Raw genomic sequence first — 114,334 nt, forward strand, 5'->3', positions numbered from 1 at the left:
TCCGCTCGACTTGCATGTGTTAAGCACGCCGCCAGCGTTCGTCCTGAGCCAGGATCAAACTCTCCAAAAAATGCTTGGAAACTTCACCTGGCTGACATAAATGTCAACCAAAGGAATCCGTCACAATAAACGTGACGGGGTTGTGCATCATGCACTGGCTTTTTGAACACACTGTTGAGTTCTCAAGAAACGGACGCGTACACCGCCGAACCAGTTCCGGAGAACCAGCCCTCAGGGGCGCTCATTTCCTTGTTTCGATGTCCTTATTCTATTTCCACTCGCTGTTTTCAGTCAAATCAGCGGATGTTCTAGAATTCGAACCGCCCCGTCTCCAGGGCAACCCCTCTAACTTACTCCGTCATCCGACTCATGTCGAATCGGGTGGCGGTTCGGATCAAGGGGAGGTCCCGTGGAGGCTGAGCGATCAAGCTCGTTTCCCTCGGGCTTGGTGAAGATTACGTGCGGCCACGACCCGCGTCAAATCGACTCCATCGCCGCCCGGATACGGGCCTCCCACCACACCAGCCCGCTCCGCGCGCACCGCTCGGACGCGTCCTTGAAGAAGCCCTCCGCCTCGTCGGGACGCCCGCACAACGCCGCCAGACGGCCGAGATAGTGGCCGACCGGCCCGGCGGGGACCAGGCCATGGCCGGTCGCCAGCCGATCGGCGTGCGGCAGCAGCTCCGTGAAGAACCGTTCCCCCCGGGCGACGTCGCCCGACCGGACGCACGACTCGGCCGCGAAGCAGGTCAGGCTCAGCCAGGCCCACCCCGGCCGGTCCGGATCTGGCCGAACCAGCCGCCCGGGACCACGCGACCCACCGGGCCACGGCTCGCCTCCAGGTAACCCACCGGGCCACGGCTCGGCTCCAGGCAACCCACCGAACCCGGGGTCCGCGAGCTGCCCCTGGTAGTAGGCGGCCAAAGTGCGGTGCATCCCGGCGATGTCGCCGAAGAGCCGCGCCCCGGCCGGGAACCGCAGCTCGTGCGGCCGGCCCGCGAGGATCGTCCGGGTGGACCGCCAGGCCAGGTGCGCCAGCTCGGTGTCGGGCGCGGGCATCCGGCCCAGCAGCGCCTCGCACTCCGCCGCCGTGCGATCCGCCCCGCCGAGGTCGAATCGCTCGGCGAGGACGGGGATCAGTGCCATCCGGGCCGCCAGGCCGTACCCGAGGAGCGCCTCGGAGTCGGCCAGTTCGATCAGTTCGCAGGCCAGCCGTTCGGTCTCCGCCGCGCAGCCGGCTCGGGTCATCGAGCGCAGGCGGTGCTGGAGCACCGACGCCAGCAGGCGCGGGTCGCCGAGGCGGCGGGCCATCGCCACGGCTTCGGCCGCCAGCGAGTCGCATCTGTCGGCGGGCGCGATGCCGTACAGCTCGCCCGCGAGGTTGGCGAACATCCGGCAGCGCACCGAAGTGTCCTCGTACGGCAGGGCGGCGAGGGTCGACTCCAGGAGGCCCACCAGGCCGGGTTCCGTCTCCCGCAGAGGTGGAACCGTCCAGGGCAGGGGGATGTCGAGGCTGGTCAGCAGGCGGGCGGTGAGCACGGGGTCGCCGGTCATGGTCAGGCCGCCGGCTCGCACCAGGCGGGCCCGTTCGCGCTCGCCCGCGTCCAGGAGGGCACGGATCAGGCCCAGCAGCAGCTCGATCCGCTGGGCGGGTTCGGCGTCGGCCTCGGCGGACGCCTCGGCCGTCAACGCCCACCAGCGGGCGGCGTCGCCGTGCGCGAGCCGGGCGGCCGCCTCCTTCGCGGCGGCGACTCCCCAGGGGGCGGCCGTCGACGGGTCGGCGGCGAAGGCGTGGCGGGCCAGCACGGCGGCGGGGGCGGAGCGGGCGGCGAGGGCGTGCAGGGCGCGGTGGTGCAGGCGGGTTCGCTCCCTGACGGCCAGGTCGTCGTACAGGGTCTCGCGGACCAGGTCGTGGCCGAAGCGGAGCCCCGTGCCCGGCTCGGCGACCAGCACCTCGGTGACCAGGGCGAGGTCGAGGGCTTCCGTCACCTCGCCGATCGGCCCGCCGCCGACCTCCGCGACCAGTTCGGCGTCGAGGTCGGCGCCGATGAGCGCGGCCGTCTCCAGCGCCGCGCGGACGGGCGCGGGGAATCGGCGCAGGCTGCGCCGTACGGCTCCGGTGATGCCGTCGGCGAGCGCGGACTCGACGGTCTCCCCGCCGGCCACCGACCGCAGCGCCGCCCTGGCGAAGTAGGGGTTGCCCTGCGTGCCGGCGCTGATCTCCGTCACGGTGTCCGCGCCGACGGTCAGGCCCATCGCCGTGGCCAGTTCCGCGATCGCGCCGGTGCTCAGCCCGCCGAGCGGCAGCCGTACGCCGGGCTGCGCGGGGGCGGCGCCCGCCACGGTGAGCAGGATCGGGCCACGCGCGGTCTCGGCGAGATGGCCGAGCAGGTCGAGGCTGGCCAGGTCGGCCCAGTGCAGGTCGTCGAGGACCACCATGAGCGGGCGCTGGGCGGCGAGCGACTCCAGGCGCTCGGTCACGGCGTCGAACATCACCCTTCTGGCGTCCTCCGCGAGGGCCGGCCGCGGCGGCGGGACCCCGGAGAGCAGCGGCGCCAGCGGGTCGTCCGGGGCGGGGTCGTCGCCGTGGCCGAGCATCCGCCGCCACGGGTCGAGCGCCGGTCCGCCCTCGACGCATCCGGCCCACAGCACCGACCAGCCCCGGCGGCCGAGCGTGCCGGCGGCGTGACCGAGCAGGCGGGTCTTGCCGATGCCCGGCTCGCCGCTGACGACGGCCAGCCTGAGCCTGCCCGACTCGGCGTCGTCGGCGAGCCTGCCCAGCTCCCCCAGCACGGTCTCCCTGCCGACCAGCGGGTCGTGCGTCTCCGCCGGGCGGGCCGGGGGGACGAGTTCGATCCGCGGCGAGGGCAGGTCGATGGACGCGGTCCGCAGGATGATCTCCGCCTCCAGGCGGCGCAGATCGTGACCGGGCTCCACCCCCAGCTCATCGATGATCACGTCGCAGGCCAGCCGTACGACGTAGAGGGCGTCTTCGTGTTGCCCGCACCGGTACAACGCGAGGGCCAGCAGGCACCAGAGGCGCTCCCGGTAGGGCTGCACGGCGGTCAGCGCCCGCAGGTGCGGCACCGTCTCCGCGGCGGCGCCCTGGGCCAGCAGCATGCTGAACCGCTGCTCCCGCGTCGCCAGGATCAGCTCGGCGAGCCGCCCGGCCTCACCCGCCGCCCAGCTCTCCGCCGCGACGTCCGCGTACGGCTCGCCGCGCACCAGCGCGAGCGCCTTGTCGAGATCGGGTACGGCGTGCGCACGGCGGACCAGCGACTCGAACTCCTCCACGTCCACGCTCGCGGGACGGAGGGCGTATCCGGGGGCGAGGCTGACCAGCGTCTGGGGCGGCAGGGCGCGGCGCAGCGCGGAGACACAGGACTGCAGCGCGGCGAGCGCGGAGCCGGCGGGCTCGCGGTGGAAGACGTCGTCGAGGAGCCGGTTGACGGGGACGACCGTGCCGCGCGCCATCAGCAGACGGGCGAGCACCGCGCGCTGTCGCCATCCGCCGAGTTCGATCGGTCCGCCAGCGCCTCGCACCTCGATGGATCCGAGGACGCCGAACTCCCACATAGGTGGGATTTCACTCGCTCCGGCGGCTCCGCGCAAGCGCCTCGACGAAGTGCGCTAAAGAATCCCTGAAGGGTAGGTATATGGCGTGACTGAGCAACGCGTACCGCGCGCCGTAATCGTGCTGGTCTGCGCGGCGGCGGCCGTAATAACCCTCTCCGGGATCAAGGAGGTCGCCTCCATCGTCGGCCCCGTGATCCTGGCCCTGGTGCTGGTCATCGCGGTCGCCCCGCTGCGGGACCGGCTCGCCGCCAAAGGGGCTCCCGGGTGGGTGCTGGTGGCCGTGCCGCTCCTCGTGGTGCTGCTCGTCCTGCTCGGCATGATGGCCGTCCTGACGATCTCGGTGGCCCAGCTCGCGACGCTGGTGCCGACGTACTCCCAGCAGTTCGCCGACCTCGTCACGCGGGCGCGGGAGGTGGGGGCGCGGTTCGGGGTGGGCAACGATCAGGTGAACCAGGCCATCGCCGCGTTCGATCCCAGTCAGGTGCTGGGGCTGGTGCAGGGGTTGTTCTCCGGGCTGCTCGGCGTGCTGTCCAGCCTGTTCCTGATCGTGGTGCTGCTGCTGGCCATGTGCCTGGACGCGGCGGGCTTCTCCCGGATGATGTCCACCGGCCCGGGACGGCGGCCCGATCTGGTGGACGCGCTGGCCACGTTCGCCAGCAGGACCAGGCGCTACCTCATCGTCTCCACCGTCTTCGGCATCCTCACGGCCACCCTCGACGTCATCGCGCTCTATCTGCTCAGCGTGCCCCTGCCGTTGCTCTGGGGGGTGCTCGCGCTGATCACCATCTACATCCCCAACATCGGCTTCGTCATCGGGCTGGTCCCGCCGGCGCTGCTCGGCCTGCTCGACGGCGGCCCGCAGACGATGCTCCTGGTGATCTTGGCCTACACGGCGATCAACGTGGTGACGCAGTCGTTCATCCTGCCGAAGTTCCTCGGCGACGCCGTGGGGCTCACCACCACGATGACGTTCCTGTCGCTGATCCTTTGGACGTTCGTGCTCGGCCCGCTGGGGGCCCTGCTCGCCATCCCGCTGAGCCTGCTGACGCGGGCGCTGCTGATCGACAGCGATCCCAGCGCGAAGTGGGCGGCGGCGCTCATCTCGGGCGGCCCGCCGCCGACGCCCGCGAAGACGCCATAGCCTGAGGACATGTACCTCGAATGGGCGCCCTCCCCCGCGCTTGCCGGCCGGGTCGCCTGTCTGTGGTCGGAGACGGTGACCGCCGGCCGGGTGCAGCCCGTCGTGCCCGACGGCTGCGTCGACCTGATCTGGGGGCCCGGCGGCCCGCAGGTGGCCGGGCCCGACACCGGGCCGCATCCGGTCCGGATGGTGCCGGGTGACCGCTACTTCGGGATCAGGTTCCGGCCCGGCGCGGTGGGCGAGCTGTTCGGCGTGCCCATGGAGGCGATCCGCGACCAGCGGGTCCCGCTGGCCGACCTGCCCGCCTTCGACCTGCGCGGCCCCACCGACCTGGAACGGGCGACCGCGATACGGCTCGGCGAGAGGCCGGGGCCCGATCCGGCGGCGGCCGCCATCGCGCGGGCGCTGCGCACCGGCGGCAAGGTCGGCGAGGTGGCCTCGGACCTCGGTCTCAGCGAGCGGCAGTTGTTGCGGCGGTGCCTGACCGCGTTCGGTTACGGGCCCAAGACGGTGCAGCGGGTGACCAGGTTCCAGCGGGCGCTGCGGCTGGCCGGGGCGGGGGACTCCCTCGCCCAGGTGGCCGTCGCGTGCGGCTACGCGGACCAGGCGCACATGTCGAACGAGGTGCGGCGGCTGGCCGGGATGCCGCTCGGTCAGCTGCTCAGCCGGCCGTAGGCGCGCAGGACGTTCAGGTTGCCGACCGTGAGGTAGCCGTTCCACTCGGCCGTCACCACCGGGGCGAACGGCTCGAAGTTGATCGCCCAGCCGCCCTCGTCCGACTGGGCGTCGATCATCGCGTCGAGATGGCGATCGATCACGTCGTCGTCGAACAGGCCGAGCCGGCTCGGGCGGGGCGCGAAGTCGAGCGGGAAGTGGACGTGGCCCTCCGCGTCGGGGTCGAGAGCCACGGTCGCCAGGAGCGAGTCGCGCAACCGGGCGAGCTCCCGGTCCGCCCGATCCCGGTCGGCGGCCCGCTCCAGGAACTGCACGATGGCGCGGGCCTCGTACTGGCTGGTCTCCTCCACCTGGGCGATGCGGTTCCAGCAGAACTCCGTGGCCGGGCCGAGCCAGGGGTGGTCGACGCCGTGGGCCTGCAGGATCCCGGCGAGCGCGGCGGTGGGGACCAGCGAGCCGGGCGGCTCGTCGTCGGTCTGCCACCAGGGCGCGCGCGGCGTCTCCCGCACGCTGGGCAGCACGAACGGCACGCCCCCCTCGCCGGTGCTGACGGAGGCCAGGTAGTCGCAGGCCGGGGCGACCATCGGATCGTCGAGCGCGGCGAACTCGTCGAGGATCCAGAAGGCGATCTCGACCGGCTCCGGCTGGCTGCCGGCGCCGCGCAGGTCGGGTTCGAGGGCGTTGCCGAAGCCGCCGTCGGGGTTCTGGTAGAGGCGCAGGGCCGCGAGGACCCGCTCCGCCGTACCGTCGGCGAAGAGCGCGGCGAACCTCAGCCGGTCGATCAGGCGGGCATTGAGCAGGATGAAGCGCTCCGCACGGGCGAGCGCTTCCTTGGTCAGAACCTTCATGGCCCCGACGCTAGCGCGGGCGCGGGAGCCCGTTCTTGTAAGAATCAGACGCGGCGCGGGCTCGGTGGCCGGTGGGTCAGGGTTGTCGCGCGTCCTCCGCTGGTCCCAGGGTCTGCGGGGCCGTCAGGTCCTCGGCGGGCCGCACGTCCGCGGGGCGGGGCAGGCGGCGGCCCCAGGGCATGGCGGCGGCCAGGATGGGGAGCAGCACGATGGAGCTCATCGCCCACGGTGAGTGGCGGACCCACCAGTCCTGCGCGGTCCACTGGGTCAGGTAGATGTAGCCGGTCGCCGCCCAGAGGGAACTGCCGAGGATGGCCGGCCAGGCGAAGAAGGTGGGGCGGGCGATCAGGAATGGCATGAACCACAGGAGGTACTGCGCGCCGAGCCTGGGCGTCATGACCATGAAGACGAGCAGCACCGCGGTGGTCATGTCGATGGGGTCGGCCCTGCGCCACAGCAGCGCGACGACCACCACCGACACGTAGATCATGTAGGTGCCGATCCTGGCCAGGCCCGAGTCGAGGGTCCACTCGCCGCCGACCGCGATGGCGGTCCAGCCCCACTCGCCGATGATCGGGCGGATGTCGCCGATCACCCTGATCACCTCGGGGATCTGGTTCAGCGAGGTGCCCGCGAAGATCGGCAGGGTGACCAGGAAGAAGAGCGGCGGTACGGCGATCGCCAGCACCGCGACCACCCTGGCCCGCACGCCGGGCAGGAGCAGCAGCATCCCCGGGATCAGCCAGATCGGCCAGCTCTTGGCGCACAGGGCCAGGCCCATCAGCAGGCCGGCGTAGACGGCTCGGCGGGTGGCGTCCGGTTTGACGGCGAACGCGAGGGCGAGGGAACCGCGCGGACCCAGGGTCCGCAGGTTCGTCATGGCCTGGTGGTACAGCTCCCTGAAGGTGCCGCTGAGGCCCTGCCGGTAGGGGTCTCCGGGGCCGCGGGCGACGACGAAGGCCGCCACGCCGAAGACGAGCGCGACCGGCTCGACCTGGCCGTGCACGGAGGCGACCAGGATGCCCAGCGGGTTGCAGGCGTACTGGAAGGCGCGCAGCCGTGCCGTGCCGCCGCCGGCGAGCTTGCCCACCAGCGGGATCAGCACGATGTCGGAGACGACGGTGACCAGGCGTCCGGCGATCTCCCACGGGATGCCGAGCCACAGCAGCAGGCCGTAGACGTAGGGGATCGTGGGCAGGAAGTGCCAGCCCCCGTTGCTGCCGAGGACCGGGTCCTGGCGGTTCAGGACGGCCTCGCCCGCCGGTTTGAAGCTGTTGACGAAGTCGACGGGCTGCCAGCTGTCCATGGCGGAGGTCGTCATGATCAGTACGCGGAAGCCGATGCCGACGGCGAGCGCGACGAGAAGGGTCGGCCGCCACCCCCGCCACTGAGCGACGATCGCGAGCACGACACCGGTGACGAGGACGAACCCCGTGAGGATTGCATAGTCCATGACGCTCCATAGCCTGCCGGATCTGGAGGGTGACTACCTACTCGGGCTGGAAATTCACCTGCGATCGGTGGTTCTGAACGCCGTCCAGGTGTAGGCCAGCGCGATGAACGCGGTGACGGCGAGCAGCAGGTAGCCGATCGTGTAGGTGCCGGTGAGGGCGAGCACCGCGCCCATGACCAGCGGCGGGAAGTAGCCGCCCAGCCCGCCCGAGGCGCCGACGAGGCCGGTGACGGTGCCCACCCGGGTGGGTTCGACCAGTTGGGCGACCAGGGCGAAGACGCCGCCGGTGCCGAGGCCGAGGAAGACGGCCATGAGCACGTACTCGGCTCCGGCCGGCAGTTCGGCGGGTGGGTTCAGCGACAGGAGCAGGGCCATCACCACGACGCCGGCGAATGAGACGGTCAGCACCCGCACCGGGCCGACCCGGTCGGACAGCACCCCGCCGAGCGGCCTGGCGAGCACGGCGGCGATGGAGAATCCCGCTGTGCGCAGGCCCGCGCCGGTCTGGGTGAAGTGGTAGGTGGTCTCCAGCAGGGTGGGCAGGTAGGTGGAGAACGCCACGAAGCCGCCGAACGCCACCGCGTACAGGAAGGCGCACTGCCAGGTCGCCTTGATCTTCGTCGCGGCGCGCATCCGGGGCAGCGCGGGCTCGGTCATCGGCTGCCAGCCGGGCGCGTTCCGGCTGAACAGCAGCATGATCACCCCCATCGCGGCGAGCGTGACCGCCATCGCCACGTGGGTGGCGCCGCGGCCGAGCCACTCGACCAGGCGGGGCGTGAGGAAGGCGGACAGGGCGGTGCCGCCCATCCCGGCGCCGAACACGCCGGTGGCCATGCCGCGTCGGGCCGGTTCGTACCAGGCGCTGACGAAGGGGATGCCGACGGCGAAGGAGGTGCCGGCGACGCCGAGCACGAAGCCCCACAGCAGCAGGGCGCCGAAGGAGCCGGCCCAGCCGACGAGCAGCACGGGCACGATCGACACGAAGCAGATGACCGCGAACATCAGGCGGCCGCCGACCTTGTCGGTGAGCGCGCCGACGGGGATCCGGCCCAGGGAGCCGACCAGGACGGGGACGGCGACGAGCGCCGAGGTCTGCGTCGGCGACAGGCCGAGTTGTTTGCTGTAACTGCTGGACAGGGGGCCGATGAGGTTCCAGGCCCAGAAGGTGAGCGCGAAGGCCGCCGTCGCCAGCGCCAGGTTGGCCGTCTGACCGGCGGGCCGTTCCTCGCTCATGATCTCGCCCTCGACTTTCACGACATGCCGTAACCCCTCGCAGCAGATCGTAACTCTGTGTGATGAACTAGGCGCTCGCGGGGTACGTGGGGCGGAGATGCTGGTGGCGGACAAGGGTGACGAGCTGGCGCTACGGGCGGGCCGGTTCTTCTCGCGATCGGCGACCGACCCCGGCCTGCACACCGTCTACAAGACGGGCGGGCGCGAGGGCGACGTCTTCTATCGCGACCGGTGGAGCCACGACAAGGTGGTGCGCTCCACGCACGGGGTGAACTGCACGGGTTCGTGTTCGTGGCGGGTCTACGTCAAGGACGGGATCATCACCTGGGAGACCCAGCAGACCGACTATCCGAGCGTGGGCCCCGACCGGCCGGAGTACGAGCCGCGCGGCTGCCCGCGCGGCGCCGCGTTCTCCTGGTACACCTACTCGCCGACCAGGGTGCGTCATCCGTACGCCAGGGGTGTGCTGGTGGAGATGTACCGGGAGGCGCGGGCCCGTCTGGAGGACCCGGTCGCCGCCTGGGCCGAAGTCACGACAAATCCGGAAAAAAGGGCGAAGTATCAGCGGGCCCGCGGCAAGGGCGGCCTCGTCAGGATCACCTGGGCGGAGGCCACCGAGATCGTCGCCGCCGCCCATGTCCACACGATCCAGACCCACGGCCCTGACCGGATCGCCGGCTTCTCCCCCATCCCGGCGATGTCCATGGTCTCGCACGCCGCCGGCTCCCGTTTCCTCTCGCTCATCGGCGGGACCATGCTCTCCTTCTACGACTTCTACGCCGACCTGCCCGTCGCCTCGCCGCAGGTCTTCGGCGACCAGACCGACGTCCCCGAGTCGGCCGACTGGTGGGACGCCGCGTACCTCATCCTGTGGGGCTCCAACGTCCCGGTGACCAGGACCCCGGACGCCCACTACATGGCCGAGGCGAGATACCGGGGCCAGAAGGTCGTCGTGGTCAGCCCCGACTACTCCGACGCCACCAAGTTCGCCGACGAGTGGCTGCCCGCCCATCCCGGCACCGACGGAGCCCTGGCCATGGCCATGGGGCACGTGCTGCTGAAGGAGTTCTTCGTCGAGCGGCAGACGCCGTACTTCGTCGACTACGTCAAGCGCTTCACCGACCTGCCGTTCCTGGTCACGCTGCGGCCCAAGGACGGCGCGCACGTCGCCGGCAGGTTCCTCACCGCCGCCGACCTCGGCGAGGACGGCGAGGGCGCGGAGTGGAAGACGGTGCTGCTCGGCCGGGGCGGGCGGCCCGTGGTGCCGAACGGGTCCGTCGGCTTCCGCTGGACCGACTCCGGCAGGGGCCGCTGGAACCTGCGTCTGGACACCGATCCCGCGCTGACCCTGCACGGCCGGCACGCCAGGACCACGGAGGTGCTGCTGCCCCGCTTCGACGGCGGGCCGGGGGTGCTGCGCCGCGGCGTGCCCGTGACCAAGGTCGGCGACCACCTGGTCACCACGGTCTTCGACCTGCTGCTCGCCCAGTACGGCGTGCCGCGCGAAGGGCTGCCCGGGACGTGGCCGACCGGCTACGACGACCCGGGCGAGCCGTGCACCCCGGCCTGGCAGGAGGCGATCACCTCGGTCCCGGCGGCGAAGGCGATCAGGATCGCCCGCGAGTTCGCCGCCACGGCGGAGAAGACGAAGGGCCGGTGCATGATCATTCTGGGCGCCGGCACCGCGCAGTGGTTCCACGGCGACACGATGTACCGCGCGTTCCTGTCACTGCTCATGCTCACCGGCTGCCAGGGGCGCAACGGCGGCGGCTGGGCGCACTACGTGGGACAGGAGAAGTGCCGCCCGTTCACCGGCTGGGCACAGCTCGCCTCGGCCCTGGACTGGTCCCGCCCGGCCCGGCAGACCCCCGCCACGCCGTACTTCTACCTGCACACCGACCAGTGGCGCTACGACGGCTACGACGCGGGGGCGCTGAGCTCGCCGCTGGGCGAGGGCGCGTTCACGGGGCGGCACACGGCGGAGCTGGTGGCGCAGGCCGTACGGAACTCGTGGATGCCGATGGCGCCGGCCTTCGACCGCAACCCGCTGGAGCTGGGCGAGGCGGCGGATCCGGTGGCGTACACGGCGGAGGAGCTGCGGGCGGGGCGGCTGCGGTTCGCCGCAGACGACCCCGACGACCCGCGCAACTGGCCGCGGGTGCTGACCGTGTGGCGGGCCAACGTGCTGGGCTCCTCGGGCAAGGGCAGCGAGTACTTCCTGCACCACCTGCTCGGGACCGGGTCGGGGCTGCCCGCGCCGGACGGGACCGCGCCGCGCGGCAAGCTCGACCTGCTGCTGACCCTCGACTTCCGGATGACCTCCACCACGCTCTTCTCCGACATCGTGCTGCCCGCCGCGACCTGGTACGAGAAGCACGACCTCTCCTCGACGGACATGCATCCCTTCGTCCACGCGTTCAGCCCGGCGATCAGCCCGCCGTGGGAGACGAAGACCGACTTCACCACCTTCCACGCGATCGCCCGGGCGTTCAGCGAGCTGGCCGGCCGGCGGCTCGGGGTGCGGAAGGACGTCGTCGCCGTGCCGTACCAGCACGACACACCCGGCGAGACGGCGTTCCCCGGCGGCCGGGCGCCCAGCGCGCCGGTCACGCCGAACCTCGTCGTGGTGGAACGCGACTACGGCGCGGTCGCCGAGAAGATGGCGGCGCTCGGGCCGCTGGCGGAACGGTCGGGGCTGCCGGTGAAGGGCGTGACGTTCCGGCCCGACGAGGAGGTGGCCTGGCTGGCGCAGCGGTGCGGGCTGGCGCCGTCCGGCGTGGCCAAGGGCCGTCCGCTGCTCGACACCGACGCCAAGGCGTGCGAGGCGATCCTCGCGCTGTCGGGCGCCACGAACGGCAGGCTGGCCGCGCAGGGGTTCGCCGAGCTGGCCGAACGGACCGGCACCGACCTCGGCGGGATCGCGCACCGCGACCTGCGGATCACCTTCGCCGACACCCAGACCCGGCCGGCCCAGGTGGGACCGAGCCCGGAGTGGTCGGGCAAGGAGGCCCCGGACCGCCGCTACTCGCCGTTCACCGTCAACGTCGAGCACGACAAGCCCTGGCACACGCTCACCGGGCGGATGCACTTCTTCCTCGACCACGACTGGATGCACGAGTACGGCGAGGCGCTGCCGGTCTACCGTCCCCCGCTGGACCTGGGAACCCTGGTCGGGGAGACCGGCGAGGGGCTCGTCGTGCGTTACCTGACGCCGCACTCCAAGTGGTCGATCCACTCCGAGTACCAGGACAACCTGATCATGCTCACGCTCTCCCGCGGCGGCCCGACGATCTGGATGTCGGTCCCGGACGCCGCGGCGATCGGGGTCGCCGACAACGACTGGATCGAGGCGGTCAACCGCAACGGGGTGGTGGTGGCCAGGGCCGTCGTCTCGCACCGGATGCCGCGCGGCACCGTCTACATGCACCACGCGCAGGAGCGGGTGATCGACGTGCCGCTCAGCGAGACCACCGGCAAGCGGGGCGGCATCCACAACTCGCTGACCAAGCTGCTGATCAAACCGACCCACATGATCGGCGGGTACGGCCAGCTCAGCTACGGGTTCAACTACCTCGGGCCGACCGGCAACCAGCGCGACGAGATCACCGTGATCCGCCGCCGTTCCCAGAAGGTGCGTTACTGATGCGGATTATGGCCCAGCTCGCCATGGTGATGAACCTGGACAAGTGCATCGGATGCCACACCTGCTCGGTGACCTGCAAACAGACCTGGACCAACCGGCCCGGGGTCGAATACGTCTGGTTCAACAACGTGGAGACCCGACCGGGCCAGGGCTACCCCCGCCGCTACGAGGACCAGCGTCGGTGGCGCGGCGGCTGGGTGCTGGACCGCAAGGGACGGCTGCGACCGAGGACCGGCGGGCGGCTGCGCAGGATGCTGACCATCTTCGCCAACCCGGTGATGCCCTCGATCCACGACTACTACGAGCCGTGGACCTACGACTACGAGAAGCTGACGACCGCCCCGCTGTCCGACGAGCCGCCGGTGGCCACCCCCCGGTCGCTGCTCAGCGGTGAGCCGATCACCGTCGGCTGGAGTGCCAACTGGGACGACAGCCTCGGCGGCAGCCCCGAGACGCTGGTCCGCGACCCGATCGCGGAGAAGCTGGGCGAGCAGGTCAAGCTGGACTTCGAGCGGGCGTTCATGTTCTACCTGCCGCGCATCTGCGAGCACTGCCTGAACCCCTCGTGCGTCGCCTCCTGCCCGTCCGGCGCGATGTACAAGCGATCGGAGGACGGCATCGTCCTGGTCGACCAGGACCGCTGCCGGGGCTGGCGGATGTGCGTCACCGGCTGCCCGTACAAGAAGGTCTACTTCAACCACAAGACCGGCAAGGCCGAGAAGTGCACGTTCTGCTATCCGCGGGTCGAGGTGGGGCTGCCCACCGTGTGCTCGGAGACGTGCGTCGGGCGGCTGCGCTATCTGGGCCTCATGCTCTACGACGCCGACCGGGTCGCGGAGGCGGCGTCGGTCACCGCCGACGAGGACCTGTACGAGGCGCAGCTCTCCGTCTTCCTCGACCCCGACGACCCCGCCGTCGCCCGCGCGGCGCTGGAGGCCGGGATCCCCGAAGAGTGGCTGGCGGCGGCGCGCCGGTCGCCGGTGCGCGACCTGATCGTCCGCTACCGGCTCGCGCTGCCGCTGCATCCGGAGTTCCGCACCCTGCCGATGGTCTGGTACGTGCCGCCGCTGTCGCCCGTGGTGGACGCGCTCGCCACGACCGGGCACGACGGCGAGGACGCGGGCAACCTGTTCGGTGCGATCGACGCGCTGCGCATCCCCGTCTCCTACCTGGCCGAGCTGTTCACCGCCGGTGACCCCGGGCCGGTGACGCTGGCGCTGCGCCGCCTGGCCGCGATGCGCTCGCACATGCGCGCGGTCAACCTCGGCGACGAGCCCGACCCGTCGATCGCCGCCGAGTGCGGCCTCACCGCCGCCGACATCGACGCGATGTACCGGCTGCTCGCCCTGGCCCGCTACGACGAGCGCTACGTGATCCCCACCGCCTACGAGGGGACCACGCCCGGCCGGATCGAAGAGACGGGATGCAGCCTCGACTACGACGGCGGCCCCGGCATGAACGGCCCCTTCGGCGAGACCTCCGGCCGTCCGGTGCCCGTCTCCATCGAGAGCTTCCACGGCCTCAAACAACGCCAGACCAGCGAGGAGGTCACCCGCGACCGGGTGAACCTGCTCAACTGGGACGGCCGGGGCGCCCCCAAGGGCCTGTTCCCGCAACGCGACACCACGGAGGAGCCGTGACGACCGCCACCCTGATCCGGCAGGCGGCCTCCGAGCTGCTCTGCTACCCCGACGCCGCGCTCCGCGCCCGGTTGCCCGGCCTCGACTGCCCGGAACTGGCGCGATTCGTCGAGTACGCCAGGGGGTGCGCGCCCGGCGCGCTGGAGGCGCACTACGTGGAGACGTTCGACCTGCGCCGCCGCTGCTGCCTCTACCTGACCTACTACACCGACGGCGACACCCGGCGCCGGGGCGCGTCGCTGGCCAGGCTGAAGGTGCTCTACCGGGCCCGCGGCTGGGAGCTGACCGGCGGCGAGCTGCCCGACTTCCTGCCGGTGATACTGGAGTTCGCCGCCCTGGACGAGGCGGGCGAGCAGGTCCTGCGCAGGCACCGGGCCGGGCTGGAGCTGTTGCGCACGGCTCTGCGCGACTGCGGCTCGCCGTACGAGTGGGTGGTGGGGGCGGTGTGCGCGACGCTGCCGGAGATCACTCCGCGGGAGCTGGCGAAGGCGGCGCGTCTCGCGGAGGCCGGGCCGCCCGCCGAGGAGGTCGGGATCTGATGAGCTGGATCGAGACCGCGTTGTGGGTGGTCGCGCCTTATCTGACGCTGCTGGTGCTGGTGCTCGGGCTGGTCTGGCGGTACCGCTACGACCGGTTCGGGTGGACCACGCGTTCCTCGCAGTTGTACGAGCACCGGCTGCTGCGGATCGGCAGCCCGTTGTTCCACTTCGGGCTGCTGTTCGTGATCGCCGGCCATGTCGTGGGGCTGCTGATCCCGGAGAGCTGGACCGCCGCGGCGGGAGTCCCCGAGTGGGTCTACCGGTTCTTCTCGGTGACCGTCGGCGTGGTGGCGGGGGTGTGCACGCTGGCCGGGATCACGCTGCTGATCTACCGCCGCCGGACGACGGGCCCGGTCTTCCTCGCCACGACCAGGAACGACAAGGCCATGTACGTGGTGCTGGTCGCCGCGATCGTGGCCGGGCTGCTGGCCACGATGCTCAGCAGCGGGCTGGGACATCACGACTACCGGCTGACCGTCTCGCCGTGGTTCCGCGGCATCTGGGTGCTGCGGCCCGACGCCGAGGCGATGACCGCCGCCCCGTGGCCGTTCAAGCTGCACGCGGCGATCGGCATGCTGCTGTTCGCCGCCTTCCCCTTCACCCGGCTGGTGCACGCCTTCGCGGCCCCCATCGGCTACCCCTTCAGGCCCTACATCGTCTACCGCTCCCGGACGCCCCGCTGACCCCGCGCCGGGAAGGGAGTCGGCGCGGGGTCGGATCGGCGGGACCTACGGGAGTGCGTCGAGGTAGGCGCGGTGGCTGCGGGAGAACTCCTGGGAGTTGTACTTGTCCCAGTTGATGGACCAGGTCATCAGGCCCCGGAGGTTCGGATAGACGCCTCTGGGCTTGTACGGCCCGCAGTTGGCTCCCTTGGCGAGGCAGTCGAACGCCTTCTGCACCTCGCCCACGGTGGTGAAGCCGTTGCCGGCCCAGGGCGCGGCGGGCAGGCCGATCGCCACCTGGTCCTGGCGGAGTGCGGGGAAGGTCGTGCCGCCCGCGACGGGGAAGCCCGCGAGCAGCATGTCGGTCATGGCCACGTGGAAGTCGTGGGTGCCCATGGTGTGGTAGGCGTCGTCGAGCCCCATGATCGGGCCGGAGTTGTAGTCCTGCACGTGGAGCAGGGTCAGGTCGTCGCGCATGGCGTGGATGACGGGCAGGTAGGAGGCGGCGCGGCGGTCGGCGGAGCCGTTGGCGCCCGGCCCGTAGAACTGGTAGCCGAGCTGCACGAAGAAGGTCTCGGGAGCCATGGTCAGCACGAACTTCGCGCCGTAGCGGGCCTTGAGGGTGCGCAGGGCCGAGATCAGGTTGACGATCACCGGGGTGGTCGGTGCCCGGAAGTCGGTGTCGCCCTGGTTGAGATAGAGCGAGTGGCCCTCGAAGTCGATGTCGAGCCCGTCGAGGCCGTACCGGTCGATGATCGCGCCCACCGACTGGACGAAGGCGTCCCGGGCGGCCGTGGTGGTGAGCTGGACCTGGCCGTTCTGGCCGCCGATGGAGATGAGCACCTTCTTGCCCGCCGCCTGCTTGTCGCGGATCGCGGCGATGAAGTCGGCCTCGCTCTCGACCCCCGGGCACTCGGCGACCGGGCAGAGCCGGAACCGGATGTCGCCCGAGGTCACCGAGGTGGGCTCGCCGAAGGCCAGGTTGATCACGTTCCACTCGTTCGGCACATCACGCATCCGGATATATCCGGATCCGTTGGCGAACGACGCGTGCAGATAGCCGACCAGCACCCGCTTGGGCAACTGCCCGCCGCCCCCGCCCCCCGCGGAGGTGGTGCCGCTCACCTCGGCGGTGTACGGCGAGCAGTTGCCGGCCTGGTCGCAGGCCCGCACCCGGAACCGGTAGGTGGTCGCGGCGGCCAGCCCGCTCGCGGTCCAGGCGGTCACGTTCCCGACGTTCGCCGCCGTCCCGCCGTCCCGCGACACCTCGTAGCGAGCGATGGTTCCCGAGTCGTCGGTGGCGGCCGACCAGCCGAGCCGCAGCGAGCCGGCCGTGGCGCCGCCCACCGTCAGGTTGCCCGGGATCGACGGCGGCGTGGTGTCGCCGCCGCCGTTCCCGGGCGGGCCGTCGAGCACCACGTCGTCGGCCTGGTAGGCGCCCTGGCCGTACCAGCCGTTGACGTAGACGGTCACCGAGGTGGTGGACGCGCCGGTGGTGAAGGACGTGGAGAGCTGGGCGTAGGACGACGGCGAGGAGGTCCAGACGCTCTTGTCGGTGGTGCCCGTGCCCGCCGCGCCGAGGAAGACGTAGCCGCCGCGCACCCACGCGGAGAGCGTGTAGGAGGAGTTCGGCTTGACCGCGACCGCCTGCTGGCAACGGGCGAAGTCGCTGCCGGCGGGGGTGGCCTGGAGCGCCTTGGACCCGCTGTGGACCGGTGCGGAGATCTCCTGACCACCTGCGCAGGTCCAGCCGGCGAGCCCGTTCTCGAACCCCGGATTGGTCACGATGTTTGCCGCCGAAGCGCCGGTCGCCGGCAGTACGGCTCCGGCCAGGGCCAGCACGGCCACGGCTGCCACGCGTGCGAACCTCATTGCGTCTCTTTCACGGTCGCGGATCTCGGAGGGGATCTCGGAGGGGATCTCGGCTGGGATCTCGGCTGGGATCTCGGCTGGAAGGTACGGCTCGCGCCCGTTGGGGGGGACCAGGCGCGAGCCGTACCGGCTTGGCGGGGGTCAGAAGCCCGCGGTGATGCGGGTGAACTCCCACTCGGTCTGGGCGATGCCGCTGCAGTTGGAGGTCACGCCGCCGCCCGGGCAGGGACGGTCGCGGTTGACCGCCCAGTAGGCCAGGCGGGTCAGGCCCTTGGACTTGGCCCAGTCGCGGATCTGGGTCCACGTCTGCGGGCTGGTCAGCTCCTGCTGGTCGGACAGGCCGTTCATGCCGGAGATGCCCATCCGGGAGTAGGCCACCGCGTCGGTCCACCCGTTGGCCGACTTCAGCGCGTTCTTCAGCCCTTCCGAGGCGTTGACCGTGTCGGTGTACATGTTGGAGCCGCCGAAGTCGAACGGCATGATCGTGTAGTTGTCGATCGGCACCGCGAGGGCCTTGGCCTGGTTGATCAGCCGGATGCCGTGCGCGTTGGGGCCGGTCCTGGTGGTGCCGAAGGTCACGACGACCTTGACGTTCGGGTTGTTCTGCTTGACGATCTTCAGCCCGTTGAGGATGCGGTCCTGCACCGTGTAGTTCTCGAACTCGTCGGTGTTCTCGATGTCGAAGTCGACCACGGCGGGGCCGACCGCGTTGATGACCTGCTGCACCGCGCCCGCGAAGGCGGCCGGGGTGGAGCAGTTCGGGCCGAGCTTGTTGCCCGACCAGCCGCCGAAGGAGATCTGCACGTTGCCGCCGGCGGCCTTGATCTGCGAGATCGCCTGGGCGTCGGCGCCGCCGGTCAGCGGCCGGTTGCCGTCCCAGGCCGGGGTGCAACCGCCGCTGGCGAGGATGAACGCCATGGTGAAGGACTTGACGCCGGTGGCGCTCATCACGGTGGCGGGCGCGGGCGGGTTCCCCCAGCCCATGTAGAGGTACGGCGCGCCGGCCATCTTGCCGCCCGGGCCGGGGTTGGTGCAGCCCGTGGTGGTGCCGGTGACCGGCGAACTGGCCCCCGACTCACCCTGCGCGTTGTACGCCTTGACAGTGTAGGTGTGCGTGGTGCAGGTGGTGAGCCCGGTGATCGTGGTGCTGGTGCCGGTCACCTGGGCCCGCTGCGTGGCGCCCTCGTAGACCCGGTAGCCGGTGACGGTGCCGGTGGACGCACCCCAGCTCAGCGAGATGCCGGTGTTCGTGGCCCCGGTCACGGCAGGCGCCCCGGGAGTGCCGGGAGTGCCGGGGTTCGTCCCGCCCGCGCAGGAGGCGCCGTTGAACGTGCAGTTCGACGGCACCGCGGAGCCGGGGCTGGCGATGAAGCCGAAGCTCACGCTCGCACCGGCGGCCAGCGAGCCGTTCCAGCCCACGTTGGTGAAGGTGAACCGCTGACCGTTGCGGGACATGGTGGCGTCCCAGGCGGAGCTGACGTTGCCTCCCGCCGGCAGGTCGATGGCCACCTGCCAGCCGTTGATCGTGCCGGCGGTGCCGTTGGTGATCGTGTACTTGCCCTCGAACCCGGACCCCCATTCGGAGGTCTTGACGAAGGTCGCGGTGGCCGCTGCCGCATGGGCGGGGGCGGCCGCCGCCAGTCCGGCGCCGGTCAGGGCGAGGGCGGTGAGTACGGCGAGAGCCGTACGGCGGAGTCGCATCGGGGGGTGCTCCTCGGCTAGGGAAGGGTGGCGAGGTGGGGCTTGACGGTCTTGGAGAAGTTCCAGTTGGCGGCGGCGTCCCAGTTGATCGACCAGGTCATCGCGCCGCGGATGCCCGGGTAGGCGCGCGGCGGCACGAAGCTGCCGCAGTTGGTCCTGGTGGCCAGGCAGGTCAGGGCCTGGTTCACCGCCGAGGGGGAGACGACCCCGCCGCCGGCGGCGCCGGGTCCCGCGGGGAGGCCGAGCGACACCTGGTCGGGACGCAGGCCGTTCTCCAGCTGGATGCAGGCCAGCGCGGTCATGAAGTTGACCGTCCCCTGGGAGTACGCCTGCGACTGGTCGCAGCCGAGCATCGAGCCCGAGTTGTAGTACTGCATGTGGACGACGGTGAGGATGTCCTTGATGGCGAGGGCGAGCTGGAAGTAGCCCATGCCGGTCGACTGCATGTCGATGGTCTGCGGGGCCATCGTGATGATCAGATCGGCCCCGGCCTTGGCCCTGAGCTGCCGCAGCGCGTCGGCCATGTAGGTCGGGTTGAGCCCGTTCTCCAGGTCGATGTCCACGCCGTCGAAGCCGTAGCTCTGCATCAGCGCGTAGGCGCTGTTCGCGAACTGGGTGGCCGCCTGCGCGCTCGCCACCTGGACCCTGCCGAGTTCGCCGCCGACCGAGAGGATCACCTTCTTGCCCCGGGCGTGCAGGGCCTGGATGTCGGCCTTGAACTGGGCGTCGGTGTAGCCGCCGACGGCGGTGGCGAGTGCGGGGTCAAGGGTGAAGACGAGCTGGCCGGGTGTGGAGGTCGCCTCGGCGAAGGCCACCGCCACCAGGTCGTACTCGTTCGGCACCGCGCCGAGCTTCAGTTCGACGGCCGGGTTGACGAAGTTGTGCCAGTAGCCGGTGAGGAAGTGCTTGGGCAGCGGCCCCGAGGTGCAGCCGGAGGTCGTCACCGTCACCGGGTCGCCGGCCGGGCCCTCGCCGCCCGCGTTGTAGGCCGTGACGGTGTAGGTGTACGCGGTGCAGGCGGTCAGCCCGGTGATCGTGGCGGAGGTGCCGGTGACCGTGGTGACCAGCGTGGTCCCGCGGCGGATCCGGTAGCCCGTCACGGTGCCCGAGGCGGCCGTCCAGCTCAGCGCGACGCTGGTGTTCGTGATGGCGCCGACCGTCACCGGACCGGTCTTGCCCGGCACGCCGCCGGTGCAGCCGGTGGTCGTCCCGGTCACCGGGTCACTGGCGGGAGACTCGCCCGCGGAGTTGTACGCCTTGACGGTGTAGGTGTGCGCCTCACAGGTTCCCAGCGAGCCGATCGTGGCGCTGGTGGCCGTGACAGTGGCCTTGACAACGGTCCCTTCGTAGACCCGGTATCCGGTCACCGTGCCGCTCGACGCGGACCAGTTCAGCGAGATCGACGAGGCCGTCGAGGTCGCGGCGGGCGTGCCCGGCTTGCCCGGGACCGCCGGGTTGCCGTCGCCGCCGCAGGAGGCGCCGTTGAGCGTGCAGTTCGAGGGCACCGCGGAACCGGGGCTCGCGATGAAGCCGAAGCTCACGCTCGCCCCCGGCGGCAGCGAGCCGTTCCAGCCCACGTTGGCGAAGGTGAACCGCTGCCCGTTGCGGGACATGGTGGCGTCCCAGGACGAGCTGACCGCGCCCCCCGCGGGCAGGTCGAACGCCACCTGCCAGCCGTTGATCGCGGTGCCGGTGCCATTGGTGATCGTGTACTTGCCCTCGAACGCCGATCCCCAGCTCGACGTCTTGACGAAGGTGGCCGTCGCGGAGGCGGCCTGCGCGGGTCCGGTCATGACGAGTGCGGACATCGCAGCGAGCAACGCCACGACGAGAATACGGAGAATTCGCATACAGCCCTCGGCCTGTTGTGATGGGGGGTGGAGGATCAAGCGGGAGGGAAACGTCGAACGGCTCTGTTCGTGTTCACAATTACTTTTAGGAAAGTTTCCTAAAAGTTGCTTGGATCGTAGCCCTGACTACCGCGTCTTACAAGGCCCAAAACAAACGCCGGGGACCACCTCTCGGTGATCCCCGGCGTGGGTCGCGCCCGGCCCCTACTCCGCCCGCAGGCGCTCGCCGTACGCCATGGCTCCGATCTCCTCCCACGACGCGCCCCTGACCTGTGCTCGCAGCCCGTGCCCAGCACGCGGCCCTGCCTCGCGCTCGTCAATGCTTTTCCCCAAGTGGGTGCGATCCGTGCGCTTCGGTGTGGCGGACGACGCCAGTCGGTGCCGGATGCGGGCCGGTTGGGGCGTCGATCCGGTTGGGGATCACGCGCCAGGCCACGACGGCGGCGAGTGCCAGGACGGCGGCCATCACGCCGGTGGTGACCTGCATGGCCTCGACGAACGCCGTCCTGGCGATGGCGAGGGTCTGCTGCGCCTGAGCCGGAGGGAGTGACCCGGCTGTGTCGACGGCAGCGGCGAGCGATGACCGTACGGCGTCGGCAACTCTGTGGGGTTCCAGGGCTGGCGAGGCCAGTTCCGTGCGGTAGAGCAGTGCGTGGAGAGAGCCGAGGATCGCGATGCCCAGGGCGACGCCGAGTTCGTATGCGGTCTCGGAGACGGCCGACGCGGAGCCTGCCCGGTCCGACGGGACTGCGGAGACCACTGCGTCGGTGGTGAGGGCCAGGGCTAATCCGATCCCGAGTCCGATTGTGGCGAAGGCGACTGCGAACCACCAGTAGGCCGTTTCCCCCTTGGCGGGCACAAGGAGGGCCAGGCCGCCGGCGCCGGCGAGCATTGCCAGGCCGATTAGCCGGCCACGCTCGACCCGGGCGGCCAGCACGCCGACAAGTCCGGCGGCGGCGATGCCGGCCGCGATGATCGGCATCTGCCGTACGCCGGCCTCCAGGGGGCCGTAACCGCGGACGAGTTGCAGGTACTGGGAGACGAAGAACAGCAGTCCGCTCAGTGCGAAGATCGCCAGCAGGTTCGCCCCGACCGCGCCGGCGAACGCGGGCCGCCGGAACAGCCGTACGTCGATCAGCGGGTTGTGCAGCCGTCGCTGGCGGCGCACGAACAACGCTAGGGCGACGACGCCCGTCAGCGCCGCCGTGCCCGCTGCCACGAGATTGGCCGCGGCACCGGCGACTTCCTTGATCGCGTAGACGATCGGCACGATGCCTGCCATGGACAGCAGCGCGCTGAGCGGGTCGAACGGTCCTGGACGGGGGTCGCGGGATTCGGGGATGAGCCTGGCGCCGAGTACCACCAGCACGAGTGCTGCGGGAACGTTGATCACGAACACCGAGCCCCACCAGAAGTGCTCCAGCAGCAGGCCGCCGATCAGCGGCCCGGCAGCGGCGCCGGCTGTTGCCACCGCGCCCCATACCGCGATCGCCGTGGTGCGTTGCCGTGCCTGGACGAACAGGACACGGATGATCGACAACGTCGACGGCATCAGCGTCGCGCCGGCCACGCCGAGCAGCACGCGTGCCCAGATCAGCAGGCCGGCCGATGGGGCGAAGGCCGCCAGCACCGAGGCCAGCCCGAAGCCGGTCGTGCCGATCAGCAGCAGCCGTTTACGGCCGATGCGGTCTCCCAGAGCTCCCATGGTGATCAGCAGGCCGGCGAGCGCGAACGAGTAGGCGTCGGCGATCCACAACAGTTCGACTGCCGAGGGGCGCAGCGCTTCGCTGAGCGCCGGGATGGCCAGTGACAGCACGGTGCCGTCCACGGCCAGCAGGAACACCGCCAGGGACAGTACTGCCAGCGCCGTCCACTCCTGCCGCCCGGCTGGCGCTGACTGCGAACGCATCTCTCCTCCTGCGATATTCCACGATAGCCGACCGTCCAGACGGTTTTTAACCGACCGTCTGGACGGTATCTTGGATTCGTAGGCGAGGAAAGGAGCTGACATGGGCGCTGTTCTCCAGCGTGATGCGGACCGCACCCGTCGGGCGCTGCTCGACGCGGCGGCAGCGGCGATCAGGGCACACGGGCCCGGGGTGAGCCTGGATGCTGTCGCACGCGAGGCAGGCGTGTCGAAGGGGGGTCTTCTCCATCATTTCCGCACCAAGGACACGCTGCTGGTCGGCATGGTCGAGGAGTGGACGGCCCGGTTCGACGCGGCTGTGCAACGTCACGTCGACCCCGATGACGACAGGCCCGGCCGGTTGTGCCGGGCACACATCCGCGCCGCGTTCGACGACCTCGGGGTGGACGACCAACTGTGGGGCCATCCCTCGGTGCTCACCGCGCTGCTGGCCGTACCAGAGGTGCTCCACCGCGCCCGGGCGTCCGAAGATCGCTGGCGAAGCGACCTCGGTGCAGATGGGCTGCACCCGCAGCGGTCGCTGCTGATCGCCCGCACACTCGACGGGGTGTGGATGAGCGAATTGCTCGAAGGCCGTGTCGATCACAGCGAGCGACAGCAGACCCGCGACCTGCTGCTCGGACTGACCGAGCAGACCGGACCGCTCCTCCCCGGCACCACCGATGCGAGGAGGGACCGTTCGTGACGCCCGAGGCCTACCGCGCCATACCGGCGATGCCGGGCGCTCTGCCCGGGCTCGGTCACCTGCACCGTTTCGCTCGCGACCCGCTGGGATTCTTCACCCAGATGCGCGAGCAGGGTGATGTCGTGCGCTGGCGGCTCGGCCCGCAGCGCAAAGTCTTCATCAGCAACCCAGCCGACATCGCCGCCACCCTCCTCAACGTGGAGAAGACGTTCTCCATGGGCGACGACCACGGCTACGCCTTTGAGCTGTTCGCGGGCAACGGAATCATCGTCACCCACGGCGATTTCTGGCGCCGGCAACGCAAGATGATGCAACCCGCCATGAGACCTCAGCGGGTCGCCGGCTACGCCGACACCATGGTCGCGTTGACCGACCAGATGCTGGACGGCTGGCGAGACGGCCAGCGGCGCGACATCCGCGCCGACATGCTGGGCCTGACCCAGAAGATCGCCGCCAGAACGCTGTTCGGGGCCGACGTCACCGGCGACGCCGCGGCGGTCGGCCAAGCCCTCGACGTCGCCTCCCGCGAAATCGGAGCGGAGTTCCGCGGCATCACGATGTTCCTGCCGCCCTGGCTCGCCACCCCCGGCCGCCGTCGTCTCAAGGCGGCGATCCCTGAAATCGAGTCGGTCCTGTACCGCATCATCGACGAGCGTCACACCACGCACCCCGACGGACGACCCGACGACCTGCTCGCGCTGCTCATGGACGCCCGCGACGACGAGGGCCGCCCGATGTCCGACACTCAGTTGCGCGACGAGACCATGAGCCTCTACATCGCCGGACATGAGACCACGGGAAACACGCTCGTCTGGGCCTATCTCCTGCTCTCCCGCCATTCCGAGGCCCGCGAACGCATGGCGGCCGAGATCACCGAGGTCGTCGGCGACCGACTGCCGACAATGAACGACTATCGATCACTGCCCTACACCGAGGCCGTGGTGAAGGAGACCCTGCGCCTCTACCCGCCGGCCTGGCTGCTGCCAGTCCGCGCCACCGTCGACGTCGAGATCGCCAGCCACCGGATCCACGCAGGCACCGACGTGTGGATGAGCCAATGGGCCACCCACCGCGACCCACGCTGGTTCACCCACCCCGAGGAGTTCCGCCCCGAACGGTTCCTGGGAGAGACCGCCCGCACCATCCCGAATTTCGCGTGGTTCCCGTTCGGCGGCGGCCCCCACGTCTGCCTCGGCAGCCGCTTCGCCCTAGTCGAGGCCGTACTCATCCTCGCCACCATTGCCCAGCGCTTCCACCTGCACATCGATCCCGCGCTGGACCTGCCCCCACGCCCCCTGCTCACCCTTCAGCCCGGCCGAGACGTCCCCGCCCGCGTGGTCCATACCCCGCCCGCCTGACACCCACCGGAGCAAGCCGATGAGGATGACCGACGACCCGGACACCTGCGAGCGCCACGGACACTACTGCTTCGAGCTCCCCCACCATCTTTGAACTCGACGACGACGGCGAACTGCACTACATCCCCCACGCCGACGCGCTGCGCCCGCAGATGGAAGCCGCCGCCCGGGTGGCGCTTCCGCGCTGCGGTGGAGCCGCCCTCACACCGGTGCCGGAGGCGACGGTCACCTTGCTCCCCGCGCTGTTGGTGGAGCGCGAGGTCACCGACGCCCTGGTTGACTTGCTGATCGCCACAATGCATCGGGTGGGTGCGCCTGCCGAGCGCAAGGTCACCGAGGAACCCATCAACGCCTTCAAGCGGGTGTGGGGCAAGGAGAACCTCCTGTTCACCCCCTCTGACTAGCAGTTCAGCAGCCCACTGTCCCTTTCTCCCGTACTTGGTCTGCCCCCCGCTTCACTACACAATGCGAATCTGTGGAGTTGTTCAGATCGGCGGATACTCCCTCCAACCTGCCCGCTTAACGGGCATATTCTTGGGCGAATCGTGCCAAACTCCCTGGAGTCGCCATGTTCTTCGGCATCACCGATATCTGGACCTACGTCGTCGGCGCGTTCTTCATCATCCTGCTGCCGGGGCCGAACTCGTTGTTCGTGCTCTCGACGGCCGCGCAGCGCGGCGTCAGGGCCGGATACCGCGCCGCGATGGGCGTCTTCCTCGGCGACACGGTGCTGATGGTGCTCGCGGCGGCGGGCGTGGCCTCGTTGCTGCGGTCGAACCCGCTGCTGTTCACGATCGTGAAGTACGCCGGGGCCGGCTATCTGGCGTGGATCGGCTTCCAGATGCTCCGCTCGGCCTGGCGGTCCTGGCGGGACGCCGGGGAGACCGGCTCGGTCTCGGGCGAGGGAGCGACCCGGCCCGCGGCGCGTCCGTTCAGGAAGGCGCTCACGGTCAGCCTGCTCAACCCGAAGGCGATCCTGTTCTTCGTCTCGTTCTTCATCCAGTTCGTCGACACCACGTACGGCGCGCCGGCGCTGTCCTTCCTCATCCTGGGCGCGATCTGCCAGATCTTCAGCGTGCTCTATCTCTCCGCGCTGATCTTCGCCGGCACCTTCCTCGCCTCGCAGTTCCAGCGGCGGCGCAGGCTGTCGGCCGGGCTGACCTCCGGGGTGGGCGCGGTGTTCCTCGGGTTCGGCGCGAAGCTCGCCACCACCAGCCTCGGGTGAGGCGTCCTTCGACGTGGACGACTGCTTATTCCGTTGGATGGACCGTGACACCCCGAGTCGTGGGGTACCGTTGGCCAGCGACACGCCTCGCGCCTTGAAACGTTACTATGCCGTAACCCCGACGAGACCATCCCCGGACGCCTGAGCCACGTATTCCCGGGTAGCCGCCGGAACCCGGCCCCGGTCGTCGGCCGACCTACGGAGCGATCTTGACTCATCCCCCGGTCACCCTCCCCCGCCTCACCGCCCTCGCCAGACAGGCGGTGCCGCGGTTGCTCGAGGGCGTGGTCGCGCCCCTCGTCGTCTTCTACGCCGCGCTGGCGCTGCTCGGGTTCACGGGGGCGCTCGTCGCGACGGTGGCCTGGGTCTACGGAGGAGTGGCCTGGCGGCTGGTCCGGCGGCAGCGGGTGCCGGGCACGATGGTCGTCGCCGCGCTGGCGATCACCTTCAGGACCGTGGTCAGCCTGTGGCTCGACGACTCCATGGTCTACTTCCTCCCGCCGGAGCTCGGCACGATCTGCATCGGCGTCGTCTTCCTCGCCTCGGTCGGGGTGCGCAGGCCCCTGGTGCAGAAGCTCACCCTCGACTACATCCACCTGCCCTCGGCGGTGCTCAGGCACGAGAGGGTGCGCCAGTTCTTCCTCAGGATCACCCTGTTGTGGGCGTTCGTGCTGCTGACGAACTCCGCGGTGAGCATCTGGCTGCTGCTCCACCAGTCCGTCGGCACCTATCTGCTGGTGCGCACCGCCGCGGTCGCCGTGATCAGCGGGCTGGCCGTCAGCGTCTCGATCTACGCCTTCCGCCGCGTGCTGCGCAAGCTCCACCACGACACCCCGGCCAAGGCCATCTCTCCCGCATAACGCCCCGCCACAGCACAGCGCCCCGGCCAGGACCGTCTCCCCCGCACAGCGCTCCCGCCAGGACCCGTCCTCTCCCGCATGACGGCTCCGCCACTCCCGGGCCAACAACGCCCTCGGCCAGGTGATGGCCAGAGCACACCGGCAGGAACTCTCCCCCACCCCCGCGCTCGTGGCCGGACGAGACGTCAGGTGGCGATCCGCCCTTCCCCCGGCGGCGCAGCGGTGTACCTGAGGGGGTGGTCACCCCCGACGAAAGTGGGGGGTTACGGACGACCTTCGGGTCTGTGGCGGGCAGGTCGTCCCTTCGTAGCGTCGTGAGGGTGGGGCTTGGGCCCCTGAGAGACCTACGGGAAGGGCCACCTGACTTTCGGGGGCATCCCGGATGTTCCCTCGGCATCTATCCCGAAATGGTTCATAGGTGCCGTCCCCCTCGGACTCCCGGAGAGCTGCGAACAATGACCGACGCCATTATCGATCTTCTGCACCAGGTGATGACCTCACCGTGGGTGTACCTCGCGCTGTTCACGGTGGCACTGATCGACGGCTTCTTCCCCGTGGTGCCGAGCGAGACCTCCGTGATCACCGCGGGCGTGTTCGCCGCGACCGGTGATCCGAACGTCTTCGCGGTCATCGCCGTCGCCGCGCTCGGCGCCTTCGCGGGCGACCACGTGTCCTACCTGATCGGGCGGACCGGCGGGGCGCGGGTGCGGGCCCGGCTGAAGCCCGGCACGGCACGTCACAAGGCGTTCTCGTGGGCCGAGCGGGCGCTGGCCGAGCGGGGCGGACTCGTCCTGGTGGTGGCCCGCTACATCCCGGGCGGCCGGACGGCCACCACGATCACCATGGGCGCGGTCGGCTACCCGCTGCGTTCCTTCTCCATCTTCGACAGTCTCGCGGCCGGCTCCTGGGCGATCTACTCGGTCATGATCGGCTACCTGGGCGGCCTGGCCTTCGAGCAGGACCCGATCAAGGGACTGCTGCTCGGCCTCGGCATCGCCTTCACCATCACCGCACTGGTGGAAGCGGTCCGCTACGTCCGCAAGCGCCGCGCTCCCGTCAGGGAGGAGGAGCCGAGAGTCCTGGTCTCCCCTGAGGGGTGATCAGGGGAGGTTCCCAGGGACATCCCCGATTGTCCCGGCGCTGACCCACTGAATGTCCATCCTCGGGTCGCCCATATGAGGCGTCTCGGTCATCTCGCCATGTCTTCATCCTGTTGAAAGGAGTCCCGCATGACTGTGCTGGCGGCCTGCGTAGCCCTGCTGGGCTCGCTTTTCTTCGCCCTCGGCGCCGCGGTGCAGCAGTTCGAGGCCGCCCGCAGCGCGGAGCAGGGGTTGCTGCGCCTGGCCAGGCGGCCCCGGTGGCTGCTCGGCGGCGTCTCGATCCTGACCGGCGGCGCGCTGCACATCGTGGCGCTCAGCCTGGGCCCCCTCACGGTGGTCCAGCCGATGGGCGTGGCGAGCCTGCTGTTCGCGCTGCCGATCGCCGCCGCCCTGCACGGCCGCAAACCGCAACGGACCGAACTCGTCGCGGCGGCCACGGTCGCCGCGGGGCTGATCGGCCTGGTGCTGATCGTGCCCGAGCCCTCGGGGCCGACCAGCCTCTCCAGTTCCGGCGCGCTCACCCTCCTCGCGATCGCCGCCGTCGTGGCGGTGCTGCTGTGGCTGGCCGCCCGGCCCGCCACGCCGTCCGTCCGCGCGGGACTGCTGGCCATGGCGTCGGGAGTCCTGTACGGCGCGACGGCCACGCTGACCCGGGTGATCGTGGACGGCACCTGGGAACCGTGGTTCTTCCTCGCCGTCCCGTTGCCCGCCCTGATCGCCCTGGCCCTGCTCCAGCGGGCGTACGCCGTCGGCCACTTCGGCGTCGCCTTCTCGGTCCTTCAGGTGGCCGACCCGCTCACCGCCGTCGCCTTCGGCGCCATTCTGCTCGGCGAACCCCTGCCCACCGGCACCGCCAGCCTGCTGACCGCGTTCGCGGCGATGCTGCTGGCCGGCGCGGGCACCGTCGCTCTCGCTCGTACCACCCCCCTTCACCACACACACTGAACCGGAGCACCACCATGGCCTTGACCGCCACCGTCGATTCCGCCGCACCGGCCCCCCACCGGCTCGCCGTACGGCCGCGCCGAATCCTGATCGCGACCGACACCTACCTCCCGGACGTGAACGGCGCCGCCTACTTCACCCACCGTCTCGCCACCGGTCTGGCCGCCCGCGGGAACGACGTGCACGTCGTCTGCGCCTCCGACGAGGGGCCCGCGCGGACCGACGTGATCGACGACGTCAACGTGCACCGGCTGCGCTCGGCACGGGTGCTGGTCCACCCGACCATGCGCATCTCCGTGCCCGCCCGGCTGGACCGGCTGGTCTCCTATCTCTCGCCCGACGTGGTCCACACGCAGGGCCACTTCGTGGTCGGCCGGGCGGCGGTCGCCGCGGCCCGGCGCGCGGGGGTGCCCGTCGTGGCGACCAACCACTTCATGCCGGACAACCTCTTCCAGTTCGTCCGCATCCCCGAGCGGTTGCGGGCGAGGGCCGGACAGCTCGCCTGGCGCGACTTCAACCGGGTCTTCTCCCGCGCCGACCACATCACCACGCCGACCAGGATCGCCGCCGGCCTGCTCTCCGACAAGGGGTTCACCCGCGACGTCGAGCCGGTCTCCTGCGGGATCGACCTGTCGCGTTTCCACCCTCATCTGGAGCCCAAGGCGTGGGCCAGGAAGCGCTTCGACCTCCCCGACCGCGAGACGATCCTGTTCGTCGGGCGGCTGGACGAGGAGAAGCGGATCGACGAACTGATCCGCGCCCTGCCGCACGTGCTCAACCACCGTGACGCGCAGGTGGCGCTGGTGGGAAACGGGAGCCGTCAGGCCGAACTGCGGCACCTCGCCGACCGCATCGGGGTCGGCGAGCGCGTGCACTTCCTCGGGTTCGTGCCCGACGAGGCGATGCCGCAGGCGTACGCGGCGGCCGACGTGTTCGCCATGCCGGGGGTCGCCGAGTTGCAGAGCATCGCGACGCTGGAGGCCATGGCGTCCGGCCTGCCCGTCGTCGCCGCCGACGCGATGGCGCTGCCGCACCTGGTCCGTTCCGGCGAGAACGGCTTCCTCTACCGGCCGCGCGACGTGCTCTCCCTGGGCAGGCACCTCACGACGCTGCTCACCTCCGACGGCCTCCGTACCACGATGGGCCGTGCCAGCCGCGAGATCGCGCTCGGCCACGACGACCAGTCCTCCCTCGCCCGTTTCGAGGAGATCTACGAGAGGCTCTCCGCATGACCTCGCTCACCGGACCGGGTCACGGCCTCGCGGGGAGCCCGGAGCTCAGGGCCGCGACGCGAATCACCGCGGGGCCCGCGGAACCTCCGGCGCTCGTCCGGGTGCAGGCGTGGGCGGCGGCCGCCGGGCCGGTCGTCGCGCTCGCCGCGATGCTCTACGCGCATCTGCTGCCCGGCATCGGGATCAGCCCGCTCACCGGCCTGGTCAGCGATTACGCGCTCAGCGACGGCGGGCACGCGGCGATCCTCGTGGCCACCCTGGCACTGGCGTGGAGCTGCCTGTGGAGCGCCTACGGCATGGCGCAGGCCGACCCGGCGCGGACCGCCGCCACCCGGGTGCTGCTGATCGCCGCCGCGCTCGGCCTGGTGCTGACCGCGATCTTCCCCACCGACCCGACCGCCGGGGTGAGCACGATGGGCGGTGAACTGCACCGCTGGTCGTCGGCCCTGGTGTTCACCGGCCTGCCGTGCGCCGCCTGGATGCTCGCCCGCAACCGTCCCGAGCACCCCCGCTGGGGTTTACTCAAGGGCATGGCGCTGGTCTCCGGCCTCCTGCTGGCGGGCTTCCTCGCCGCCCACCCGGCCGCCCTGACCTCCGACCTCATCGCCGGCGGCTCCTACCACGGTCTGCTGCAGCGCCTGCTGCTGTTCAGCGACATGGCCCTGCTGCTGGCCGTCGCCACCGCCCTTCCGTTCACCGGAGCGAGACATCAGGGGAGAAATGTCCCAGTTACGTCGTCGGGGTGAACCTACGGTAACGTAACTTACGGTCTCGTAGATCGTAAGGGAGAGCACTATGCGTGAGTGGACTCAGACCGAGTTGCTGCACGAGCTCGAGCCGGTGGTGGCCGGGGAGCTGGACCGCCACCTCGCGGTGGCCAAGGAATGGTTTCCGCACGAGTACATCCCCTGGTCGGAGGGACGCACCTTCGATGGGGTGCTCGACGGCGAGCCGTGGCTGGAGAGCGACTCGAAGCTGCCGGAAGCGGCCAGGACGTCACTGATCGTCAACCTCCTCACGGAGGACAACCTGCCCAGTTATCACCACGAGATCGCCACGACCTTCGGGCGTGACGGGGCGTGGGGCACCTGGGTGCACCGCTGGACGGCCGAGGAGGGCAGGCACGGCGTCGCGCTGCGCGACTACCTGACGGTCACCCGCGCGGTCGATCCGGTCGAGCTGGAGCGGGCCCGCATGGTGCACATGGGCGTCGGCTTCACCACCGAGTACGGCACGATGCTCCAGCAGCTCGCCTACGTCTCCTTCCAGGAGCTGGCGACCCGCATCTCCCACCGCAACACCGGCAGGGCCTCGGGCGAGCCGAACTGCGAGCGCCTGCTCGCCAGGATCGCCGCCGACGAGAACCTGCACATGCTCTTCTACCGCAACCTGCTCGGCGCGGCCTTCGAACTGGACCCGAACCAGACGATGCGCGCGGTGACCGACGTCGTCACCACCTTCCAGATGCCGGGCACCACCATCGAGGGGTTCACCCGCAAGGCCCTGATGATCGCCAACGAAGGCATCTACGACCTGCGCCTGCACATCGACGACGTGCTGATGCCGGTGCTCCGCCAGTGGGCGGTGTTCGACAAGGCCGACCTGAACGGCGAGGGCGAGAAGGCCCGTGAGGAGCTCGCCGCCTTCCTGGCCAAGCTGGAGACCTCCGCCACGCGGTTCGTGGACCGCCGCGCGGCCCGCCGGGCGGCGGCGGCCTCCGCGTGACCACCACCACGTCCAGGCGGACCGCCCTGGTGACCGGGGCCTCACGCGGCCTGGGCGCCGCCATCGCCGAGCGTCTCGGGGCCGACGGGTGGCACGTGGCCGTCAACTACGCGCACGACACCGCCGGGGCCACCGCGGTCGCCGAACGGGTCTCGGCCGCGGGCGGCAGCGCCCACCCGGTCCGCTTCGACGTGACCGACGAGCAGTCCATACGGCAGGGCATCGCCGCGATCGCCGGGCGGTCGGGGCCGATCCACGTCGTGGTGAACAACGCGACCGGCCCGCAGCCCCTCATCCCGGCCGAGCGGCAGTCGTGGGACGACCATCTCGCCCAGCTCCGCTTCTTCGTCAAGGCGCCGCTGCTGCTCATGCAGGCCGTGCTGCCCACGATGCGGGAGGCCGGGTCGGGGCGGATCATCAACATCGGCAGCGAGGTCACCGACCTGGGCAACCCGGAGATGGGCCACTATGTCGCGGCCAAGGCGGCGATGCACGGCCTGACCCGTTCCTGGGCCCGCGAGCTGGGCCCGCTCGGGATCACCGTCAACACGGTCGAGCCCGGCTGGATCCCGGTCGAGCGGCACGGCGATGTCACCCCCGACGACACCGCCCCCTACCTGCGCGGCGTGGCGCTCGGGCAGATGGGCGTCCCCGCCGACGTGGCCGACACGGTGGCGTTCCTCGCCTCCACCGGTTCCCGGTTCATCACCGGTCAGCGCCTCGCCGTCAACGGCGGTAAGACCATGGCCTGATTTCATCACTTGTTGACTTCCTGGGTGGGCAGGATTAGCGTCGGCTTCATCACCTCGCCACGAGGCTCTGAGGAGCGCGCATGGACATCACCGACCCGCCCCTCGTCATCGACCTGGCCGAGGTGACGGCCGGGATGCTGCCGCTGGTGGGCGGCAAGGCGGCCAACCTGGGGGTGCTGATCGGCGCCGGGCTGCCCGTGCCCGGCGGATTCTGCGTCACCGCCGAGGCCTACCGCCGGGTGGCGGCGGAGGCCGGGCTCGACGAGGTCGCGACCGAGTCGGTGGCCGACGCCGGGCGGGCCAGGGAGCTGCTGCTGGGCGTGCGGGTGCCCGACGAGATCGTCCGCGCCCTGCGCGAGCGGGTGCGCGGGCCGGTGGCCGTCAGGTCGTCGGCCACCGCCGAGGACCTCCCGTACGCCAGCTTCGCCGGGCAGCAGGACACCTTCCTCAACGTGGTCGGCCCCGACGCCGTGGCCGACGCGGTGCGCAGGTGCTGGGCCTCGCTGTGGAACGACAGAGCGGTCGCCTACCGGCAGGCGGCCGGCGTCGACCACCGCGGGGTCAGGCTCGCCGTGGTGGTCCAGGAGATGGTCCAGTCGGAGGTCGCGGGGGTGATGTTCACCGCCGACCCGGTCACCGGACGGCGTCGCAGGGCGGTGATCGACGCGGCTCCCGGCCTCGGCGAGTCCGTGGTCTCCGGCGCGGTCAACCCCGATCACTTCGTCGTCGACATCCCCTCCGGCCGGATCGTGCAGCGCCGTCCGGGCGACAAGCTGCTCGCCGTACGATCGTTGCCGGGCGGCGGGGTGCAGCGGGTGGCGAACGGCGCGGAGGAGCGGTCCTGCCTCACCGACGGGCAGATCGGCGCGCTGGCCAGGCTGGGCGCCGAGGTGGAGGACCACTACGGCGCGCCACAGGACATCGAGTGGGCCGTCGACGGCGACGGCACGTTGTGGCTGACCCAGTCGCGTCCCATCACCACGCTGTATCCGGTGCCGGAAGGGCCTGACGGGCTGCGGGTCTACTTCTGCGCGAGCGTCGCCCAGGGGCTCTACCGGCCGATCACGCCGATGGGCATGTCCGCCTTCCGGCTGCTCGCCTCCTCGATGGCCGCGGAGTTCGGCTTCCCCGTCGCCGACCGGCACGCGGGACCGCCCATCTTCGCCGAAGCGGGCCAGCGGCTCTTCCTGGACGCCACCGGGGCCATGCGCAGCCGCGTGGGGCGCGCCCTGATCCCCCGGGTCCTCGACTTCATGGAGGCGAGGTCGGCCGTGGTGATGCGCGGCCTGTTCGACGACCCCCGCCTCACCGTCACCCAGCGCTCGCGGCTGCCCGCCCTGCGCAGGGTGGCCAGGCTCGCGCTGCGCCACCGGATTCCGCCCCGGGTGCTCAAGTACCTGCTGCGCCCGCACACCGCGGCGGCCGACCTCGCCCGGCTGGAGGCCCGGCTGACGGCCCGCCTCAAGGCGCCGCCGCGTCCCACGTCCACCGCCAGGCTCGACTACGCGGACCGGGCGCTCAGCTCGGCGATGATCACCGTGCTGCCCGCGGTGTTCCCCGCGATGGCGGCCGGGTTCGCCTCGTTCGGGCTCGCCTACCGGCTGCTCGGCGAGCGGGCCACCAGCGCGGAGTTGCAGACCGTCCTGCGCGGCCTGCCCGGCAACGTGACCACCGAGATGGACCTGGCCCTGTGGGCGCTGGCGAACCGGCTGCGCGAGGACGAGCCGGCCACCCGCCTGCTGCTCGACTCCTCCCCCGCCGACCTGTCCGCCCGCTACCGGACCGGCGGGCTGCCGCCCGTGGTGCGCGAGGAGCTCGCGGCCTTCCTCGCCAGGTACGGCATGCGGGCCGTCGCCGAGATCGACCTGGGCCTGCCCCGCTGGTCGGACGATCCGGCGCACATCCTCGGCGTGGTGGCCAACTATCTGCGGCTGGAGGACCAGTCGATGGCGCCCGACGCGCTGTTCGCGAACGGGGCGGACGAGGCCGTCCGCATGATCGCCGAACTCGGCCGCCGGGCGGGCGGGGCGCGCGGCCGGCTCGTCCGGGCGGCCCTGCGCCGGGCCCGCACCCTGATGGGGGCGCGGGAACTGCCGAAGTTCCTCATCATCACCACCCTGGCGGCGGTCCGCGAACAGCTCGCCGAGGTCGGCGCCGAGCTCGCCGGGCAGGGCAGGCTGGAGACGCCCGGCGACGTCTTCTTCGTGACGTTGTCCGAGGCGAGGGCCGGGCTCGGCGGGGCCGACCTGCGTACGGTCGTGGCCGAGCGGCGCGAGACCTACGGGCGGGAGCTGTCACGGCGCAGGGTCCCGCGCATCCTGCTGTCCGACGGCACCGAGCCCGAGGCGGTCGCCGCGGCGGCCGCCCCGCCCGGCGGCGCGATCACCGGCACGCCCGCCTCGGCGGGCTCGGTGACGGGCGTCGCCAGGGTCGTCCTCGATCCGGAGGGGGCGAGGCTGGAGCCCGGCGAGATCCTCGTCTGCCCCTCGACCGACCCCGGCTGGACCCCGCTGTTCCTCACGGCGGGCGGCCTGGTGATGGAGATGGGCGGCGCCAACTCGCACGGCGCGGTGGTCGCCAGGGAGTACGGCATCCCGGCGGTGGTCGGCGTCGCCCACGTCACCGAGCGGGTGGAGACCGGCCAGAAGATCACCGTGGACGGCACGTCCGGCACCGTCGTCCCCGCCTGAGAGGGTTCACTCCCGGGCGGCGAGGGGGAATGATGCTGAACATGACGCCGGACAAGGTCTACGCCGAGGCGCACGCCCGCAGCATCGCCGACCCGGAGGGCTTCTGGGCCGAGGCCGCCGAGGCGGTCGCCTGGACCCGAGCCCCCCGGCGCGTCCTCGACTCCGGCGACCCGCCGTTCTACCGGTGGTTCCCCGACGGGGAGCTGAACACCTGCCACAACGCGCTCGACCGGCACGTCGAGGCCGGGCACGGCGACCGCCTGGCGCTGATCTACGACAGCCCGGTCTCGGGTTCCCGCGCGTCCTACACCTACGAGCGGCTCCGCGACGAGGTCGCCCGATTCGCCGGGGTCCTCCGCTCGCTGGGGGTCGGGCGCGGCGACCGGGTCGTGATCTACATGCCGATGGTCCCCGAGGCGGTCATGGCCATGCTGGCGTGCGCCCGGCTGGGCGCGGTCCACTCGGTGGTGTTCGGCGGGTTCGCCCCCAAGGAGTTGGCGGCCCGGATCGACGACGCCCGGCCGAAGGTCGTCGTCGCCGCGTCCTGCGGCATCGAGCCCACCCGGGTCGTGCCGTACAAGCCGATGCTGGACGCCGCGCTGGAGCTGGCCGGGCACGCGCCCGAGCGGTGCGTGATCCTGCGGCGCGAGCAGGCGCCCGCCGAGCTGGGCCCGCGCGACCTCGACTGGCACGAGGCGATGAGCGCCGCCGAGCCCGCCGGCTGCGTGCCGGTCGCGGCCACCGACCCGCTCTACATCCTCTACACCAGCGGCACCACCGGACGCCCGAAGGGCGTGGTCCGCGACAACGGCGGGCACGCGGTGGCACTGCTGTGGAGCATGACGGCGGTGTACGGCATGCGGCCGGGCGAGGTGTTCTGGACCGCCTCCGACGTGGGCTGGGTCGTCGGCCACTCCTACATCGTCTACGGTCCGCTGCTGCTCGGCGCGACCACCGTGCTGTACGAGGGCAAGCCCGTGGGCACGCCGGACGCGGGGGCGTTCTGGCGGGTCATCGAGGAGTACGGCGTGCGGGCGCTGTTCACCGCGCCGACCGCGTTCCGGGCGATCAAACGCGACGATCCGTCGGCGGCCCTGCTCGGCGAGTACGACATCTCATCGCTCCGGGCCCTCTTCCTGGCCGGCGAACGCCTCGACCCCGACACCTACCACTGGGCGACGGACCGGCTCGGCGTGCCCGTCATCGACCACTGGTGGCAGACGGAGACCGGCTGGCCGATCGCCGCCAACCTGCGCGGCCTCGCGCCGATGCCCATCAAACCGGGCTCCCCGACCGTGCCCGTCCCCGGCTACGACGTGCGCGTCCTCGACCCGGACGGCCACGACTGCGCGCCCGGCGAGGAGGGCGCGATCTGCCTGCGGCTGCCGCTGCCGCCCGGCACCCTGCCCACCCTCTGGCACGACGACGAACGCTACGCCGAGTCCTACCTGACCGCCTTCCCCGGCCACTACCTCACCGGCGACGGCGGCTACCTCGACGAGGACGGCTACCTGTTCGTGATGGGCCGCACCGACGATGTGATCAACGTCGCCGGGCACCGGCTGTCGACCGGCTCGATGGAGGCGGTACTCGCCGCGCATCCCGCCGTGGCCGAGTGCGCCGTGATCGGAGTGGCGGACGAGCTGAAGGGGCAACTCCCCCGGGGGTTCGTGGTGCTCAAGAGCGGCGCGCAGGTCGATCCGGGGGCGCTGCGCGCGGAACTCGTCCAGGCGGTGCGCGACCAGGTGGGCGCGGTCGCCGCCTTCAAGCAGGTGGACGTCGTGACGGCGTTGCCGAAGACCCGCTCGGGCAAGATCCTGCGCAAGACCATGCGCGGCATCGTGGAGGGTACGGCGGAGCCGGTGCCCTCGACCATCGAGGACCCCGCGGTCCTCGACAGCCTCCGCGCGGCCATCGCCCGCGCGGACGGGTAAGAGATCACGGCAGGCGCACCGGGAACCGCCGGTAGCGGGCGGCCGGGGTCCCACGGGCCTGGAATCGGGTCCTGCGGGCCTGGAGCCGGGTCCCGCAGGTTTGGAGCCGGTCCCGCAAGGTCTGGAACCGAGGTTCCGCGCCTGGAATCGGGTCCTGCGGGTCTGGAGCCGGTCCTGCGGGTCTGGAACCGGCGGAGACGGTCGTCCGGTGCCGTGATGGCGGCCGCCACGCGCCGGCGTTCTGCGCGTCCAGATGGGCCCGCGGACGCCGGGCGCCCGCGGCCGGGGGCGCCAATGAGGCTCGCCGTACATCGGGCGTGACCTCCCGTTCGGCTCCTGTTGGGGCAGTGCGCCCGGACTTTCCGGCAAGTTGCACGGACGCAGACCGTACGGATAACGTAACCCACCGTAGCCGCCTTCCCTGGTAACCGGCGAAGACGCAGACCTCGGGCAACCCGCTATCTGGGGAGAAGAGTATGAGACTGGACTTTGTGGGCGTTGATCCGGCCAATCCGAATGACGACTGTCCCGCGGTGTTCGTGGACCCTGAGACGGGAGATTTCTTCTTCCAGGGCGACACGGTTACCGATCCGGACGTATTAGCGTGGATCAACTCCGACAGCCGAATCAAGGACACAGAGTCAGTTGTGCGACTCCCGGTCCACATGGCGGAGATCATCATGGAGGCGGCCAGTGGTGGTTACGAGCGCGGTCGGCGGCGTTTCTCGCGTGAGACGCATCCCCGGCCCACTGAAGACCTACGGTCCAGGCGAGAGCAAGCCGTCGTTCGCTGCGCTGCTGGCCGGGTGCACCACATCGGCGGTGCACCTGGAGATGCACGACCAGCACATGACCACGGATCAGGGCTACCTGGCGTGGAAGGCGGGCCTCCCCCAGCCTGACACCGAGAGCATGAAGGCGTTCCGGGCGATGATCAGGGGAGCGGTCATTCGCGGCGTGCGGGTGCGGCGGGCCCGGATCGTCTCCGAACCGGCGAGCGACTACGTGCGTTGGGAGCACAGCCTCACCTCCGGCCACAACATCGCCGCCGGTGAGCTCGTCCGCTGGCTGCCGCGCCCGGTCGCCTCCACCCTGGCGATTCCGGGAAACCCGTTCTGGATCTTCGATGGGCGGCTTGTGCGCTTTACCCTGTTCAGCGGCAATGGCGAGGTCACCGGACACCAGTTCACCGACGACCCCGCCGTCATCGACGGCTGCCTGACGGCTTTCGAGACGGTGTGGGAGATCGCAATCGACCACAAGGAGTACCGTCTCCATGGCAACTGACCATCAACGTGCCTTCCTCATCCTCCTCCAGCGTCCAGCAGGCTAGGCAGGCCCTTGCCGACCAGCTTCGAGAGATCCGCCTCAGCGCCGGGCTCTCCGCGAAGGAGCTGGCGGCGCGGGCCGGCTGGCACGGCAACTCGAAGGTGAGCAAGATCGAACACGCCATCCGGCCGGCATCGGCCGAAGACGTCCGCGACTGGTGCCGCGCGTGTGGCGTCTCCCCGCAACGGACCGTCGAACTGCTCGCCGAGCAACGGGCGATGGCCGGCATGTGGGTCTCCTACCAGCGGCTGAACCGGGCCGGCCTGCGCCAGGCGCAACTGTCGGTGCGCCCGGTCTACGAACGCGCCCGCCTGATTCGCGCCTATCAGTCGCGAACCTTTCCCGGGCTGATTCAGACCGCCGCGTTCACCACGACGACCCTGGAGCAGGTCCGCATTCGCCAGGGCGTGCAGATGGACGATGTCGCCGCCGCCGTCGCGGAGCGGATGGATCGCCAGCGGGTGCTCCGGGAGGGCCGGCGCAAGTTCGTGTTCGTCCTGGAGGAGGCCGTTCTCCGGTATCGGCTCACCGAGCCCGCCGCGCACGCCGAGCAACTCGCGCACCTGCTCGAGGTGATGAAGCTCCCCTCCGTTTCGCTGGGCCTGATTCCGCTGGCCGCCGACCGGGTGTGCAATCGCCCCGTCGAGGGGTTCGTCCTCTTCGGCGATGAACAGGTGTCGGTCGAGTTGGTGTCCGGCTACTTGACGATCACCCAGCCGGGTGAGATCGAAATGTACGCCAGAGAATTCAACGCGCTTTCGTCCATCGCGGTGTACGGCAATGCCGCCCGGGAGTTGATCGCCGCTGCGCAGGAGGCGCTTAACTGAAGGGGGCAATTTTGGGCAACATCATTGAGCGCCGCGTCGGCGGGCTCCTACCGTCACAGCATGACCCCCGGACAGAAAACTCATGGCAACGACGCGCTCACCGGCCGATCCGTTCCCGAACTGACGGGTGAACAAACAGACATCGCCGTCCCCGAACTCACGGTGGAGCAACATGACATCGCTCTGGGGGTCGTGCGGAGACTGCTGGCCGCACGGGGCCTTCATACCCACCACGTGAACCACGTCGGGCTCACCCTTCTCGCGGGACGCCCGCCATGGGGCTCCGGCGCGCTCCGCCATTACGCCCCCGAACTGCTGGTGTTCGCCCCGCTGGGATGGCGGGTCGCGACGGTCAGCGTCGGCGCGAGTTCCGGATCCTATTTCGTGTCCGTACCGGCCGCCGGCCCAGAGCCGTATATCGTCCCTGCCGACCTGCCCGAACAGGTGGCAGAACTGATTCCCGGCTACCAGGAAGGCACGGCGGACCATTTAGGGACGCCCCATTATTGACGCCGAAAAGAAAAGGCGAACCATTTCTCAGGTGTGCGGATCAGAGCCGGGCGAACGAAGAAGAACGGCCCGGCGCCACCCGGATCAAGTCGAGAAGCAACCAAGTTGAAAGCAGATCTTCAGCGACGCATTTTACCTTTCCAGTATGCGGATCAGATGGATTGTCTCGGGGGTGCTGGCGCTGATGACGGCCGGCGGCGGTGCCATGGCGTGGGCGATCATGCAGGGCGGGCCCTCGGCTCCGCCGGACGGACCGTGGCCGACCGACGGCTGGGTGTGGGTCGCGATGTGCGGCGAGGACGACCCGCAACCGCGCTGCTCCGGCCGGGGCCCGGCGACCGGCCCGGAGGAGAGGTCGGTCATCGCGACCCTGAGCGGGCTCCCCGGCATCTCCGGGGTGGAACCCTCGGGTGCGAGCGCGATCGTCAAGGCCGCCATGCGTGACCGGGAGCGCTTCCCGCAGGTGAAGGCCGCGCTGGAGGGGAAACCAGGCGTGGCCGGCGTGACGGGCGTCCCGAAGGGTTTCTGGCAGGGGAAGTCCGACGTCGGCGTACTGCTCTGCACGGCGCACGGGTGTGACGGCCGGGGCGCCGCGACGGAGCCCGAGAAGGACGCGATCTACGAGTGGCTGCGGGCCCAGCCCGAGGTGGCGGAGGTCTACTTCGCCGACCGTGCGCACGCGGTGCGGACGGCCGAACACGACGTCCGGGGCGGACTGCTGAACGGGAAGCCGGACCCGGACCCGGCCGAGTCCTTCCACGTCAAACTTCTCCGGCCCGACCGGTCCGCAGCCATCGAGCGAATCCGCCTGGCGGTCAAGAACCTGCCGGGGGTGCATTGGGCGGGCTACGGCCAGCCTTGATCCAGATGAATCCGGCCTACGGACGGCAGGGTGCAGTGGGTGAGCTTCGGCCAACCTTGATCCGAATGAATCCGGCCAGCGCGCGCGGCAGGTGCAGTGGGCCGGCATCGTCCAACCCCTGATCCGGATGAATCCGGCCGCCCCGTGGCAGAACGCAGTGGGCCCGCTTCGGCCGGCCCTGATCCGGTGCTCACGGATCACCGCCGAACCATCCGGACGGGTGCGGACGAGACGCGTTTCGTCGTCTTCCATTGACACGCGAGCGATCGTGGGATCTGCTCCGGATCATCACGTGCACACCGATGCCGGTGTGCGGTCCGAGGAGGAGACCTGTGCGTCTGCGCATCGCGTTGACGAGCCTCACGCTGGCGGCGGCGTCGATCACGACGCCGCCGGCCCTGGCCGAGCCCGTAGCCCCGACCGGCGTCCAGCGCGGATGCGATCCGCTGACGGGCGGCGACTGCCTGCTGCCGTTCCCCAACGACTGGTTCACCACCGAGGCCCGCACGCCGACCGGGCGGCGCGTGGATCTCTCCGTGGAGAGCATGCCGAAGAACACGGCGGGCACCCCCGTCGATCCCGCCCTGTGGAATCTGGCCGACGGCTTCTCCCCCGGGTCGATGCTGCTCGCGCACGTCCCCGGCCTCGACCTCGTGAAGACGGGCGCGGCACCGGTCACCGACGTGGGCCGTTCGCTGCGCAGGGACGCGCCGATCGTGATCGTCGACACCGTGACGGGTGAGCGCCATCCGTACTGGGCCGAGCTGGACGCGAACGCGACCGACCCCGCGCGGCGGGCGCTGATCGTGCGCCCCGCCAGAAACCTCCGGGAAGGCCGCCGTTACGCCGTCGCGCTGCGCGGGTTGAAGGACGCGGCGGGCGAGATCCTGCCCGCTCCTGAGACCTTCGCCCGGCTGGTCGCAGGCAGGCTCGGTTCCGGGGACCCGCTCGCGGAGCGGCAGCGGGCGCTGCGCCGTACGTTGGTGGATCTGGGGCGGGCCGGGGTCGGGGTCGACGGCCTCCAGCTGGCCTGGGAGTTCACCGTGGCGAGCGAGCGCGGGATCGCCGGGCCGGTGCTGCGGATGCGCGACGAGTCGCTGCGTGCGCTGCGGGGACGGTCGCCGGAGTTCACCGTGGCGTCGGTCACCGACTTCACCCCGGCGCAGGACGCGCACATCGCCCGCGAGGTCACCGGCGAGGTGCTGGTGCCCAACTATCTGGACCGGCCGGGCGGCCCGCCGGGGGCGAACCTGAACAGGGGCGCGGACGGGCTGCCCCGGCCGCTGGGCGACCTGGCGCGGGCGTCGTTCCAGTGCGAGATCCCACGCTCGGCGTTCGATCGTCCGGCCCGGCCGGCCCTCTACGGGCACGGCCTGCTCGGCAGGGCGACCGAGGTGCGTGCCGGTAACGTGCGCGCGATGGCGGGCGAGCACAATCTCCTGTTCTGCGCCACCAAGTGGATCGGCATGGCGGAGGAGGACGTGCCGAACGTGGCCGGTGTCTTCTCTGACTTCTCCCGGTTCGGCACGGTCGCCGACCGGTTGCAGCAGAGCCTGCTCAACTTCGTCCTGCTCGGCCGGGCCATGCTCACCAAGGACGGGCTGGCCGGGCACGAGGCGTTCCAGGACGAACGGGGGCGCTCGCTGATCGACCGGCGGGCCACGCTCGCCTACGACGGCAACAGCCAGGGCGGTATCGCGGGCGGCGCGCTGGTGGCGGTCTCCCCCGACATCAGGAACGCCGTGCTGGGCGTGCCGGGGATGAACTACAGCACCCTGCTCAACCGCAGCGTGGCCTTCGCGCCGTTCCAGCAGCTCATGAACGGCCACTATCCGGACAAGCTCACCCAGCAGCTCTGCTTCGCGCTGATCCAGATGCTCTGGGACCGGGCGGAGACCAACGGCTACGCCCAGCACCTCTCCGGCGATCCGCTGCCCGGCTCGCCCCGGCACCGGGTGCTCCTGCACGTGGCCTTCGGCGACCATCAGGTGTCCACGGTCACCGCCGAGGTCATGGCCCGCACGATCGGCGCCGGGATCCACCGTCCCGCGATCGCCGCCGGCCGCAACCCGGATGTCGTGCCGTACTGGGGGATCAGGAGCCTGCCGCGCCGGCCGTACGCCGGGTCGGCCATGGTCGTCTGGGACAGCGGGACGCCCGCGCCGCCCCTCACCAACACCGCCCCGCACGGCCCGCAGTACGGCCGGGACGCACACGAAGACCCGCGCCACGACAGCGTGGCGCGGGTCCAGAAGGCCTACTTCTTGGCGTACGGCCTGTTCTCCGACGTCTGCGAGGGTGCGCCCTGTACGGCGGAGCCGGTGACCTGAGCGCGGCCCCGCTGGGGCAGCTGGTAGGCCCACTGCCAGACGAGCTCCAGCGGGCCACGGTCGAAGCGGCGCAGCCACAGCGAGGTCAGCACCATGAACATCAGGCAGATCCCGGCCCAGGCGCCGATCACCCACCAGGGGCGGAAGTCGGCGAAGCGGGCGGCGAGGCCGAATCCCCAGCCGTAGCAGAGGACGGCAGCCGCCAGGTTCTGGAAGACGTAGCTGGTCAGGGCGCTCCGGCCGACGTTGGTGACGCTCCGGCGCACCAGGCCGGGGGTTTCGCGCATCTTCGCGACGACGGTGGTGATCAGGCCGAGGAGGCCGAGCGCGACCATCGGCGGCAGCAGGTAGCGGTCGACCAGGAACCAGCCCGGGTCGGCGTAGGCGGTGACCAGGTTCAGCGGCAGCGCCACGCCGAGCCCGCCGATCATCAGCTTGGTCCGCAGCTTGGCGCCGCGCTCGCTGGTCTCGAACACACCGGCCCGCATCAGCCGCGAGCCGAGCAGGAACAGCACGGTGCCCATCGGGATGATGAAGACCGCTTCCATCCGGTAGACCGCCAGCAGGTCGAACCGTGATATGACCTGGTCAAGCCAGGTCCCATGGGTGAAGAGGTCGGTCGACTCGCCGTTCAGGCTGGTGGTCTCGGTGAGCATCCCGAGTGTGCCCAGCAGGACCACGGTCACGTGCAGCGAGCCCATGCCGATCATCCAGCGGCGGACCGACCCGGCGCTGCGCCCGATCAGGTAGGCGACGATCAAGGAGGTGATGGCGTAGCCCATCAGCACGTCGAACTCGAAGATCAGGAAGTAGTGCAGCAGTCCTTCGATGAACAACAGGCCGGCCCGCCAGAGATACCAGCCGGGCCACGGGGTGCCCCGGCGTTTCGACGACTGGTACTGCAGTTCCAGGCCCACGCCGAACAGCAGGGTGAGCAGCCCGAGGAACTTACCGTTAGCGAGGAAGCGCAGGAAGGTCTCCACCGCCCCCGAGCTCGTTCCGAGCAGGTCCGCGGGTCCGTTCGGGCTGGTGAAGATCCAGATGTTGGTGCCGAGGGTGCCCATGATGGCCACTCCCCGGAGCACGTCCAGCACTTCGATTCGCTTCATGTCTTTACGATCTCGCGCGAATCGGCCCAGGGCATCGTCGATGCGGCCCATTCCCGTGGTCCCCCGAACGATGTACATCGTGGAACTAAGGGTTGAGCTCGTTCAGCCGGGAGTAGCGCCGCCCGCCGGTGCGCGGAGCCGGGGGTCACGAGTCGAAGCCGAGGCCCAGCCGGTCGAGGGTGCGCAGCCAGAGGTTGCGCCGTCCCCGGTGGGCGTCCGCGCGGGCCAGCGACCACCGGGTCAGCTGGATCACCCCCGAGCGTAGCGGCTCCGGCGGGAAGGGGACCGGTTTCTCGCGGACCATCCGCAGCCGGGTGCGTTCCGTCTCCTCTCCGGCGAGCAGGTCGAGCAGCACGTTCGCGCCGAACCGGGTCGCCCCCACGCCCATGCCGGTGTAGCCGGCCGCGTAGGCGAGACGGCCTCCGTGCGAGCGCCCGTAGAAGGCGCTGAACCTGCTGCACGTGTCGATGACACCACCCCATCTGTGGGTGAACCGGACGTCGGCGAGCTGGGGAAACGTCTGGTAGAAGTGCTCGGCGAGCCTGACGAAGGTGGCGTCGCGCTGGTCTCGTTCCGGCCTGATCAGCCCGCCGTTGTGGTAGACGGCGTCGTAGCCGCCCCACAGGATCCGGTTGTCGCCGGTCAGCCGGTAGTAGTGGAACCGGTTCGCCGAGTCGCCGACCCCCTGCCGGTTGCGCCAGCCCACGGCGGCGAGTTGCCCGGCGCTGAGCGGCTCCGTCATCAGCGCGTAGTCGTAGACGGGCACCAGGAAGTGGCCGAGCCGGCGCAGCAGCGGCGGGAAGACGCCGGTGCCGAGGGCTGCCTTGTCGGCCGTGACGGTCCCGCCGGCGGTGACCAGCCGGAGGCCGCGTCCCGTGGGGTGCCCGCCGGAGGTGATCGCGCGTACCCGCGTGCGCTCGTGGATCCGCACGCCGGCGGCCAGGCACGCCTCCCGCAGTCCCCACGCCAGGCGGGCCGGGTCGAGCATCGCGCACCCGTCGCGCTCCCACTGCCCGCCGACGTAGGTGGGCGAGTCCACCTCGGCCCTGACCTGGTCGCGGCCGAGCACGTCGAGCCGGATGCCCAGTTCGCGGGCCAGGGCGGCGGCGCCCGCCAGTTCCCTGAGCTGCCACGGCTCGGTCGCCACGTGCAGTTCCCCGGTGCGTTCGAAGGCGCAGTCGATGCCGTGCCGCAGCACCGTCCGCTCGATCTCGTCGAGGTTGGCCAGGCCCAGCCGTTCCAGCGTGCCGATCTCCTCCGGCCAGCGCGCCAGCCCGTTGGCCGGTCCATGGGTCAGCGTCGCCATGCAGAACCCGCCGTTGCGTCCCGAGGCCGCCCAGCCGATCCTGCCGCCTTCCAGCAGCACGACGTCCCGCGCCGGGTCCCGTTCCTTGGCCAGCAGCGCCGTCCACAACCCGGAGAACCCGCCGCCGACCACCGCCAGCTCCGCGCGGACATCCCCCGCGAGCGCGGCGCACGGCTCCGGTCTCGCCGTGCTGTCCAGCCAGTACGGCCTGCGCTCCGCGTCTCTCAGCGCCGTGCGGGGATCCATCCACGTCCTCACTTGCCTGATCAGGTACGGCGGCGCGCGTTGATCGAGTTCACCACGGCGATGGCCGCCCCGGCCGCGAAGATGAGCGTGCCCAGAATGTTGACCTGCGGCGGCACCCCGATCCGCACCGCGCCGTAGATCCACAGTGGGAAGGTCGTGGTGGACCCGCTGGTGAACTGGGTGATCACGAAGTCGTCGATGGACAGCGCGAAGGCCAGCAACGCCCCCGCGACCACGCCGGGCAGGATCATCGGCAGTGTCACCCGCCAGAACGTGACCCACGGCGTGGCCCCGAGATCGCGAGCCGCCTCCTCCACCGACCGGTCGAGCCCGACGACCCTGGCCCGCACGGTCACCGCCACGAACGACACCGCGAACAGCACGTGCGCCACCACGATGGTCCAGTACCCGGTCTCGACGCCCATGCTGACGAACAGCGAGAGCAGCGAGGCGCCCATGACCAGCTCCGGCGAGGAGATCGCCGCGAACATCACCAGGTTGGTCGCCGCCTGTCCCCGGAAGCGGTGGCGGCCGAGGGCGATCCCCATCAGGGTGCCGAGGACCGTGGCGATCACCGTGACGAGCAGCGCGATCGTGATCGAGTCGAGCACGGCGGCGGTCAGCAGGGGGAACTCGTCGAGCCGTCCCCACCAGGCGAGCGTGAAGCCCTGCCAGGAGACGTTCGACTTGCTCCGCGTGTCGTTGAAGCCGAACACGATCATCACGATGATCGGCGCGAACAGCCAGGCGAGGACGAGCCAGACGTAGATCCGCAGCAGCCGGTCGCCGGTTCTCATCGGGCAGCCGCCTCCAGCACGTTCTCGGTGCCGAGCACCCGCGCGTAGGCGAAGATGCCGGCCAGCATCACCGCCATCAGCGTGAACGACAGCGCCGCCCCCACCGGATAGTCGTTGTTGACCAGATACTCCGTCTGGATGATGTTTCCGATCATGGTGTTCGCCGGCCCGCCGAGGATCGCCGCGTTGACGTAGTCGGAGGTCATCGGCACGAAGGTCATCAGCACCCCGGCGAAGATCCCGGGCAGCGAGAGCGGCAGCACCACCCGGGTGAACGCCCCGGCGCGCGAGGCGTACAGGTCCCTGGCCGCCTCCACCACCGAGGGATCGACCCGTTCCAGCGACACGTAGATCGGCAGGATCATGAACGGCAGGTAGTTGTAGACCAGCCCGCCGATCACCGCCGTCGTCGTCTGCAGCACGTGGAAGTCCGCCGCCAGCAGGCCCGCCGACTTCAGCGGGCCGAGCAGCATCCCGTCGTCGGCCAGCAGGAACTTCCACGAGACGGTGCGCAGCACGAAGGAGACGAAGAACGGCAGCAGCACCAGCAGCAGGTACGTCGACTTGCGCGCGCCGCCCCGGAACGCGATCCAGTACGCCACGGGGTAGGCGAGCAGCACGGCCAGAACCGTGCCGGCCAGGCCGTACCCGGCGGAGCGCAGGAACTGGGTCTGGTATCTGGCCAGCGCGTCGGTGTAGTTGGAGAAGGCGAACGTCTGGGCGAAGCCGTTCACCACGTCGCCCTCCTGGGTCGAGACCGAGGCCATGAAGACCATCGGCACCACCAGGAACACCGCCAGCCAGAGCCCGCCCGGCAGGATCAGGAGGTAGGGGGTGAGCCGCCGCACGGCTCAGCCCTGGGTGATCGGCTGGAAGAGGTCCTCGAAGAACTTCTCCTCCGCGCTCGACAACGTCTTGTAGGACCGGAGCCTGGCCTGGTCGGCCTCCGACGGGTAGATCAGGGGGCTCTCGGCGACGCCTTCGAGGAACTTCCGGTCCTCGGCCTTCTTCGCCTTCGCGGCGTGGGCCACGACCAGGTCCCTGGTGGCGGGCACCGGGGTGATGTAGTTGATGTACTCCACCAGCATGCTGGCGATCTCCGGCCGGTAGACGTAGTCCATCAGGGTGAGCGCGTCGACCGGGTTCCGCGCGCCCTTGGGGATGCACATGTTGTCGGTCCAGATCGTGCCGCCCTCGTCGGGCACCACGAACTTCAGGTTCTTGCCCTCCGCGACCTGCTGGAAGATGTCGCCCGACCAGGCCATGGTGATCCACACGTCGCCGCGGACCAGCGCGTCCACGTAGTCGTTCTCGTAGTACTTGCGCACCAGGCCCGCGTCGCGCTGCTCCCTGAGCTTCGCCGCCGCCTTCTCCCAGTCGGATCTGCCCGACCTGTCGGGGTCGATGCCCAGCAGGAACATCGCGAAGTTGGCGACCTCCTGGGTGTCGAGCATCATGCCGATCTTGCCCTTGTACTTCGGGTTCCACAGCTCCTGGAGGCTGGTGATGTCGCCGTCGACGTACTCGGGGTTGTAGGCGACGCCGGTGACGCCGACCGTCCACGGGATCGTGTGGGCGTTGTTCGCGTCCCACACCGGGTTCTTCACCTTCTCGGCGGCGTTGGCGGCGAAGTTCGGCAGTTTGGCGTGGTCGAGCGGCACCAGGTAGCCCAGCGCCAGCGCCCGGCTGAGCTGGATGCCGTTGGTCATGACCATGAGGTCGTGGCCGATGTCCTGGTTCGCGGCGAGCAACGGCTGGATCTTGCCGAACCAGGTGGAGTTGTCCTGGATCGGCTCCTGGTAGGTCACCGCGATCCCGGTGTCCTTGGTGAACCGCTCCAGCGAGGGGTAGTCCTTGCCGTCCTTGTCGATGTAGAGGGGCCAGTTGGCGAACCGGAGCGCGCCGTTCTGCTTCTTGCTCGCCCAGTAATCGGCCACGGCGTCCTTCTCGGGCGGCGCGGCCTTCTTGCCCTGCACGCCGCACGCGCCGAGGGTGAGACCGGCGGCGGCCAGACCGGCGAGCCGGAGGGCGTCACGGCGGCTGTGCGTCATGCCACGGAGGAAGGCGGGGTCGTTACGAAGATCCATTGGGGGGTTCAACTTCCTATCGCGTACGAGTACTGCTGCTGCCACGACAGCCAGACCGAGTCCCCCCTTTCCGCGGTGGTGATGCCGTCGTGCGCGTTCTGCTGGAAGACCGTGACCTCCTCGCCCCCTGCGAGGCCCACGGCATAGCTGGTGGAGGTGCCCAGGTAGACCACCTCGGACACGGTGCCCCGCACCGCGCTGAGATTCCCCTCCGGCTCGCCCGCGGAAATCGTGATCTTCTCCGGCCGTACGGTCACCACGACCGCGTCACCCGCCTGGCGGCCGCCCCGCTCGACGAGCACCCGGCCGCCGGCCCCGAGCGGCAGTACGGCGGTGCTCCCGTCGATCCGCTCGACCGTGCCCGTCAGCAGGTTGGAGGTGCCGATGAAACCGGCCACGAACGGCGTCGCCGGACGTTCGTAGACCTCGCGCGGCGTGGCGAGCTGCTCGACCAGACCGTCGTTCATGACGGCGATCCGCTCGCTCATGGTGAGCGCCTCGTTCTGGTCGTGCGTCACGTAGACGAAGGTGACGCCGACCTCGCGCTGGATCCGCTTGAGCTCGACCTGCATGGCCTGGCGCAGCTTGAGGTCCAGCGCGCCGAGCGGCTCGTCGAGCAGCAGCGCACGCGGCTTGTTGACCAGGGCCCTGGCCAGCGCGACCCGCTGCTGCTGCCCGCCCGACAGCTCCCTGGGGCGGCGCTTCTCCCGCCCCGTCAGATCGACGATCTCCAGCATCTCGCCGACCCGGCGCCGGATCTCCGCCTCCGCCACCTTCCTGCGGCGCAGGCCGAAGGCGACGTTCTCCCGCACGTCCATGTGCGGGAACAGCGCGTAGGACTGGAACACCATGTTGACGTCGCGTTTGTCGGGCGGCACGTCGGTGACGTCGTGCCCGTGCAGGCGGACCGCGCCGCGCGAGGGCTCCTCGAACCCGGCGATCATCCGCATCGTGGTGGTCTTGCCGCACCCGGAAGGCCCCAGCAGGGAGAAGAACTCCCCCGCCGCGATGCCGAGCGTGACGCCCCGCACCGCCTGGACGACCTCACCGCGCGCGACGTACTCCTTGACGACCCCGTCGAGCTCGATGGCGGGGACCGGGGAGAGTCCGGGGGCGGCGGCCGCCGCCCCCGTGCCCGCCTGGGTATCGCTCATATCCAGGCCGTCCTCTTCGTCGCCGTGACCTATTCGCCGATGTAGTGCATGACGTGCTTCACCCGCGTGTAGTCGTGCAGGCCGAAGACCGACAGGTCCTTGCCGTACCCGGAGTGCTTGAAGCCGCCGTGCGGCATCTCCGAGACGAACGGGATGTGCGTGTTCACCCACACCACGCCGAAGTCCAGCCGGTTCGACATCCGCATGGCGCGGCCGTGGTCGGCGGTCCACACCGAGCTGGCCAGGCCGTACTTCACACCGTTGGCCTTGGTCAGGGCGTCGGCCTCGTCGCTGAAGGTCTGGACGGTGATGACCGGGCCGAAGACCTCGGTCTGGACCATCTCGTCGTCCTGCTCCAGGCCGTCGACGACGGTGGGGGCGAAGAAGTAGCCCTTCTCGCCGATCCGGGCGCCGCCGGTGACGACCTTGGCGTGGGCGGGGACCCGCTCGAAGAAGCCCTCGACCCGGGCGAGCTGGGCGGCGTTGTTCAGCGGGCCGTACAGGGCGTCCTCATCGGACAGGTCGCCGGTCCTGGTGGCCGCGGCGGCCTGGGCGAGCGCCTCGACGAACTCGGCGTGCACGCTGTCCTGGACCAGCACCCGGCAGGCCGCGGTGCAGTCCTGGCCGGCGTTGTAGAGTCCGGCCTCGGCGATGGCCGCCGCGGTCGCCTTGAGGTCCTTGACGTCGTCGAAGACGACGACCGGGGCCTTGCCGCCGAGCTCCAGGTGGACCCGCTTGAGGTCGTCGGCCGCGGTCTTGGCGACCTGCATGCCCGCGCCCACCGAACCGGTGATCGCCACCATCTGCGCCGTCGGGTGCCCCACGACCAGCGCGCCCGTCTCCCGGTCGCCCGCGATGACGTTGAACACGCCGGGCGGCAGGACGGAACCGAGGATCTCGGCCATCTTGAGCGTGGCCACCGGGGTCGTGTCCGAGGGCTTGAGGACGATCGTGTTGCCGGCGGCGAGCGCCGGGGCGATCTTCCAGACCGCCATCATCACCGGGTAGTTCCACGGCGTGACCTGGCCGACGACGCCGATGGGCTCGTGCCTGATCACCGAGGTGTGCTCGGGCAGGAACTCGCCGGAGGTCGGGCCCTCAAGGGTGCGGGCGGCGCCGGCGAAGAACCGGAAGTGATCGGCCGCGGGCGGGATCTCGTCCTCGCTCATCCGGGCGCGGGGCTTGCCGGTGTTCCGGCACTCGGCCTCGACCAGTTCGTCGGCCCTGGCCTCGATCGCGTCGGCGATCTTCAGCAGGAGGGTCGAGCGCTCGCCCGGCGTGGTCCTGCCCCAGGACTCGAACGCCGTGGCCGCGGCGGCGTACGCCGCGTCGACGTCGGCCTGCCCGGAGATCGGCGCCTGAAGGTAGCCCTCCCCCGTGCAGGGATCGATGACTTCGGAGAATCGGCCGCTCTGAGCGTCGACGAACCCCCCGTTGACGAAGTTCTGCAGACGGGTGGTCAACGTTGACCTCCTCCTAGGGTGGCTGATTTGCCGTGACTGTGTCAGAACACATGGTATGCGACAAGGGATTTCGTGGCGAAGATACCAAATTGCTACGGAATCGCTTGACAGAAGGCCCGAAACTGACAACATGTCGCACCAGGGCCGCAACATGGCGGCACCCCTCCCGCAACAGCGGCCCGTCAGAGAGGATGCCCGCATGTCCACGCCGCCGAAGATCCGCCAGGGTAACGAGTCCCGGCAGGGTGCCGTCGTTCTCGACGACCTCTCCAAGCGGATCATCGAGCAGCTGCAGCAGGACGGGCGCAAGCCGTACGCCGCCATCGGCAAGGCCGTGGGCCTCTCCGAGGCCGCCGTCCGCCAGCGCGTCCAGCGGCTCCTCGACGCGGGCGTCATGCAGGTCGTCGCGGTCACCGACCCGCTCACCCTCGGTTTCCCCCGCCAGGCCATGATCGGCATCAAGTGCGAGGGCGACCTGGAGACCGTGGCCGACGAACTCGCCGCCATCGACGAGATCGACTACGTGGTGCTGACGGCCGGGTCGCTCGACATCATGGTGGAGGTCGTCTGCGAGGGCGACCAGCATCTCCTGGAGATCCTCGGCAAGATCCGCGCCATCCCGACGGTCCGCGCCACCGAGACCTTCGTCTACCTCAAACTGCGCAAACAGACCTACTCCTGGGGCACCCGCTAACCGACTCCCCACACGGCCGGTGCGCAGGGGGAAGCCTCGCCGGAGCCGGTCGCGGCGGCGCGGCACCGGGGAAAGCCTCGCTGGACCCGGACCCGCCGATTGCGGCGGCGCGCACGGGGAAGGGTGCGTGTCATGGAGGAGGATCCGAGCGCGCGAGGGGAGCCGCGAGACCGGGGCGTCCCCGATGAGCCGCGACCGCCCTCCGGCGCCCGGCAGGCCGGCGCCGCGGAGCTGCGGGCGGCGCGGGCGAAGAACGACCAGCGGACCGGCGGGCTGCGGCGGGCCGGTGAAGGCGCCTGGTGGCTGCTCGGGATCATCGCCCTCGCCGGGGTGATCCTCTACGTGCTCGTGCTGATCCAGACCGTCGTCATCTCGGTCATCCTCGCGGTGTTCATCACGGCCATGCTGCACCCGCTCGACAAGCGGTTCAGAAGGCACGGGATGAACCGGGCGCTGTCCACCACGCTCGCCTGGGGCGGCGGCCTGCTGCTGTTCGCCGGGCTCGTCGCGCTGCTCGTCCCGCCCACCGTGGCCGGGCTGGCCGAGCTGCAGTCGAGCTTCGGCAAGGCCACCACCGACCTGCACACCGTGGCCGTCTCCTTCGGCCTCGACGACCAACGCCTCGCCGACCTGTTCAACCAGGCCAGCAAGTACATCAGCGAGCGCGGCTCACAGATCGCCAGCGGCGCCCTCGCCGGGGCCAAGACGCTGGGCGAGATCCTGATCGGCCTGATCGTGGCGATGGTCCTGTCCATCTACTTCCTGCACAGCGGCGACCACCTCTTCCGCTGGCTGACCGACCTCTTTCCGGCAGCGGCCCGCGACCGCCTCCAGGACGCCGGCTCGGTCACCTTCGACGTCATCGGCCGCTACGTCAGGGGGATCGCCCTCGTCGGCTTCGTGGACGGCTTCTTCATCGGCATCGCCCTGTGGATCCTCGGCGTGCCCATCGCGCTCCCGCTCGCCGTACTGACTTTCGTGGGCGCGTTCCTGCCGGTGGTGGGGGCGTTCCTGGCCGGCCTGCTCGCCGCCGTCGTGGCCTTCGTCGCCAAGGGGTGGCTGGTCGCGCTGATCGTGGTGGCGGTCACCGTCCTGGTCCAGCAGATCGAGGGACACGTCCTCGCCCCGCAGATCTACGGCCGCGCCCTGGAGCTCCCCGGCGCCCTCATCCTGCTCGCCATCACGATCGGCAGCGTCCTCGCCGGCATCATCGGCGCCTTCCTCGCCGCCCCGGTCGCCGCCGTCCTGGTCGCCCTCGTCAAACGCAGCCGCCCCGCCCCCGCCGAGACCTGAACCGGCCCCGGTGGCGCGGGCCACCGGGACCGGCTTCAGGCTCGGCGGGCGAGCGGGTCGCAGTGCCTGTGCTCCGGTGGGCATCAGATGCACCGGCACCTCGCTCGATGCCGAACTTGTCATACAGGTCGCGGTCGCAGTGCCTGTGCTCCGGTGGGCATCAGGTGCACGACCCTGCCGGGAGCCGGCGCACGGGCATGGGTGCGCCGACCGGGGGTTCACCGCCCGCGAGGTCGAGCGCGTTCGCCGCGCCGACTCCCATGGCGGCTCCACGACTGCCTGCCTCCCAGGGTCACGACTGGGCGGGGATCACCGCGCCGTCGCCGTAGGTGTCCTCGATGTACTTCTTGACCTCGGGGCCGGCCAGGAGTCCGGCGAGCTTCTTGAGGTTGGCGTCGCCTGCCTGGTCGGCGCGGACCACGAGGCCGTTGGCGTAGGGGTTGCCCGCCGCCTTCTCCACGGCCAGGCCGTCGGTGGCGGGCTTGAGGCCGACCTCCAGCGCGTAGTTGCCGTTGATCACGGCGGCGTCGACGTCCTGGAGGGAACGTGGGAGCTGGGCGGCCTCAAGGGGCTTGAGCTCCAGGTTCTTCGGGTTGGCGGTGACGTCGCGCTCGGTGGCGGCGGTGCCGGACCCTTCCTTCAACGTCAGCAGGCCGTTGTCCGCAAGCAGCTTCAGCGCGCGGCCGAGGTTGGTCGCGTCGTTGGGCAGCCCGACGCTCGCGCCGTTGGCCAGCTCGCCGACGGCCTTGATCTTCTGGGAGTAGAGGCCCAGCGGCTCCAGGTGCACCGGCTGCAGGAAGGTCAGCTCCTCGCCGCCCTTGGATTTCACGAAGTCCGCCAGGTAGGGCCTGTGCTGGAAGTAGTTCGCGCCCAGCTCGCCCTCCTGCAGTTGCACGTTGGGCTGGACGTAGTCGTTGAACTCGACGATCTCCAGTTTGAGCCCGGCCCCGGCCGCCAGGTTGTCCTGGACGTACTTGAGGATCTGCGCGTGCGGCGTCGGGCTGGCCCCGATCTTGATGGTGGACCCCTGCGACGCGGGCTGCGCCGAGGTGCCACCTCCCCCGCACGCGGTGAGCGCCAGTGACAGCACGGCGATCGCCACGCCCCCGATGATTTTACGCACCCCGAACACTTCCTATCTGTGCGAAAGCCTGCGCGCGACCAGGTCGCCGAGGCTCTGGATAACTTGCACGATCACGATGAGCACCACGACCGTGATGATCATTACTGCGGTGTCGAAACGCTGGTAGCCGTAGCGGACGGCCAGGTCGCCGAGACCGCCGCCGCCGATCGCCCCCGCCATGGCGGAGTAGCCGATCAGCGCGACGATCGTCACGGTCAGCCCCGCGACCAGGCCGGGCACCGACTCGGGCAGCAATACCCGCGCCACGATCCGCGTACGGCCGGCGCCGATCGCCTGCGCCGCCTCGACGACTCCGCGATCCACCCCGCGCAGCGCCGTCTCCACCAGTCGCGCGAAGAACGGCACGGCCCCCAGCGTCAACGGCACCACCGCCGCGACCGTGCCGATGGTCGTACCGGTGACCAGACGGGTGAACGGCAGGATCGCCACCATCAACACGATGAACGGCAACGACCGTCCCACGTTGACGACCGCCCCCAGCACCGCCTTCACCGGCGGAGCCGACGTCAGGCCACCCCGTTCGGTGGTGACCAGCAACACCCCGAGCGGCAACCCGAACAGCACGGTGAGCAACGTCGACCAGACGACCATCTGAGCCGTCTCCCCGGTGGCCTCCAGCAATGCGGAAACCAGCTCTTCCCCGCTCACACCATCACTCCCCCGGCACCCCTCGTCGATCCACCCGAACTCACGCCACCCCGGAACACCCCGCACCCGTTGACGCCACGCCGCCCCGCACCATCACGAGACGACCCGCCAACGCTCGCACCACGACGCTCCGCACCGCCCCGAGACACCCCGTGCGCGCTCACGCCGCCACCTCCACCAGCAGGCCGCGTTCGCGCACGTACGCCAGGGCGTCCGCCGCGCCCTTGCCGTCGAGACGTATCCTCAGGCGGCCCACCGGAGCGCCCTGGAGCTCCTCCAGAGATCCGCCGAGGATGTTCACGTCGACGTCGAACTTGCGTACCAGCGCCGACATCACCGGCTCGTCCGCCTGCCCGGCGAAGGTCACGGTGACGGTGCCCGCGGGGGCGGGCTCGGGCAGCGGGAAGATCTCGCGAGTGAGCCGGGCGCCGGGGGTGGCGATCAGATCCGAGATCCGGCCCGCCTCCTCGATCCGCCCCTCGCTCATGATCGCGACCGAGTCGCAGATGCTCTTGACCACGTGCATCTCGTGGGTGATCAGCAGGATCGTCAGCCCCAGCTCCCGGTTGAGCCGTTTGAGCAGGGCGAGGATCGACTGCGTGGTGGCCGGGTCGAGCGCGCTGGTCGCCTCGTCGGACAGCAGCACGCTCGGCCGTCCCGCGAGCGCCCTGGCGATGCCGACCCGCTGCTTCTGCCCGCCCGAGAGCTGCGCCGGATGCACCCCCGCCTTGTCCGCCAGCCCGACGAGCTCCAGCAGTTCCGCCACCCGCGCCGCCCGTTCCGCACGCGGCACCCCCGCGGCTTCCAGCGGGAAGGCCACGTTCCCGGCGACGGTACGCGACGACAACAGCGCGAAATGCTGGTGAATCATGCCGATCCGCTGCCGTGCCCTGCGCAAGTCCGCCCGGCCGAGCCCCGACAGCTCCTGCCCGTCCACCTGCACCGTGCCGCTCGTCGGCCGCTCCAGCAGGTTCACGCACCGCAGCAGCGTGCTCTTCCCGGCGCCGCTCTGCCCCAGCACCCCGAAGATCTCGCCTTCGGCCACGCCGAGGTCGACGCCGTCGATCGCGACGACGCCGTTCTCGTACACCTTGCGGAGATCAGTTAGCTTAATCACAGGTAGGTTTTATCTGAAATAGGCACGGACTCATGCACTCTCTTTCACGCGGGGATCGGGCCTCAGCCCAGCCGGCGACGACACAGACCATCGTGGCCTGCGAACTCGCCCCGTCCCGACACGCGAACCTCGCTCACCACGCACTCAACCACCGGCCCCGCCCGCACAATTCCCTTGACCCGCTGTGATGTGGCCCACCTCACACGCACGGTCTCCGCCGTACGGCAAGCCGGGCCCCGCAGGTCACGGGGTCAGACGGAGATGCGGGCGACGGCACGGATGGGCGCGCCGTCGGCCGAGGCGAGGCGGATGGGCAGCAGGGAGACCTCGAGGGGACGGCCGGCCGACTGGGCGTCGATCAGGGGAGCCAGACCGGTCAGATTCTCGGCGATCACGGCGTGCGCGCCGCACAGGATGCGATGAGCGGCAAGCGGATCCGTGGGCGACGCGGACGCCGGAGAGGTCGGGTCGACACTCAGCGCGTCGACGGCGACGGTGCGGACGCCGGCGTCGACGATCAAGGTGGCCGCCTCCGGGGTGAGCCAAGGGTGCGCGAGGTACTCGTCCTGACCCCAGTGGGCCGACCAGCCGGTGGCGATCAGAAGGATCACTCCCGGGCGGAGCAGGGGGGCGACGAGGGAGGCATCGATCGGAGAACCGGCCGGCAGGCCCCGGGCGTCGGCAACGACGGCCGGGCCGAGGAAACGGTCGAGCGGGAGCTCGTCGAGCGTGGGGAGGGAGTCGTCGATGTGAAAGGGCGCGTCGACGTGGGTACCGGACTGGGAGCCCAGGTGAAGGCCGAGGACGTTGACGCCTTCCGCCGCGACGGTGAGCGCCGGGCGGATCGACACCTCCGGGTCGCCCGGATAGACGGGCATGCCGGAGACGATGGGCACCGAGAGATCGACGAGCATGCTCAATCCTCGCATCCACTGACCAGGTGCCGGCGGGCCGACCGGACGCGTGACCGGCGCGCCCGCCGCGGATGTGCGGGTTCGGCAGCGAAGGACCACTCCGACGACCCGTTGTAACGGCGCTCGGCCACCCGGGGCGAGTGCCATGTGCCCACGACCTGCCACTGGCGGCGGCGAAGGGCGCCGGGGTGGCCTGCCGTACTTGATCTGGAACCGCGGCGACGACTCCGACGCGCAACGGTCAGCGGTTCGGCGGTTCGGCGCTTCGGTCGGCGCAACGGTCAGCGCTTCGCCGACGCGAGCAGGCTGATCAGGTCGTAGGCCAGGTGGGAGGCCGCGATCGAGGTGATCTCGGCGTGGTCGTAGGCCGGGGCGACCTCGACCACGTCCGCGCCCACCAGGTCGCAGCCGGCCAGGCCGCGCAGGATCTCCAGGAGTTCCCTGCTGGTCAAGCCGCCCGCCTCCGGGGTGCCCGTGCCGGGGGCGTGCGCCGGGTCGAGCACGTCGATGTCGATGGAGATGTAGAGCGGGCGCTCGCCGATGCGCTGCCGGAGCGCGTCCACCACCTCGTCCACGCCCCGGCGCAGCACGTCGGCACTGGTCACGACGCCGAACCCGAGCCGGCGGTCCTCGTCCAGGTCGCGGCGGTCGTACAGCGGGCCCCTGGTGCCGACGTGGCTGAGCGCCTCGGTGTCCAGGATGCCCTCCTCGACCGCGCGGCGGAACGGGGTGCCGTGGGTGTATTCGGCGCCGAAGTAGGTGTCCCAGGTGTCCAGATGCGCGTCGAAGTGCAGCAGGGCGACCGGGCCGTGCTTCCTGGCGGCGGAGCGGAGCAGCGGCAGCGCGATCGTGTGGTCGCCGCCGATGGTGACGAGCTTGGCGTCCATGGCGCCGGCCATGTGCTCGATGGCCTCGACGGCCTCGTTGATGTCGTAGGGATTGCACGCGATGTCGCCGGCGTCGGCTACCTGCTGGGCGGCGAACGGGAAGACGTCCAGGCCGGGGTGGTACGGGCGGAGCAGCCGGCTCGCCTCGCGCACGGCCGAAGGGCCGAACCTGGCTCCCGGACGGTACGAAACGCCGCTGTCGAACGGCACGCCCACGACGGCCACGTCGCAATGGTCCACCTCGTCCAGACGCGGCAGCCTGGCGAAGGTGGCAGGCCCCGCGAAACGGGGTACACGAGAGGAGTCGACGGGCCCGCGGGGCTCGTTCATCGAGACGGTGTTCCTTTCGATCAGGTGGGATGGTCTCCCACGCCTTCCTGCCAGTCTCGGCAGAGCGACGGGGCGGGGACAAGTGGTGTGGCCATGAAGCGTTACGGTGTGTCTTGTGGTTGGCGACAAACTCACGGTGGAAGATCTGGTCCGCTTCCCCGCCCTCCAGCTCCGGGTGCTCGCGGGCGAGGCCGGGCTGTCCCGATCGGTGTCCTGGGCACACCCCAGCGAACTCGACGATCCGACCCCGTGGCTGCTGGGAGCCGAGGTCATCATGACGACCGGGATGGCGATCCCGCGTACCGCCGCCCGTCAGCGCGCCTACCTCGAACGGCTGGACGACGCCGGGGTCTCCGCGCTGGCGCTGTCGGCCCAGCTGCACATGCCGCCGCTGCACGACGCCTTCTTCGCCGCGGCCGAGGAGCGCGGGATCCCGGTGCTGGAGGTGCCGCTGGCGGTGCCGTTCATCGCGGTCGCGCAGGAGGTGGCCGCGGCCGTGCAGGAGGACGCGCGGCAGCGGCTCGGCGCCCAGCTCCAGGTGTTCGGTGCGCTGCGCTGGCTCGCCGCCGAGGATCTCGACACGAGCACGCTGTTCAAGAGGCTGGAGCGGCTGTCGGGGTATGAGGTGTTCCTGTGCACGCCGCAGGGCCTGCCCTTGCTGCCCGGCGTGCCCGTGCCCGACCCGGCGATACTGCCCGACTCCCCCGACGCGCCGCCCACGATCCCCGGCGGATTCGTGTTGCCGGTTCCCGCGCCCGGCGGGCCCGCGGGGTTCCTGGTGGCGTTCGAGCGGGAGGGCGCCCGCCCCGCCGGGCTCGCGGTGGTGCAGCACATCGCGACCGTCGCGGCCCTGCAGGTGGTGATGGCCCGCCACGAACACGAGGCGCTCCGCCGCGAGGGAGCGGAGGTCCTGGCCGAGATGCTGCAGGACGTGCTCGACCCGCCCCTGATCCGGCGGCGGCTCTTCCGGCTCGGCCTCGCCGCCAACGGCGACCTGGTGCTCTTCGTGGTGCGAGGGGTCACCGACGACGCCCTCCCGCACCTTTTCACCGGCCATCCCCATCTGGTGCTGCGCCGCCGCGACGACCTCTACGTGCTGACCGCCGACTCACCCCGGATCCGGGACCTGCTGGCGGGGGTGCCCGGGGTCACGGCGGGAGCGAGCCGCCCCTTCCCGGCCGGCTCGTCGCTCAGGGTGCCGCAGCGCGAGGCGGTCTGGGCGGCGGCGCGGGCGGGCGAGGCCGGCCACGCCCTGGTCCTGTACGGCGACGACACCACGGGACGCTGGTTGCCCGACGATCCGGCGGTGCTGTCCGGGCTGGTGGATCACGTGCTGGGCGAGGTGCTCCGCTACGACGCGGACCACGGCTCCAACCTGCTCGGCTCGGTCCGGACCTGGATGGAACGGGACCGGCGGGTCGAGGACGCCGCCAGGGCCCTGCACGTCCACCCCAACACGCTGGCCTACCGGCTGCGCAGGTTCGGCGAGCTGACGGGCCGGAACCTGACCTCCACCGGCGACTTCGCCGAGGTGTGGCTGGCCGTCCACGCGGCCGGCCAGATCGGTCTCATCGAGTGACCCGCTGTTCCAGCACGCCGGCGACCCCGGTGAGGAACGCGTCGACGTCGCCGACCGCGTAACCGGCCCGCAGCATGACGGTGCTGAACGTGGCCGACCGCACGTCGTCGGCCGAGACCCGCTGGTCGGTGGTGCCGCGCAGGGTCGCCACGATCCGGTCGAGGAAGGCGTCGACCTCGTCCTCGTCGTAGCCCATGCCCAGCCGTCCCGGCCGGAACGCCGCCCGCTCGACCTTCACGGCCTCCGCCTCCAACGACGTCTCGGCGGCCGGCGCGGGCTCTTCCGGGGCGCGGGTCTCGATCGCCACGATGAAGGCTTCGAGCGCGTAGTCGACGGCCTTCTCGTGGTAGCCGCCTCGCCTGGTGCGGAACCTGGTGAGGCGGATCTCGTCGGCGGTGACCTCGTCGCCGTCCAGCGTGCCTCTGCCCAGCGTGCCCTCGATCCGGCGGACCAAGGCGTCGACCTGCGCGGGGTCATATCCGGCGCGTACGCCCAGCACACGTGGAAAGCGATTCACGACCGCCGCCCTCCGTCGGGAATGTGACGCACTACATTCTGGAACGGGAAGGCCGGTAAAGCGAGCAGATACGATCTTAGATCTATGCGCCTGTCCAACATGTCCTTCCGCTACTCCCGCCGGGGACCATGGGTCCTCGACGAGGTCGAGCTGGAGTTGGGTCCGGGGGAGGTCGTGGAGGTCACCGGGCGCAACGGAGCCGGCAAGTCGACCTTGTTGCGGTTGCTGGCCGGGGCCCTGCGGCCCACGAAGGGCTCGGTGACCGGCCGGCCGCGCGTCGTCGGCTACGCCCCCGAGGTGTTCCCGACCGAGCAGCCCTTCACGGTCGCCGCCTACCTCGCGGCCATGGCACGCGTCCGCCGGGCCGCCGGCGTGGGTGACTGGCCCGAACGGCTCGGCATGACGCACCTGCTCGACCGGCCGCTCGGCGACCTGTCCAAGGGCAGCGCGCACAAGGTCGGCCTCGCCCAAGCGCTGCTCGCCTCCCCGGGGCTGATCATCCTCGACGAGCCGTTCGCCGGGCTGGACACGCAGACCAGGACCGAGCTGCCGCTGATCATCGGCGAGGTCGCCGACGCCGGCGGCATCGTGGTGGTCAGCGACCACCAGGGCGGTCTGGGGGAGTTCACCGGCCGCCGCCCGATCTCCGTCGTCGAACAGCGGATCGTCGAGGAGGCCCACGCGGGCACCTCGACCCTGCGGATCGTGGTCGACTCCGCGCAGGCCGCCGAGGTGGCCGCCAAGCTCCGCGCCGACGGATACGAGGTGCACGTCAGCTCATGATCTTCGCACTGGTCCGCTTCAAGCTGGCCGCCTACGCCCGCTCGCACCGCCTGTTCCAGCCGGCGATCGGGCTGCTCGTCATGCTGGGGATCTTCTACGCGGGGCGCGTGCCGCCGGGCCAGGAACTGTCGGCGTACGCCGACTCGGCGGGGCTGCTCATCGTGGTGTTCGCCTGGGCCGCGCGCAGCCTGCTCGACACCGAGCCGCCGGCCCAGCGGCTGATCTCGCTGACCGCCGCCGGCGGGCCGGGCCGCGAACTGACCGCCGGGCTGCTCGCCTGCCTCGCCGTCAACGCGGGACTGGCCGGGCTGGCCGTCCTCGCCCCGCTGGCGCTCGGGTTCGCGGTCGTGCCGGGCGGCGAAGTGATCGGCCAGGGCATCGTGCTGCACCTCCTCGGCATCGCGGCGGGCACCGCTCTCGGGGCGCTGACCAGCAAGCCGGTCTTCCCCTCCCCCGCCGGGTCGATGCTCGCCCTGTTCGGCGGTTACGTCGGCCTGCTGCTGGTGAGCGTCACGCCGGCCGGGCCGCTGCTGGTGCCGGTCATCGGATGGATGCGGGCCGCCGGTGACGGCACACTCGGCGGCGCCCTGCCCTCCCTCGCGGTTCCCACCGTCGTGTGGTCAGGCGTGGCGATCGCCGTTTACGTGCGGCTGCGCCGTACGAGTCCCTAGGAGCCGGGGGCGGCGGCGAGCTGGCCGCAGGCGCCGTCGATCTCGCGGCCCCTGGTGTCGCGCACCGTGACCGGCACGCCGTGGAACTCCAGGCGGCGGACGAAGGCGCGCTCGTCCTCGGGGCGGGAGGCGGTCCACTTGGAGCCGGGGGTGGGGTTCAGGGGGATCAGGTTGACGTGCACCAGCTTGTTCTTGATCAGCTTGCCGAGCAGGTCGGCCCGCCACTCCTGGTCGTTGATGTCCTTGATCAGGGCGTACTCGATGGAGACGCGGCGCTTGGTCCGCGCCGCGTAGGACCAGGCCGCGTCGAGGACCTCGGCGACCTTCCAGCGGGTGTTGATCGGCACGAGCGTGTCGCGCAGCTCGTCGTCGGGGGCGTGCAGCGACACCGCGAGGGTGACGGGGAGTCCTTCGTCGGCGAGCTTGCCGATGGCCGGGACCAGGCCGACGGTGGAGACCGTGACACCGCGGGCGGAGATGCCCAGGCCCTGCGGCGACGGGTCGACCATCCGGCGCACCGCTCCGATCACGGCCTTGTAGTTGGCCAGCGGCTCGCCCATGCCCATGAAGACCACGTTGTTGACCCGGCCGGGACCGCCGGGGACCTCACCCGCCGCCAGCGCCCTGGCCCCGGCGACGACCTGCTCGATGATCTCGGCGGTCGACATGTTGCGGGTCAGCCCGGCCTGGCCGGTGGCGCAGAACGGGCAGTTCATACCGCAGCCGGCCTGGGAGGAGACGCACATCGTGGCACGGTCGGGATAACGCATCAGCACCGACTCCACGAGCGCGCCGTCGAAGAGCTTCCACAACGTCTTGCGGGTCGTGCCGCCGTCGCAGGTGATCTCCTTGACGGAGGTCAGGAGTGGCGGCAGCAGGGCCGTGACGAGCTGCTCCCTGGTGGCCGCCGGCAGGTCGGTCATGGCCGCCGCGTCGGGGTTGAGACGCTCGAAATAGTGCCGGGAGAGCTGGTCGGCCCGGAACGGCTTCTCGCCCAGTTCGGCCACCGCCGTACGCCGCTCGTCCATGGACAGGTCCGCCAGGTGACGGGCGGGCTTCGCGCGGCGCGGCGCGGCGAAGGTCAGCTCGCCGGCGGCGCGGGGACGCACGCTGCTTTCGGGGGCCATTCTCCTACACGCTCTCTTTCGACACGATTTTGTCCCGGCAATCTCCGGACTCGTAATCTAAAGTCCAGATGTATGGCGATATCCCGCCCGGCCGGCTTCTCGGACGACCACGGCGACGGCCGGCGCTGGACCCCGGACGGTGCCGAGGTCGTGCTCACCGACGCCAGCCCCTACGGCAGCCGGACCCTGGTGGTCGAGCGCGATGAGATCTCCTCGGTAGCTTACCTGTGCGCTCCCACCGGAGAGGTACACGGAGCCGTCTGGCTGGCCAACCACCAGGCCGCGCCGCCCGCCGTCGACCTCGCCCGCGTCAACGCCGGACTGCCGCCGATCATGCCGCGATACAACACCCGCCACCCCGAGGGCCGCCCACCGCTCGGCGAGCTGAGCGTGCTCTGGTTCGAGGAGGGTGACGGCGTGGTGCTCTACGAGGACGGCGAACTGCTGGCCGTCATCCCCGGCTGGGCCGACCTGACGCGCAACATGCCCGGCTATGCCCGCGACGCGATCGGCGAGACGGTGTTCGCCTGGGCGATGGAGGAGGCGCTCGAAGGACTTGCCCCCCGGCTCGCCAAGGCCGCGTCGTACTGGGAGTGGCGGCGGGCCGACGGCGCGTGGACGTCGTTCCAGCAGTTCGTGATGGGCCACCTCGACAGCAGGGTCGGCACGGCGGGCCGGTACTGGGACGCGGGCGGCGGCCGGCTACCCGCCGTGGGCATCACCGAGCGCCCGCCCGAACGCGGCAGAGATCACACCATCCTGTCCACCGTGGGCATGAGCTGCCAGCGCATGCCCACCGTCGAGCAGTACATCGACCGCCCGGAGGCCTACGCGCGGATCGAGCTCGCCGTCGCCACCCGGGGTGACGCGAGGGAGGTCGCCCGCCTGTTCCTGTGGCTGGCACAGTATCCCTGGCACTCGGTCACCTGGCTGGGCCACGGCCACACCGCCAAGTGGTACCACGAACCCGAGACGTTCCCGCTGGGCTCCGGCTACCACGGAGTGATCATGCTGGCCGATCCCCCCGGCCTGCCCGACCTCTCCGGTTTCGCCTTCGGCGGCGAGGCGGTGCGCTGGCTCTGGCTGGCCCCGGTGACCGAGGCCGAACTCCACGGCGAGATACGGCTCCCGCAGAACCGTCTCATCCGTTGACAGGCTCCCCACGGCTGAAGCCCGGGGTCTCCACGCTCAAGGAGCTTCGATGAATATCGCGAGCAGCACCCAGACGGGGACCAGGGCCGCCACCAGGGAGTCGAGCCGGTCCATCAGCCCGCCGTGGCCGGGCAGCAGGGTGCCGAGATCCTTGACGCCGAGATCCCGCTTGATCACCGACTCGACGAGGTCGCCCAGCGTGGCGAAGACCACGACGACGGCGCCGACCACCGCCCCCTGCCAGATCGCACCGTCCAGCAGCCAGGACACCAGCCAGGCGCCCACCAGCATGCAGGCCAACGCGGAACCCGCGAAGCCCTCCCAGGTCTTCTTCGGGCTGATCTCCGGCGCCATCCGGTGCCGGCCGAAGAGCACCCCCGCGGCGTACCCGCCGATGTCGCTGGCCACCGTCACCGCGACGAAGACCACCACCCGGTGCGGGCCGTCCTCGGGGGCGAGCAGCAGACCGATGAACCCCGCCAGCAGCGGCGGGTAGACCACGGCCAGCACGCCCGCCGACGCGTCCCTGACGAAGCCCTCGGTGCCCTGGAACATCCGCCAGGCCAGCAGCACGAACACGGTGGCGACGAACGCGCCGACCAGCGAGGGGGCCCCGCCCCAGTAGGCGCCGCAGAGCATGGCGACCAGGCCGCCGAGCACCGGGAGCCGCGGCACCCGGATGTCGCGGGCCGCGAACGCCTTCAACAGCTCGGTGACCCCGAGGCCGACGGCCACCGCGACCACGACGAGAAACAGCACCTTGAAGGTGTAGAGAGAGCCGATGACGAGGGCGCCGAGGCCGAGGCCGACCGCGATGGCGGCCGGGAGATTACGTCCGCTCCGGCTCTTGTCAGCGTCAGGGATGGCGCCAGCCAAGGTCTCACTTCTTCTCTTACGCGTGATCCCTGCGCCACGCGTCACGCGGCGCAAGGATCACGATGATGCCGGCTCAGATGTCGAGCAGTTCGGTTTCCTTCTGCTTGAGCAGCTCGTCGATCTTGGCGACATGCTTCTGAGTGAGGTCGTCGAGCTCCTTCTCGGCACGGCGGACCTCGTCCTCGCCCGCCTCGCTGTCCTTGACGAGCTTGTCGAGGACCTCCTTGGCATGACGGCGGATGTTGCGGACCGACACCCGGCTGCTCTCGGCCTTGGACCTGGCGACCTTGATGTAGTCTCTGCGGCGCTCCTCCGACAGCTCGGGGAAGACCACGCGGATGACCGAGCCGTCGTTCCCGGGGTTGACACCCAGATCGCTGTCGCGGATGGCCTTCTCGATCGCCGACATCGAGCCCTTGTCGTAGGGCTGGATGATGATCATGCGGGCCTCTGGCAGGTGGAACGAGGCCAGTTGCTGAATCGGGGTCGGCGACCCGTAGTAGTCAGCGGTGATCTTGTTGAACATCGACGGCGTGACACGGCCCGTGCGGATGCCGGCGAAGTCGTCCTTGGCTACCGCCACGGCCTTGTCCATCTTGTCCTCGGCTTCGAGGAGAGTTTCGTCGATCACAGCGGCTCCCTTGTTCGACTTACCTTGCCGGACTCACCAGCGTGCCGATCTTCTCACCGCGGACCGCCCTGAGGATGTTGCCATCTCCCATCAGGTCGAAGACCACGATGGGCAGGCCGTTGTCCATGCAGAGGCTGATCGCGGTGGCGTCCATCACGCCCAGACCGCGGGTGAGCACCTCGCCGTACTCGAGGTGGTCGAACCGAACGGCGTCGGGGTTCTTCCGCGGATCGGAATCGTACACCCCGTCGACCTGAGTGCCCTTGAGCAACGCCTCGGCGCCGATCTCCAGGGCGCGCTGCGCGGCGCAGGTGTCGGTGGAGAAGAACGGCGACCCGAGTCCGGCCCCGAAGATGACCACGCGCCCCTTCTCCAGGTGACGGATCGCCCTGCGGGGCAGGAAGGGCTCGGCGACCTGCTGCATGGTGATGGCCGTCTGCACACGGGTGTCGATGCCGCGCTTCTCCAGGAAGTCCTGCAGCGCGAGGCAGTTGATCACGGTGCCGAGCATGCCCATGTAGTCGGCCCGGGCACGGTCCATGCCCCGCTCGGCCATCGCGGCGCCGCGGAACATGTTCCCCCCGCCGACCACCACCGAGACCTGCACGCCCTCCCGCACGGCCTCTGCGATCGAGTCGGCCAGCTGGCCGACTACCACTGGGTCGATGCCCAGCGGCTCCCCTCCGGCGAACGCCTCACCGGAGAGCTTCAGCATCACGCGTTTCCAGCGCAAATGCCCGGAATACGACGAAACCGCCGACGTAGCGGTTTCGTGGTTTTCCTGCACGGCGGCGGCCTCCTCGTCGGGAACTTTACGGGCTGGTAGTAAGACTAAGCCTGACCCACCTTGTAGCGGACAAAGCCCAGCACCTTCACGCCCGCTTCATCGGCGACCTTGGCCACCGTCTTGCTGCCGTCCTTCACGAAGGACTGCTTGACCAGGGTGAAGTCCTTGTACCACGCGTTGATGCGGCCGTCGACGATCTTCGGGAGGGCGGCCTCGGGCTTGCCCTCCTCGCGGGTCATCTGCTCGAAGACCGCGCGCTCCTTCTCCACCACGTCGGCCGGGACCTCGTCGGGGCTGAGGTACTTCGGCGCCATGGCGGCCGCGTGCTGCGCGATCTCCTTGGCGACCTGCGCGTTCGGCGTGTCGAGCTGGACCAGCACCCCGACGGTCGGCGGCAGCTGCGGGTCGGTCTTGTGCATGTAGGAGCCGATGTAGCCCCCTTCGAGCACGCCGAAGCGGCGGACCTCGATCTTCTCACCGAGCGCGGCGTTCGCCTCGTCGAGCAGCTCCTTGACCGACTTGTCGCCGATCTGCGATTCGAGCAGCGAGGGCACGTCGGCCGGGCGGGCCGCAACGATGTGGGCGACGACCGCCGCGGCGAGCTCCTGGAACCGCTCGCCCTTGGCGACGAAGTCGGTCTCGCAGTTGAGCTCCAGCAGCGCGGCGAGCGAGTCACCCTCGTGCTTGACGGCCACCAGGCCGTTGGACGCGGTGCGGGCCTCACGCTTGCCGACGTCCTTGGCGCCCTTGATGCGCAGGAAGTCGACGGCCTTCTCGAAGTCGCCGTCGCTCTCCTCCAGCGCCTTCTTACAGTCCATCATGCCGGCCGCGGTCAGCTCACGAAGCCGCTTGACGTCGGCCAGGTTCACAGAAGCCATTGTCTTTCCCTCGTGGGAGTCGTCGTGGACCGGGTGGGCGGGCATGTGCCCGCCCACCCGGGAAGAACCTTGGGGGCTACGGCCAGGCCGCAGGAGCCCCGGTGTGTACGGCCGGAGCCGTACACGCTGACCTCAGGCCTGCTCGGAGCCCTTGGCGGTGGCCTCGTCTGCGTCGGCCTCCGTGCTCTCGGCGACTTCGGCGGTCTCGACGACCTCGGCCGGGGTCTCCTCAGCCGGAGTCTCCTCGGCGGGGGCCTCCTCGGCGGCGGCCTCTTCAGTGGCGGCCTCCTCGACGGGGGCCTCCTCCGCGGGGGCCTCCGTCACGGTGGCCTCCTCGGCGGCGGGAGCAGCGGCGGCCTCGGCGGCCGGGGTGTCGGCCTCCGAACGCTCAAGCAGCTCGCGCTCCCACTCGGCCAGCGGCTCCGCCTGGGCGCCCGCGGGCTTCTCGTCACCGCGACCGGCGCCGGCGCGCGACATGAGACCGTCGGCGACCGCGTCGGCGATCACGCGGGTGAGCAGGCTGACGGCGCGGATGGCGTCGTCGTTGCCCGGGATCGGGTAGTCGACCTCATCCGGGTCGCAGTTGGTGTCGAGGATCGCGACGACCGGGATACCGAGCTTGCGCGCCTCGTTGATCCCGATGTGCTCCTTCTTGGTGTCGACGACCCACACCGCGCTCGGCACCCTGGCCATGTCACGGATACCGCCGAGGGTGCGCTCGAGCTTCTCCTTCTCGCGGCGGCGCATCAGGAGCTCCTTCTTGGTGAGCCCGGAGCCTGCCACGTTGTCGAAGTCGAGCTCCTCGAGCTCCTTCAGACGCTGAAGCCTCTTGTGCACGGTGGAGAAGTTGGTGAGCATGCCGCCCAGCCAGCGCTGGTTGACATACGGCATCCCGACCCGCGTGGACTGCTCGGCGATGGCCTCCTGGGCCTGCTTCTTGGTGCCGATGAAGAGGATCGTGCCGCCGTGGGCGACCGTCTCCTTCACGAAGTCGTAGGCGCGGTCGATGAACGACAGCGACTTCTGCAGGTCGATGATGTAGATGCCGTTGCGCTCGGTGAAGATGAAGCGCTTCATCTTCGGGTTCCAGCGCCTGGTCTGGTGACCGAAGTGAACGCCGCTTTCGAGCAGCTGTCGCATGGTGACGACGGGAGCCATGGTGCCTCCTGGTCAGCGCGCCCATCACTGGGCGCGATTCTCGGTTGCGCGGAAGCCGTACGGCTTCCGCCCTGGCGCCCTGGGCCGCTCCGACCGGACTCTCGCCCGTACCGAGGGAGCGGCACCCTGGCTGGGCGCGCGAAGTCGGCCTGTTGACACAGGCCATCAAAAAGTCTACCTGACCACGACAGGTCGCCCGCCCGAACCGCCACGACTATGCGCCGCCGATGCTCTCCACCGAACCCGCGACTCGTCCAGGATCACCCGTCCGACCTGCCTGCGGCTCCACGCGAGGACAACGCGTCCCGGGCCCGACTTACTCCCTCACTCCCGGCACGGCCTCACTCCCGAACGTCGGCCGACGTACCGTCCGGCCTTCGTTCGGCCTGACCGTGGACCTCTGTCGGACGGCCGGGGACTCGTCGTGCGGCGCGGGGGAAGAGGTTGATCTGCGCCTCGGCGATCCGCGCGCCGGCCGACGCGCTGCCGCGATCCCGCTGCGTCACCCGATAGGGCTCGATCAGTTCCACGATCCGCTGGACGAGCCCCTTCATCTCCTCGGCGTCGATCAGCAGTGTGGCTCTGCCCCACATGGCGGCGTCCCGCCACTCGGCGGGCTCGCGATCACGCTGGTCCAGGGCCCGGGACACCTCGTCGTCGGCGCTCGCGCGGATGGTCCGGATCAACAGGTCCTTCGCGGCTCGCACGTCGGGCTCGTCGTCTGGCTCGGTGTCGACCGACAGTCCCTGGTCACGGGCCTGCCACAACCGCTCCCTGCCGTCACCGCGCGGCGGCGCGTCCTCGACGAAGCCGTACTTGGCCAGCATGCGCAGGTGGTAGCTCGCCGCGCTCGGCGTCACACCCACGATCTCGGCCGCATCCGTCGCCGTCGAGGGTCCGTCCACCTGCAATCTCGTCAGGATGGCCAGCCGTGCGGGATGTGCGAGCGCCCGCATCGCCTTCGGATCGCTCATCGAATGCCGTCGATCCCGCGTCATGAGGAAACCGTACCGGGATCGGGACGTGAAGCGTTGCCTTCACAGTTATGAAGGATTATCTTCACAATTGTGAAGCATATCCTTCAGAACTCGGCGGGGGTCAGACCGCTGAGGAGACAGCGCGACTATCGGCTGTTCTGGTCGGCCCGTACGATCTCCCTCGGCGGTTCGGAGGTCTCCCGGCTCGCCGTCCCCCTCACCGCGGTGACCCTGCTCGGCGCGTCCCCCTTTCAGATGGGACTGCTCGCGGCCGCCGCCTCGCTGCCCACCCTGCTGATCGGCCTCCAGGCGGGGGCCATCGCCGACCGCCTCACCCGCCGCCGACCGGTCATGATCGCGTGCGAGCTCGTCTCGGCAGCCGCCGCCCTCACCGTCCCGCTCGCCTGGGTCACGGACCTGCTCACCATCCCGTGGCTGATCACCGTGGCCTTCGTCATCGGCAGCTGCGCGGTGATCTACAAGTCGGCCGACTTCCCCTACATCACCACCGTCGTACCCGAGGGACAACGGACCGAGGCGATGGCGGGCTTCCAGGCCTCCCACTCCATCGCCGTGGTGGGCGGACCCGGCCTCGCGGGGGTGCTCGTACAGGCCCTCACAGCCCCCTTCGCCGTGCTGGTCGAGGCGCTGTCGTTCCTGGTCTCGGCGTTACTGCTGCGCTCCATCCGCGCGACCGAGCACCACACGCCCGCCCCCTCTCGCGGCATCTGGCGCGACATCGGGCAAGGAGTACGCATCACCGTCTCCCGCCCGGCACTCCGGGCGATCTCCGGCGCGGGCGTCACCCACAACTTCTTCGCCGGCACCTGCTTGGCGGTCTACCTGCTCTTCGCCCTGAACGAGCTGCGCCTCCCGCCGGCCGTACTCGGCGTCCTCACCGCCTGCTTCGGCATCGGCGGGCTGCTCGGCGCCGCTGTGGTCCCCCGCGCCGCCAGACGTTTCACCGAGGAGCGCGTGCTGCTCTACTCGGTACTGCTGCTCCCACTCGACTTCGTCACGATGGCGCTCGTGAGCGGGTCCCTGCTGACGAAGGCCGTTCTCATGTTCGCGTCCGCCCTCGCCACCGGGGCCACCATCGTGGCCTTCGCGACCTCCATGAACGCCATAACCCTCCGCGAGTCGCCCGCCGATTCACTCGGCCGCGTCAGAGCCACCACCACCTTCGCCATCCAGGGAGTCCTCACCCTCGGCGGCCTGACCGGCGGTCTCCTCGGCGAACTTCTCGGACTGCGCCCCGTCCTGTGGATCTGCGCCGCCGGCGCCCTGCTCAGCATCCCCTGGATCTGGCTCTCCCCCCTTCGCCACCCCACCCCCGCCTGACCTCGCGCCCAGCCGACGAGTCATGCGCCGGCGCCATCCCCGCATTACGGCGAAGCCACCGTCTACCTCCGCTCAGCCACTCCCACCCCCAGCCAGTTGTCCACAGGCGTCCCGAACCAGAGTCACCTTCCAACAGAACGAGATTCATCCACCGCCGCTCCGCCTCGAACCCGACATGCTTCACCGATGACCCACACGTCACGCCCCACCCGGTCCCTCGCAGGGCTCGTGCTGTGTGTCACCCTCGCAGCCGCCGCACCAGCCTGTACGGCGAGCGACTCGCCGCCCTTACGGGCGATTGTCACCGCAGCCCCTCCGGAGGCAGGCTTCCCACCCCGCCCATCCCTTGGACACGAATCACCTGATCCCCCCTCGGCAACTGCCGCCCACGTCGCCACTCAGCGGGATCGCCCCGCTCGATGGCGAGCCCGACCCCATCGCCGGCCCACCGGCCCGCGCTCGCAGAACGATGCCGACCAGGCGACCCGCTGGCGATGGCCGCTCACCGGACGTCCCCAGGTCATCCGAGCCTTCGACCCACCCCCCGAGCCATGGCTGGCCGGCCATCGGGGAGTGGATCTGGCCGCGAAGGCCGACGACCAGGTGCACGCGGCGGGTCCCGGGACCATCACCTTCGCCGGCCCGGTAGCCGGGCGCGGCATCGTGACGATCTCCCACGCGGGCGACCTGCGCACCACCTACCTGCCAGTGACCCCATCAATCCGCCGCGGCCACCGAGTAGAAGCCGGCGACGTGCTCGGCACCCTCGAAAGGGGCCCCGCACACTGCCCCGTCGAATGCCTCCACTGGAGCCTCCGCCGAGGGCCCGTCTATCTCGACCCCCTCCTCCTGCTCGGCCAGACCCAGATCCGCCTTCTCCCCTGGTGGCCGCCACTCGCTCCCTGACCCACCGGCGACACCGCCCCTCAGCCACACCTTCTTGACGCGCTCCCCGGGATGAATCCCGGGGACTCTCGCCCATGCCGCATGGGTTCACGCGGCACCTCGATGGCTTCCTCGTTCACCGGGCTGTGCCACCGCACGCGGTAGTCTCACCTGCCCTCCGAAGGCTTTGGCCTCTCCGCCCGTCCGACGGCGAGGATGGTGACCGCAGCGTTCACATCCCGGTCATAGACGGCGTCGCACGGGCAGATCCACCGACGTGGTGATCGAGGTGCGTGGAGGAACCGGCCAAGCGGTCGACCCGGCGCTGGCGGAAGGCGTCCCGGAGAAACACCGGCACCATAGACACGGAGGCCGGATCACTTACCGCGGGGAGACACCCACCACCTCCGCGATCACTTCGAAGTCGCCTGTCACCGACCATCCGGCATGCCCAATAGATCGCGCCACACCGTCTGTCAGGACAGCCCGCACTCCCGCAGTTCGTGGTCATTAGGGGGCGTGGTCATTAGGGGGGCGACGGGCCACACCATCCCGCAGAGCACCCCGTTCAAGCCCTCGGATGAGCCTGGCGGTATGCGGTTCGGAGACGCTCGATGGAGACGTGCGTGTAGATCTGGGTGGTGTGGAGCGAGGCATGGCCGAGCATCTCCTGGACGCTACGGAGATCGGCTCCGCCCTCAAGCATGTGGGTGGCAGCGGTGTGCCGCAGCCCGTGCGGCCCCATGTCCGGAGCGTCCTCGATCTCCGCAAGCCGAGCGTGAACGACTCGGCGCACCGTACTCGCATCGATACGGCCGCCCCTGGCCCCCAGGAACAGCGCCGGCCCTGTCCCCTCCCGGATCCAGCGCGGTCGCCCTCGTACACACCAGTCGTCCAGCGCCCGCAACGCGGGAAGCCCGAAAGGAACGCTCCGCTCCTTACGCCCCTTGCCCAGCACCCGCACGGTGTGCCGACCACGATCGACATCGTCCACATCGAGCCCGCACAGCTCACTGACCCTGATCCCGGTGGCATAGAGAACCTCCACGATCGCCTGATCGCGAAGCTCCTTCGCCCCGCCGACCGCCGCTCGAACCGGCTCCGCGCCGTCACCCCCGTCGCTTGAGGCAGTCGGTGAACGGCTGGGAGCATCCAGCATGGCCTGAGCCTGGTCCAGGGTCAGGACATCGGGCAGCGTACGGCCCGCCTTGGCCATACCGAGCAGCAGACTGGGATCATTCGCCAGCCAGCCACGCCGATGCGCGAACGCCGTGAAAGTCCGCGCGCATGCCGTACGGCGAGCGAGGGTCGCCCGGGATCGGCCCGCCCGATGTTGCTCCGCCAGCCATTCGCGCAGCACCGCGATGTCGAGCCCGGCCAGGATGGCGCTTCGGGTTGTCACCAGGTGCCCGAGCAGCCCGTCCACGTCGGTCAGGTAAGCCCGAATCGTATGCGGCGACAGATCTCGTTCCAGCCGCAGATATCGCTCGAACTCAGCCCGCACCTCCTCGAGATCCGGCGACACGGCACTACCAAGAGCCCTGACGGCCTCCGCACCCGGACCCACAGGCGAGACAGCCTCCACACCCGGATTCGCCGTGACCTCCGCACTCAATTCCGGAACGGCCTCCGCACTCAGATCCACCGAGCGTTCCACCCCAGGCTCGGCCGGAAGATCCATTCCGAGGCCCTGCGATCCCTCCATGCCGCGATCCGGCGTGTCGGCCACTCCTCCCGCCTTTCCTCAGCGTCACCCGCACCCACCATCTCGCGCAGCCCGATCTTCCGCCAGCCTCACACCTCCCGTCAGCTCAGATCCTCCACGCGCACCACCCCCGCCACGACGGTGGGCCCCGCTGTCCGGGAGATCTCGGGGGCGGTTCGAACGTGATGTCGACCCGTGCCATCAGCGGGTAGACGGTGGCGAGCAGCCTGGCCACGTTCTCGGCGCCGTCGACGGCCCTGGCCAGCTGCGGGGCCTTGCCACCGCCGTCCCCGACGAGCTGGACGTCGGCCGACAGCAGACTCTGCAGTCCGAGCGCGAAGGACCGGCCCGCCTTCTGGGGGTAGCAATGAAGAAATTTCAACGAAGTAGCGTCTGACCTGCGGTAGTGGAGGAGTTTGACCGCCTGTGGCGGGTTGATGATCACTGCCGCTACGGTCGTTCCGGATTTGTCCGGTACGGCACGTGGAGTGGTGCGTTGTCAGAGAAGATGTTCTCCGAGGAGCAGGCCGGCGGTGTTGCGGTCATGCGGCGAGCGGGCGCTCACCCGGTCCGATCACCTGGTGCAGACGAGGTGATCGTGCGGAGGTATCGGTGGGCGAGACGGTGCAGGTGGGTGAGGAGTTCCGGCGGGCCGGTGACGTCGAAGTCCGCGCCGAGCAGGCCCAGATGGACGGCGAGGGTCTCGACGGTGTCCGCGCCGGTGTGCAGGACGCAGGTGCGGTCGTCGAGGCGTTCGACCGTGCCGGCCGCCGGGCCGATGCGATCGGCGATGACCTCGGCCGGCGCGTGCACGGTGACCCGCGCCCGGTAGCGCCAGGCGGCGGCGGACACCCGGCCTGACACGTACGCGGCGACGTCGTCGGGCAGGTCCCGTGGGGCGAAGCGGGGGCCGGTCGGGGTGCGGGGCCGGATCCGGTCGACGCGGAAGGTGCGCCAGTCGTCCCGCTCGACGTCCCAGGCCAGCAGGTACCAGCGGCGGCCCCAGATGACGAGCCGGTACGGCTCGACGGTGCGCACGGTGGCCGCGCCGGCGTGGTCGTGGTAGTCGAAGCGGAGCCGTTCCCGGTCGCGGCAAAGCGCGCTCAAGGCGGTCAGGACCGCCGGGTCGACGCCGGGACCGGCGTCGCCGCGGGGCACCGGCACCGTGTAGGCCTGCAGGGTGTTGACCCGGCGCCGCAGCCGCGAGGGCAGCACCTGCTCCAGCTTCGCCAGCGCCCGCAACGACGCCTCCTCGATCCCCGCGATGGCGCCACCGGTCGCGGTCCGCAGGCCGACGGTGACGGCGACCGCCTCCTCGTCGTCGAGCAGCAACGGCGGCAGCACGGCACCGGCGCCGAGCCGGTAGCCGCCGGCGGAACCGCGGGTGGCCAGCACCGGATAGCCGAGGGTGCGCAGGCGCTCCACGTCGACCCGGACGGTCCGCCCGCTCACCTCGAGGCGTTCGGCGAGTTCGGCGCCGGTCCACTCGCGTGGGGTCTGCAGGAGGGAGAGCAGCCGCAGGAGGCGGGCCGAGGTGTCCAACATTCGTCCAGTCTGCCGGACCATTAGGAGCGATATCGTCCTAATGGTCCGGCAGGGTCGATGACATGACCGAGATCGCCACGGCCGAGATCCGTGAATTCCGTATCGATATCCCGCAGGCCGACCTGGACGACCTGGCCGAGCGCCTGGCCCGGGTCCGCTGGGCCGGCGAACTGCCCGACGCCGGCAACGACTACGGCGTGCCGCTGCAGTACGTGCAGAGCCTGGTGCAGCGGTGGCGCGACGGCTACGACTGGCGCGCGTGGGAGGCGAAACTGAACTCCCACCCCCAGTTCACCACCACCATCGACGGGCAGGACGTGCACTTCCTGCACGTCCGCTCACCCGAGCCGGACGCCACCCCGCTGCTGCTCACGCACGGCTGGCCGACCACAATCGCGGAATACCTCGATGTCATCGGCCCGCTCAGCGACCCGCGCGCCCACGGCGGCGATGCGGCCGACGCCTTCCACCTGGTGATCCCGTCCATCCCCGGGTTCGGCTTCGCCGGGCCCACCACCGAGCGGGGCTGGAACCGGTACCGCATCGCCAGAGCATGGGCCGAGCTGATGCGCCGCCTCGGCTACGAGCGCTATGGCGCGCACGGCAACGACTGCGGCTCACACATCTCGCCCGAGGTGGGCCGCTGCGATCCCGAGCATGTCATCGGCGTGCACGTCACCCAGATCTTCTCCTTCCCCTCCGGGGACCCGGCCGAGCTGACCGGCCTGTCGGAGGAGGACAGCAAGAAGGTCCAGTTCCTGCAGTGGTGGACGGACAACAGCGGCGGCTACGACAAGCTGCAGTCCACCGCCCCGCAGACCCTGGCCCACGCGCTGGCCGACTCACCGGTGGGGCAGCTGGGCTGGAACGCGCAGCTGCTCGGCCCGAACCTCGACGCGGACTACGTGCTGACCAACACCATGGTCTACTGGCTCACCAACACCGCCGCCTCAGCCGCGCGCCTGTACTACGAGGACTTCCACGCGGAGGACAAGCCGGCAGAACCCACCACCGTGCCGCTCGGGCTGGCCAACTTCGCCTGGGACTTCCAGTCGATCCGCCCGTTCGCCGAACGCGACCACAAGAACATCGTGTCCTGGAACGTCTACGACACCGGCAGCCACTTCGCCGCGCACGACGTGCCCGGCCTGCTGGTCGACGACATCCGCGGCTTCTTCCGTCAGTTGCGCTGAACCGTGCCGAGCGAGGTGCGCGGGGCGGGCATCTCACCGCGCGCATCCCTGGTCCGAACTTCGGGAGTACCGCCATGCAGACCCTGACCCGCCGCGCCCTCAACCGCGCCACCCTCGACCGGCAGCTGCTCCTGCGCCGCGCCGACCTCACCCCGCTGCAGGCCATCGAACACCTGGTGGGCCTGCAGGCGCAGACCCCGCACACCTGGTACGTGGGACTGTGGAGCCGGCTCACCGCGTGCCGGCCCCAGGAGGTCGCGGCGCTGCTCACCCAGCGCCGGGCCGTGCGGATCGCCCTCATGCGCTCGACGATCCACCTCGTCAGCACGGCCGACGCGCTCGCGCTGCGCCCGCTCGTGCAGCCGGTGCTGGACCGCGACCTGTTCGCCAACCACACCCACGGCCGGGCGATGCGCGACCTGGACACCGGCAAGATGGTGGCGGCGGGCCGGGAACTGCTCGACGAGCAGCCCCGCACCCCGGCCGAGCTCGGCCGGCTGCTGGCCCAGCGATGGCCGGATCGCGACCCGGCGAGCCTCGCCTACGCGGTGCGCAACCTCCTGCCGGTCGTCCAGACTCCGCCCCGCGGGGTGTGGGGCGGCGGCGGCCGGACCGTCCACGCGCCGCTCGAGTCGTGGGCAGGCGCGCCGCTGCGCACCGACCACACGATCGACCAGATGGTCCTGCGTTACCTGGCCGCGTTCGGCCCGGCGACCGTACGCGACGTGCAGACCTGGTGCGGCCTGACCCGGCTGGCGGAGGTGCTCGACCGGCTCCGGACCCGCCTGGCCACGTTCCGCGACGAGAACGGCGCGGAACTGTTCGACCTGCCCGACGCGCCCCGGCCCGATCCGCAGGTCAGTGCGCCCGCCCGGTTCCTGTACGACTTCGACAACCTGCTGCTGTCACACCACGACCGCTCCAGGGTGATCACCGACGGCCTCCGCCGGCAGAACTTCAAACCGCACGGGCCCGTCCCTCGCCTGGTGCTCCTCGACGGCTTCACGGCAGCGACCTGGACATTCACCACCGCACACGACACGGCGACACTGACCGTGCACCCGTTCGCACCGCTGTCCGCGCTCGACCGCGACGCGTTGACCGTCGAGGGCGGCGGCCTGCTGGACTTCCTCGCTGCCAAAGCGTCACACGAGATCCGCTTCACCGCCCCAGGTCACCGCGACCACAGCGATCCCAGCAACCGGTAGCCAGAGGAGTCCTCGCTGCCTCGGAACTCGGGTCCAACCGAGATACGGGTAAACCGGCCATGAGTCGATCTTGACGCCCTGTTGTTGCAGGACTCGACCATGGTGGTGGCCCGGGTGACGTTCTCCCGCAGCGTGGCGTCGGAGATGTACCGAAGAAGCACCGATCGTCGTTCGGACACGGTGCCGTCATGGCACTCACCTCCTGCCCCCGTCGGCGGCTGGTTGCCGTCCGACGGCGCCGCTTCCTCGGCCACCGGAAGCCAGCTGCCCGGCTACGCCGGCGCCGCCGCCCATGCGATCTGGATCGTGGGGGCGCAGAAGGTGGTGGCCGACCTTCCCGCCGCGCTGCGCCGCGTCGAAGAGCACTGCCTTCCGCTGGAAAACGACCGTGCCATGAGGGCGTACGGCAAGCCCAGTGCTCTCAACCGCCTTCTCATCCTCAACGCGGAGCCCTATCCGGGGCGCGGCACCGTCCTGCTGCTCCGTGAAACCATCGGATTCTGAACCACCGGCGTTCCTCAGCTGGTCCGGCACGCAGACATCCACGTCCGAGAGCCGTCGCCGCAGGCCATCGCTGAACCCCGGAGAGTGCCCGGCGCCACACCGGTGCCGGGCACTCTGGACCCGTGGCCGGGTCTCAACGGCGGCAGCGCCCGCGACGCCCCCGAACGTCGGCGACTCGTCAGGGCTCGAGGTCGGCCACGCCCTTGCCGCTCGCGATGTCGAACGGCACAGAGACCTGGTCGTGCGCGATCAACCAATGGTCGTCGCTCTTCCGGAAGCAGAACGTGGCCCGGACCCACATGCCACTCGTCGCCGTCCCGTTCCGCAGCGTGCCGCTGAGCCGACCGAAACCGTGGCCGAATGCCACGTCACCGCCCACGGTGATGGTCAGGTCGCGAAGCTCATAATTCACATCCTGGAAGAGCGTGAACGCCCTCGTCCAGTTCTCCATCTTCGCCTCTATCCCCACGTGCTGCAGCGGCGGCTCGACGTCGAAGGAGACGACGTCTGTCGCGTAAAGCCGCCTCAGGCCGTCGAGGTCCTTGGCGCGTATTCCTTCGACGATCTTCTCCACCTGCTGCTTGATCTTGGCTTCGTCTACCTCGCGGTGCGCAGGCATCGCTACCCATCACTTCCCATCGGTGTGGAATCTCGGCTTTTCACCAGACCGACGACACAGCACCCCGGGATGTCAGGCCCGATGAAACCCCGGACCGAAACGAGGACGCGGCTACGCCTTGGGGGTGTCGGTAAGGCTGCCGCCACCGGCCGAGATGACGCACGATGGTGAGTTGGATGCTGAACCCGAGGCGGTTGTGATCACCCCTCAGCACCAGATGCAATCTTGATGAGCAGCACCGTCCCCATCGGCGGCGCCCCGGTCAGGTCCAGGCGGGTGGCTTCAGCTCTCCGCTCGGGCGGATGAGCGGAGGGCGGCGGCATCGCGTGAGGCCATCGCATCGAGGAGGTGGGTGCCACGCTGTTGGAGCAGGCGCACAGTGATCGCGGGTGTCATGCCCAGGACAGCGGCGGCCAGAAGGACGGCGACGAGGGCGGTCACCCACCACGGACCGCCGATGACGCCGGGCAGGATGGCGGCCAGCAGGGCCACAGGGAAGATCGTCATTTGTCCGCCCGTCGGATCGCCCGCTTGCTGGCCCGGGTAGATGCGATCGCGGGCGTCGGTGCCCACGGCCGGCATCACGAGCGCGAGCAGCGGCGCTCCGGCGCAGCCCGCCGCGGCCGCGGCGATGGCGCCGCCGACGGCGGCACCTCCCAGGGGAGAGCCGGTCGCGGCCCACAGCACGGCCGCCAGCGCGATGGACGGCAGGCCGAACAGCAGCGCCCACGCCGCCATCCGCCCGTGCACGTCGGCCTTGAGGGCGCCCGGTGTGGTGAGGAGCTGCCACAGGGCGGTGCCGTCCAGGGCGTAGGTGTTGATCGCGACCATCGCGCCGAACACGGCTGCCGCTGGGCCTACCAGGGGCAGCGCCCAACTCCAGTCGGTGAAGGCGATGATGAGCGCCATCAGCAGCGGTGTCAGCCAGGCGCTGCGCAGCTCAACACCGCGCGCCGGGTCACGTAGCCAGGTGGCCAGCTCTCGCGAGACGACCGCGGCCACCTGCGGCGTCGCAAACGGCAAGGACAGCCCACGTCCCGGCACGGAGGGCCGCCGCGAACTCGCCCGGCGCGGCGGCCGGCTCAGGGCGCGAGCCGTCAGCGCGATCCAGCACAGCTGCGACAGAGCGCCCAAGGCCAGCAGCGCCGCCAGCGGCAGCAGGACCGGTCCCGTCCCGGCGCCGTCGCGGGCGGCGAGCGCCGCGCCATACCCCCAGCCGGTGGGCCATGCGGCGAGCACATCGATCACCGGTTCGGGGAGCTGCCCGGCCCTGGGGATGACCAGGGCCGTGTCCCCCTCGCCGAGACGCGGCAGCAGCCAGGCCGCGACTAACACCCATCCGGCGAACGACAGCGCGAGCATGATCGCGGTCTGTACGGCGGCCAGCGTCATCCCGGCCCGGGTCTGCAGCAGCCAGGCCGCCAGCGCCGCCACCGTCTTGCCCGCCCAGATGAGCAGATACAGCTGGGCCACCACCGCGGCCACGGCGGCCGCAACCGCCGCCATGCCACCCGGCGCGGCCAGCACCACCAGCGACGACAGGCACGCCAGCGTGATCAGCGGGCCGACGCCCAGCAGCTCGGTCCACGACAGGGCCCACGCCGGCCGCCACGACCCCAGCGGATAACCGCGCAACCACTCGCGCGAGATAACCGACGGATCATGGCGAGGCTGAGCCAGCGGCCCGAACAGCCACATGCCACCCCACACGGTGAATGCCACCGCGATCCAGCCCTCGTGGATCACGCCATCGGCGGTCAATGACGCGCCCGCGATCACCAGGGCGGCCAGGACCAGTCCGGTGACCAGGCTGAAAGCGCGCTCGTTGTGCGGGCCGTTGCGGAACAGGCGCAGCTTGAGCGCGAACAAGGTGCGGATCATGCCAGCCACTCCAGCGGGCGCACCGGATCGGCGCCCACCAGCTCGACGAACCGCTCGTTCAGCGTCGAGCCCGCCGCCACCTCCTCCACCGGCCCTTCGACCAGCACCCGGCCACCGGCCACTACCGCCACCCGGCGGCAGTTGCGCTCCACGAAGTCCATGATGTGACTCGACAGGACCACGGTGCCGCCGCCGTCGACGTACTGCCTGAGCACCTGCTCGATGGAGTGGGCCGAAACCGGGTCGATCGCCTCGAACGGCTCGTCCAGCACGAGCACCCGGGGCCGGTGCAGCATCGCCAGCGCCAGATTGATCTTCTTGCGCATGCCCGTGGAGTACTCCACGATCAGCGTGCGCGGGACGGCGTCGAGTCCGAGGATCTCCAGCAGGTCGCCCGCACGCGCCCTCCAGCCGTCGTCCAGGCCGCGCAGCCCGGCGCTGTAGCGCAGGATCTCGGTGGCGGTCAGCCGCTCTGGCAGAGACAGCCCGTCCATCATGATGCCGAGCTGGGCGAGAGCGGCTTCCCTGTCGGTCCGCAGGTCGTGACCGGCGATCTTGATTGAGCCGGAGGTCGGCTCCCGCAGCCCGCACATGGCCATCAACGTGGTGGTCTTACCAGCGCCGTTGGGGCCCACGATGCCGTAGAACATCCCCGGCGGGATACTCAGGCTGAGCCGGTCGACGGCGAGCACGGCACCGAAGCGCTGAGTCAGGTCCGCCACTTCGATGGCGGAAATCCAGGGATCTTGCAACAGACTTCCTCACTCGGCCGTGTGCGTGAGGATCGCGTCGGCCATCTCCTGGTGGGTCTCCAGCGGCAGCGTGTGCCCCATGCCCGCCACGATCATCAGCCGCGCCCCCGGGATCTGCTCGGCGGTGATCGCGCCGTGACCCGGTTTGACCGGCTCGTGGCTGCCCTCGATGACCAGCGTGGGCGCCTTCACCCGGTGCAGCGCGCCCACCGGCTCAAAGTCGGGGCTGGCCCCTGCGGCAAGCCGGTGGTTGGCCACCGCCGACAGGTCGCGGGCCCGGTCGTAGACGCGTTCCTGCAGTCGGCGCGCCGCGTCCTCGTCGAACGGCAGCCCGGTGCCGTGGAGCACGCGCTGCTCGGCGATCATGCTGTCGATCAGCGCGCGGCGGTCCTGGGCGGGCGGGGCGGCCATCAGCGCGCGGAAGAATTCCACGAACTCCGGCTCCGGCTCCGGCAGGCTGCCCTCGGGCTGCGGCTGGCCCATCAGGGCCCGCAGGAGCACCTGGCCCTCGCCGCCGCCGAGCGGCGAGGAGGCGACGGCGGTCAGCGACCGCACCCGCTCCGGCGCCTCCACGGCGATGAGCTGGCCGAGCAGCCCGCCCGCCGAATGGCCCACCAGGTGGGCGCTGTCCAGGCCGTGGGCCTCCAGCACGCGGTAGACGTCGTTCTTGATGTCGTCCCAGGTGTACGGCTCGGCCGCGAAGTCGACGGTGCCCGACATGCCGGTGTCACGGTGGTCGTACCGGATCACCCGGCGGCCTCCAGCCGTCAGCCGGCCGACGAGCTCGTCCGGCCACAGGATTCCCTGCGACATCGAACCCATGATCAACAGGATCGGCGCGTCCGTCTCGGCGCCGAACTCCTCACTCCAGATGGTCACGTTGTGCATGGCTCACAGCATGTCGTCTCCGGCTACGGGCGCCTTCTGTAGAACTACTAGCCGCGCCAGATCCGTGCGGGAGCCGATGCCCAGCTTCGGATAGATCTTGTACAGGTGGTACTCGACCGTACGCGGGCTCAGGAAGAGCTGGGCGGCGATCTGCTTGCTCGACAAGCCGTCGGCGACCAGGCCCGCGATGCGCAGTTCCTGCGGGGTCAGCGCGTCGAGCACACCGGAGGGCGGGGCGCCGCCGTTCTCGCCCGCCGCCCGCAGCTCCTCCTGCGCGCGCCGCGCCCACGGCCGGGCGCCGGCCTGCTCGAAGGTCTCCCACGCCATCCGCAGATGCGCTCGCGCCTGGCCCGGCCGCTGCGCGCGGCGCAGTCGCTCGCCCAGCAGCAGGGCCGTCCTGGCCGCCTCGAACGGGTTGGTGTGCAGCCGCAGCGCCTCGCCGAAAGCCTCCTCCGCCGATTCGGCCAGGCCTCGGCAGCGGGCCAGCAGTGCGCGCGACTCGGACGTCGCGGCGTGCTCGGTCGACCGCTCGTAGGCCGAAAGCGCCGCCCGCGCGCCGGCCTCGTCGCCCGCGCCCACCGCGGCCTCGACCCGGTCCGGCGTGGCCCGCCACGCCACGGTCGGATGCCCCGCGCCCGGCCCCGCCACCGCGATCGCCCGGAAACGGTCGTGCGCCGACGCGTAGCGGCCCAGGCACAACTCGCGCATCGCCAGCGCGTACGCGGCCACCCCCGCGCGCAGTCCCACCCGGTGCGGCAGGGCGATGGCCAGCGCCTCGCGGGCCTGCCGTTCGCAGGGCTCCTCCTCGCCGCGCAGAGCCGCCAGCACCGCCAGGTTGGCCAGGTGCGCGGCCACCGTGTTCTCGTAACCGGCCTCCCGCGCCAGCGCCAGGCCCTCCTCGGAGACGGCCTGGCTGCGCGCGAGCCGCCCGGCGAGGCGGTCGGCGGTCGCCACGAACTCCAGCACGACGGGCAACTGCCCGGTCATCCCCGACACCCTGGCCACTCGCCCGGCCCGCTCGGCCATCTCGGTCGCCAGATCCGACTCGCCCAGAGCGCTGGCCGCGGCCGTCGCCCACAGGTAGCCCGCCGCATCCTCCAGCTCGCCGGCCCGCGCCAGTGCCCGCCGCAGCAGGCCCGGCCCGGCAGCGTCACCGTTCAGAGTCAGCCCGATCCCGGCCACCGTGTCCCGCAAGAACCCCTCGGGGTGCGCCGCCGCCCGCCGGCCGAGCTCGACGATGGCCGCCGTATCGCCGACGTACGAGGCCGCCTCCACGGCGTCGGCCAGCATGTCCAGGCTGTCGCCCGCCGCCAGGATTCGCACGGCCTCGGCGGCGTTGCCCGAGTTCAGCTCGAACCGGCCCCGGAGCTGGGCGATCTCCATCGCGAGCGTGATATCCCTGCCGACCCCTTCGCGTGCCTCGGCCAGCAGCGATTCCGCCTGTCCCGGCCGGCCAGCGAGCCAGGCCGCCACGGCGGCGTCCTTCAGCCGGACGGCGCGGGCGCGCGGCTCGGGGGTCAGCTCGGCGGCCCTGGTCAGGGCGGTGGCGGCGGCGCCGTACCCGCCGCGGTCGCGAGCCCGCTCGGCGGCCTCCGCCAGCGCGACGGCGACCGGCTCGGCCTGGCCCAGGGCGGCTCCGGCCAGGTGCCAGGCCCTACGGTCGCCCGCGGTCAGCTCCGCCAGAACGGCGTGCACGTGGCGGACCTCGGCGGGGGCGGCCGCCTCGTGGATCGCAGATCGCATGAGCGGGTGACGGAAGCGCACGCCGGTGCCCGACACCTCGGCCAGCCCGCTCTCCTCCAGCTCGGCGAAGGCCGCCGCCACCACTGACGCCACCGCCCCCGACCCCGCCGCCCCGGCCGCCAGCCGCTCGGCGGCACGCAGGACCACCTCGAGGTCGGTCTCGACGGCGGCGAGCAGGGCGACCAGCCGGGCGGGGGCCGACAAGCCGGTCACCCGGTCGCCGAAAAGCCGGGCGCCGCCGGGCAGCGGGTCGGGCAGCGGTTCGCGGCCGGCGAGTTGCGCGGGCGTCAGCCGGGCGGCGATCTCGATCAGGGCCAGGGGGTTAGCCCCGGTCAGCGTGATGAGTTCCCGTCTCACCGGGGCGGCCAGCAGCCCGTGCCGGGACTCCAGCAGCTCGGCTGCGGCGTCCTTGGGCAGGCCGCGCACGCCCACCGTCGACGGCACGCCCTTGACGGGAGCATCGCCGCGGACGGCGAGCACCATCGCGATCCGTTCGGTGCCCAGCCGCCTGGCGGCGAACAGCAGCGCGTCGGCCGAGGCCCGGTCGGCCCATTGGAAGTCGTCGACCACGCAGATCAGGCCCTCCGGGCTGGCGGCCTCGACCAGCAACGACAGCACGCCGGCGCCCAGTAGGAAGCGGTCGCCCGCGCCGCCGGCGGCGTGCCCCAGGGCCGCTCGCACGGCGTCGCGCTGCGGCCCGGGCAGCGCGTCGAGCAATCCGGACACCGGCCACAGCAGCTGGTGCAGCGCCGCGAACGCCAGGTCGGACTCGGACTCGACGCCGCTGGTCCGCAGCACCCTCATCGCCTCACCCCGCGCGGCCGCTGCGTCGAGCAGGGCGGTCTTGCCCGTGCCGGCCTCACCCCGGAGCACCACCGCCCCGCCGCAGCCATGGCGGGCCTGTGCGATCACCTCGTCGAGCGCGCTGCTTTCCACAGATCTTCCGTAAAGCACAGAAATCCACTGTAAAGGGGGGCGGCCGTCGGTCGCCCCGGGGCTGGGGCCGGTGCTGGAGTATGCGATCAACCCGGTGCTGGCGGCCTTGCTGTATGTGACGTTCCTGCAGGTGCCCGCGGCTGAGCTGGTGCGCTCGCTGCGCGCGGGCCGGTTCCTGGCGGCCGCTCTGGTGGTGAACTTCTTCGTGGTGCCGCTGGTGGTCGCGGCCATGTTCGCCTTCCTGCCCGCGGACCAGGCGGTGCGCCTCCGCGTGCTGCTGGTGCTGCTGACCCCATGCGTCGACTACGTGATCGTCTTCTCCGGGCTGGCCGGGGGCGACAGCCGGCGGCTGCTGGCCGCCACGCCACTGCTGCTTGCAGCAGCCGTTCTCCCGCACGGCCGGCTCGGCAGCCCGGGCGGCATGGTCACGGCAGAAGACGAGCTCCAACCGCAGCCGTGTCGGCTCCGGCCGCACGACGGCCTGGACCTCTTCGGCGAACAGGGCGTCGAACTCGGCCACCCGCAGTGGCTGCTCGGCGGCGGGCAGAGTGCACGCGGAGGGAGCCATCCCAGGTCAAGGGCGACGTTCTGTGTCATACCTCGACGGCAAACCTGTACCTAGGTACCGAATGCAAGCCCCTTTGGCGTAGCGCCAAAACCCGTGCCGATCCTCCCCAAAGGCCGAACCTGGACGCCGCCGACTCGAGGGGCACGAACCTGTCCGGCGCGAACCTGTCCGGCGCGAACCTGACGGGTATAAGCGGGAGGACTGAGCAGCAGGTACAGACGGTAGCCACGGTTGACTCGGACACTAAGTTCGGGCCACTGCCGGAGTAGCTCACCAACGAGACTCGGGGCGCGTCCTGTTCTCTGCGGGGGGGCGGGTTGCTCGCTAACAAGCCGTCCGGGAACGCCCGGTCACTCGCAGCTACTTCGCCTCTGGTGACGGCGACCCGAGCGGAGGGCCACGAACTCGATCACGTCGACGAGTAGCCATCGGGACTGACACGCCAGCCTTGGCGGGTGCGCCGGATGTAACCGGCGGCGGCCAGGTTGCCGAGGCAGCTCAGGGCGGTGTCGAGGGTGACCTGAGCGGCTACGGCTATCGTGGCCGGGCCCGCGCCGCGGGTGGGGATCGCATCGAGCACTCGCCGGGCCTCCGAGCTGAGGCTGTCTCGTGGCACAACGGGGCCCCGCACCTCCCTGGCGAGATCGTCGCCGATGGCCCCGACGAGGTCGATGGCCTCTTCGCCGCTGGAGACGCACTGAGCCTTGCCCTGGCGAAGCAGGTGGTGGCAGCCCTGGGAGGCTTCGGAGGTGATGGGGCCGGGGACGGCGCCGAGATGCCGATGCAGGGCGAGGGCGTGGTTGGCGGTGTTGATCGCGCCGCTGCGCAGGGCCGCCTCGACGACCAGCGTGCCTCGTGAAAGCGCTGCGATCAATCGGTTCCTGACGAGAAAACGGCTGCGGGTGGGGTGCGTGCCCGGTGGGCATTCACTGATCACGACGCCTTGGTCGCGCACCGCGGCGAACAGGTCCTGATGGCCGCTCGGGTAACAGAAATCGGTACCACAGGCGAGGACGACGATCGTGGGCGACCGTCCCGCGAGCGCACCGCGATGCGCTGCCCCGTCGATGCCGTACGCGCCGCCCGAGACCACCGTCCACTCGGCGTCGCTCAACTCCGCGCCGAAGGACGCGGCGACATGCGTGCCGTACGCGGTGGCCGCACGTGCGCCCACGATGGAGAGGGAGCGCAGGCAGGAGAACCGGAGGTTCGCCGAGCCCTCGATCCACAGGGCGAGGGGGCGGGACTCGTGGAGATCGTCGAGCTGGGTCGGCCACTCGATCTCACCAGGGACGATCAGCCGGGCGCCGAGGCGTTCTCCGGCGGCGAGGTCGCGGACCGGGTCGGCGGCGTGCAATCTCGCCCGCCACCCGGCCAGGCGTCCTTCCAGGTGCCGGCCGAACCTCTCCCACCCTTCCCGCCGGTCTCCACGGACCTCCGATGCCAGCAGACCACGCCGAATCTGGGCAAGAGCCTCGACCGGGCCGCTGAGGGCGACCAGGCGGCCCATCAGAGCGTCACCGGGCTCGGCCGCTCTCATCAACGCCACACGAGCCAGCCGCTCATCCTCCCCAGCCGCCAAGGGGGGCCGCGCAGCGCGTTCCCCGTCCTTCAGGTGCGGGCCAACGCCGATATCCCCCGTGCCGTCAGCGCTCGTAGCGTCGCCGTCCCGCGTCGGGCGGTGGGATGCGGGGACGCCGTCCGGCGGTGGGGACAGGTGGGCGGTCATTGGCCGGCTCCGAGCCACAGGGTGAGGGCGGCGGAGGTCTCGTCGATCTCCGGGCGTTTCTTGCCGGACAGGTCGGCGAGGGTCCAGGCCATGCGGGTGACCCGGTCGAGACCCCGGGCGCTGAGGGTGCTGCTGTCGAGGGCGGTGGTGAGTGGCTTCATGGCGGTGTCGGAGGGGCGGAACTCGCCGTGCAGGGCGCTGGAGGGGATCTCGGAGTTGGTCGTCCAGGGAGTGCTCGAAAGGCGCTTGGCCGCCCGCTCCCTGGCCTGCAGGACGCGCTCGGCGACGACCTTGCTGGGCTCGGCGAAACGCCGATCCGCCATCAGCTCCCTGCGGGTGGAGCGGCCCACGGTGACCTTCACGTCGATCCGGTCGAGGAGCGGGCCGGACAGGCGGGCAAGGTAGCGGCGTCTCGCCGACGGAGTGCACTTACAGGACCCCGCCGCCTCCGACACCTGGGCGCACGGGCACGGGTTGGCGGCCAGCACGAGCATGAAGCGCGCCGGGAAGGTCACGGTGCCCGCTGCCCGGGCGACGGTGACGGCCCCGGACTCCAGAGGCTGGCGCAGCGAGTCGAGCACGGCCATCGCGAACTCCGGGGCCTCGTCGAGGAAGAGAACCCCTCGGTGGGCCAGCGAGACGGCTCCGGGGCGGGGGATCGAGCTGCCGCCGCCGACCATGGCGGCGACCGTCGCCGTGTGGTGTGGCGCCATGAAGGGAGCGGTGACCAGGAGCGGGTGCCCGGGAGACAGGGCTCCCGCGATGGAGTGGATCGCGGTCACCTCCAGGGCGTGATCGAGCAGGAGGGGCGGGAGGAGGGCGGGAAGCCGTTCGGCCAGCATGGTCTTGCCGGTGCCAGGAGGCCCGACCATCCACAGGTTGTGACCGCCTGCCGCGCACACCTCCAGCGCCTTCCGCGCCATCGGCTGGCCCGCCACGTCGCACAGATCGGGCGGCCGGCCGGTCGACTCGGCGGGGAGCGGCTCCGGCGACGGTGCCGGGTCTTCGTCCTCGGGAAAGGAGGCGGGGTCGTCGTTGCCGAGCCACTCCACGAGTTGGCGGAGGTCTCGCACGGCCACGACGCTGACGCCGGGGACCAGCCTCGCCTCGTCGGCGTTGGCCGACGGCACGACCACCTTGGTCGCTCCCGCCTCTACGGCGGCGACCACTGCGGGGAGGACGCCGCGGACCGCCCTGAGCCGCCCGTCGAGCCCCAGCTCGCCCAGGAAGAACGGCTCGGCGATGCGCTCGATCGGCACCACGCCCGCCGCTCCGAGCAGGCTCACGGCTATCGCGAGGTCGAACTGGCTGCCGCGCTTGGGCAGGCTCGCCGGGAACAGGCTGACGGTGATGCGCGTCTCCGGCCAGCCGTATCTGCTGTTGGTCACGGCTGAACGCACTCGGTCGCGGGCCTCGCTCAGCGCGGTGTCGAGCAGGCCGATGAGATGCATCCCGGGCAGACCGTTCGAGATGTCGGCTTCGATTTCGACGACGTGGCCGGTCACGCCGACGATGGCGACGCAGCGGGTGCGGGCGACCACTCAGCTCACCCCGCGTTCGTGGCGGATGGAGAAGTCTCCCGCCGAGCGCTCCAGGGCCACGACATCGATGCGGACCGAGTCGAACTGCCGATGATCGTCGGCCAGCCATCTGCCGGCGAGACGTCGCAGGCGGGCCAGCTTCGCCGGGCCGACCGCTTCCATGGCGGTGCCGTGGCTGCGGCCTGAGCGGGTCTTGACCTCCACCACGACGAGGGCGCGCCCTTCGCACGCGACCACGTCGATCTCGCCGTCTCGGCATCGCCAGTTGCGCTCGAGCACCCGCATCCCGTGGGCTTGCAGGAACTTCACGGCGACTTCTTCGCCGGCCCTGCCCAACTCGTCCTTCGCGGCCATGGGACCACCTCCGGCCCCGAACCCTGCCGCACTTCACGGGGTCGCTCAGGCGTTCATCAGCCGCCTGTGGACGAGTAGGCCCCCTGTGGATAACGTCCCTCGGCTACGCCGCGAACGACCATGGGCCCAGGCGCCGTGGAGCCCCCAGGCCGATCGGAAGCGGCCGGCCGCCATCTCACGGCCAGATCAGGTGTTGAAGCCGTCCTTGGGCATTTCCAGGTCGGGCTTGGCCAGTTCCTCGACGTTGACATCCTTGAAGGTGACGACTCGCACGTTCTTCACGAACCTCGCCGGCCGGTACATGTCCCACACCCACGCGTCCTGCATCTTCACGTCGAAGAAGACGTCGCCGTTCTCGGCCGTGCGCACGTCGAGGTCGACCGAGTTGGTCAGGTAGAACCGCCGCTCGGTCTCCACGACATAGGTGAACAGGCCGACGACGTCGCGGTATTCACGGTAGAGCTGCAGCTCCATCTCGGTTTCGTACTTTTCGAGATCTTCCGCGCTCATCCCGATCCTCCTGTCACACGCCACCCCCGGCCCGCCCGGTCAGGCGACACCGGCCCCCACCTCATTCTCACCTATCTCGCTACCCAGCCCCGACCGCGCCACCGTGATGAAGGAGAAACGATGATGCGAACACGGTCCGTGGTTGTCGAGCGCTAGTCGATGACGCACTGTGACATACCCTTTGTGTACGGCGAAGCCATACTCGGGATGGTGTTCGTCAAGTGCCGTCATCATCCGATCCCTGGTCACCTTGGCAACGATGGACGCCGCCGCGACGCACGCGGCGACCTGGTCTCCCTTCCACACCGCCAGCGACGGCACCGGCAGCCCCGGGACGGGGAAACCGTCGGTGAGCACATAGCCAAGATCACAGGATAGCCGGGCGACGGCGCGTCGCATGCCGGCGACGTTGCTTTTGTGCAGTCCGCGCGCGTCGATCTCCGCCGGGGGGATGACCACGGTCGCGACTCCCTTCGCCGTGGCGAGGATGCGGTCGTAGAGCATCTCCCGTTTGGCGGGCGCGATCAGCTTGGAGTCACAGAGCCCGTCGATCTCCTTGCCGAGGACCACCGCGGACACCACGAGGGGCCCGGCGCAGGCTCCCCTGCCCGCCTCGTCGACCCCGGCGATGGGGCCGAGTCCTCGCCGGGTCAGGGCGCGCTCGTACGCGTAGAGCCCCGAATCCCGCCTGACGACGCTCGGCCGAGGGCGAAACACATCAGTCATGACATATGCAGACTACGCGCCTAGCGCACCCGGTCGAAAGTCTCCGGCCGCGAAAGGATCGTCGCCCGCGAGAACGGCCAGTAGATCGCGAACGCACGCCCGACCACGTCGTCTTCGGAGATCGTGCCGTGGCGCTCGTCCCTGGAGTCGGCGGAGCCGGTGCGGTGGTCGCCCATCACCCACAGCCGACCAGGGGGGATCTTCTCCTTGAAGGGGTCGCCCGAGGGAAAGTCGCCCTTGAAGAGGTAACCCTGCTCCTCGATCGGGGTGCCGTTCACGGTGATGCGCTTCTTCTTGTCACAGCACTCGACCGTGTCGCCGCCGACGGCGATGACCCTCTTGATCGTGTCCTCGCCGTTCTCCCAGCCCTTGAACACGACGATGTCACCACGGTCGGCGGAGCCGTTCAGCTTGTTGACGACGACCCGGTCGCCGACCTTCAGGGTGTTCTCCATCGACTCCGAGGGGATCCAGAAGGAGCCGATGACGAACGCCTGGAGCAACAACGCCACCGCGATGCCCGCGACGATCAGGCCGACCGTCTCGCGGAACCCACCCTTCCTGCGGGCGGATTCCGCCTTCGAACCGTCTTTCGCGACGGTCATCCGGCCTTGTCCCGCTTCAGCAGGACGCGGCGGCGGATCAGGACCAGCGGGAACGCCCCGGCGAATCCGAAGAGCAGCGGCGCCGCCCCGCCGAGCGCGGCCGCGGCATGCAGGGCGGGCTGGGCGAACGTGTCGGGGATGGGCAGCGTGGCGGCCCGGCCGAACGGCCAGACGATGACGAAGGCGCGGCCGATCACCTCGTCGGCGGGGATCGTGCCGCCGCCGGGGTCGCCCATGTGGGACCGGGAGTCGAGGGAGACGGAGCGGTGGTCGCCCATCACCCAGAGCCGCCCGGACGGAACCGTGACGTCGAAGAACCGCTGGGAGGGCACGTCGCCAGGGTAGAGGTAGCTCTTCTCGTCGATCGGCACCCCGTTGACGGTGACGCGGTCCTTCGCGTCACAGCACTTCACCTTGTCGCCGGCGACTCCGATGACCCGCTTGATGTAGTCCTTCTCGCCGGGGACGACGCCGAACGCGGTGCCGATCCAGCGGAAGAAGGCGGCGGCCGGGTTGGTGGGCTCCTCCAGCTGGATCTCGGGATCCCAGGAGTCGACGCCGGAGAAGACCACGACGTCGCCGCGCTCGATGTCACGAGTGTGGTAAACGAGTTTGTTCACCAGGACGCGGTCGTTGGTGAGCAGGGTGTTCTCCATCGACTCCGATGGAATGTAGAACGCCTGGATCACGAATGTCTTGATAATCAACGCCAGGACCAGGGCAACGACGACGAGGACGGGCAGCTCTCGCCAGAACGAACCCTTTTTATCCTTATCGCCCTTACCAGGCTTCTTGGTGTCTTCCGCGACCACGTGCACCTCGTCCTCGACAGGGCGCTGTGCGGTTGCCTCAGGCCCCTGGTCCTCGCTAGTCATCGCTGACGAGCCTAGATGATGCCTGGCGCCAAGTGGCCGCGGGCAGGCCACCGCACACCCGCGCGTCGCGATTCACCGGACAATTACCCCTTACCTTCCCAGTACATGTCTGTGGCCCGCATCCTTAACGGATACGGGCCATCAAGACACGGGCTCACTTACCCGCGGGAACCGCCTCACGCTTCTCACGGATGCGGGCGGCCTTGCCGCGCAGGTCGCGCATGTAGTAGAGCTTCGCACGGCGGACGTCGCCGCGGCTCACGAGCTGGATCTTCTCGATGACCGGGCTGTGCACCGGGAAGGTCCGCTCGACGCCGACGCCGTAGCTGACCTTCCGCACGGTGAAGGTCTCGCGCGGCCCGCCACCCTGGCGGCGCAGCACGAACCCCTTGAAGATCTGGATACGGGACCGGTTGCCTTCGACGACGCGGACGTGAACCTCGAGCGTGTCGCCCGGACGGAAGTCCGGAACGTCGGTGCGCATCGAGGCTTTCTCGAGCTCCTGGATCTGCGTGTGCATGACAGCCGTTCCTCATTGACGCGAGCACGCGGAGGTCCACCCGGCCGCGCGTGGGCGCGGCGTCGGAGGGGACGCGCGTGCTGGACTGAATGGTCTAAGAGGCCGAGCTTCCCGCCCGGCCGCAGCGCACCGACCAGCGGGCAGTCGGCACTAGCAGTCAAGTGTACCCAACATCAAGGTGCCTCTCGCACCAACGCGTCATCCCGCGCCGCCGCCCCCGCCGTCACCCTCCGCGAGGACCTCCCGGTCGCGCTTGTCGAGCCCGGCCTCCTCCAGCGTCGCCACCAGCTCGGGCCGGTTCCGCGCGGTACGGCGGAGCGCCTCGTCCCGCCGCCAGCGGGCGATCTTCCCGTGGTGCCCCGACAGCAGGATCTCCGGCACCTCGTGCCCCCGCCACTCCGGCGGCTTGGTGAAGACCGGCCCTTCGAGCAGGTTCCGCATCGCGCCGGGCGCGAAGGAGTCGTCGGCCACCGAGCGGGCGTTGCCGAGCACGCCCGGCAGCAGCCGCCCGATCGCCTCGACCATCACCAGCACGGCCGCCTCGCCCCCCGCCAGGACGTAGTCGCCGATGCTCACCTCGTCGACGCGCAGGCGGGAGCCGTACTCCAGCATGACCCGCGCGTCGATGCCCTCGTAGCGGCCGCAGGCGAAGACCAGCCACGGCTCGTCGGCGAGTTCCACCGCGAGTTCCTGGGTGAACGGGCGTCCGCTCGGGGTGGGGACCACCAGCCGGGGGGCGCCTTCGCGCGAGGCGATGACCGTGTCGATGGCCTCGCCCCAGGGTTCGGGCTTCATGACCATGCCGGGGCCGCCGCCGTAGGGGGTGTCGTCGACGGTGCGGTGGACGTCGTGCGCCCACTCCCGCAACTGGTGCAGCGAGATGTCGAGGGTGCCGCGGTCGCGGGCCTTGCCCATCAGGGATACGTCGAGCGGGGCGAAGTATTCGGGGAAGATCGAGATGATGTCGATGCGCATGGGGCTCAGACGGCCTCGTCGGGGTCGAGCAGCCCGGGGGGCGCGTCCACCACCAGCCTGCCGCCCTCGACGTCCACCTCGGGCACCAAGGCGCGCACGAAGGGCACATAGACGTCGCCCGTGCCGCGCCGTACGACCAGGAGGTCCTGGCCGTGGTGCAGGACGTCGGTCACCTGGCCGACCTGCTCGCCGCCGACGGTCACCACGGTGAGGCCGATGAGCTGGTGGTCGTAGAACTCGTCGGGGTCCTCGATGGGCGGCGCGGCGTCGGACTCGACGACCAGCAGGGTGCCGCGGAGCGCCTCGGCGGCGGTCCTGTCGGCCACGCCCTCGAACCTGATCAGCAGGGACCCGGTGTGCGCGCGGACCGACTCGATGCGCAGCGGCCCCCTGGCGGGCGGCTCGGTGGCGAGTGAGGAGCCCTGCGCGTAGTGCAGCGCGGGGTCGTCGGTGCGCACGTCGACGCTGACCTCGCCGCGTACGCCGTGCGGGCGGCCGATGCGGCCCACGACTAGCTGCACGGGAAACTTACCTCCAATACTGGAGGAGCGGCCCGTGACAGCAGTCACGGGCCGCTCCCTGGCTCACGCCGTCAGCGGGCTTCGTTCAGGTCGAGTAGATCGACTCGGACGAACTTGCCGTCGGACAGGGCGTTGACGACTGTGCGCAACGCCTTGGCCGTCCGGCCACCACGCCCGATCACCTTGCCGAGGTCATCGGGGTGGACCCGGACCTCGAGCACGCGCCCGGTGCGAATGCGGCGGGCGCGGACCTGAACTTCGTCGGGATGCTCGACGATGCCCCTCACCAAGTGCTCGAGGGCTTCCTCAAGCACTTCAGGCCTCGCCTTCCGGCTTCTCCTCGGCCGGCTTGGCCGGGGACTCGGCCGCCGGGGCCTCGGTGGCTACTGCTTCTTCGGTCTTCGGGGCCTTCTTGGGCCTGCGCTGCGTGGTCGAGGCGCCGCCGGTGTCGCCGGACAGCGACTCCCTGGCCGCGGCCTCGTAGATCGCGTGACGGTCGGGCTTGGGCTCCGCGACCTTCAGCGGCTCGGGGGCGGGCTCGCCCTTGAACTGCTGCCAGTCGCCGGTCAGCTTGAGGAGCTTCAGAACCGGCTCGGTCGGCTGCGCGCCGACACTCAGCCAGTACTGCGCACGCTCGGACTTGACCTCGATGCGCGAAGGGTCTTCCTTCGGGTGGTACAGCCCGATCTCTTCGATCGCCCGGCCGTCACGCTTGGTGCGGCTGTCGGCGACGACGATGCGGTACTGCGGGTTGCGGATCATGCCGAGCCGCTTGAGCTTGATCTTGACTGCCACGGGTGTGGTCTCTCCTGGACATTCGAGCGTGGGTGGACGGCATTCTCATCGAGTGGGGCACGACGGGACGACCGCCCGAGGGACAGGCACGACCGGCGGGGGTGAGAGGGCACCCGCATGGTCACGTTGTTCCAACATGTCATTGTGCCAGACGAACGGGGGTGCAACCGCCTGGTATCCCTGACCGATACCGGACAGAGTCAGTTCTTTGGGGGAAGCTTCAACTTGGACGGGTCGAAACCGGGCGGAAGTTCGAGACCCGGCGGAAGCTGACCGCCGAGACCGCCCAGACCGGGCGGGAGCGCGGCGGGCGCCCGCTCCCCGTCGGGCTTCGGCTTGCCCAGCGCGGCCTTCCGGGGGTCGCCGCTGACCCTGCGCCCCTTCTTGCCCTTCTTCTGCGCCGCCTTGGCCGCCTTGCGGTTGCCGCCACCCGGCATGCCGGGGATGCCCATGCCGCCGGCCACCCGCTTCATCATCTTCTGGGCGTCGAAGAAGCGCACGACCAGGTTGTTGACCTCGGTCACGGTGACGCCGGAGCCCTTGGCGATGCGCTCGCGGCGCGAACCCTTGATGATCTTCGGGTCGGCGCGCTCGCCGGGGGTCATGGAACGGATGATGGCGGCGACCCGGTCGAGGTCGCGGTCGTCGATCTGGTTGAGCTGGTCGCGCATCTGCCCCATGCCGGGCATCATGCCGAGCAGATTCTTGATCGGGCCCATCTTCTGGACCATCATCATCTGCTCTAGGAAGTCTTCGAGCGTGAACCCGTCGCCCGAGGTGAGCTTGCCCGCCATCTTGGCGGCCTGGTCCTCGTCGAAGGTCTTCTGAGCCTGCTCGATCAGGGTGAGGACGTCACCCATGTCGAGGATCCGGGAGGCCATCCGGTCGGGGTGGAAGGCGTCGAAGTCTTCGACCTTCTCACCGGTCGACGCGAACATGATCGGCCTGCCGGTGATGTGCCTGACCGAGAGCGCCGCGCCGCCGCGCGCGTCGCCGTCGAGCTTGGTGAGCACCACGCCGTCGAAGCCGACGCCCTCCATGAACGCCTGCGCGGTGGTCACCGCGTCCTGGCCGATCATCGCGTCGACCACGAACAGGACCTCGTCGGGCGAGACCGCGTCGCGGATGTCGGCGGCCTGCCTCATCAGCTCCTGGTCGATGCCCAGACGGCCGGCGGTGTCGATGATGACGACGTCGTGCTGCTGCCGCTTGGCGTGGTCGATCGACTCGCGGGCCACCTCGACCGGGTCGCCCACGCCGTTGCCCGGCTGCGGCGCGAAGACCGCCACCCCGGCGCGCTCCGCCACCACGGCGAGCTGCTGCACGGCGTTGGGCCGCTGGAGGTCGGCGGCCACCAGGATCGGCACGTGACCCTGCTCGCTCAGCCATCGGGCCAGCTTGCCTGCCAGGGTGGTCTTGCCCGCGCCCTGGAGGCCCGCCAGCATGATGACGGTCGGCGGGTTCTTCGCGTAGCGGAGCCTGCGGGTCTCCCCGCCCAGCACCTCGATCAGCTCGTCATTGACGATCTTCACGACCTGCTGCGCGGGGTTGAGCGCCTGGGAGACCTCGCTCCCGCGGGCCCGTTCCTTGATCTGGGCGACGAAGGCCCGCACCACGGGCAGGGCGACGTCGGCCTCCAGCAGCGCGATGCGGATCTCGCGGCAGGTCGCGTCGATGTCGGCCTCGGACAGCCGTCCCTTCGCTCGAAGGGAGGAGAAGACCGATGTCAGGCGGTCGGAAAGCGTCTCGAACACGTGATTGGCCAGCCTCTGCGCGTCAGGTCGTGCCTCGTCTGCGACTCAGCCTCCCAGCCTAACCGGTCGTGAAGGGTCATCGGCCCCCACCGGGTACGGCCATGCGAATCGTCAGGGCGTGCTCCACCAAAGTGATCAAGGTCGTCTTCACGGAGTCACGCGATCTCGCGTCGGTGCGCACGATGGGGATGTGCGCCCCCAGCGTGAGCGCCTCCCTGACCTCCTCCTCAGCATGGGAATACTGCCCGTCAAAACCGTTGAGCGCCGCGACGAAGGGCAGGCGCGCCTCTTCGAAGTAGTCGACGGCGGGAAAGCTGTCGGCCAGCCGGCGCGTGTCGATCAGCACCACCGCGCCGATGGCCCCCCGCACCAGGTCGTCCCACATGAACCAGAACCGGTGCTGACCCGGCGTGCCGAACAGATAGAGGATCAGATCACGGTCGAGCGACACCCGGCCGAAGTCCATCGCCACCGTCGTCGTCGTCTTGTGCGGTGTCATTCTGACGTCGTCGATGCCCGCGGCCGCGTCGGTCATCACCGCCTCGGTCGTCAACGGCACGATCTCGGAGACCGCCCCCACGAAGGTGGTCTTGCCGACGCCGAACCCACCGGCGACAACGATCTTCGTGGAGGTGAGCGCACCACCACGATTAGAGCCTGCGAAGTCCACTGAGCACCCTTTCCAACAGGTTGAGATCCGGCTTGCCCGCGTCGAGTTGGGGCTGGTGCACCTGAACCAGCCCCTCCGCCGCCATGTCCGCGACCAGGATCCTGGTCACGCCGAGCGGGATACGAAGCATCGCTGAGATCTCGGCGACCGACCGCACCTGCCGGCACAACGAGCTGATCGCCTGGTACTCCGGGGTTCGGTTGGTCAGATCATGATGAAGCGCGGTCACCGAGGAGACCAGCGCCTCGATGGCGAGCTGCGTGCGGGGGGCGGTCCGCCCCCCGGTCACGGCGTACGGCCGGACCAGGGACGACTGCTCCCCCGGCCCGGACGCGAAATGCTGATGCCCGCCGGCGTATCGGTGGGCCTCGTCCATCGGGTGATAGGGCTGCCCGCCCCCTAACGGATAGCCGTCACCAGTCCAGCCGCGGCCTGTCACGGCGCCCTCCTAGGGATTTCGCCATCACCGGGGATGTGAGGCTTGCAGCTCGGCGCGGACAGCGGGTGTGAGCACCTGTCCGGCCCGTTCCACGAGCAGCGTCATCTGGTACGCCACAAGACCCATGTCACAGTCCGCCGCGGCCAGGACGGCGAGGCAGGAACCGTCGCTGACCGACATGATGAGGAGCAGCCCTCGCTGCATCTCCACCACCGTCTGCGTGACCGCCCCGCCCTCGAACACCCTGGAGGCGCCCTGGGTGAGACTGATCAGACCCGCGGCGACCGCCGCGAGCTGGTCGGCTCGGTCTCGCGGGAAACCGTCGGAGAACGCGAGTGGCAGCCCGTCCGACGACACCACCACCGTGTGCGCCACACCTGGCACGTTGTGCACGAAATCGGTGATCAGCCAATTCACGCCACGTGCCGCCTGGCTCAGCTCCCTCACTGATCCTCCTTCGTCGCCCACGTCCGGGGGATCCCGCCGTGCCCATGAACCCGCTCGTTCACGAGTCCTCCTCGTTAGCTTCAACGTTCCGCGTGAAGTCGGGATACGCCTGGTCGTCGCCCAGTTCGCCACGTGCCGCCGCGCGGCCCTGCCGTACGCCGTGCTGGAAGCTTGCCAGACGGTTGCGCACCGCGTCGGGCGAGATCACCGGCCGGGGCGCGGGAGCAGGATGTGACCTGCTGGGGGGTGCCGCAGAACCTGGCACCAGGTTGGCCTTCGGCACGCGCTTGGGCAGGCCCGACCCCGTCAGGCCGCCCATGCTCGGCCGGCTCGCCGCCTGCGCCGCCTGCCAGCCCGCGTCTCCCGGCGAGGTCCATTCCCTGCTCTCCGCGCGGGGCGGCAGGGTGATGTCGCCGGTCTGGGCGGGCTCCTCCGCGCGCGAGGCCCGGCCCTGCTCCTGCTCCGCGGGTACGGCGGGCGCCGCCGGGCTCTCGTGCCGCCCACCGGGCTCGATCTTGCGGAACCAGTCGGACTCCACCGCCGCGAAGATGGGCAGGAAGTCGTCTCCCGTCTCCGCCGGAGAGCTGTGCACCTTGGGGAGCGGGCCGGTCATGTCGGCGTCCTGCTGGCCGCCGAACCGCCGCACCGGAGCCGTGTCCACCGGCCTGCGGGGCAGGTCCGGCGCGAGCGGGTCGCGTGATGGCTGCATCGACCACGCGCCGGAGTCCTGGCCTCGGAAGGGATCCCGTTCGCTCCAGCCGGGGACGGGAGCGGGACCGGATCCGGGGGGCGGCACGTGGCTCGGCCACGGCGTGTCCATGACCGAGTCGGCGAAGAAGCTGCCGCTCCGGTTGGCCGCGAACGGATCGACGGGCGGCTGCGGCAGCCCGCCGAACACGTTCTGCGGGCGGTGGGCGTCGAAGGGGTCGGCGGTCGGCGGCGATCCGCCGAACATGCTCTGCGGCTGGTGGGTGTCGAAGGGGGTGGGACCCGCCATGACGGGCTGCCGGTCGTAGGTCCCCGGCTGCCGGACGCCAGGCATGGCGAGCAGCGGGTCCGGGAGCAGGACCATCGCGGTGAGGCCGCCGCTGTCCTGCTGGCGGAGCTGCACCCTGATCCCGTGCCGCAGGGCCAGCCGGCCGACCACGAACAGGCCCATCCTGCGGGAGACGGAGACGTCCACCACCGGGGGGTTGGCCAGCCGCCAGTTGGCCTGGGACAGCTCATCGCCCGTCATGCCGATGCCGACGTCGGTGACCGAGACCATCACGCCGCCGCCGTCGATGCGGTTCGTCGCCACCGTCACCTTGGTCTCGCTCGGCGAGAAGGAGATGGCGTTCTCGACCAGTTCGGCGATGAGGTGGACGACGTCGTTGACGGACGTGCCCGCCACCGCCGGTCCCGAGGGGATGTTCAGCGTGACGCGCTCGTAGTTCTCCACCTCGGACAGGGAGGCGCGGACCACGTCGATCAGCGGGACGGGCTGGCTCCACCGCCTGGCCGGCTCCTGTCCGGCGAGGACCAGCAGGTTCTCGCTGTTCCTGCGCATGCGGGTGGCGAGGTGGTCGAGCCTGAACAGGTTGCCGAGCCGGCCCTCGTCCTGCTCGCCCTGTTCGAGGTTCTCGATGAGGGAGAGCTGCCGTTCCACCAGTGTCTGGCTGCGGCGGGAGAGGTTGACGAACATGGAGTTGACGTTGCTCCGCAGCGTGGCCTCCTGGCCCGCCAGCCGTACGGCCTCGCGGTGGACCTCGTCGAAGGCGCGCGCGACCTCGCCGATCTCGTCCTGGGAGGACACGCCGATGGGCTCGATGTCCCCGAGGTCGGCGGCGTCGCCGCCCTCGCGCAGGCGCTGCACGGTCTCGGGCAGACGGCGGCCGGCGACGGACAGGGCCTCGGTGCGCAGCCGGCGCAGGGGGGAGACCAGGGAGCGGGCCATCAGCGCGGTGATGGCCAGGACCAGCAGCAACAGGATGACGCTGGCGACCGCCGCGACCAGCGCGCCGCTCTGCTCCGCCTCCTGGAGCATCCGGCTGCGCGTGATGATCTCCCTGCCGACCTGGCTCTCGACCTTGCGCATCCGTTCGATGCTGTCGGTGGAGGCCTCGAACCAGCGGCTCTGGTCCCCTCCTCTGGTCGCGTCGGGGTCGACCCGCACGAGCGCCTCGTCGTTGCCCGCGAGCACCAGCGCCCTGGCGCGCATGGAGGCGGCGCGGTCGTTCTTCTGGCTGCTCAGGGTGTCGTCGAAGAACTGGCGCTGGGCGACGGACGCCTCGGCGCGGAAGGTCGCGAGCTCGCTGTCGCGCTGGGCTCTGGCGGCGATGAAGGTGTCGAGACCCTCGGGGGTGAACCGTCTGGACGCCAGCCCGATCGCCAGGCTCGCCCGCTCCCTCGACGCCTGTTCCTTGGCGCGGGTGAGCGCGGCGTAGGCGGAGGCGTTGGCGGCGAGCGCGTCGTCGGGGGCGCCGCGGCTGATCTCGTCGTGGACGGCCAGGAGGTCGGCGATCGTCCGCGAGTACATGAGGACGGTGGGGATGGCCGGAAGGGCGGTTTCGGCCGCGATCTTACGCATGCTGCCGAGCTCGTCGATGCGATTCCGCATGCGCAGGATCTCCGAGCGTTCCCGCGCGCCGAAGGCGTCTCCGCCGGCGGGGTCGAGGATCGCGCTCAGTTTCGGGCGGATCTCCTTCACGGCTCCGTCCACCGCGTCGTACTGCTCCCTCAGGACGGCCAGCCCGCTGGCCGGTCGTCCCTGTTCGACGAAGCGGGCGGAGACGTCGCGTTCTTCCTGGAGGCCGTGTACCAGCAGGCTGAGGCCCGCCGCCAGTTCGGCGGTGGTCCGGACCCGTTCGTATTCGACCGCGCTGCTGACGGATGAGACGACTCTGAATCCGCCGAGGATGACCGCCGCGAGGGTGGGGAGCAGGATCAGGGCGATGAGCCGCGTCCGTACTCGCCAGTTCTTCAGCGCGAGTTTCCCCCCGCTGCTCTCAGCGCCGCCCCCGTCGCCTGGTTCCGGTACGGGATCGCTCCCGTTCGACGCCCCCGGCACACCGAAGGCCGGGGCGTCGATCATCTTTGAATCGCGATCACTGGGGATTGACGCTGTCCTCACTGGCCTCCGCAACCTCTCCTCTGACCGTCTGTTTTGGAGGGGACCCCGCCACCTATCCGCTAGTGACGCCGACGCACCCATGGGGCGAGGGTTATTTGAGCACAACAGGATGAGATCGGCCAATAGCCCATATGACCCAACTTCTACATTTCGTATAGATGAGCTGGCATCCGAGCCGCGACCCGGATGCCCCACAGAACGCATTCGATCGCTCCAAGACGGCCCTGACCTCGGCAGAGGTCTCACCGCACAGGCAGCTCGCGATCGTCGCGGCATCCCCGATTCCGAAGCGGGGGCAACCTCAGAAGATGGGTGTCCTCATGAGACATAGAAGGGATAAATTCTGCTGTTTGCCCGATTTTCGGCCATTGACTGATATCTGTGACTTAGACGATCACGTCAGGTACGCTGATCCGCATTCGGCTGACCCCCCATTGATCATGCTTTCCAGGGACAATCTCTCTGGCTGCGCCCCCCACGGGGAGACCCCGCCTAAGCAGGTCAAAGCAGCTTAAGGAGACCTCATGACGTATAGGCTCGCCGGCCGAGCGGCAGCGGCCGGACTGGTAGCGATACTGGCACTCGCCGGTTGCAGCGGATCCGACCCGGCTTCGAACTCCGCCAGCGTCGAAGGACTGGAGACGTCCGAGCTGACGGTAGGCGCATTACCGATCCCCGACTCCGCCGCCCTCTATATAGCGAACAAGAAGGGCTTCTTCAAGGCCGAAGGCCTGACCGTCACCATCGAAACGGTCGTCGGCGGGGCCGCGGCGCAGGAGGGCCTGATCGGAGGGTCGCTCGACGCCACCCAGACGAATTACGTCTCGGCGTTTCTCGCAGTTTCGGCCGGTAACAAACTCAAGATAATCGCCGACATGTATCAGGCCGCCCCCAACTCCTTCAACCTCATGGTGGCCAAGGATTCGGGCGTGAGCACCCCCGCCGATCTCAGAGGTAAGAAGATCGCGGTCAACACCCTGAAGAACATCGGCACCCTTGCCGTGGCCTCCGTGCTGAAGAGCCACGGGCTCACCGAGAACGATGTGGATTTCGTCGAGGTGCCCTTCCCCGATATGCGCGGCCAGCTCGAAAAGAAGATCGTCGACGCCGCCTGGATGACCGAGCCGCATCTCACCGCCGCACAGACCACCATCGGCGCGCGCAAGCTGGCCGACACCATGACCGGCCCGACGGCCGACTTCCCGATCGCCGGCGTGGCGGTCACCGAGGAGTTCGCCACCAAGAATCCCAAGACGGTCGCCGCCTTCCAGCGCGCCTTCGCCAAGGCCCAGCAGGCCGCCGCCGCCGACCGCAAGGCCGTCGAGGAGGTCCTGCCCAGCTACACCAGGATCGACGCGGCCACCGCCGCGGTCATCACCATGGGCGGCTACCCCACCAGCCTCGACGAGACGCGCCTGCAGCGGGTCGCCGACCTGATGTTCGAGCAGGGCTACCTGAAGAGCAAGGTGGAGGCCAAGTCACTGCTCATCGGATCCACGGGGTGAGAGTACGTTCCCTCTTCGAGAACAGAGTGCTCTGCGGCGCCCTGGGCGTCGCGGGGCTTCTCTGTCTGCTCGAAGCCGGCGGACGGACCGGAGTCATCGACCCGCTGGTGTTCCCGCTCATCTCCGGTGTCGTCGCCCGCGCCGCCACCTTCGCGATCGACCCCGAGTTCCTGGCCGACATCGCCGCCACCCTCACGGCGTGGGCGGCCGGCCTGCTGCTCGCCACCCTGATCGCGGTGCCCGCCGGTCTCGTGCTCGGCACCATGCCGCGGGTCGAGGCGGCGGTCCGGCCGATCACCGAGTTCCTCCGCCCGATCCCCTCGATCGCGCTGGTCTCCCTGGCCGCCCTCGTCTTCGCCGAACGATTCAACATCAAGGTCTCGGTCGCCGTCTACGGCTCGATGTGGCCGATCCTGATCAACACCATGTACGGCCTCAAGGACGTCGACCCGGTCGCCAAGGACACGCTGCGCTCCTTCGGCTTCAGCCCGTTCGACGTGCTGCGCCGCGTGTCCCTGCCCAGCACCGCCCCGTTCATCGCCACCGGCGTACGGCTGGCCTCGGCGATCGCGCTGATCCTGGTGATCAGCGCCGAGCTGCTGGCCGGCGGTTCCAGCGGGATCGGCACCTTCGTGCTGGAGGCGGGCGGCAGCATCGACGCGCTCGAGTTCATCGTCGCCGCGGCCCTCTGGGCCGGGGTGATCGGCCTGCTGTCCAACGGGCTGTTCGTGCTGCTGGAGCGGCGTCTGTTCCGCTGGCACCGGGCCAGAACGGAGACGACGTGATCGTCCTGCGCCGGATCGGACGCCTGTGGCTGGTCCCCGTCGTCATCGTCGTGTGGGAGCTGGCGACCAGGGCGCTGGGCGACGACTCCTTCCCCCCTCCGTCCACGATCGCGGGCCGCATGCGGGAGATGTGGCTGACCGGTCCGCCCAGCCGGTTATGGATCAACGACAGCGCCATCGCCAACATCCCGCCGAGCGTCGTCAGGCTGCTGGGCGGCTGGCTGGCCGCCGCACTGGCCGGCGTCACGCTCGGCCTGCTGCTCGGCCGCTCCGCCCTGCTGTCGCGGCTCTTCGAGCCGATCGTCCACTTCCTGCGGGCGATCCCGCCCCCGATGCTGCTCTCCTTCTTCCTCGCCCTCTTCGCGATCGGCCCGGAGATGCAGGTCGCCACGATCATCTTCGGCGTCATCTGGCCGATCCTGATCAACTCCGCCGACGGCGCCCGCACCATCGACCGCCAGCACCTCGACACCGCGCTGGTCTTCGGGCTGTCCCGCGGCCAGCGGTTGTGGCGGGTCATCCTGCCGAGCGCCACCCCCAAGATCTTCGCCGGGCTGCGGGTCAGCCTGTCCCTCGCGCTGATCCTGATGGTCATCTCGGAGCTGGTCGGCAGCACCGAGGGCATCGGCTACCAACTCCTCGACGCCCGCAGGTCTTATGATCGGCCCGGTGTGTGGGCGACCATCGTGATACTCGGTGTGCTGGGATTCCTGCTCAACTCGGCGTTCCTCGCGGTGGAGCGGCGAGTCCTGTCCTGGCACCGCACCGCCAAGCAGACGACCTGAGGACCCCGCTGTGCTTGAGATACACAACCTGACCCACACGTACGGCACCGGCCCCGGCGCGCACGAGGCGCTCGGCGGCGTCGATCTCAAGGTGGCCGAGGGCGAGCTGGTGTGCATCGTCGGCCCCTCCGGCTGCGGCAAGTCCACCCTGCTGCGCTCCATCGCCGGCCTGCTCCGTCCCACCGGCGGCGAGATCCTCTTCCAGGGCGACCCGGTCGAGCGAACCCCCGACAACCTCGCCGTGGTCTTCCAGGACTACAGCCGCTCGCTCTTCCCCTGGATGTCGGTGGCCGACAACGTCGCCCTGCCGCTGCGCCGTAAGGGCATGGACGGCCGGCAGCGGCGGCAGGCGGCGCTGGACGCGCTGGAGCAGGTCGACCTGGCGGGCGCGGGCGGCAAGTATCCCTGGGAGCTGTCCGGCGGCATGCAGCAACGCGCGTCGATCGCCCGCGCGATCGCCTACCGGCCCACCCTGATGCTGATGGACGAGCCGTTCGGCTCCGTCGACGCGCAGACCAGGGAGGACCTTGAGGATCTGGTCCTGCGGGTGCGCGCGAAGCACGGCATGACCATCCTGCTCATCACGCACGACATCGACGAGAGCGTCTACGTGGGCGATCGCGTGATCGTGTTGTCGAAGGCTCCCGCTAAAGTCGTCAGCGACCTCCGGGTCCAGTTGCCCGGTCCTCGTGACCAGATCACCACCCGCGAGCACCCCGGCTTCGTCCAGCTCCGAGCCGAGGTCGGTCGCCTGGTACGCGGGCGACAGGGCCAGGCGGCCTCAACCGGTTGACCCGTATCCCCCCTACGAAGGAGACCCATGAGGTTCGGACGCAGCGTCCGCGGCTCGCTCATCGGACTGCTCGCCCTGGTCGCGTTCGCCGGCTGCGGCGCCGACCCGGCGGCCGAGCAGCCGCAGGCCGGTGGTGGCCTGGAGAAGACCGAGCTGAACGTCGGGATCGTGCCCGTCCCCTCCTCCGCTCCGCTCTTCATCGCCATGGAGAAGGGCTTCTTCAAGGACGAGGGGCTCACGGTCAAGACGCAGACCATCCAGGCCCCGCAGCAGATCATGCCCCAGATCCTCAACGGCGGCATCGACGCCTTCCTGACGAGCTACGTCTCGCTGATCACGATCTCCGACTCCGGGGTCGCCAAGCTGAAGATGCTGACCGAGGCGCAGCAGGGCGGCCCCGGCATCAGCGGCGTGGTCGTCACCGGCGACTCCCCCGTCAAGAAGCCGGCCGACCTCAAGGGCAAGACGATCGCGGTGAACGTGGTCAAGGCGCTCGGCGAGGTGACCGTGAGCGCGCATCTGAAGGCCGCCGGAGTCTCCCCCGCCGACGTCAAGTTCGTGCCGGTGAACTTCGCCGAGCAACTCGCCGCCCTGCAGGCCGGGCGGGTGGACGCCGCCTGGATGACCGAGCCCTACATATCCGCGGCCAAGAAGGACCTGGGCGGCCGGGTGGTCATCGACACCCTGAGCGGCCCCACCGACAGCCTCCCCCTCGACGGCTGGGCCGCCTCCGCCGACTGGGTGACCGCGAACCCGAAGACCGCCGCCGCCTTCCAGCGCGCGATGGCGAAGGCCCAGCAGGTAGCCGCGTCCGACCGGGCGGCGCTGAACGCGGTGATCCCGAAGTTCACCAAGATCCCCGCCGAGGTCGCCGCGTCCATGGGCCTGGGCACCTTCACCACCTCCCTCGACGTGGCCCGCATCCAGAAGGTGGCCGACCTGCTGGCGGAGTTCCAGATCACCAAGACCGAGATCGATGTCGCGGGGCTCGTCGCGGCGCCGCCCGCATGACCAAAGGCACGTTGTCGCGCGGCGCGGCGGGCGTCTGCGGGTTCCTCCTCATCGCGGAGGCCCTGGGCAGGACCGGGGTCATCGACCCGGTGGTGCTGCCGCTCGCCTCCACGGTTCTCGGCGAGACCCTCGGGCTGGCCGCCGACCCCGACTTCCTCCTCCAGCTCGGCAACACGCTGGACGCCTGCGGCGTGGGCCTGCTCTTCTCCGTGGCGATAGCCGTACCGGCCGGGGTGCTGCTCGGCACGTTCCGGAAGGTGGAGAGGAGTGCGCGCCCGCTGGTGGAGTTCCTGCGGCCGATCCCGTCGGTCGCGCTCATCCCGGTGGCGCAGTTCCTGTTCCGCGACCCGGAGTACGCCAAGGTGTCGCTGGTGATCTTCGCCGCCTCGTGGCCGCTGCTCATCAACACGATGTACGGCATGCGCGAGGTCGATCCGCTGGCCAAGGAGACGCTGCGCAGCTTCGGCTTCGGACCGCTCGCGGTGATCGGGCGGGTCTCGTTGCCGAGTGCGGCCCCGTTCATCGTCACCGGGCTGCGGATCGCGGTCTCGGTCACCCTCATCGTCGCGGTGAGCGTGGAGCTGTTCGTGGGCGGGACGGGTCTCGGCACCTTCATGAGCGCCGCCGCGGCCGGGAACCAGCGCGCGGAGATGCTGGGCGCGGTCGTGTGGGCGGGCCTGCTCGGGCTGGCGGCCAACGGGCTGCTCGCCGGGGCCGAGCGGCGGCTCTTCCGCTGGCACCACGCGCGCACCGGGGAGCCGGCGAGATGATCCTCTCCCTGCTGGGCCGGCTGGGCCGCCTGTGGATCGTGCCGGTCGCGCTGGCGGTGTGGGAGCTGGCCGCCCGCGAGGCGCGCGCGGTCTACTTCCCGCCGCCCTCGGGGATCGCGCTGCACGTGTACGAGCTGTGGTTCTCGGGCCCGCCCGCCCGGTTGTTCCTCACCGACGACGCGGTGGCGCACATTCTGCCGAGCCTGGGCAGGCTGCTGCTCGGCTGGTCCGCCGCCTGCCTGCTCGGCGTCGTGGCCGGGGTGGCGCTCGGCCGCTCGGCGCGGCTGTCGCAGTATCTGTCGCCGCTGATCCACTTCGCCAGGTCGCTGCCGCCGCCGGTGCTGCTGCCCGTCTTCCTCGTCCTGGTGGGGGTGGGGACGCCGCTGCAACTGGCGGGCATCGTGTTCGGCGTCGTCTGGCCGGTGTTGATCAACTCCATCGACGGGGCCCGCTACATCGACCGGCAGTATCTGGACACCGCGCAGGTCTTCGGACTGTCCCGGCGCGAACGGCTGACCCGGGTCATCCTGCCCGCCGCCGCGCCGAAGATCTTCGCCGGGCTCAGGCTCAGCGTCGCGCTGGCGCTGATCATGATGATCATCTCGGAGCTGCTCGGCAGCACCGAGGGCGTCGGCTACCGGCTGCTGATCGCGCAGAGCCAGCTCGACATCCTCACCATGTGGGCGGCCACGCTGCTGCTCGGCGTGCTCGGCATCCTCTTCAACGCCGCCTTCCTGGCCGTGGAACGCAGGGTGCTCGGCTGGCACCGCGCCGCCCTCTGATCAGCCGGAGTGCCACCAGGGGTCGGCGGCACTCGCACGGTTCACCAGGTAGGAGCGGCGGCGCAGGAAACGGCGCAGCGAGGCCGGCCCCATCCGGGAGCCGCCCATGCCGGAGAGCCCGAAGGAGTTCTTCTCCCCCTCGTGGACGAGCGCGGTGAGGGCGGCGTCGTTGACGCTGACCGCGCCCACCGCCAGCCGTCCCGCGACCGCCAGCGCCTCCTCCTCGCTGCGGCCGAACACCGCCGCCGACAGCCCGTAGACCGAGTCGTTGGCCAGCCGTACGGCCTCCTCGGCGTCGGCGACCGGCATGACGGGCAGGATCGGCCCGAAGGTCTCCTCGGTCATCACCAGCATCGAGTGGTCGACGCCGGTGAGCACGGTGGGGCGGCACCAGCGCCCGCCGCCGTGCCGCTCGATCGTGCCCCCGGTACGCGTCACGGCGCCCCGCACGCCCGCGTCGGCCAGATGGCGTTCCACCACTCCGGCCTGAGCCGGGTCGATCAGCGGCCCGATCGGGCCGCCCTCACACGTCAGCCCGGTACGGCGAGCCTTGGCCACCAGCAGCTCGACGAACTCGTCGTGGACGGCGCGCTCGACGTAGACGCGCTCGATCGACTGGCAGGACTGGCCGGCGTTGGAGGTGCCGCCCCACAGGATCGCCGAGGAGGCGCGGTCCAGGTCCGCGCCCGCGAGCACGATGGCCGGGTCCTTGCCGCCGAGTTCGAGGAAGGCGGGGACGAACGCGCGGGCGGCGGCCTCGGCGACCTTCCTGCCGGTCGGCACGCTGCCGGTGAACGCCACCACGTCGACCAGCCCGACCAGGGCGGCGCCGGTCTCCGCACCGCCCTCGACCACCCGGAGCGGCAGCTCGGAGGGGATCAGGCGGGACAGCGGCTCGATGAACCTCGGGGTGACCTCGCTCGGCTTGACCAGGACCGCACAACCGGCCGCGAGCGCCGGGATCGCGTCGATGAGGCCCAGCAGGAGCGGGAAGTTCCACGGGGTGATGGCGCCGACGAGCTCGTACGGAACGTGCGCGCCGGCCAGCGCGACGGACGGGATCGCGGACGCCTGCTCGGCGGGAGGCGCCAGCAGGCCGGGGGCCTGCCGTACCCAGCGCTCGATCATTCCCGTCACGAGCCGCCGCTCCAGGACGGACTCCGCGTGCCGTCCCGTGTCGGCCACCAGCGCGGCGAGCAGGTCGTCGTCGCCTGCCAGGGCGGCGGCGAAGCGTTCGAGCACCGGGCCGCGGTCGATCGACCGCCAGCCGGCCGCGCGGTCGCGGAGGTCGTCGGCGGCGGCGCGCAGGGCTGCCGGGGAGATCGGCGTGAGAGCGCGCCCGGCCTGCCCGGTCAGCGGGTCGGTGAGCGCCGGGAGAGTCATGCGGGCTTGCGGGCGAGGCCGGCCACCGCGAACAGGAGGGCGGGGTCGTAGTCGAGGGACGGGGTGTCGGGGTCGGGACGCCAGTCGGTGACGTGGACCAGGCCGGGCTCGACCATCTCCAGCCCGGTGAAGAACCGGGCGATCTCGTCCCGGTGGCGGTAGCGGCCCCGGCCGAGCCCGCGCAGTTCCTCGCTGAGGGAGCCGCCCGGGTCCACGAGGTGCTGGATGAACACGTGACTGCCCGGCGGCAGCGCGGCGACCAGCTCGCCGACGATGGCCCAGGGGTCGTCGTCGTCGGGGATGTGGTGCAGGATGCCGCAGAGGATCAGCCCCAGCGGCTCGCGGAGATCGAGGTTGTCCATCAGCTGCGCCCGGTCGAGCAGCTCTTCCGGGCGGCGCAGGTCGCCCCCCACCACGACGGTGGCGGTGTCGTTGGCCAGCAGCGCCCTGGCGTGGGACAGCACGATGGGATCGTTGTCGACGTAGGTGACCCTGACTCCCGGGTCGACGCTGTGCGCCACATCGTGCACGTTGTTCACGGTCGGCAGCCCGGTGCCGATGTCGAGGAGCTGGCGCAGGCCCGCCTCGCCGACGAGGTAGCGCGTGGCGCGGCGCAGCACGGCCCGCTGTTCCTCCACGCCGATCTGCACGCCCGGCATGGCCTTCCGGATCTGGTCGCCGGCGGCGCGATCGACCGCGAAGTGATCCTTCCCGCCCAGGAGGTAGTCGTACACACGGGCGACGTTCGGCTTCGTCAGGTCGATCGTCCCCTCGGTGAGGGACGGTTCGTTGTGCTGCAACGCGCCCTCCAGGGGCCATGCGGTCCGGCTTTCGCGATCAAGGCCAGAGACTATCGGCCGCACGGCCCCGGCGACGCCTGTTTCCCAGGTCTGCGGAAAGCCCTTTCAAGGTCTGCGGAAATTCGGCGCCCCCTTTCGGCATCAGGTCGGTCAAACGGGCAGTGACGTCTTCACGACGTGCTCGACGAGAGTGATCAGTGTGGCCTTCACCGACTCGCGCGTCCGGGCGTCGGTGCGGACCAGCGGCACGCCGGGCGACAGGGTCAGCGCCTCCCGCACCTCGTCCTCCTGGTGCGGGTGGCTGCCGTCGAAGCCGTTGAGCGCGACGATGAACGGCAGTCCCGCCTCCTCGAAGTAGTCGATCGCGGGGAAGCTGTCGGCCAGCCGCCTCGTGTCGACCAGCACCACGGCCCCGATCGCACCGCGCACCAGGTCGTCCCACATGAACCAGAACCGGTGCTGGCCGGGCGTGCCGAACAGGTAGAGGATCAGGTCCCTGTCCAGCGACACCCGGCCGAAGTCCATCGCCACGGTCGTGGTCTTCTTCGTCGGAGTGAGCGCCAGGTCGTCGACGCCCTCGCTCGCCTCCGTCATCACCGCCTCCGTGGTCAACGGCGTGATCTCCGAGACCGCGCCGACGAAGGTGGTCTTGCCGACACCGAACCCGCCCGCCACAACGATCTTCGTGGAGGACAGCCCGGAGTCAGAGCCTGCGAAGCCCACTGAGCACCCTTTCAAGCAAGTTGAGATCCGGCTTCCCGGCGTCCAGCGCCGGCTGGTGGATCTGTACCAGACCCTCTTCCGCCATGTCGGCGACCAGCACTCTGGTCACGCCCAGCGGCATCCGCATGAGGGCGGAGATCTCTGCCACAGAGCGTACAGTCCCGGTGAGACTGATGATCGTTCGGTACTCCGTCGAGAGCGTGGACGGATCTCTGGGCGGAATCGTCGCGGAGGAGACCAGCGCCTCGATGGCCAACTCGATCCGCGGCCGGGTGCGCCCCCGGGTCATCGCGTACGGGCGGATCAGGCGGTTCCGCCCGCTTCTGGCCTGTCCTTCGCCGTCCAACCCATCCCTCCTAGCGTCCGGTCGACTGAAGCTCGGCGCGGATCGCGGGGGTCAGCACCTGGCCCGCGCGTTCCGCCAGCAACGTCATCTGGTAGGCGATCAGGCCGAGATCCCCGTCCGGCGAGGCCAGTACGGCGAGCGCGGAGCCGTCGCTGATCGACATGGTCAGCAGCAGCCCCCGCTCCATCTCGATCACGGTCTGGGTGACCGCGCCGGCCTCGAAGACCCTGGCGGCTCCCTGGGTCAGGCTGATCAGGCCCGAGGTCACCGCGGCCAGCTGATCGGCCCGGTCCTTGGGGAAACCGGCGGAGAAGGCGAGCGAGAGGCCGTCGGAGGACACGACCACCGCGTGCGCCACTCCCGGCACCTCCCTGACGAACTCCGTGATCAGCCAGTTGAAGCCACGGGCGGCTCGACTGAGTTCCATCACTTGTTCTCCCTATCGACTGCTGATGACGTCTCGCCCGCCTCCGCGCGCCCCCGGCGTACTCCCTGCTGGAAGCTCGACAGGCGGCTGCGCACCCGCTCGGGCGAGCGCACGGGCGGCGGTTGGCCGGCTGGTGCGGGCGATGGTTTCACGGTGCCCGGGACCAGGTTGGCCTTGGGCACCCGGCGCGGCAGGCCGGACACGGTCACGCCGCCCTCGGCCGGCGTCGCCGCCGCGTCGGCCGCGGCCCAGCCGGTGTCCCCGGGAGAGTTCCACGGGTCCTGCGGCGCGGCCACGGGTTCCTCTGGCGCGAGCTCGGTGGGGCCCGTGGGGTCTCCCTTGAACCAGCCGGACTCGACGGCGGCGAAGATCGGCAGGAACTCCTCGGGGTCCAGCGCCGAGCCGGACCACGACTCCTGCGCCGGGCCCTCCGGCCAGGGGCTGCCGGGCGGACGCGGTGCGGGCAGCGCCTGGGCCGTCGGCCAGGGATCGACGGGGTTGTCCCGAGCCGACCACAGATCCGCCGGCCCGGCGGGCCCGGTCGGGGACGATCCCATATCCGGCGGCGCCGCGCGGTCGACCGGGGAAGCCCACCGGTCCGCCGTCCCGGCGGGCCCGGGATCCGCCGTCTCCGGACGACGCGTCGGGGACGACCACAGATCCCCCGTCCCGGCGGGCCCCGTCGCGGACGACCACAGACCCCCCGTGCCGGCGGGCCCCGTCGGGGAGGAGCCCGGATCCGGCGGCCCCGCTCGATCGGCGGGTCCGGCGGCCGGGGACGGCCACGGGTCCAGTGCCCCCGCGCGATCGGCGGGCCCGGCGGCCGGGGACGACCGCGGGTCGGGCGGCCGCGCCGGGTCGGCGGGCTTCTCCGTGGCGGTCCACAGGTCCGGCGTGCCGGTGGGCTTGCGCCGGGACGACCGAGGCTCCGGCTTCGCCGGCTTGTTGTCCAGGGCCGGCCAGGGGTCTGCGGGCTTGATGGGCGCGGCCCACAGGTCGTTCAGCGCGGAGGCGGACAACATGGGGGCCTGCAGCGGCGACGGCCTGCTCGGCATCGCCTCCGCGACCAGGTGGCCGGGGAGCATGATGACGGCGCTCAGGCCGCCGATCTCCCCCGCTCTCAGCTGGACCCGGATCCCGTGCCGCATCGCCAGGCGGCCGACCACGAACAGCCCCATCCGGCGGGCGACCGCCAGGTCGACGGCGGGCGGGGTGGCGAGCCGCTCGTTGGCCTCGGCCAGTTCCTCCGCGTTCATGCCGATGCCGGAGTCGGTCACGGCGATGAGGATGCCGCCCGCGTCCCCGCCGTTGCTGGACACCACGACCTCCGTGTCCGCCGGGGAGAAGTAGATCGCGTTCTCGATCAGCTCGGCGACCAGGTGGACCACGTCGCTGACGGACTGCCCGACGATCGTGCTGCCCGCGGCCACCTGGACGGTCACCCGCTCGTAGTTCTCGACCTCGGAGACGGCGGCCCGTACGACGTCGGGCAGGGGCACCGGGTCGCTCCACCGTCTGGACTGCTCCTGACCGGCCAGGACCAGCAGGTTCTCGCTGTTGCGCCGCATCCGGGTGGCCAGGTGGTCGAGCCGGAAGAGGCTGGCCAGCCGGCCGTCGTCCTGCTCGCCCTGCTCCAGGTCGTCGATGAGGTCGATCTGGCGCTCCACCAGGGTCTGGGACCTGCGGGAGAGGTTGACGAACATCGCGTTGACGTTGCTGCGCAGCTTCGCCTCGTCGGCCGCCAGCCGTACGGCCTCGCGGTGGACCTCGTCGAAGGCGCGCGCGACCTCGCCGATCTCGTCGCGGGAGGCGACGCCGATGGAGGGCACCTCGACGGGCGGGGCGTGCTCGCCGGCCTCGCGGAGCACCCGGACGGTCTCGGGGAGGCGGGTTCCGGCGATCTGCAGGGCCTCGCCGCGGAGCCGCCGCAGCGGGCGGACCAGGCTGCCCGCCACCATGAGGGTCACCAGCACCACCACGGCGAGGATGATCAGGATCAGCGCGCCCGAGAGCATGGCGTTGCGCTGCTCGGTCCCCTCCAGGTCCTTGGTGCGGCGGACGACGGCGTCGCCGAGGCCCTGTTCGACGGTCCGCATGCCGTTCACGATCGCCGTGGCGGAGTCGAACCAGAGGCGTACCTCGTCGCGGCGGAGGTTGTCGAGGTCACCGATGCCGCGTCCCTCGCGCAGCCGGGCGACGACCAAGGCGCGCAGGGCGTCGGCGCGCTCCACCTGCTGGCCGCTCACCGCGGTCCGGTAGCGCTCGGCGTCGGCGGGCGTGGCCTCGGCGGTGAAGGTCGCCAGTTCGCTCTCCTGGGCGTTCCACGCGCCCAGGAAGTCGGTCAGGTCGTCGTAGTCGAAGCGGCCCTCGACCAGGGCCACGGTGAGGATGCCGCGTTGCCGGGCCACCTGCTCCTTGGCCCGGGTGAGCGCGCCGAGCGCGGTCGCGTCGGCGACCAGGCGCTCGTCGTCCTTGCCCAGTTCGTCGTGGAGGGTGGCGAAGTCGGTGATCATTCTGGTGTACATGCCGAGGGCGGCGCGCGGCAGCACTTGGCTCTCCACGATCAGCTTGCGCAGGCCGGGCAGACCGTTGAGCCAGCGGGTGACGGTCGCGACCTCCTCGCGCGCCCGGACCCCGTGCCCGTCGCCGATCGCGATCATGCCGTCCCGCACCCGGGCCAGCGCCCGGTCCACGACCACTCGCTGCTTCTTGACCAGGGTGAACCTGGCCGGGCGGTGCCGGTCGGCGATGTACCAGGCGGTGAGGTCGCGCTCCTGGGCGACCTCGTGGGACAGGGTGGCGAGCCGCTCGACGACCGAGGCGACCTCCGCCATCCGCCGGTAGCCCCCGGCGGTGGCGAGCGCCGTGGTGAGCTGCAGGCCGGTCAGGAGGACGGCCACGGCTGTCGGCAGCACGATCAGCGCCATGAGCCTCGGCCGGACCCGCCAGTTGCGCATGTGGAGAAGTTCCTTGCTCATGTGATGGGCCCCCATCTAAGCGGGCCGGAAAGAGTCGTGCGGCACGGGGGCCGCATGTTTGATCATCAGATGCCGGGTCACGGAGTACTCCTGGACGGCCTCCTGGCTCATGTCCTTGCCGAAGCCGCTGCCCTTCACGCCGCCGTGCGGCGCCTCGGAGGCGATGGGCAGATGGTCGTTGATCCAGGTCACGCCCACGTTGAGGCGGTGCGCGACACGCAGGGCCCTGGCCACGTCACGCGACCAGACCGAGGAGGCCAGGCCGTAGCGGGTGTCGTCGGCCAGCCGTACGGCCTCGTCCTCGCCGTCGAACGGCAGCGCCACCAGGACGGGGCCGAACAGTTCGCCCTGCACGATCTCGCTGTCCTGCGCGGCGTCGGCGACCAGGGTCGGCGGGTAGTACCAGCCGGGGCCACTGGGGACGGTTCCACCGTGCAGCACCCGCGCGCCCCCGGC

At 70.5% G+C, this 114,334-nt stretch carries 105 protein-coding genes and 1 rRNA gene (1 of these 106 cut by a window edge); 44 read left to right on the forward strand and 62 right to left on the reverse strand.

Annotation, left to right across the window (positions count from 1 at the left end; genetic code table 11):
- A 16S ribosomal RNA gene (locus MBA17_RS37615) occupies nt 1–70 on the reverse strand; the annotation flags it as partial.
- Nucleotides 71–477: 407 nt separating this feature from the next.
- Nucleotides 478–3,576 carry an ATP-binding protein gene (locus tag MBA17_RS49895; RefSeq protein ID WP_274386578.1) on the reverse strand — a complete coding sequence of 1,033 codons (3,099 nt, stop codon included), beginning with the start codon at nt 3,574–3,576 and terminating at the stop codon, nt 478–480.
- Between the two features lie 85 nt (nt 3,577–3,661).
- Between MBA17_RS49895 and MBA17_RS37625 the strand changes: the two genes are divergently transcribed.
- Both MBA17_RS37625 and MBA17_RS37630 read left to right on the forward strand, forming a co-directional pair.
- Nucleotides 3,662–4,717 (forward strand): AI-2E family transporter, encoded by a 1,056-nt coding sequence (locus tag MBA17_RS37625; RefSeq protein ID WP_238502355.1) that lies wholly within the window; start codon nt 3,662–3,664, stop codon nt 4,715–4,717.
- A 9-nt stretch (nt 4,718–4,726) separates the two neighbouring features.
- Nucleotides 4,727–5,392 (forward strand): DUF6597 domain-containing transcriptional factor, encoded by a 666-nt coding sequence (locus MBA17_RS37630; protein WP_238502357.1) that lies wholly within the window; start codon nt 4,727–4,729, stop codon nt 5,390–5,392.
- Here MBA17_RS37630 and MBA17_RS37635 read toward each other — a convergent pair.
- From MBA17_RS37635 to MBA17_RS37645, 3 genes are all read right to left on the reverse strand, one after another.
- Nucleotides 5,371–6,240 (reverse strand): hypothetical protein, encoded by an 870-nt coding sequence (locus MBA17_RS37635; RefSeq protein ID WP_238502359.1) that lies wholly within the window; start codon nt 6,238–6,240, stop codon nt 5,371–5,373. The genes MBA17_RS37630 and MBA17_RS37635 overlap by 22 nt on opposite strands.
- Nucleotides 6,241–6,316: 76 nt before the next feature.
- Nucleotides 6,317–7,693, reverse strand: a complete 1,377-nt coding sequence (locus tag MBA17_RS37640) for a hypothetical protein (protein WP_238502361.1) — start codon at nt 7,691–7,693, stop codon at nt 6,317–6,319.
- A 54-nt stretch (nt 7,694–7,747) separates the two neighbouring features.
- Entirely contained in the window at nt 7,748–8,926 is a 1,179-nt protein-coding gene (locus tag MBA17_RS37645) for a nitrate/nitrite transporter (protein ID WP_238502363.1), read from the reverse strand.
- 97 nt (nt 8,927–9,023) lie between these two features.
- Between MBA17_RS37645 and MBA17_RS37650 the strand changes: the two genes are divergently transcribed.
- From MBA17_RS37650 to narI, 4 genes are read left to right on the forward strand one after another with little or no spacing between them, the layout of a single operon-like run.
- The gene (locus MBA17_RS37650) at nt 9,024–12,569 is read left to right on the forward strand and encodes a nitrate reductase subunit alpha (RefSeq protein WP_455432927.1); all 3,546 of its coding nucleotides are present in this window, start codon (nt 9,024–9,026) and stop codon (nt 12,567–12,569) included.
- Nucleotides 12,569–14,209, forward strand: coding sequence for a nitrate reductase subunit beta (gene narH, locus MBA17_RS37655; protein ID WP_238502365.1), 1,641 nt, complete (start codon nt 12,569–12,571; stop codon nt 14,207–14,209). The genes MBA17_RS37650 and narH overlap by 1 nt, the downstream gene beginning before the upstream one ends.
- Nucleotides 14,206–14,748 (forward strand): nitrate reductase molybdenum cofactor assembly chaperone, encoded by a 543-nt coding sequence (narJ, locus tag MBA17_RS37660; RefSeq protein ID WP_238502367.1) that lies wholly within the window; start codon nt 14,206–14,208, stop codon nt 14,746–14,748. Before narH ends, narJ begins: the two co-directional genes overlap by 4 nt.
- Nucleotides 14,748–15,431 (forward strand): respiratory nitrate reductase subunit gamma, encoded by a 684-nt coding sequence (gene narI / locus MBA17_RS37665; protein WP_238502369.1) that lies wholly within the window; start codon nt 14,748–14,750, stop codon nt 15,429–15,431. Before narJ ends, narI begins: the two co-directional genes overlap by 1 nt.
- Nucleotides 15,432–15,476: 45 nt before the next feature.
- Here narI and MBA17_RS37670 read toward each other — a convergent pair whose 3' ends face one another.
- The 5 genes from MBA17_RS37670 to MBA17_RS37685 all read right to left on the reverse strand — a co-directional run bounded on the left by MBA17_RS37670 (nt 15,477) and on the right by MBA17_RS37685 (nt 22,742).
- Complete coding sequence (locus MBA17_RS37670) at nt 15,477–17,282, reverse strand: chitinase (protein ID WP_238502371.1); 1,806 nt, start codon at nt 17,280–17,282, stop codon at nt 15,477–15,479.
- 141 nt (nt 17,283–17,423) lie between these two features.
- Nucleotides 17,424–18,983 carry a glycoside hydrolase family 18 protein gene (locus MBA17_RS37675; RefSeq protein ID WP_238502373.1) on the reverse strand — a complete coding sequence of 520 codons (1,560 nt, stop codon included), beginning with the start codon at nt 18,981–18,983 and terminating at the stop codon, nt 17,424–17,426.
- A gap of 17 nt (nt 18,984–19,000) precedes the next feature.
- Nucleotides 19,001–20,809, reverse strand: a complete 1,809-nt coding sequence (locus MBA17_RS37680) for a cellulose binding domain-containing protein (RefSeq protein WP_238502375.1) — start codon at nt 20,807–20,809, stop codon at nt 19,001–19,003.
- A 228-nt stretch (nt 20,810–21,037) separates the two neighbouring features.
- Nucleotides 21,038–21,166 (reverse strand): hypothetical protein, encoded by a 129-nt coding sequence (locus MBA17_RS49900; RefSeq protein ID WP_274386580.1) that lies wholly within the window; start codon nt 21,164–21,166, stop codon nt 21,038–21,040.
- Nucleotides 21,150–22,742: an MFS transporter gene (locus MBA17_RS37685; RefSeq protein WP_238502377.1), complete on the reverse strand. Its 1,593-nt coding sequence runs from the start codon at nt 22,740–22,742 to the stop codon at nt 21,150–21,152. The genes MBA17_RS49900 and MBA17_RS37685 overlap by 17 nt, the downstream gene beginning before the upstream one ends.
- Before the next feature lie 100 nt (nt 22,743–22,842).
- Here MBA17_RS37685 and MBA17_RS37690 point away from each other — a divergent pair, with 100 nt between their 5' ends.
- The 18 genes from MBA17_RS37690 (at nt 22,843) to MBA17_RS37775 (ending at nt 43,124) form a co-directional block, all read left to right on the forward strand.
- A complete protein-coding gene (locus MBA17_RS37690) occupies nt 22,843–23,445 on the forward strand; it encodes a TetR/AcrR family transcriptional regulator (RefSeq protein ID WP_238502379.1) in 603 nt (200 codons plus the stop codon).
- Entirely contained in the window at nt 23,442–24,803 is a 1,362-nt protein-coding gene (locus MBA17_RS37695; protein ID WP_238502381.1) for a cytochrome P450, read from the forward strand. The genes MBA17_RS37690 and MBA17_RS37695 overlap by 4 nt, the downstream gene beginning before the upstream one ends.
- Nucleotides 24,804–24,955: 152 nt before the next feature.
- Nucleotides 24,956–25,207 carry a hypothetical protein gene (locus MBA17_RS37700; RefSeq protein WP_238502383.1) on the forward strand — a complete coding sequence of 84 codons (252 nt, stop codon included), beginning with the start codon at nt 24,956–24,958 and terminating at the stop codon, nt 25,205–25,207.
- A 164-nt stretch (nt 25,208–25,371) separates the two neighbouring features.
- On the forward strand, nt 25,372–26,028 hold the full coding sequence (gene leuE, locus MBA17_RS37705; protein ID WP_238502384.1) for a leucine efflux protein LeuE: 657 nt from the start codon (nt 25,372–25,374) through the stop codon (nt 26,026–26,028).
- 209 nt (nt 26,029–26,237) lie between these two features.
- Nucleotides 26,238–26,888: a VC0807 family protein gene (locus tag MBA17_RS37710; RefSeq protein ID WP_238502385.1), complete on the forward strand. Its 651-nt coding sequence runs from the start codon at nt 26,238–26,240 to the stop codon at nt 26,886–26,888.
- A 455-nt stretch (nt 26,889–27,343) separates the two neighbouring features.
- Nucleotides 27,344–27,988: a DedA family protein gene (locus MBA17_RS37715; protein ID WP_238502386.1), complete on the forward strand. Its 645-nt coding sequence runs from the start codon at nt 27,344–27,346 to the stop codon at nt 27,986–27,988.
- Nucleotides 27,989–28,117: 129 nt separating this feature from the next.
- A complete protein-coding gene (locus tag MBA17_RS37720) occupies nt 28,118–28,933 on the forward strand; it encodes a DMT family transporter (protein WP_238502387.1) in 816 nt (271 codons plus the stop codon).
- 14 nt (nt 28,934–28,947) lie between these two features.
- A complete protein-coding gene (locus MBA17_RS37725) occupies nt 28,948–30,165 on the forward strand; it encodes a glycosyltransferase (RefSeq protein ID WP_238502388.1) in 1,218 nt (405 codons plus the stop codon).
- Entirely contained in the window at nt 30,162–30,911 is a 750-nt protein-coding gene (locus MBA17_RS37730) for a DUF998 domain-containing protein (RefSeq protein WP_238502389.1), read from the forward strand. The genes MBA17_RS37725 and MBA17_RS37730 overlap by 4 nt, the downstream gene beginning before the upstream one ends.
- 49 nt (nt 30,912–30,960) lie before the next feature.
- The gene (locus MBA17_RS37735) at nt 30,961–31,890 is read left to right on the forward strand and encodes an acyl-ACP desaturase (protein ID WP_238502390.1); all 930 of its coding nucleotides are present in this window, start codon (nt 30,961–30,963) and stop codon (nt 31,888–31,890) included.
- Nucleotides 31,887–32,642, forward strand: coding sequence for an SDR family oxidoreductase (locus MBA17_RS37740; protein WP_238502391.1), 756 nt, complete (start codon nt 31,887–31,889; stop codon nt 32,640–32,642). Before MBA17_RS37735 ends, MBA17_RS37740 begins: the two co-directional genes overlap by 4 nt.
- An 80-nt stretch (nt 32,643–32,722) precedes the next feature.
- Nucleotides 32,723–35,332, forward strand: a complete 2,610-nt coding sequence (locus MBA17_RS37745; RefSeq protein ID WP_238502392.1) for a PEP/pyruvate-binding domain-containing protein — start codon at nt 32,723–32,725, stop codon at nt 35,330–35,332.
- A 41-nt stretch (nt 35,333–35,373) separates the two neighbouring features.
- Complete coding sequence (locus MBA17_RS37750) at nt 35,374–37,266, forward strand: propionyl-CoA synthetase (protein ID WP_238502393.1); 1,893 nt, start codon at nt 35,374–35,376, stop codon at nt 37,264–37,266.
- Nucleotides 37,267–37,995: 729 nt separating this feature from the next.
- Complete coding sequence (locus MBA17_RS37755) at nt 37,996–38,553, forward strand: DUF6879 family protein (RefSeq protein WP_238502394.1); 558 nt, start codon at nt 37,996–37,998, stop codon at nt 38,551–38,553.
- An 8-nt stretch (nt 38,554–38,561) separates the two neighbouring features.
- Complete coding sequence (locus MBA17_RS37760; protein WP_238502538.1) at nt 38,562–39,422, forward strand: helix-turn-helix domain-containing protein; 861 nt, start codon at nt 38,562–38,564, stop codon at nt 39,420–39,422.
- 60 nt (nt 39,423–39,482) lie between these two features.
- Complete coding sequence (locus tag MBA17_RS37765; RefSeq protein ID WP_238502395.1) at nt 39,483–39,932, forward strand: hypothetical protein; 450 nt, start codon at nt 39,483–39,485, stop codon at nt 39,930–39,932.
- Nucleotides 39,933–40,077: 145 nt separating this feature from the next.
- Nucleotides 40,078–40,794 carry a permease-like cell division protein FtsX gene (locus MBA17_RS37770; RefSeq protein ID WP_238502396.1) on the forward strand — a complete coding sequence of 239 codons (717 nt, stop codon included), beginning with the start codon at nt 40,078–40,080 and terminating at the stop codon, nt 40,792–40,794.
- Nucleotides 40,795–41,126: 332 nt separating this feature from the next.
- A complete protein-coding gene (locus MBA17_RS37775) occupies nt 41,127–43,124 on the forward strand; it encodes a hypothetical protein (protein WP_238502398.1) in 1,998 nt (665 codons plus the stop codon).
- On the opposite strand, the gene MBA17_RS37780 is transcribed toward MBA17_RS37775, so the two are convergent.
- The 7 genes from MBA17_RS37780 to MBA17_RS37810 all read right to left on the reverse strand — a co-directional run bounded on the left by MBA17_RS37780 (nt 43,052) and on the right by MBA17_RS37810 (nt 51,286).
- Nucleotides 43,052–44,233, reverse strand: a complete 1,182-nt coding sequence (locus MBA17_RS37780) for a DUF418 domain-containing protein (RefSeq protein WP_238502399.1) — start codon at nt 44,231–44,233, stop codon at nt 43,052–43,054. The genes MBA17_RS37775 and MBA17_RS37780 overlap by 73 nt on opposite strands.
- 145 nt (nt 44,234–44,378) lie before the next feature.
- The gene (locus MBA17_RS37785; protein ID WP_238502400.1) at nt 44,379–45,785 is read right to left on the reverse strand and encodes an NAD(P)/FAD-dependent oxidoreductase; all 1,407 of its coding nucleotides are present in this window, start codon (nt 45,783–45,785) and stop codon (nt 44,379–44,381) included.
- A gap of 20 nt (nt 45,786–45,805) precedes the next feature.
- Nucleotides 45,806–46,582, reverse strand: a complete 777-nt coding sequence (locus MBA17_RS37790; RefSeq protein ID WP_238502401.1) for an ABC transporter permease — start codon at nt 46,580–46,582, stop codon at nt 45,806–45,808.
- The gene (locus MBA17_RS37795; RefSeq protein ID WP_238502402.1) at nt 46,579–47,430 is read right to left on the reverse strand and encodes an ABC transporter permease; all 852 of its coding nucleotides are present in this window, start codon (nt 47,428–47,430) and stop codon (nt 46,579–46,581) included. Before MBA17_RS37795 ends, MBA17_RS37790 begins: the two co-directional genes overlap by 4 nt.
- 3 nt (nt 47,431–47,433) lie before the next feature.
- The gene (locus tag MBA17_RS37800; RefSeq protein ID WP_238502403.1) at nt 47,434–48,633 is read right to left on the reverse strand and encodes an ABC transporter substrate-binding protein; all 1,200 of its coding nucleotides are present in this window, start codon (nt 48,631–48,633) and stop codon (nt 47,434–47,436) included.
- 44 nt (nt 48,634–48,677) lie between these two features.
- Nucleotides 48,678–49,823, reverse strand: a complete 1,146-nt coding sequence (locus tag MBA17_RS37805) for an ABC transporter ATP-binding protein (RefSeq protein WP_238502404.1) — start codon at nt 49,821–49,823, stop codon at nt 48,678–48,680.
- A 29-nt stretch (nt 49,824–49,852) separates the two neighbouring features.
- Nucleotides 49,853–51,286: a gamma-aminobutyraldehyde dehydrogenase gene (locus MBA17_RS37810; RefSeq protein WP_238502405.1), complete on the reverse strand. Its 1,434-nt coding sequence runs from the start codon at nt 51,284–51,286 to the stop codon at nt 49,853–49,855.
- Between the two features lie 199 nt (nt 51,287–51,485).
- Between MBA17_RS37810 and MBA17_RS37815 the strand changes: the two genes are divergently transcribed.
- A complete protein-coding gene (locus MBA17_RS37815; RefSeq protein WP_238502406.1) occupies nt 51,486–51,980 on the forward strand; it encodes an Lrp/AsnC family transcriptional regulator in 495 nt (164 codons plus the stop codon).
- A 132-nt stretch (nt 51,981–52,112) separates the two neighbouring features.
- Nucleotides 52,113–53,273 (forward strand): AI-2E family transporter, encoded by a 1,161-nt coding sequence (locus tag MBA17_RS37820; protein ID WP_238502407.1) that lies wholly within the window; start codon nt 52,113–52,115, stop codon nt 53,271–53,273.
- Nucleotides 53,274–53,565: 292 nt separating this feature from the next.
- Here the strand turns inward: MBA17_RS37820 and MBA17_RS37825 are convergent, their stop codons facing one another.
- The 5 genes from MBA17_RS37825 to speB all read right to left on the reverse strand — a co-directional run bounded on the left by MBA17_RS37825 (nt 53,566) and on the right by speB (nt 58,313).
- Nucleotides 53,566–54,396: a MetQ/NlpA family ABC transporter substrate-binding protein gene (locus MBA17_RS37825; protein ID WP_238502408.1), complete on the reverse strand. Its 831-nt coding sequence runs from the start codon at nt 54,394–54,396 to the stop codon at nt 53,566–53,568.
- A 12-nt stretch (nt 54,397–54,408) separates the two neighbouring features.
- Nucleotides 54,409–55,008, reverse strand: a complete 600-nt coding sequence (locus MBA17_RS37830; protein WP_238502539.1) for a methionine ABC transporter permease — start codon at nt 55,006–55,008, stop codon at nt 54,409–54,411.
- A 217-nt stretch (nt 55,009–55,225) separates the two neighbouring features.
- Nucleotides 55,226–56,182: a methionine ABC transporter ATP-binding protein gene (locus MBA17_RS37835; RefSeq protein WP_238502409.1), complete on the reverse strand. Its 957-nt coding sequence runs from the start codon at nt 56,180–56,182 to the stop codon at nt 55,226–55,228.
- Between the two features lie 251 nt (nt 56,183–56,433).
- A complete protein-coding gene (locus MBA17_RS37840; protein ID WP_238502410.1) occupies nt 56,434–57,096 on the reverse strand; it encodes a cyclase family protein in 663 nt (220 codons plus the stop codon).
- A 281-nt stretch (nt 57,097–57,377) separates the two neighbouring features.
- Complete coding sequence (gene speB / locus MBA17_RS37845) at nt 57,378–58,313, reverse strand: agmatinase (protein WP_238502411.1); 936 nt, start codon at nt 58,311–58,313, stop codon at nt 57,378–57,380.
- 115 nt (nt 58,314–58,428) lie between these two features.
- On the opposite strand from speB, the gene MBA17_RS37850 reads away from it, so the two are divergent.
- Nucleotides 58,429–59,892, forward strand: coding sequence for a PucR family transcriptional regulator (locus MBA17_RS37850; protein ID WP_238502413.1), 1,464 nt, complete (start codon nt 58,429–58,431; stop codon nt 59,890–59,892).
- On the opposite strand, the gene MBA17_RS37855 is transcribed toward MBA17_RS37850, so the two are convergent.
- On the reverse strand, nt 59,882–60,409 hold the full coding sequence (locus MBA17_RS37855; protein ID WP_238502415.1) for a DivIVA domain-containing protein: 528 nt from the start codon (nt 60,407–60,409) through the stop codon (nt 59,882–59,884). The genes MBA17_RS37850 and MBA17_RS37855 overlap by 11 nt on opposite strands.
- Before the next feature lie 84 nt (nt 60,410–60,493).
- Between MBA17_RS37855 and MBA17_RS37860 the strand changes: the two genes are divergently transcribed.
- A complete protein-coding gene (locus tag MBA17_RS37860) occupies nt 60,494–61,192 on the forward strand; it encodes an ABC transporter ATP-binding protein (protein ID WP_238502416.1) in 699 nt (232 codons plus the stop codon).
- A complete protein-coding gene (locus MBA17_RS37865; protein WP_238502417.1) occupies nt 61,189–61,863 on the forward strand; it encodes a hypothetical protein in 675 nt (224 codons plus the stop codon). Before MBA17_RS37860 ends, MBA17_RS37865 begins: the two co-directional genes overlap by 4 nt.
- Here MBA17_RS37865 and rlmN read toward each other — a convergent pair.
- Nucleotides 61,860–62,990, reverse strand: a complete 1,131-nt coding sequence (gene rlmN, locus MBA17_RS37870) for a dual-specificity RNA methyltransferase RlmN (protein ID WP_238502418.1) — start codon at nt 62,988–62,990, stop codon at nt 61,860–61,862. The genes MBA17_RS37865 and rlmN overlap by 4 nt on opposite strands.
- 72 nt (nt 62,991–63,062) lie before the next feature.
- Here rlmN and MBA17_RS37875 point away from each other — a divergent pair, with 72 nt between their 5' ends.
- Nucleotides 63,063–64,142, forward strand: coding sequence for a suppressor of fused domain protein (locus tag MBA17_RS37875; RefSeq protein ID WP_238502419.1), 1,080 nt, complete (start codon nt 63,063–63,065; stop codon nt 64,140–64,142).
- A 36-nt stretch (nt 64,143–64,178) separates the two neighbouring features.
- Here the strand turns inward: MBA17_RS37875 and MBA17_RS37880 are convergent, their stop codons facing one another.
- The 6 genes from MBA17_RS37880 to MBA17_RS37905 form a co-directional block, all read right to left on the reverse strand.
- On the reverse strand, nt 64,179–65,018 hold the full coding sequence (locus MBA17_RS37880) for a phosphatidate cytidylyltransferase (RefSeq protein ID WP_238502420.1): 840 nt from the start codon (nt 65,016–65,018) through the stop codon (nt 64,179–64,181).
- Between the two features lie 73 nt (nt 65,019–65,091).
- A complete protein-coding gene (gene frr, locus MBA17_RS37885; protein ID WP_238502421.1) occupies nt 65,092–65,649 on the reverse strand; it encodes a ribosome recycling factor in 558 nt (185 codons plus the stop codon).
- Nucleotides 65,650–65,668: 19 nt separating this feature from the next.
- On the reverse strand, nt 65,669–66,364 hold the full coding sequence (gene pyrH, locus MBA17_RS37890) for a UMP kinase (RefSeq protein WP_238502422.1): 696 nt from the start codon (nt 66,362–66,364) through the stop codon (nt 65,669–65,671).
- 116 nt (nt 66,365–66,480) lie between these two features.
- Nucleotides 66,481–67,314: a translation elongation factor Ts gene (gene tsf, locus MBA17_RS37895; RefSeq protein ID WP_238502423.1), complete on the reverse strand. Its 834-nt coding sequence runs from the start codon at nt 67,312–67,314 to the stop codon at nt 66,481–66,483.
- Between the two features lie 132 nt (nt 67,315–67,446).
- Complete coding sequence (gene rpsB, locus MBA17_RS37900; RefSeq protein ID WP_238502424.1) at nt 67,447–68,472, reverse strand: 30S ribosomal protein S2; 1,026 nt, start codon at nt 68,470–68,472, stop codon at nt 67,447–67,449.
- A 341-nt stretch (nt 68,473–68,813) separates the two neighbouring features.
- Nucleotides 68,814–69,470 carry an ArsR/SmtB family transcription factor gene (locus tag MBA17_RS37905; protein WP_238502425.1) on the reverse strand — a complete coding sequence of 219 codons (657 nt, stop codon included), beginning with the start codon at nt 69,468–69,470 and terminating at the stop codon, nt 68,814–68,816.
- A 69-nt stretch (nt 69,471–69,539) separates the two neighbouring features.
- Here MBA17_RS37905 and MBA17_RS37910 point away from each other — a divergent pair, with 69 nt between their 5' ends.
- Nucleotides 69,540–70,790 (forward strand): MFS transporter, encoded by a 1,251-nt coding sequence (locus MBA17_RS37910; protein WP_238502426.1) that lies wholly within the window; start codon nt 69,540–69,542, stop codon nt 70,788–70,790.
- Between the two features lie 573 nt (nt 70,791–71,363).
- Complete coding sequence (locus MBA17_RS50705) at nt 71,364–71,696, forward strand: peptidoglycan DD-metalloendopeptidase family protein (RefSeq protein ID WP_238502428.1); 333 nt, start codon at nt 71,364–71,366, stop codon at nt 71,694–71,696.
- 547 nt (nt 71,697–72,243) lie between these two features.
- On the opposite strand, the gene MBA17_RS37925 is transcribed toward MBA17_RS50705, so the two are convergent.
- The 3 genes from MBA17_RS37925 to MBA17_RS37935 all read right to left on the reverse strand — a co-directional run bounded on the left by MBA17_RS37925 (nt 72,244) and on the right by MBA17_RS37935 (nt 74,925).
- Nucleotides 72,244–73,404, reverse strand: a complete 1,161-nt coding sequence (locus tag MBA17_RS37925; protein ID WP_238502430.1) for a tyrosine recombinase XerC — start codon at nt 73,402–73,404, stop codon at nt 72,244–72,246.
- A gap of 82 nt (nt 73,405–73,486) precedes the next feature.
- Nucleotides 73,487–73,762, reverse strand: coding sequence for a sigma-70 family RNA polymerase sigma factor family protein (locus MBA17_RS37930; protein WP_238502432.1), 276 nt, complete (start codon nt 73,760–73,762; stop codon nt 73,487–73,489).
- A gap of 179 nt (nt 73,763–73,941) precedes the next feature.
- The gene (locus MBA17_RS37935) at nt 73,942–74,925 is read right to left on the reverse strand and encodes a helix-turn-helix transcriptional regulator (RefSeq protein WP_238502434.1); all 984 of its coding nucleotides are present in this window, start codon (nt 74,923–74,925) and stop codon (nt 73,942–73,944) included.
- A gap of 62 nt (nt 74,926–74,987) precedes the next feature.
- Between MBA17_RS37935 and MBA17_RS37940 the strand changes: the two genes are divergently transcribed.
- The 3 genes from MBA17_RS37940 (at nt 74,988) to MBA17_RS37950 (ending at nt 77,830) form a co-directional block, all read left to right on the forward strand.
- Nucleotides 74,988–76,118 (forward strand): epoxide hydrolase family protein, encoded by a 1,131-nt coding sequence (locus MBA17_RS37940; protein ID WP_238502436.1) that lies wholly within the window; start codon nt 74,988–74,990, stop codon nt 76,116–76,118.
- Nucleotides 76,119–76,192: 74 nt separating this feature from the next.
- Nucleotides 76,193–77,326 carry a winged helix DNA-binding domain-containing protein gene (locus MBA17_RS37945; RefSeq protein WP_238502437.1) on the forward strand — a complete coding sequence of 378 codons (1,134 nt, stop codon included), beginning with the start codon at nt 76,193–76,195 and terminating at the stop codon, nt 77,324–77,326.
- Nucleotides 77,327–77,425: 99 nt separating this feature from the next.
- The gene (locus tag MBA17_RS37950) at nt 77,426–77,830 is read left to right on the forward strand and encodes a hypothetical protein (RefSeq protein WP_238502438.1); all 405 of its coding nucleotides are present in this window, start codon (nt 77,426–77,428) and stop codon (nt 77,828–77,830) included.
- 178 nt (nt 77,831–78,008) lie between these two features.
- Here the strand turns inward: MBA17_RS37950 and MBA17_RS37955 are convergent, their stop codons facing one another.
- The 5 genes from MBA17_RS37955 to MBA17_RS37975 form a co-directional block, all read right to left on the reverse strand.
- Complete coding sequence (locus tag MBA17_RS37955; RefSeq protein ID WP_238502439.1) at nt 78,009–78,449, reverse strand: YybH family protein; 441 nt, start codon at nt 78,447–78,449, stop codon at nt 78,009–78,011.
- 282 nt (nt 78,450–78,731) lie between these two features.
- Nucleotides 78,732–80,330 carry a hypothetical protein gene (locus MBA17_RS37960; protein WP_238502440.1) on the reverse strand — a complete coding sequence of 533 codons (1,599 nt, stop codon included), beginning with the start codon at nt 80,328–80,330 and terminating at the stop codon, nt 78,732–78,734.
- Nucleotides 80,327–81,082 carry an ABC transporter ATP-binding protein gene (locus tag MBA17_RS37965; RefSeq protein ID WP_455432928.1) on the reverse strand — a complete coding sequence of 252 codons (756 nt, stop codon included), beginning with the start codon at nt 81,080–81,082 and terminating at the stop codon, nt 80,327–80,329. Before MBA17_RS37965 ends, MBA17_RS37960 begins: the two co-directional genes overlap by 4 nt.
- A 9-nt stretch (nt 81,083–81,091) precedes the next feature.
- Complete coding sequence (locus MBA17_RS37970; protein ID WP_238502441.1) at nt 81,092–81,970, reverse strand: alpha/beta fold hydrolase; 879 nt, start codon at nt 81,968–81,970, stop codon at nt 81,092–81,094.
- A gap of 3 nt (nt 81,971–81,973) precedes the next feature.
- Nucleotides 81,974–84,667 carry a helix-turn-helix transcriptional regulator gene (locus tag MBA17_RS37975; RefSeq protein ID WP_455432929.1) on the reverse strand — a complete coding sequence of 898 codons (2,694 nt, stop codon included), beginning with the start codon at nt 84,665–84,667 and terminating at the stop codon, nt 81,974–81,976.
- Between the two features lie 52 nt (nt 84,668–84,719).
- Here MBA17_RS37975 and MBA17_RS37980 point away from each other — a divergent pair, with 52 nt between their 5' ends.
- Nucleotides 84,720–85,271, forward strand: a complete 552-nt coding sequence (locus MBA17_RS37980) for a hypothetical protein (protein WP_238502443.1) — start codon at nt 84,720–84,722, stop codon at nt 85,269–85,271.
- Nucleotides 85,175–85,486, forward strand: coding sequence for a pentapeptide repeat-containing protein (locus MBA17_RS50710; RefSeq protein ID WP_455432930.1), 312 nt, complete (start codon nt 85,175–85,177; stop codon nt 85,484–85,486). The genes MBA17_RS37980 and MBA17_RS50710 overlap by 97 nt, the downstream gene beginning before the upstream one ends.
- 140 nt (nt 85,487–85,626) lie before the next feature.
- Here MBA17_RS50710 and dprA read toward each other — a convergent pair whose 3' ends face one another.
- From dprA to MBA17_RS38065, 17 genes are all read right to left on the reverse strand, one after another.
- A complete protein-coding gene (gene dprA / locus MBA17_RS37985; RefSeq protein ID WP_238502444.1) occupies nt 85,627–86,757 on the reverse strand; it encodes a DNA-processing protein DprA in 1,131 nt (376 codons plus the stop codon).
- 185 nt (nt 86,758–86,942) lie between these two features.
- Nucleotides 86,943–88,487: a YifB family Mg chelatase-like AAA ATPase gene (locus tag MBA17_RS37990; protein WP_238502445.1), complete on the reverse strand. Its 1,545-nt coding sequence runs from the start codon at nt 88,485–88,487 to the stop codon at nt 86,943–86,945.
- A complete protein-coding gene (locus tag MBA17_RS37995; protein WP_238502446.1) occupies nt 88,488–88,841 on the reverse strand; it encodes a YraN family protein in 354 nt (117 codons plus the stop codon).
- A gap of 186 nt (nt 88,842–89,027) precedes the next feature.
- Nucleotides 89,028–89,351 carry a DUF2469 domain-containing protein gene (locus MBA17_RS38000; protein WP_238502447.1) on the reverse strand — a complete coding sequence of 108 codons (324 nt, stop codon included), beginning with the start codon at nt 89,349–89,351 and terminating at the stop codon, nt 89,028–89,030.
- A 39-nt stretch (nt 89,352–89,390) separates the two neighbouring features.
- Entirely contained in the window at nt 89,391–90,077 is a 687-nt protein-coding gene (locus MBA17_RS38005) for a ribonuclease HII (RefSeq protein ID WP_238502449.1), read from the reverse strand.
- Nucleotides 90,078–90,097: 20 nt separating this feature from the next.
- On the reverse strand, nt 90,098–90,682 hold the full coding sequence (gene lepB, locus MBA17_RS38010; RefSeq protein WP_238502451.1) for a signal peptidase I: 585 nt from the start codon (nt 90,680–90,682) through the stop codon (nt 90,098–90,100).
- Entirely contained in the window at nt 90,679–91,557 is an 879-nt protein-coding gene (gene lepB / locus MBA17_RS38015; RefSeq protein ID WP_238502453.1) for a signal peptidase I, read from the reverse strand. The genes lepB (MBA17_RS38010) and lepB (MBA17_RS38015) overlap by 4 nt, the downstream gene beginning before the upstream one ends.
- 154 nt (nt 91,558–91,711) lie before the next feature.
- Nucleotides 91,712–92,077 carry a 50S ribosomal protein L19 gene (rplS, locus tag MBA17_RS38020; RefSeq protein ID WP_238502455.1) on the reverse strand — a complete coding sequence of 122 codons (366 nt, stop codon included), beginning with the start codon at nt 92,075–92,077 and terminating at the stop codon, nt 91,712–91,714.
- Nucleotides 92,078–92,275: 198 nt separating this feature from the next.
- Nucleotides 92,276–93,052, reverse strand: coding sequence for a tRNA (guanosine(37)-N1)-methyltransferase TrmD (gene trmD, locus MBA17_RS38025; RefSeq protein WP_238502457.1), 777 nt, complete (start codon nt 93,050–93,052; stop codon nt 92,276–92,278).
- Nucleotides 93,053–93,057: 5 nt separating this feature from the next.
- Entirely contained in the window at nt 93,058–93,573 is a 516-nt protein-coding gene (gene rimM, locus MBA17_RS38030) for a ribosome maturation factor RimM (protein ID WP_238502459.1), read from the reverse strand.
- 71 nt (nt 93,574–93,644) lie between these two features.
- Nucleotides 93,645–93,887, reverse strand: coding sequence for an RNA-binding protein (locus tag MBA17_RS38035; protein ID WP_238502460.1), 243 nt, complete (start codon nt 93,885–93,887; stop codon nt 93,645–93,647).
- A 1-nt stretch (nt 93,888) separates the two neighbouring features.
- Complete coding sequence (gene rpsP / locus MBA17_RS38040) at nt 93,889–94,368, reverse strand: 30S ribosomal protein S16 (protein ID WP_238502461.1); 480 nt, start codon at nt 94,366–94,368, stop codon at nt 93,889–93,891.
- Between the two features lie 200 nt (nt 94,369–94,568).
- Nucleotides 94,569–96,122, reverse strand: coding sequence for a signal recognition particle protein (gene ffh, locus MBA17_RS38045; protein WP_238502462.1), 1,554 nt, complete (start codon nt 96,120–96,122; stop codon nt 94,569–94,571).
- A gap of 76 nt (nt 96,123–96,198) precedes the next feature.
- Nucleotides 96,199–96,792, reverse strand: a complete 594-nt coding sequence (locus MBA17_RS38050) for a GTP-binding protein (protein WP_238502463.1) — start codon at nt 96,790–96,792, stop codon at nt 96,199–96,201.
- Nucleotides 96,773–97,231 carry a DUF742 domain-containing protein gene (locus MBA17_RS38055; RefSeq protein ID WP_238502464.1) on the reverse strand — a complete coding sequence of 153 codons (459 nt, stop codon included), beginning with the start codon at nt 97,229–97,231 and terminating at the stop codon, nt 96,773–96,775. Before MBA17_RS38055 ends, MBA17_RS38050 begins: the two co-directional genes overlap by 20 nt.
- A gap of 24 nt (nt 97,232–97,255) precedes the next feature.
- Nucleotides 97,256–97,678 carry a roadblock/LC7 domain-containing protein gene (locus tag MBA17_RS38060; RefSeq protein ID WP_455432931.1) on the reverse strand — a complete coding sequence of 141 codons (423 nt, stop codon included), beginning with the start codon at nt 97,676–97,678 and terminating at the stop codon, nt 97,256–97,258.
- Nucleotides 97,679–97,736: 58 nt separating this feature from the next.
- Nucleotides 97,737–100,751, reverse strand: coding sequence for a sensor histidine kinase (locus MBA17_RS38065; RefSeq protein WP_238502465.1), 3,015 nt, complete (start codon nt 100,749–100,751; stop codon nt 97,737–97,739).
- Between the two features lie 563 nt (nt 100,752–101,314).
- On the opposite strand from MBA17_RS38065, the gene MBA17_RS38070 reads away from it, so the two are divergent.
- Genes MBA17_RS38070 through MBA17_RS38100 form a run of 7 tightly spaced genes read left to right on the forward strand, consistent with a single transcriptional unit; the run spans nt 101,315 to nt 107,221 of the window.
- A complete protein-coding gene (locus tag MBA17_RS38070; RefSeq protein WP_238502466.1) occupies nt 101,315–102,295 on the forward strand; it encodes an ABC transporter substrate-binding protein in 981 nt (326 codons plus the stop codon).
- Nucleotides 102,292–103,080, forward strand: a complete 789-nt coding sequence (locus MBA17_RS38075; RefSeq protein WP_238502467.1) for an ABC transporter permease — start codon at nt 102,292–102,294, stop codon at nt 103,078–103,080. The genes MBA17_RS38070 and MBA17_RS38075 overlap by 4 nt, the downstream gene beginning before the upstream one ends.
- The gene (locus tag MBA17_RS38080; RefSeq protein WP_238502468.1) at nt 103,077–103,865 is read left to right on the forward strand and encodes an ABC transporter permease; all 789 of its coding nucleotides are present in this window, start codon (nt 103,077–103,079) and stop codon (nt 103,863–103,865) included. Before MBA17_RS38075 ends, MBA17_RS38080 begins: the two co-directional genes overlap by 4 nt.
- A gap of 10 nt (nt 103,866–103,875) precedes the next feature.
- A complete protein-coding gene (locus MBA17_RS38085; protein WP_238502469.1) occupies nt 103,876–104,658 on the forward strand; it encodes an ABC transporter ATP-binding protein in 783 nt (260 codons plus the stop codon).
- Nucleotides 104,659–104,685: 27 nt separating this feature from the next.
- Entirely contained in the window at nt 104,686–105,669 is a 984-nt protein-coding gene (locus MBA17_RS38090) for an ABC transporter substrate-binding protein (protein WP_238502470.1), read from the forward strand.
- Nucleotides 105,666–106,439 carry an ABC transporter permease gene (locus MBA17_RS38095; protein WP_238502471.1) on the forward strand — a complete coding sequence of 258 codons (774 nt, stop codon included), beginning with the start codon at nt 105,666–105,668 and terminating at the stop codon, nt 106,437–106,439. The genes MBA17_RS38090 and MBA17_RS38095 overlap by 4 nt, the downstream gene beginning before the upstream one ends.
- Complete coding sequence (locus MBA17_RS38100) at nt 106,436–107,221, forward strand: ABC transporter permease (protein WP_238502472.1); 786 nt, start codon at nt 106,436–106,438, stop codon at nt 107,219–107,221. The genes MBA17_RS38095 and MBA17_RS38100 overlap by 4 nt, the downstream gene beginning before the upstream one ends.
- On the opposite strand, the gene MBA17_RS38105 is transcribed toward MBA17_RS38100, so the two are convergent.
- The 7 genes from MBA17_RS38105 to MBA17_RS38135 all read right to left on the reverse strand — a co-directional run.
- A complete protein-coding gene (locus MBA17_RS38105) occupies nt 107,222–108,604 on the reverse strand; it encodes an aldehyde dehydrogenase family protein (protein ID WP_238502473.1) in 1,383 nt (460 codons plus the stop codon).
- On the reverse strand, nt 108,601–109,404 hold the full coding sequence (locus MBA17_RS38110) for an SAM-dependent methyltransferase (RefSeq protein WP_238502474.1): 804 nt from the start codon (nt 109,402–109,404) through the stop codon (nt 108,601–108,603). Before MBA17_RS38110 ends, MBA17_RS38105 begins: the two co-directional genes overlap by 4 nt.
- A 150-nt stretch (nt 109,405–109,554) precedes the next feature.
- Complete coding sequence (locus MBA17_RS38115; protein ID WP_238502543.1) at nt 109,555–110,100, reverse strand: GTP-binding protein; 546 nt, start codon at nt 110,098–110,100, stop codon at nt 109,555–109,557.
- A gap of 7 nt (nt 110,101–110,107) precedes the next feature.
- Entirely contained in the window at nt 110,108–110,416 is a 309-nt protein-coding gene (locus tag MBA17_RS38120; RefSeq protein ID WP_238502544.1) for a DUF742 domain-containing protein, read from the reverse strand.
- A gap of 67 nt (nt 110,417–110,483) precedes the next feature.
- A complete protein-coding gene (locus tag MBA17_RS38125; RefSeq protein ID WP_238502475.1) occupies nt 110,484–110,900 on the reverse strand; it encodes a roadblock/LC7 domain-containing protein in 417 nt (138 codons plus the stop codon).
- Nucleotides 110,900–113,878, reverse strand: a complete 2,979-nt coding sequence (locus MBA17_RS38130; protein WP_238502476.1) for a sensor histidine kinase — start codon at nt 113,876–113,878, stop codon at nt 110,900–110,902. Before MBA17_RS38130 ends, MBA17_RS38125 begins: the two co-directional genes overlap by 1 nt.
- Before the next feature lie 15 nt (nt 113,879–113,893).
- A protein-coding gene (locus tag MBA17_RS38135) for an aminobutyraldehyde dehydrogenase (RefSeq protein WP_238502477.1) crosses the window boundary here: on the reverse strand, nt 113,894–114,334 show its final stretch. The gene runs 966 nt beyond the window's last position; 441 of the gene's 1,407 nt are visible here — the last part of the coding sequence; the start codon falls outside the window, past its right edge; the stop codon is at nt 113,894–113,896.

This window comes from Dolomitihabitans soli (assembly GCF_022213955.1).
GTDB lineage: Bacteria > Actinomycetota > Actinomycetes > Streptosporangiales > Streptosporangiaceae > Streptosporangium_A > Streptosporangium_A soli.

Bases quoted from the DNA above. Each gene is read 5' to 3' on its own strand.
- MBA17_RS38090 (WP_238502470.1), top strand. From the start codon at position 104,686: ATGAGGTTCGGACGCAGCGTCCGCGGCTCGCTCATCGGACTGCTCGCC.
- MBA17_RS37735 (WP_238502390.1), top strand. From the start codon at position 30,961: ATGCGTGAGTGGACTCAGACCGAGTTGCTGCACGAGCTCGAGCCGGTG.
- MBA17_RS37765 (WP_238502395.1), top strand. From the start codon at position 39,483: ATGACCCCCGGACAGAAAACTCATGGCAACGACGCGCTCACCGGCCGA.
- MBA17_RS37955 (WP_238502439.1), bottom strand. From the start codon at position 78,449: ATGCCTGCGCACCGCGAGGTAGACGAAGCCAAGATCAAGCAGCAGGTG.
- MBA17_RS38000 (WP_238502447.1), bottom strand. From the start codon at position 89,351: ATGAGCGCGGAAGATCTCGAAAAGTACGAAACCGAGATGGAGCTGCAG.
- rlmN (WP_238502418.1), bottom strand. From the start codon at position 62,990: ATGGCCCCCGAAAGCAGCGTGCGTCCCCGCGCCGCCGGCGAGCTGACC.
- MBA17_RS37720 (WP_238502387.1), top strand. From the start codon at position 28,118: ATGACTGTGCTGGCGGCCTGCGTAGCCCTGCTGGGCTCGCTTTTCTTC.
- leuE (WP_238502384.1), top strand. From the start codon at position 25,372: ATGTTCTTCGGCATCACCGATATCTGGACCTACGTCGTCGGCGCGTTC.
- MBA17_RS37715 (WP_238502386.1), top strand. From the start codon at position 27,344: ATGACCGACGCCATTATCGATCTTCTGCACCAGGTGATGACCTCACCG.
- lepB (WP_238502451.1), bottom strand. From the start codon at position 90,682: ATGACCGTCGCGAAAGACGGTTCGAAGGCGGAATCCGCCCGCAGGAAG.
- MBA17_RS37815 (WP_238502406.1), top strand. From the start codon at position 51,486: ATGTCCACGCCGCCGAAGATCCGCCAGGGTAACGAGTCCCGGCAGGGT.
- MBA17_RS37875 (WP_238502419.1), top strand. From the start codon at position 63,063: ATGGCGATATCCCGCCCGGCCGGCTTCTCGGACGACCACGGCGACGGC.
- MBA17_RS37820 (WP_238502407.1), top strand. From the start codon at position 52,113: ATGGAGGAGGATCCGAGCGCGCGAGGGGAGCCGCGAGACCGGGGCGTC.
- MBA17_RS37770 (WP_238502396.1), top strand. From the start codon at position 40,078: ATGCGGATCAGATGGATTGTCTCGGGGGTGCTGGCGCTGATGACGGCC.
- MBA17_RS38095 (WP_238502471.1), top strand. From the start codon at position 105,666: ATGACCAAAGGCACGTTGTCGCGCGGCGCGGCGGGCGTCTGCGGGTTC.
- MBA17_RS37700 (WP_238502383.1), top strand. From the start codon at position 24,956: ATGGAAGCCGCCGCCCGGGTGGCGCTTCCGCGCTGCGGTGGAGCCGCC.
- MBA17_RS38100 (WP_238502472.1), top strand. From the start codon at position 106,436: ATGATCCTCTCCCTGCTGGGCCGGCTGGGCCGCCTGTGGATCGTGCCG.
- MBA17_RS37725 (WP_238502388.1), top strand. From the start codon at position 28,948: ATGGCCTTGACCGCCACCGTCGATTCCGCCGCACCGGCCCCCCACCGG.
- trmD (WP_238502457.1), bottom strand. From the start codon at position 93,052: ATGCGCATCGACATCATCTCGATCTTCCCCGAATACTTCGCCCCGCTC.
- MBA17_RS38005 (WP_238502449.1), bottom strand. From the start codon at position 90,077: ATGACTGATGTGTTTCGCCCTCGGCCGAGCGTCGTCAGGCGGGATTCG.
- narH (WP_238502365.1), top strand. From the start codon at position 12,569: ATGCGGATTATGGCCCAGCTCGCCATGGTGATGAACCTGGACAAGTGC.
- MBA17_RS37635 (WP_238502359.1), bottom strand. From the start codon at position 6,240: ATGAAGGTTCTGACCAAGGAAGCGCTCGCCCGTGCGGAGCGCTTCATC.
- MBA17_RS37690 (WP_238502379.1), top strand. From the start codon at position 22,843: ATGGGCGCTGTTCTCCAGCGTGATGCGGACCGCACCCGTCGGGCGCTG.
- MBA17_RS37860 (WP_238502416.1), top strand. From the start codon at position 60,494: ATGCGCCTGTCCAACATGTCCTTCCGCTACTCCCGCCGGGGACCATGG.
- MBA17_RS37685 (WP_238502377.1), bottom strand. From the start codon at position 22,742: ATGCGTTCGCAGTCAGCGCCAGCCGGGCGGCAGGAGTGGACGGCGCTG.
- narI (WP_238502369.1), top strand. From the start codon at position 14,748: ATGAGCTGGATCGAGACCGCGTTGTGGGTGGTCGCGCCTTATCTGACG.
- MBA17_RS37805 (WP_238502404.1), bottom strand. From the start codon at position 49,823: ATGAGCGATACCCAGGCGGGCACGGGGGCGGCGGCCGCCGCCCCCGGA.
- MBA17_RS38065 (WP_238502465.1), bottom strand. From the start codon at position 100,751: ATGATCGACGCCCCGGCCTTCGGTGTGCCGGGGGCGTCGAACGGGAGC.
- MBA17_RS38070 (WP_238502466.1), top strand. From the start codon at position 101,315: ATGACGTATAGGCTCGCCGGCCGAGCGGCAGCGGCCGGACTGGTAGCG.
- rplS (WP_238502455.1), bottom strand. From the start codon at position 92,077: ATGCACACGCAGATCCAGGAGCTCGAGAAAGCCTCGATGCGCACCGAC.
- MBA17_RS37905 (WP_238502425.1), bottom strand. From the start codon at position 69,470: ATGACGCGGGATCGACGGCATTCGATGAGCGATCCGAAGGCGATGCGG.
- MBA17_RS37940 (WP_238502436.1), top strand. From the start codon at position 74,988: ATGACCGAGATCGCCACGGCCGAGATCCGTGAATTCCGTATCGATATC.
- MBA17_RS37675 (WP_238502373.1), bottom strand. From the start codon at position 18,983: ATGCGACTCCGCCGTACGGCTCTCGCCGTACTCACCGCCCTCGCCCTG.
- MBA17_RS37865 (WP_238502417.1), top strand. From the start codon at position 61,189: ATGATCTTCGCACTGGTCCGCTTCAAGCTGGCCGCCTACGCCCGCTCG.
- MBA17_RS37745 (WP_238502392.1), top strand. From the start codon at position 32,723: ATGGACATCACCGACCCGCCCCTCGTCATCGACCTGGCCGAGGTGACG.
- MBA17_RS37785 (WP_238502400.1), bottom strand. From the start codon at position 45,785: ATGGATCCCCGCACGGCGCTGAGAGACGCGGAGCGCAGGCCGTACTGG.
- MBA17_RS37650 (WP_455432927.1), top strand. From the start codon at position 9,024: ATGCTGGTGGCGGACAAGGGTGACGAGCTGGCGCTACGGGCGGGCCGG.
- rpsB (WP_238502424.1), bottom strand. From the start codon at position 68,472: ATGGCTCCCGTCGTCACCATGCGACAGCTGCTCGAAAGCGGCGTTCAC.
- MBA17_RS37730 (WP_238502389.1), top strand. From the start codon at position 30,162: ATGACCTCGCTCACCGGACCGGGTCACGGCCTCGCGGGGAGCCCGGAG.
- MBA17_RS38130 (WP_238502476.1), bottom strand. From the start codon at position 113,878: ATGAGCAAGGAACTTCTCCACATGCGCAACTGGCGGGTCCGGCCGAGG.
- MBA17_RS37830 (WP_238502539.1), bottom strand. From the start codon at position 55,008: ATGGTCGTCTGGTCGACGTTGCTCACCGTGCTGTTCGGGTTGCCGCTC.
- lepB (WP_238502453.1), bottom strand. From the start codon at position 91,557: ATGACTAGCGAGGACCAGGGGCCTGAGGCAACCGCACAGCGCCCTGTC.
- MBA17_RS37645 (WP_238502363.1), bottom strand. From the start codon at position 8,926: ATGAGCGAGGAACGGCCCGCCGGTCAGACGGCCAACCTGGCGCTGGCG.
- MBA17_RS49895 (WP_274386578.1), bottom strand. From the start codon at position 3,576: ATGTGGGAGTTCGGCGTCCTCGGATCCATCGAGGTGCGAGGCGCTGGC.
- tsf (WP_238502423.1), bottom strand. From the start codon at position 67,314: ATGGCTTCTGTGAACCTGGCCGACGTCAAGCGGCTTCGTGAGCTGACC.
- pyrH (WP_238502422.1), bottom strand. From the start codon at position 66,364: ATGCTGAAGCTCTCCGGTGAGGCGTTCGCCGGAGGGGAGCCGCTGGGC.
- MBA17_RS37750 (WP_238502393.1), top strand. From the start codon at position 35,374: ATGACGCCGGACAAGGTCTACGCCGAGGCGCACGCCCGCAGCATCGCC.
- MBA17_RS37950 (WP_238502438.1), top strand. From the start codon at position 77,426: ATGGTGGTGGCCCGGGTGACGTTCTCCCGCAGCGTGGCGTCGGAGATG.
- MBA17_RS37640 (WP_238502361.1), bottom strand. From the start codon at position 7,693: ATGGACTATGCAATCCTCACGGGGTTCGTCCTCGTCACCGGTGTCGTG.
- MBA17_RS38105 (WP_238502473.1), bottom strand. From the start codon at position 108,604: ATGACTCTCCCGGCGCTCACCGACCCGCTGACCGGGCAGGCCGGGCGC.
- MBA17_RS37935 (WP_238502434.1), bottom strand. From the start codon at position 74,925: ATGTTGGACACCTCGGCCCGCCTCCTGCGGCTGCTCTCCCTCCTGCAG.
- MBA17_RS37800 (WP_238502403.1), bottom strand. From the start codon at position 48,633: ATGACGCACAGCCGCCGTGACGCCCTCCGGCTCGCCGGTCTGGCCGCC.
- MBA17_RS37995 (WP_238502446.1), bottom strand. From the start codon at position 88,841: ATGGCCGCGAAGGACGAGTTGGGCAGGGCCGGCGAAGAAGTCGCCGTG.
- MBA17_RS37970 (WP_238502441.1), bottom strand. From the start codon at position 81,970: ATGCACAACGTGACCATCTGGAGTGAGGAGTTCGGCGCCGAGACGGAC.
- MBA17_RS37960 (WP_238502440.1), bottom strand. From the start codon at position 80,330: ATGATCCGCACCTTGTTCGCGCTCAAGCTGCGCCTGTTCCGCAACGGC.
- MBA17_RS37840 (WP_238502410.1), bottom strand. From the start codon at position 57,096: ATGCTCGTCGATCTCTCGGTGCCCATCGTCTCCGGCATGCCCGTCTAT.
- dprA (WP_238502444.1), bottom strand. From the start codon at position 86,757: ATGAGAGCGGCCGAGCCCGGTGACGCTCTGATGGGCCGCCTGGTCGCC.
- MBA17_RS37945 (WP_238502437.1), top strand. From the start codon at position 76,193: ATGCAGACCCTGACCCGCCGCGCCCTCAACCGCGCCACCCTCGACCGG.
- MBA17_RS37630 (WP_238502357.1), top strand. From the start codon at position 4,727: ATGTACCTCGAATGGGCGCCCTCCCCCGCGCTTGCCGGCCGGGTCGCC.
- MBA17_RS38125 (WP_238502475.1), bottom strand. From the start codon at position 110,900: ATGGAACTCAGTCGAGCCGCCCGTGGCTTCAACTGGCTGATCACGGAG.
- MBA17_RS37790 (WP_238502401.1), bottom strand. From the start codon at position 46,582: ATGAGAACCGGCGACCGGCTGCTGCGGATCTACGTCTGGCTCGTCCTC.
- MBA17_RS37670 (WP_238502371.1), bottom strand. From the start codon at position 17,282: ATGAGGTTCGCACGCGTGGCAGCCGTGGCCGTGCTGGCCCTGGCCGGA.
- speB (WP_238502411.1), bottom strand. From the start codon at position 58,313: ATGAACGAGCCCCGCGGGCCCGTCGACTCCTCTCGTGTACCCCGTTTC.
- MBA17_RS38120 (WP_238502544.1), bottom strand. From the start codon at position 110,416: ATGACCCGGGGGCGCACCCGGCCGCGGATCGAGTTGGCCATCGAGGCG.
- MBA17_RS37780 (WP_238502399.1), bottom strand. From the start codon at position 44,233: ATGAAGCGAATCGAAGTGCTGGACGTGCTCCGGGGAGTGGCCATCATG.